The organism is Nocardia sp. NPDC051030, assembly GCF_040683015.1.
Taxonomy (GTDB): domain Bacteria; phylum Actinomycetota; class Actinomycetes; order Mycobacteriales; family Mycobacteriaceae; genus Nocardia.
Genome location: NZ_JBFBCD010000012.1, coordinates 229,798 through 324,170, shown reverse-complemented (window position 1 = coordinate 324,170; position 94,373 = coordinate 229,798). Strand labels below are relative to the sequence as shown.

The 94,373-nt window shown below is 65.2% G+C and carries 89 protein-coding genes, 2 tRNA genes, 1 pseudogene and 1 riboswitch (1 of these 93 running past the window's edge); of the genes and pseudogenes, 54 read left to right on the top strand and 38 right to left on the bottom strand.

Annotated features, from left to right (window positions below; genetic code table 11):
- From AB0N05_RS35540 to AB0N05_RS35515, 6 genes are all read left to right on the top strand, one after another.
- Positions 1-242 (top strand): hypothetical protein (locus tag AB0N05_RS35540; protein ID WP_364702493.1); only part of this gene is annotated, 242 nt, incomplete at its 5' end.
- 148 nt (positions 243-390) lie between these two features.
- The gene (locus AB0N05_RS35535) at positions 391-2,160 is read left to right on the top strand and encodes an FAD-dependent oxidoreductase (protein ID WP_364702490.1); all 1,770 of its coding nucleotides are present in this window, start codon (positions 391-393) and stop codon (positions 2,158-2,160) included.
- Positions 2,161-2,466: 306 nt separating this feature from the next.
- Positions 2,467-3,315, top strand: coding sequence for a lysophospholipid acyltransferase family protein (locus AB0N05_RS35530; RefSeq protein WP_364702487.1), 849 nt, complete (start codon positions 2,467-2,469; stop codon positions 3,313-3,315).
- Positions 3,316-3,858: 543 nt separating this feature from the next.
- Positions 3,859-4,416: a hypothetical protein gene (locus AB0N05_RS35525; RefSeq protein WP_364702485.1), complete on the top strand. Its 558-nt coding sequence runs from the start codon at positions 3,859-3,861 to the stop codon at positions 4,414-4,416.
- A gap of 88 nt (positions 4,417-4,504) precedes the next feature.
- A complete protein-coding gene (locus tag AB0N05_RS35520; RefSeq protein WP_364702483.1) occupies positions 4,505-5,593 on the top strand; it encodes a PrsW family intramembrane metalloprotease in 1,089 nt (362 codons plus the stop codon).
- A gap of 108 nt (positions 5,594-5,701) precedes the next feature.
- Positions 5,702-6,568, top strand: coding sequence for a GNAT family N-acetyltransferase (locus tag AB0N05_RS35515; protein WP_364702480.1), 867 nt, complete (start codon positions 5,702-5,704; stop codon positions 6,566-6,568).
- Between the two features lie 229 nt (positions 6,569-6,797).
- Here the strand turns inward: AB0N05_RS35515 and AB0N05_RS35510 are convergent, their stop codons facing one another.
- From AB0N05_RS35510 to AB0N05_RS35485, 6 genes are all read right to left on the bottom strand, one after another.
- Entirely contained in the window at positions 6,798-8,102 is a 1,305-nt protein-coding gene (locus tag AB0N05_RS35510; protein ID WP_364702478.1) for an MFS transporter, read from the bottom strand.
- A gap of 144 nt (positions 8,103-8,246) precedes the next feature.
- Positions 8,247-9,512 (bottom strand): amidohydrolase, encoded by a 1,266-nt coding sequence (locus AB0N05_RS35505; protein WP_364702475.1) that lies wholly within the window; start codon positions 9,510-9,512, stop codon positions 8,247-8,249.
- 57 nt (positions 9,513-9,569) lie between these two features.
- A complete protein-coding gene (locus AB0N05_RS35500) occupies positions 9,570-9,932 on the bottom strand; it encodes a DUF1304 domain-containing protein (RefSeq protein ID WP_364702472.1) in 363 nt (120 codons plus the stop codon).
- A gap of 516 nt (positions 9,933-10,448) precedes the next feature.
- A complete protein-coding gene (locus tag AB0N05_RS35495) occupies positions 10,449-11,324 on the bottom strand; it encodes a TIGR03619 family F420-dependent LLM class oxidoreductase (RefSeq protein ID WP_364702506.1) in 876 nt (291 codons plus the stop codon).
- A gap of 266 nt (positions 11,325-11,590) precedes the next feature.
- Entirely contained in the window at positions 11,591-12,061 is a 471-nt protein-coding gene (locus AB0N05_RS35490) for an HPP family protein (RefSeq protein WP_364702470.1), read from the bottom strand.
- Positions 12,058-12,552: a carboxymuconolactone decarboxylase family protein gene (locus tag AB0N05_RS35485; protein ID WP_364702467.1), complete on the bottom strand. Its 495-nt coding sequence runs from the start codon at positions 12,550-12,552 to the stop codon at positions 12,058-12,060. Before AB0N05_RS35485 ends, AB0N05_RS35490 begins: the two co-directional genes overlap by 4 nt.
- 86 nt (positions 12,553-12,638) lie before the next feature.
- Here AB0N05_RS35485 and AB0N05_RS35480 point away from each other — a divergent pair, with 86 nt between their 5' ends.
- Positions 12,639-13,214, top strand: coding sequence for an ABATE domain-containing protein (locus AB0N05_RS35480; protein ID WP_364702464.1), 576 nt, complete (start codon positions 12,639-12,641; stop codon positions 13,212-13,214).
- Positions 13,215-13,272: 58 nt separating this feature from the next.
- Here AB0N05_RS35480 and AB0N05_RS35475 read toward each other — a convergent pair whose 3' ends face one another.
- From AB0N05_RS35475 to AB0N05_RS35460, 4 genes are all read right to left on the bottom strand, one after another.
- On the bottom strand, positions 13,273-14,574 hold the full coding sequence (locus AB0N05_RS35475; protein ID WP_364702462.1) for a DUF2786 domain-containing protein: 1,302 nt from the start codon (positions 14,572-14,574) through the stop codon (positions 13,273-13,275).
- 88 nt (positions 14,575-14,662) lie between these two features.
- Positions 14,663-15,073, bottom strand: coding sequence for a nitroreductase family deazaflavin-dependent oxidoreductase (locus tag AB0N05_RS35470; RefSeq protein WP_364702459.1), 411 nt, complete (start codon positions 15,071-15,073; stop codon positions 14,663-14,665).
- Between the two features lie 78 nt (positions 15,074-15,151).
- Positions 15,152-15,541, bottom strand: coding sequence for an ankyrin repeat domain-containing protein (locus tag AB0N05_RS35465; protein ID WP_364702456.1), 390 nt, complete (start codon positions 15,539-15,541; stop codon positions 15,152-15,154).
- A gap of 43 nt (positions 15,542-15,584) precedes the next feature.
- Positions 15,585-15,848 carry a hypothetical protein gene (locus AB0N05_RS35460; RefSeq protein WP_364702453.1) on the bottom strand — a complete coding sequence of 88 codons (264 nt, stop codon included), beginning with the start codon at positions 15,846-15,848 and terminating at the stop codon, positions 15,585-15,587.
- Between the two features lie 168 nt (positions 15,849-16,016).
- On the opposite strand from AB0N05_RS35460, the gene AB0N05_RS35455 reads away from it, so the two are divergent.
- Together AB0N05_RS35455 and car are read left to right on the top strand one after the other, a co-directional pair.
- A complete protein-coding gene (locus AB0N05_RS35455; RefSeq protein ID WP_364702450.1) occupies positions 16,017-16,724 on the top strand; it encodes a peptidase E in 708 nt (235 codons plus the stop codon).
- Positions 16,725-16,851: 127 nt separating this feature from the next.
- Positions 16,852-20,316: a carboxylic acid reductase gene (gene car, locus AB0N05_RS35450; protein WP_364702504.1), complete on the top strand. Its 3,465-nt coding sequence runs from the start codon at positions 16,852-16,854 to the stop codon at positions 20,314-20,316.
- A gap of 6 nt (positions 20,317-20,322) precedes the next feature.
- Here car and AB0N05_RS35445 read toward each other — a convergent pair whose 3' ends face one another.
- The gene (locus AB0N05_RS35445; protein WP_364702448.1) at positions 20,323-21,459 is read right to left on the bottom strand and encodes a P1 family peptidase; all 1,137 of its coding nucleotides are present in this window, start codon (positions 21,457-21,459) and stop codon (positions 20,323-20,325) included.
- A 104-nt stretch (positions 21,460-21,563) separates the two neighbouring features.
- Entirely contained in the window at positions 21,564-22,511 is a 948-nt protein-coding gene (locus tag AB0N05_RS35440) for an oxygenase MpaB family protein (RefSeq protein ID WP_364702445.1), read from the bottom strand.
- 146 nt (positions 22,512-22,657) lie between these two features.
- Here AB0N05_RS35440 and AB0N05_RS35435 point away from each other — a divergent pair, with 146 nt between their 5' ends.
- Positions 22,658-23,308 carry a TetR family transcriptional regulator gene (locus tag AB0N05_RS35435; protein WP_364702442.1) on the top strand — a complete coding sequence of 217 codons (651 nt, stop codon included), beginning with the start codon at positions 22,658-22,660 and terminating at the stop codon, positions 23,306-23,308.
- Here the strand turns inward: AB0N05_RS35435 and AB0N05_RS35430 are convergent, their stop codons facing one another.
- The 5 genes from AB0N05_RS35430 to AB0N05_RS35410 all read right to left on the bottom strand — a co-directional run bounded on the left by AB0N05_RS35430 (position 23,309) and on the right by AB0N05_RS35410 (position 29,429).
- On the bottom strand, positions 23,309-23,698 hold the full coding sequence (locus AB0N05_RS35430) for a glycine cleavage system H protein (protein WP_364702439.1): 390 nt from the start codon (positions 23,696-23,698) through the stop codon (positions 23,309-23,311).
- A 172-nt stretch (positions 23,699-23,870) separates the two neighbouring features.
- Positions 23,871-23,959, bottom strand: a riboswitch (glycine riboswitch).
- Between the two features lie 82 nt (positions 23,960-24,041).
- On the bottom strand, positions 24,042-24,734 hold the full coding sequence (locus AB0N05_RS35425; protein WP_364702436.1) for a response regulator transcription factor: 693 nt from the start codon (positions 24,732-24,734) through the stop codon (positions 24,042-24,044).
- A complete protein-coding gene (locus AB0N05_RS35420; protein WP_364702433.1) occupies positions 24,731-25,966 on the bottom strand; it encodes a sensor histidine kinase in 1,236 nt (411 codons plus the stop codon). The genes AB0N05_RS35425 and AB0N05_RS35420 overlap by 4 nt, the downstream gene beginning before the upstream one ends.
- 93 nt (positions 25,967-26,059) lie before the next feature.
- Entirely contained in the window at positions 26,060-28,252 is a 2,193-nt protein-coding gene (locus AB0N05_RS35415) for an MMPL family transporter (RefSeq protein ID WP_364702431.1), read from the bottom strand.
- A gap of 124 nt (positions 28,253-28,376) precedes the next feature.
- Positions 28,377-29,429, bottom strand: coding sequence for an alpha/beta fold hydrolase (locus AB0N05_RS35410; RefSeq protein ID WP_364702429.1), 1,053 nt, complete (start codon positions 29,427-29,429; stop codon positions 28,377-28,379).
- A 255-nt stretch (positions 29,430-29,684) separates the two neighbouring features.
- On the opposite strand from AB0N05_RS35410, the gene AB0N05_RS35405 reads away from it, so the two are divergent.
- Both AB0N05_RS35405 and AB0N05_RS35400 read left to right on the top strand, forming a co-directional pair.
- Positions 29,685-30,122, top strand: a complete 438-nt coding sequence (locus AB0N05_RS35405) for a hypothetical protein (RefSeq protein WP_364702427.1) — start codon at positions 29,685-29,687, stop codon at positions 30,120-30,122.
- Entirely contained in the window at positions 30,104-30,829 is a 726-nt protein-coding gene (locus tag AB0N05_RS35400) for a hypothetical protein (protein ID WP_364702424.1), read from the top strand. The genes AB0N05_RS35405 and AB0N05_RS35400 overlap by 19 nt, the downstream gene beginning before the upstream one ends.
- A gap of 91 nt (positions 30,830-30,920) precedes the next feature.
- Here the strand turns inward: AB0N05_RS35400 and AB0N05_RS35395 are convergent, their stop codons facing one another.
- Positions 30,921-31,553: a helix-turn-helix domain-containing protein gene (locus tag AB0N05_RS35395; RefSeq protein ID WP_364702421.1), complete on the bottom strand. Its 633-nt coding sequence runs from the start codon at positions 31,551-31,553 to the stop codon at positions 30,921-30,923.
- A gap of 227 nt (positions 31,554-31,780) precedes the next feature.
- Between AB0N05_RS35395 and AB0N05_RS35390 the strand changes: the two genes are divergently transcribed.
- Complete coding sequence (locus tag AB0N05_RS35390) at positions 31,781-32,800, top strand: glycosyltransferase (RefSeq protein ID WP_364702418.1); 1,020 nt, start codon at positions 31,781-31,783, stop codon at positions 32,798-32,800.
- Here AB0N05_RS35390 and dinB read toward each other — a convergent pair.
- Both dinB and AB0N05_RS35380 read right to left on the bottom strand, forming a co-directional pair.
- A pseudogene (dinB, locus tag AB0N05_RS35385) lies at positions 32,753-33,978 on the bottom strand (DNA polymerase IV). The gene AB0N05_RS35390 and the pseudogene dinB sit on opposite strands and share 48 nt — an antisense overlap.
- Before the next feature lie 74 nt (positions 33,979-34,052).
- The gene (locus AB0N05_RS35380; protein WP_364702415.1) at positions 34,053-34,496 is read right to left on the bottom strand and encodes a hypothetical protein; all 444 of its coding nucleotides are present in this window, start codon (positions 34,494-34,496) and stop codon (positions 34,053-34,055) included.
- Between the two features lie 436 nt (positions 34,497-34,932).
- Here AB0N05_RS35380 and AB0N05_RS35375 point away from each other — a divergent pair.
- Positions 34,933-35,006, top strand: a tRNA-Pro gene (locus AB0N05_RS35375).
- A gap of 971 nt (positions 35,007-35,977) precedes the next feature.
- On the opposite strand, the gene AB0N05_RS35370 is transcribed toward AB0N05_RS35375, so the two are convergent.
- The gene (locus tag AB0N05_RS35370; protein WP_364702411.1) at positions 35,978-42,202 is read right to left on the bottom strand and encodes an amino acid adenylation domain-containing protein; all 6,225 of its coding nucleotides are present in this window, start codon (positions 42,200-42,202) and stop codon (positions 35,978-35,980) included.
- Between the two features lie 379 nt (positions 42,203-42,581).
- On the opposite strand from AB0N05_RS35370, the gene AB0N05_RS35365 reads away from it, so the two are divergent.
- Both AB0N05_RS35365 and AB0N05_RS35360 read left to right on the top strand, forming a co-directional pair.
- The gene (locus AB0N05_RS35365; RefSeq protein ID WP_364702408.1) at positions 42,582-43,289 is read left to right on the top strand and encodes a hypothetical protein; all 708 of its coding nucleotides are present in this window, start codon (positions 42,582-42,584) and stop codon (positions 43,287-43,289) included.
- Positions 43,290-43,456: 167 nt separating this feature from the next.
- Positions 43,457-44,230 (top strand): helix-turn-helix domain-containing protein, encoded by a 774-nt coding sequence (locus AB0N05_RS35360; RefSeq protein ID WP_364702406.1) that lies wholly within the window; start codon positions 43,457-43,459, stop codon positions 44,228-44,230.
- Positions 44,231-44,526: 296 nt separating this feature from the next.
- Here AB0N05_RS35360 and AB0N05_RS35355 read toward each other — a convergent pair whose 3' ends face one another.
- Positions 44,527-44,667, bottom strand: coding sequence for a hypothetical protein (locus tag AB0N05_RS35355; protein WP_364702403.1), 141 nt, complete (start codon positions 44,665-44,667; stop codon positions 44,527-44,529).
- Positions 44,668-45,123: 456 nt separating this feature from the next.
- Between AB0N05_RS35355 and AB0N05_RS35350 the strand changes: the two genes are divergently transcribed.
- From AB0N05_RS35350 to AB0N05_RS35195, 32 genes are all read left to right on the top strand, one after another.
- Positions 45,124-45,882 (top strand): BTAD domain-containing putative transcriptional regulator, encoded by a 759-nt coding sequence (locus tag AB0N05_RS35350; protein WP_364702400.1) that lies wholly within the window; start codon positions 45,124-45,126, stop codon positions 45,880-45,882.
- Between the two features lie 80 nt (positions 45,883-45,962).
- The gene (locus tag AB0N05_RS35345) at positions 45,963-46,217 is read left to right on the top strand and encodes a phosphopantetheine-binding protein (protein ID WP_364702397.1); all 255 of its coding nucleotides are present in this window, start codon (positions 45,963-45,965) and stop codon (positions 46,215-46,217) included.
- Positions 46,214-47,851, top strand: a complete 1,638-nt coding sequence (locus tag AB0N05_RS35340) for a fatty acyl-AMP ligase (RefSeq protein WP_364702395.1) — start codon at positions 46,214-46,216, stop codon at positions 47,849-47,851. The genes AB0N05_RS35345 and AB0N05_RS35340 overlap by 4 nt, the downstream gene beginning before the upstream one ends.
- Positions 47,852-48,912: 1,061 nt before the next feature.
- Positions 48,913-49,674: an N-acetylmuramoyl-L-alanine amidase gene (locus AB0N05_RS35335; protein ID WP_364702392.1), complete on the top strand. Its 762-nt coding sequence runs from the start codon at positions 48,913-48,915 to the stop codon at positions 49,672-49,674.
- A 721-nt stretch (positions 49,675-50,395) separates the two neighbouring features.
- A complete protein-coding gene (locus AB0N05_RS35330) occupies positions 50,396-51,091 on the top strand; it encodes a PE-PPE domain-containing protein (RefSeq protein WP_364702389.1) in 696 nt (231 codons plus the stop codon).
- 82 nt (positions 51,092-51,173) lie between these two features.
- A complete protein-coding gene (locus AB0N05_RS35325; protein ID WP_364702386.1) occupies positions 51,174-51,308 on the top strand; it encodes a hypothetical protein in 135 nt (44 codons plus the stop codon).
- A complete protein-coding gene (locus AB0N05_RS35320) occupies positions 51,305-51,745 on the top strand; it encodes a hypothetical protein (RefSeq protein ID WP_364702384.1) in 441 nt (146 codons plus the stop codon). Before AB0N05_RS35325 ends, AB0N05_RS35320 begins: the two co-directional genes overlap by 4 nt.
- Positions 51,746-51,867: 122 nt before the next feature.
- Entirely contained in the window at positions 51,868-52,812 is a 945-nt protein-coding gene (locus tag AB0N05_RS35315; protein WP_364702381.1) for a hypothetical protein, read from the top strand.
- Positions 52,813-52,909: 97 nt separating this feature from the next.
- Positions 52,910-53,068 carry a hypothetical protein gene (locus AB0N05_RS35310; protein WP_364702378.1) on the top strand — a complete coding sequence of 53 codons (159 nt, stop codon included), beginning with the start codon at positions 52,910-52,912 and terminating at the stop codon, positions 53,066-53,068.
- 34 nt (positions 53,069-53,102) lie between these two features.
- Complete coding sequence (locus AB0N05_RS35305) at positions 53,103-53,447, top strand: hypothetical protein (RefSeq protein ID WP_364702376.1); 345 nt, start codon at positions 53,103-53,105, stop codon at positions 53,445-53,447.
- Between the two features lie 131 nt (positions 53,448-53,578).
- Positions 53,579-53,905: a hypothetical protein gene (locus AB0N05_RS35300; RefSeq protein WP_364702373.1), complete on the top strand. Its 327-nt coding sequence runs from the start codon at positions 53,579-53,581 to the stop codon at positions 53,903-53,905.
- Between the two features lie 34 nt (positions 53,906-53,939).
- Positions 53,940-54,869, top strand: a complete 930-nt coding sequence (locus AB0N05_RS35295; RefSeq protein ID WP_364702371.1) for a DUF6301 family protein — start codon at positions 53,940-53,942, stop codon at positions 54,867-54,869.
- Positions 54,870-55,127: 258 nt separating this feature from the next.
- Positions 55,128-55,649: a DUF6301 family protein gene (locus AB0N05_RS35290; protein ID WP_364702368.1), complete on the top strand. Its 522-nt coding sequence runs from the start codon at positions 55,128-55,130 to the stop codon at positions 55,647-55,649.
- 453 nt (positions 55,650-56,102) lie between these two features.
- The gene (locus AB0N05_RS35285) at positions 56,103-58,016 is read left to right on the top strand and encodes a hypothetical protein (RefSeq protein ID WP_364702365.1); all 1,914 of its coding nucleotides are present in this window, start codon (positions 56,103-56,105) and stop codon (positions 58,014-58,016) included.
- A gap of 68 nt (positions 58,017-58,084) precedes the next feature.
- Complete coding sequence (locus AB0N05_RS35280) at positions 58,085-59,608, top strand: hypothetical protein (RefSeq protein WP_364702362.1); 1,524 nt, start codon at positions 58,085-58,087, stop codon at positions 59,606-59,608.
- A gap of 36 nt (positions 59,609-59,644) precedes the next feature.
- On the top strand, positions 59,645-61,285 hold the full coding sequence (locus AB0N05_RS35275; RefSeq protein WP_364702359.1) for a hypothetical protein: 1,641 nt from the start codon (positions 59,645-59,647) through the stop codon (positions 61,283-61,285).
- 30 nt (positions 61,286-61,315) lie between these two features.
- Positions 61,316-62,755: a hypothetical protein gene (locus AB0N05_RS35270; protein WP_364702357.1), complete on the top strand. Its 1,440-nt coding sequence runs from the start codon at positions 61,316-61,318 to the stop codon at positions 62,753-62,755.
- A 76-nt stretch (positions 62,756-62,831) separates the two neighbouring features.
- Positions 62,832-63,137, top strand: coding sequence for a hypothetical protein (locus AB0N05_RS35265; RefSeq protein ID WP_364702354.1), 306 nt, complete (start codon positions 62,832-62,834; stop codon positions 63,135-63,137).
- Between the two features lie 178 nt (positions 63,138-63,315).
- Positions 63,316-64,851 carry a hypothetical protein gene (locus AB0N05_RS35260; protein WP_364702351.1) on the top strand — a complete coding sequence of 512 codons (1,536 nt, stop codon included), beginning with the start codon at positions 63,316-63,318 and terminating at the stop codon, positions 64,849-64,851.
- 67 nt (positions 64,852-64,918) lie between these two features.
- Entirely contained in the window at positions 64,919-65,308 is a 390-nt protein-coding gene (locus tag AB0N05_RS35255; protein ID WP_364702349.1) for a hypothetical protein, read from the top strand.
- Positions 65,309-65,386: 78 nt separating this feature from the next.
- Positions 65,387-66,283: a phage tail protein gene (locus tag AB0N05_RS35250; protein ID WP_364702346.1), complete on the top strand. Its 897-nt coding sequence runs from the start codon at positions 65,387-65,389 to the stop codon at positions 66,281-66,283.
- Complete coding sequence (locus tag AB0N05_RS35245; protein ID WP_364702344.1) at positions 66,280-67,956, top strand: phage tail protein; 1,677 nt, start codon at positions 66,280-66,282, stop codon at positions 67,954-67,956. Before AB0N05_RS35250 ends, AB0N05_RS35245 begins: the two co-directional genes overlap by 4 nt.
- Before the next feature lie 13 nt (positions 67,957-67,969).
- Positions 67,970-68,383, top strand: coding sequence for a DUF2744 domain-containing protein (locus AB0N05_RS35240; protein ID WP_364702341.1), 414 nt, complete (start codon positions 67,970-67,972; stop codon positions 68,381-68,383).
- Positions 68,380-69,639, top strand: a complete 1,260-nt coding sequence (locus tag AB0N05_RS35235; RefSeq protein ID WP_364702339.1) for a glycine-rich domain-containing protein — start codon at positions 68,380-68,382, stop codon at positions 69,637-69,639. The genes AB0N05_RS35240 and AB0N05_RS35235 overlap by 4 nt, the downstream gene beginning before the upstream one ends.
- The gene (locus AB0N05_RS35230) at positions 69,639-70,238 is read left to right on the top strand and encodes a hypothetical protein (protein ID WP_364702336.1); all 600 of its coding nucleotides are present in this window, start codon (positions 69,639-69,641) and stop codon (positions 70,236-70,238) included. The genes AB0N05_RS35235 and AB0N05_RS35230 overlap by 1 nt, the downstream gene beginning before the upstream one ends.
- A gap of 15 nt (positions 70,239-70,253) precedes the next feature.
- Positions 70,254-70,520 carry a hypothetical protein gene (locus tag AB0N05_RS35225; RefSeq protein WP_364702334.1) on the top strand — a complete coding sequence of 89 codons (267 nt, stop codon included), beginning with the start codon at positions 70,254-70,256 and terminating at the stop codon, positions 70,518-70,520.
- An 81-nt stretch (positions 70,521-70,601) separates the two neighbouring features.
- Entirely contained in the window at positions 70,602-71,315 is a 714-nt protein-coding gene (locus AB0N05_RS35220; protein ID WP_364702332.1) for a glycoside hydrolase family 25 protein, read from the top strand.
- Entirely contained in the window at positions 71,312-71,608 is a 297-nt protein-coding gene (locus tag AB0N05_RS35215; RefSeq protein WP_364702329.1) for a hypothetical protein, read from the top strand. The genes AB0N05_RS35220 and AB0N05_RS35215 overlap by 4 nt, the downstream gene beginning before the upstream one ends.
- A complete protein-coding gene (locus AB0N05_RS35210; RefSeq protein ID WP_364702327.1) occupies positions 71,608-72,000 on the top strand; it encodes a hypothetical protein in 393 nt (130 codons plus the stop codon). The genes AB0N05_RS35215 and AB0N05_RS35210 overlap by 1 nt, the downstream gene beginning before the upstream one ends.
- On the top strand, positions 71,997-72,332 hold the full coding sequence (locus AB0N05_RS35205) for a hypothetical protein (RefSeq protein WP_364702324.1): 336 nt from the start codon (positions 71,997-71,999) through the stop codon (positions 72,330-72,332). The genes AB0N05_RS35210 and AB0N05_RS35205 overlap by 4 nt, the downstream gene beginning before the upstream one ends.
- A gap of 88 nt (positions 72,333-72,420) precedes the next feature.
- A complete protein-coding gene (locus AB0N05_RS35200) occupies positions 72,421-72,774 on the top strand; it encodes a hypothetical protein (RefSeq protein ID WP_364702321.1) in 354 nt (117 codons plus the stop codon).
- A 42-nt stretch (positions 72,775-72,816) separates the two neighbouring features.
- Complete coding sequence (locus AB0N05_RS35195) at positions 72,817-74,292, top strand: hypothetical protein (protein WP_364702319.1); 1,476 nt, start codon at positions 72,817-72,819, stop codon at positions 74,290-74,292.
- A 307-nt stretch (positions 74,293-74,599) separates the two neighbouring features.
- On the opposite strand, the gene AB0N05_RS35190 is transcribed toward AB0N05_RS35195, so the two are convergent.
- From AB0N05_RS35190 to AB0N05_RS35175, 4 genes are all read right to left on the bottom strand, one after another.
- Positions 74,600-74,672, bottom strand: a tRNA-OTHER gene (locus AB0N05_RS35190).
- Positions 74,673-74,787: 115 nt separating this feature from the next.
- Positions 74,788-75,099 carry a hypothetical protein gene (locus tag AB0N05_RS35185; RefSeq protein WP_364702316.1) on the bottom strand — a complete coding sequence of 104 codons (312 nt, stop codon included), beginning with the start codon at positions 75,097-75,099 and terminating at the stop codon, positions 74,788-74,790.
- 1,274 nt (positions 75,100-76,373) lie between these two features.
- The gene (locus tag AB0N05_RS35180) at positions 76,374-77,333 is read right to left on the bottom strand and encodes a hypothetical protein (protein WP_364702313.1); all 960 of its coding nucleotides are present in this window, start codon (positions 77,331-77,333) and stop codon (positions 76,374-76,376) included.
- 159 nt (positions 77,334-77,492) lie between these two features.
- A complete protein-coding gene (locus tag AB0N05_RS35175; protein WP_364702311.1) occupies positions 77,493-78,386 on the bottom strand; it encodes a DUF4437 domain-containing protein in 894 nt (297 codons plus the stop codon).
- Positions 78,387-78,470: 84 nt separating this feature from the next.
- Here AB0N05_RS35175 and AB0N05_RS35170 point away from each other — a divergent pair, with 84 nt between their 5' ends.
- Genes AB0N05_RS35170 through AB0N05_RS35160 form a run of 3 tightly spaced genes read left to right on the top strand, consistent with a single transcriptional unit; the run spans position 78,471 to position 80,649 of the window.
- Positions 78,471-79,031 carry a TetR-like C-terminal domain-containing protein gene (locus AB0N05_RS35170; protein ID WP_364702309.1) on the top strand — a complete coding sequence of 187 codons (561 nt, stop codon included), beginning with the start codon at positions 78,471-78,473 and terminating at the stop codon, positions 79,029-79,031.
- A gap of 38 nt (positions 79,032-79,069) precedes the next feature.
- On the top strand, positions 79,070-79,813 hold the full coding sequence (locus tag AB0N05_RS35165; protein ID WP_364702307.1) for an arylmalonate decarboxylase: 744 nt from the start codon (positions 79,070-79,072) through the stop codon (positions 79,811-79,813).
- On the top strand, positions 79,813-80,649 hold the full coding sequence (locus AB0N05_RS35160; protein ID WP_364702304.1) for a CoA ester lyase: 837 nt from the start codon (positions 79,813-79,815) through the stop codon (positions 80,647-80,649). The genes AB0N05_RS35165 and AB0N05_RS35160 overlap by 1 nt, the downstream gene beginning before the upstream one ends.
- A gap of 5 nt (positions 80,650-80,654) precedes the next feature.
- Here AB0N05_RS35160 and AB0N05_RS35155 read toward each other — a convergent pair whose 3' ends face one another.
- From AB0N05_RS35155 to AB0N05_RS35115, 9 genes are read right to left on the bottom strand one after another with little or no spacing between them, the layout of a single operon-like run.
- Positions 80,655-81,398 carry an arylmalonate decarboxylase gene (locus tag AB0N05_RS35155; protein ID WP_364702301.1) on the bottom strand — a complete coding sequence of 248 codons (744 nt, stop codon included), beginning with the start codon at positions 81,396-81,398 and terminating at the stop codon, positions 80,655-80,657.
- Positions 81,395-82,045, bottom strand: coding sequence for a hypothetical protein (locus AB0N05_RS35150; RefSeq protein WP_364702298.1), 651 nt, complete (start codon positions 82,043-82,045; stop codon positions 81,395-81,397). Before AB0N05_RS35150 ends, AB0N05_RS35155 begins: the two co-directional genes overlap by 4 nt.
- Entirely contained in the window at positions 82,042-82,812 is a 771-nt protein-coding gene (locus AB0N05_RS35145) for an SDR family oxidoreductase (RefSeq protein WP_364702295.1), read from the bottom strand. Before AB0N05_RS35145 ends, AB0N05_RS35150 begins: the two co-directional genes overlap by 4 nt.
- Entirely contained in the window at positions 82,809-83,717 is a 909-nt protein-coding gene (locus AB0N05_RS35140; RefSeq protein WP_364702292.1) for a hypothetical protein, read from the bottom strand. The genes AB0N05_RS35145 and AB0N05_RS35140 overlap by 4 nt, the downstream gene beginning before the upstream one ends.
- Positions 83,714-84,430: a hypothetical protein gene (locus AB0N05_RS35135; RefSeq protein WP_364702289.1), complete on the bottom strand. Its 717-nt coding sequence runs from the start codon at positions 84,428-84,430 to the stop codon at positions 83,714-83,716. Before AB0N05_RS35135 ends, AB0N05_RS35140 begins: the two co-directional genes overlap by 4 nt.
- On the bottom strand, positions 84,427-85,548 hold the full coding sequence (locus AB0N05_RS35130) for an aromatic ring-hydroxylating dioxygenase subunit alpha (RefSeq protein WP_364702286.1): 1,122 nt from the start codon (positions 85,546-85,548) through the stop codon (positions 84,427-84,429). The genes AB0N05_RS35135 and AB0N05_RS35130 overlap by 4 nt, the downstream gene beginning before the upstream one ends.
- A 13-nt stretch (positions 85,549-85,561) precedes the next feature.
- Positions 85,562-86,518, bottom strand: a complete 957-nt coding sequence (locus AB0N05_RS35125; RefSeq protein WP_364702284.1) for a dienelactone hydrolase family protein — start codon at positions 86,516-86,518, stop codon at positions 85,562-85,564.
- Positions 86,519-86,543: 25 nt separating this feature from the next.
- Positions 86,544-87,353 carry an oxidoreductase gene (locus tag AB0N05_RS35120; RefSeq protein WP_364702282.1) on the bottom strand — a complete coding sequence of 270 codons (810 nt, stop codon included), beginning with the start codon at positions 87,351-87,353 and terminating at the stop codon, positions 86,544-86,546.
- Positions 87,354-87,383: 30 nt separating this feature from the next.
- On the bottom strand, positions 87,384-88,997 hold the full coding sequence (locus tag AB0N05_RS35115) for a carbon-nitrogen hydrolase family protein (protein ID WP_364702279.1): 1,614 nt from the start codon (positions 88,995-88,997) through the stop codon (positions 87,384-87,386).
- Between the two features lie 317 nt (positions 88,998-89,314).
- On the opposite strand from AB0N05_RS35115, the gene AB0N05_RS35110 reads away from it, so the two are divergent.
- Genes AB0N05_RS35110 through AB0N05_RS35100 form a run of 3 tightly spaced genes read left to right on the top strand, consistent with a single transcriptional unit; the run spans position 89,315 to position 91,634 of the window.
- Complete coding sequence (locus AB0N05_RS35110) at positions 89,315-90,466, top strand: hypothetical protein (protein ID WP_364702277.1); 1,152 nt, start codon at positions 89,315-89,317, stop codon at positions 90,464-90,466.
- Positions 90,463-91,050, top strand: coding sequence for a neocarzinostatin apoprotein domain-containing protein (locus tag AB0N05_RS35105; protein ID WP_364702274.1), 588 nt, complete (start codon positions 90,463-90,465; stop codon positions 91,048-91,050). The genes AB0N05_RS35110 and AB0N05_RS35105 overlap by 4 nt, the downstream gene beginning before the upstream one ends.
- Before the next feature lie 20 nt (positions 91,051-91,070).
- Positions 91,071-91,634: a hypothetical protein gene (locus tag AB0N05_RS35100; RefSeq protein WP_364702272.1), complete on the top strand. Its 564-nt coding sequence runs from the start codon at positions 91,071-91,073 to the stop codon at positions 91,632-91,634.
- 60 nt (positions 91,635-91,694) lie between these two features.
- Here the strand turns inward: AB0N05_RS35100 and AB0N05_RS35095 are convergent, their stop codons facing one another.
- The 3 genes in view from AB0N05_RS35095 to AB0N05_RS35085 are tightly spaced (each overlapping or abutting the next) and all read right to left on the bottom strand, a layout consistent with a single transcriptional unit that may run on beyond the window.
- The gene (locus AB0N05_RS35095; RefSeq protein ID WP_364702269.1) at positions 91,695-93,128 is read right to left on the bottom strand and encodes an aldehyde dehydrogenase family protein; all 1,434 of its coding nucleotides are present in this window, start codon (positions 93,126-93,128) and stop codon (positions 91,695-91,697) included.
- Positions 93,125-94,258 carry an FAD-dependent oxidoreductase gene (locus AB0N05_RS35090; protein ID WP_364702266.1) on the bottom strand — a complete coding sequence of 378 codons (1,134 nt, stop codon included), beginning with the start codon at positions 94,256-94,258 and terminating at the stop codon, positions 93,125-93,127. The genes AB0N05_RS35095 and AB0N05_RS35090 overlap by 4 nt, the downstream gene beginning before the upstream one ends.
- Positions 94,255-94,373 carry the 3' end of an aldehyde dehydrogenase family protein gene (locus AB0N05_RS35085; protein ID WP_364702263.1) on the bottom strand. It continues 1,270 nt past the right edge of the window, so the window shows 119 of its 1,389 coding nt (coding positions 1,271-1,389); its start codon lies off the right edge, out of view; the stop codon is at positions 94,255-94,257. Before AB0N05_RS35085 ends, AB0N05_RS35090 begins: the two co-directional genes overlap by 4 nt.

Here is a 94,373-nt window from a genome sequence, read left to right as displayed (position 1 = left end):
TTGAACGGTGCGGCATTCTCGCCACCGGAGAACATCAGACCCTGATCGGCGGGCGGCTCGTAACCCGGCTCACCCCAGAACACCTCATTGAACGGTGGGATCGGCCTGGTCGGCTATGCCGCCGCCGGTGTGCTGTTCCGCCGTCGCGGCATGAACTGACCAACCGAACAAGGGCAGGTGGCGGCGGTCCGGAGAGCTTCCGGACCACCGCCACATTCGGTTACCCGGATATGCGCATCTAGGCATGAATCTCGCGAATGCCGCATATCGGACCGACCGGAACGTACTTGGGCGTGGCGCTGCGCGGCCCGGAGGGAGATGGCTTAGCGTCTGGCCCCGGTGGGACCCGACTCATTTCGGCTGGACAATGACCAGGAGGATCGACCGGGCATGGCACGCACCCCTTTCGGACGACGCACGCTCTTCCGGACCGCCGCATTCGGCGCCGGTGCCATGGGAACCGCAATGGCCTTGTCCGCCTGCGACTCTCGCCCCACCGAGGCGGCGATCACGCGCCCGTGGGATCGCAGTGTGGACCTGGCCCGGGAGATGCTGCAGGTCGGTGCGCGGGACGTCGATCTGAAGCTCGAATACCTGCGCGTCCTCATCGACCGCGGCCTGCCGCGCACGGCCTCACCCAAGCGGATCGTGGTGGTCGGCGCGGGCCCGGCCGGGCTGACCACGGCGCTGCTGCTGCGCGATGCCGGGCATGACGTGACCGTGCTGGAGGCCAATGGCAGCCGGACCGGCGGGCGGGTCAAGACGTTTCGCGGGGTGTTCTCCGACCCCGCGTTGTATGCCGAGGCCGGGGCCATGCGACTGCCGGACGGGCATCCGCTGGTGCTCGCGCTGGCCGACAAGCTGGGCGTGCGGCGCAGGCAGTTCCACAATGTCGATATCGCACCCGAGGCGAAGTCGGAGGGTGCGGTCCCCGCGGTCCACTATCGGTCCTTCACCGGTGAGCAGTGGTCGAATGGTGAGCCGACCGAGTATCGGTCCGCGAAGGCGGCGGACCGCACGTTGATCAATGTCAATGGCCGCATAGTGACTCGCGGTACCTATACCGCGGATCCGGCCGTGGTGAACAGCGGTTTCGGGGTGAAGTGGTCCGGTCCGGTCCGAGTTGCGCTGAATGCCGCCATGCATACCGTGGAGGTGCCCGCCAATCGGCCCATCGGCGAGCAGATCGACGGCTGGGCAAGGGTTTTCAATACCTATGAGGACTACTCCATGCACCGCTTCCTCATGGAGCGGGGCTGGGATCTGTCCCAGATCGGTGCGGCGGGCACCCTGGAGAATCTGACATCGCGGCTGCACTACGGGGTGATTCCCGCGCTCGTGGATCACGCCCTGATCAGTCCGGACGCCCGCTATTGGGAATTGGAGGGCGGCACGGCATCGCTCACCGATGCGCTCACCGCCAGTTTGGGTCCGGCGATCCAGATGGGTAAGCGGATGACTCGGCTGGAACAGACCGATAAGGGGGTGCGGGTGTGGACCATGGCCGAATCCGGCTCCGAGCACACCGATGGTTGTTTCGTCGATCCGTCCGATTCCTTCGACGCCGACTATGCGGTGGTGGCGATTCCGCCGACCGCGGCGCGGTTCTGCGCGTTCGAACCGGCGCTCTCGTATCCGAAGCGGCGCTCGATTGTCGAATTGCATCATGATGCCGCCACAAAGGTCTTGCTGGAGTTCAAGACTCGCTTCTGGGAGCAGGGTCCGAACGGTTTCCGTGGGGGCGGCTGTGTCTCGGATACGCCTAACCGGTTCACCTATTTCCCGTCGCATGCCCAGGATTCGGATGGCGGCGTGGTGCTGGCCAGTTACACCTGGTCCGATGACGCCATGCGCTGGGATTCGCTGACCGACAGTGAGCGAGTCTATTTCGCGCTGGCCGGTATGCGGGAGCTGTTCGGGCCGCGGGTGGATGCGGAGTTCACCGGTACCGGGATTTCGCAGAGTTGGATGCGCGCGCGATATGCGTTGGGGGAGGCGGTGATTCCGACGCCTGGGCAATTGCATGAGCATCACGCGTCGACTCGGACCGTGGAGGGGCGGGTGCATTTCGCGGGTGATCACACCACGCTCAAACCGGCCTGGATCGAGGGTGCGCTGGAGAGCGCGGTCCGTGCGGCGTCGGAAGTGCACGCGCGCTGAGCTTTAGCCGTGCTCGTCCGGGAGGGCAAGAACCGGACCCGGTGGTCGGACTGTTGGGTTTCGCACATTCTCTACCAAGCGATTGCTTGTTTGATAACGTCGAAGACGCAGGAGGACGGTGACAGGCACGATCGGGGTAGATCGAATGCGCACACGCCGTTCCGGTCCGCGCATGCGCGACCGTCGGGACTATCAATGGGGATGTCAACCGGGGGCAATTCATTTGTGCTCGACGCTGTTTCGGCGTCGGCGTGTGTAGTCGCGTGCCGCCCGTCTTCCGGCAACGGAACCAGACAGGAACGACACATGAGCGAAACCAAGGCAATCCCGGACCCGAACCACCCACTGCTGCCGGTGGCGCGGGCGTACACGAACTACTTCACCCCCACCGTGACGGGGATCGAGAATGTTCCCACGTCCGGTCCGGCGCTGATCATCGGGAATCACTCCTCGATCTATTGGGCCCCCGAAGTGTGGATCACCTTCATGGCCATGATGGATCGGCGGCCGGGTGAACCGACCAATGGTGTGGCGCACGAAATCCTTTTGCGCGCACCCGGTCTCGGCGACAGCCTGCGCAAGTTCGGAGTGATCCCGGCCTCACAGGAAGCGGCCTCCAAGGGGCTGAAGGACGGCGGCGCGGTCATGGTCTACCCCGGCGGCGACTGGGAGGCCTGCCGCCCCTGGACCGATCGCGGCAAGATCGACTTCGCGGGCCGCAAGGGCTTCATCCGCCTCGCCCTGAAACTGGGCGTCCCCGTGATCCCCGCCGTCGCCAATGGCGGCCACGACTCCATCTTCGTGCTCAGCCGCGGCGAACGCACCGCCCGCATCCTCCAACTGGATAAACTGGTGCGCTCCAAGGTATTTCCGTACACCGTAGGCGTCCCCTTCGGCATCGCCCCCATCCTCCCGCAGATCCCCCTCCCCGCAACCGTCGACGTCAGCTTCCTGCCTCCGCTGGACTGGTCCACCCAACCGGGCGACCCCGACGACACGAACGCGGTGGACGCGCACTACGAGCACACGGTAGCCACCATGCAAACCGAACTCGACCGCCTCCGCGCCGAAACCCCCAACCCGGTAGCCACCGGCATCAAGAACCACCTGGCCGCCCTCCCCGGACCCCTCTCCGGCCTGGCCAACCTGCTGTAACCAGTAGAACCGGCTGTGTGGCAACGGCTTCCGATGCCAACTCCCGGAAGCCGTTGCCGCCGGGATACACGGGCTCCGCTGTGCTCGAGCTGCGCCGGGTGACATCGGCGGCTGACCGGCGCGTGCCTTGTCGACGACGCGCTGCCAGCACTGCGGGATGCCGTCTCGTAGTTCTTGAATCACGCCGGATCTGTCACCAGCGTGCTCCTCGCGAGGAGCATGAAGGCGTCCCTCCCCGCCGCAACGCAGCCCGTCGCGGAGGCGGCGCGGAGGCGGCGCGGAGGTCAGCCATGTGCTGAGCTGGACGGATCCTGAGCTGGACGGATCCTGCTGCGCTGGGTGCGCGTTCGCCCGGATGGCTGCCGGGTCGAGAGCCGGATTGCCGGTTATCTCGGCGTTGGCTCCCCGGTTCAGGCCGGGCTGTGTGGTTAACTTTTGGCAAGTGTCAGGCGGATGGCCGGTGCCGGAGTGTCGAGAGGATGCGCGGCCGCCGCGCCCCGATTGCTTCACGGCGGTGAGAGGCTGGAAAGCAAAGTGCGCCTTGTGCATTCGGTAGTGCCCGCGCTGGCTACGGTTGGGGCGCTGGGGGTGATGCTGGTGGTCCCGCCGGTGCTGGATGCGATGGTGCCGACTCGGGAGACCGACCTGGCGGCCGGGACGGCTATCACGCTGACCGCGAGCGGGATCGGGGCATTGCACGGGGGCGCGGATCCGGCTAACGCGGTCGTCTTCGTCTTGCCGGAGCCCATGCGCAGGATCGCGACGGGGGATGAGGCGACCGGCGTGTTCCGGTCCGATATCGGGGATGAGCGGCTCGGGGTGTCGGTGGTGGATGGGATCACCGATTTCGAGGTCGCTGCCCCACGGTTGTTGCTGCCGTTGCGGGCGGCGGGGCGGGAAGTGGAGTTCGACGGGGGCGTCGTCGAAGTGGGTGAGTTCCGCGGGTTCACCTGTGTGCTGCCGGATTCGGCGGGCGCGGTGTGCGCGGTGGTGACCAGTGGGGATATCGCGCTGACCATGACGGTGTCGGGATCGACCCGGGAGGCGGGGCGGGCGCTGATCCAGGAGGTCCTGGAGACGGCCAAGGCGGTGGACGCATGAGTGGTCAGGCCTGGAGGCGCAGCTCCACTACCCTGCGCTTGCGAAGCGTAACCACGCAGGGCCCCAATCATGCGGGAAGGGGCACAACATGAGCTGGTTCCAGCCACGGTCGGCGCTGTTCTGGGTGTATTGCCTCGCGGTGCTCGGCGGGCCGCTGCTGTTCACGGTGCAGGCGTTCGGGATGGTGTGGTTCGGTGGGTCGGCCGCGTTGGCGGCGCTGCCGATCACCGCCTTGACCATGTTGGTGTTCGGGCGGATTCTGTTCGATCTGGACCGGTTCCGGGTGCGGCGGCTGTTGGTCGCGCCGCTGGTGATGGGGTTCGTGTGGGGCGCGAGCGTGTGGCCGGGGCTGTCGCTGTGGGCCAATGACCATGTGACGCATGTGGTCACGAATTTGGGCGGCGATCAGTTCGCGATGAGTTGGCAGGCCGCGATCGCCGCGCCGATCGATGAGGAGTTCATCAAGGCCATCGGTATCGCGGTGGTGGCGGTGCTGTTCCGGGCGCGGTTGAGCCGTCCCATGCACGGGCTGCTCATCGGCGGCATGGTCGGGCTGGGCGCGCAGATCGCGGAGGACTGCCTCTACAGCGTGCAGACCGCCCTAGCTGCGCCGCAGGATCCGGTGGGGGATGTGCTCGTGGTGGCGGCGCTGCGACTGGTCACGGCCTTCACCTCGCATTGGGCGATGTCGGCGCTGGCGGGGGTGGGCATTGTGGTGGCGCTGGTGCGTACGGATCGGTCGTTCTCGTGGCGGCTCGGGATGTTCGCGCTGTTCTATCTGATGGCCGTCACCATGCATTTCATCTTCGATGCACCGCGCCCGCCCGGCCCCGGCTGGGTGATGATGTTCGCGCCGATCATCGTGGATCTGGTGATCTTCGGCCTGGGCTATGCCTGGGTGCTGCGGACCGAGCGAGAGTGGTTCCGCGCCACGATTTCCCATCCGATCGCCCGCACCATCGGGACCGAGGCCGGGCTGGCGAATCTGCTCACCAATCGGCTGCGTCGCAAGGCGCGTGCGGCACTGCGGCATTCGACCCGCATGTCACGCGGTCAGGCGCGGCACTACGAGCGTCAGCTGATCGACCGGATCGTTGATCTGCCTCTCGGTGCGGGTGTGCATCGCGTAGCGGGGTCGGCCGCGGATCCGGAATTGGCGAGTCACTGGCAACACTGATCGTCGGCGGGGGAGCGGCGGACGAATGCGGTCTCGGCGGCCGCCGTGAGGAATCCAGCGCGTGCCGGTTACCTGCGCTAAGCAACCCACGCGCTAGCGTGGGTGAATATGAGCGAGGGGAACCCGTCATCCGGTGCGAAAGAGATGGATCGCCCGAATGAACTCCTGGAACGAAGGCAGCAAGCGCTGTGCAACTATTTGGCCGCCAGTGCCGATATCGCCACCATGCGTATTCGTGCCAATCTCACCGGCTGGCGGCGATGGCTGCACCAGTTGCCGGGCGCCTCGATCGCCACCGCCACCACACGCCGGGATGTGCTGCTCCGCGACCTCGCCGAACACGGTGTCGGCGCCGATGATCGCCGCTGGGGGGTGTTGTCCGGCGGCCAGATCCGAAGTCTGGGGATGACGGTCGGGCTCGAGCACACCCTGACCGAGCTCATCACCCGATACGAACCGACCGCCCCGCACTGGGTGCGGCAAGTGCGGGTCGTCGCCACCGCGAGCGAACAGATCCGTCCGCTCGCCGCCGTCGGCGATCACACCGCCGTCGCGGACCTCACCGATCAACTGCTCACGGTCACCCGCGCCGCCCCCGACAACCGCGCCCGCCAAAGCCTCACCGATCACCTCCCCGGCGTGCTGCGACCCATCCCCTCGGACCTCACCACGCTGCGCCGCACCGGCCCGCTCCTGGACGTGGTCTTCGACATCTACGCCGACACCATCAAACTCGACAACATCACCGTCAACCCCGAATTGCGCGGCACCGGCCTCGGCACCGCCACCCTGCAGCACCTCTGCCGCGCCGCCGACGCCCACCACCTGCACATAGTCGGCCAGCTGGTCCCCACCTACCGCGACGACGACTCCGCCGTCCCCGCCCTCGCGAATTGGTGTCGCCAGCACGGCTTCGCCGTCAACGAACGCCTCGGCGGCCGCATAGTCCGCACCCCCTTCAGCGTCCCCGCCTGATCAAGATCAAGGAGCGCTCACGGCGGAAATCGAGTCGAATTCCCGCCACCAGTGCTCCCTCGCTCGCTGATGTGTAGCGGGAGGGTGGGCGAGGGAAGGGCTGCGGCGGTCGATGAGGGGCCGCCGCACCCGTGAAAGTTCCCTCGCCGATGCGGAATACGGGTGCGGCGAGAGTTCGGTGGCGGTCGATGAGGGCCGCCGTCGCCATGGGAGTTGCCTTGGGGCGAGCTCAGAGGTGGGCGGCCAGGACTCGGGGGCTGGGGGCGACGGTTCCCGGGCAGGGGGCCGGGCAGATCGCGCCCGCGAGGGCGGTGTGGGCGCTGCGGTGGCGGGTGGAGCCCAGCATGGCGATGGTTTCGAGGACGATGACCACCGCGCCGTAGAGGTAAGTGGTGGTAGCCAGGCCGAATTGGTTGACGCTGAGGCCCGCCAATACCGCGGGGATGCTCAGGGCGAGATAGGAGACCACGTAGACGGCGGTCACCACCTCGGCGCGATTCTCGGCGGGGGTCTGGCCGGTGAGCAGGCGCAGCGCGCCGGAGAACGACGGCCCGAAGCCGAAGCCCGCGATCATGCTGGCGGCGAAGAACAACCAGACCGAGTGCGTCGCGGCGGCCAGTAGCGCCACGCTGACTCCGGTGATGAGCAGGATGGGTCCGCGTCGCAGGGCTTGATCGATGGTCCAATCGCGGGCGAGCAGGGCGGTGACCGCCGAGGTGCCCTGCAAGGCGACCACGACCAGGCCACCGGCTAGCGGACTGGTCAGATGGAATTGCACGCGCATGAGCGCCCCGCCGAGGGCCAGATACAGCCCGCCGAGGGCCCAGCTGGCAATGATCGACGGCACCAGGGTGATAAAGGCCGCCCGCACCGGTTGCGGCACCGACACTTTCGGCCGGAGCGAAGCCATGGCCCGCCCATCCGCCGCGACCGTCTCCGGGATGACGAGCACGCCGATCACGATAATCGTGAAAGCCGCCGCCAGCAGCCAATACACCAGCCGGGTCGGAGCCGGAGCGTACGCCACCAGCAGCCCGGAACTGATTGCGCCCAGCGCCAATCCGCCACCCGCGGCCACATTCCCCATGAGCGCCCCGAGTCGCGATTCGGCGGGTTGCAGGTCGATCAGCGCCGCACTGATCGCCCCGGTAGCCAGCCCCGTCGCGATCCCCTGCACGATCCGCGCCACGAAAAGCCATGTCACCGACTGCGCCTCGGCGAAGGCGAGCGTCCCCGCCAACTCCACCAGCACCGCCGCGATCAGCACCGGCCGCCGCCCGACATGATCCGACAGCGACCCCGCGAACAGCAGCGTCACCAGCAGCGCAATGGCATTGGCCGCATACACGGCCGTGGACACCAGCGGCGAGTAATGCCACATCTGCTGATACACCGGATACATCGGCGACGGCGCGGCCGAAGCGAACAGCAGCAATGCCAGCGCAACGGCCAGCAGCCAGAACGCCGAAGAATTCGACATCCGGTAGCGCACAGGGTTTTCGACGCCGGGCGCGTCGTCGGGGAGGTTCTGCATGATTCCTCGAACACGTCTTCGGATTGGTCCGTTACGAGTCTGAACCAATCCGCCCGCCCTCGCTCCATTAGCGAGATGAATAATCACCCTGCGGCGCTCTCCGACACGAACCGTCGCGTGTGTCCCCGGCTACCTATGACCGGATCAGGCGGTGCCGAGCCAGGTGAGGGCGGCGGTGGTCATGGCCGTGACGCCGACCGTGATCGAGGGGTCGACGGCCGGGGCGTAGCCCGAAGTGTGGGGGCCGGGGACGGATTTGACGTCGATTGTGCCGCTGAGCATGTCGTGCACGAGTTGAACCGGGTCGGAGCCGCCGCCGAAAACCTCGGGGTCGAGGACGCCGAACATCCAGTAGCACAGGGGAACCCCGGCCGCCGTGGCGAGGTTTCCGGCGTCTTCGCTGCCGGTGATCCGGCCGGGGTCGAAAACCTTGTCGGGGCCGAGGGTTTCGCCGATGGCGGTGAGGGTGCGGGCCATGGCGTCCGGATCGTTGAACATGACCGGGAAGGTATCGATGACCGAGATATCCGGCTCCCATTCCGCACCGGCGGCGGCCGCTTCGGCCTTGGCTATGCGGTGCACCGAGGCCACTACCTTCTCGCGGGTCTGCGGGGTGAAGGTGCGGATATTGAGCTGGAGTTCGGCCTCGTCGGGAATGATGTTGTCCTTGGTGCCCGCCCGCAGGCAGCCCACGGTCACGACGGCCGCGTCGTCGGCGGCGATCTCGCGGGAGACGATGGTCTGTAGTCGCATGACGGTGGCCGCGGCCATGACAACGGGGTCGATGGTCGCCTCGGGCCGGGAGCCGTGCCCGCCGCGGCCGTGCATGATGATGCGCAGCGCATCGGTTGCGGCGGCGGCGGTTCCGGCATGCCCGCCGACCACGCCCACCGGGAAGGGCGCGGTGTGCTGGGCGAGCACGATCTCGGGTGTGCCGAAGCGTTCGAAGAGATTGTCGTCGATCATCTCCTGCGCGCCGCGACCGGTTTCCTCGGCGGGCTGGAATACCGCGAGAATCGTTCCGGCCCAGGATGATCGCGCGTCGATGAGCAGTTTCAGCGCGCCCAGCAGGCAGGTGGCGTGCATATCGTGCCCGCAGGCGTGCATGACGCCGTCGTTCTTCGAGGCATAGGGCAGCCCGGTGGTCTCCTGAATGGGTAGGGCATCGATATCGGCCCGCAGCATTACTGTCGGTCCCGCACCATTTGCCAGGACGGCCACTACCCCGGTGCCGCCCACCCCCTCGGTCACGGTGTAGCCGAGAGCGGTTGCGCGCCGGGCTATTTCACCCGACGTGCGGTGCTCCTGATCGGACAATTCGGGATGCGCGTGCAGATCCCGATAGAAATCGGCCAGATCGCCGCGAATCGCGCCCAATCCCGCCAGTGCCGCAGTAATGCTTGCCGCCATATTCGCTCCCTCGGATCGTCGCCGTTTCGGTTCGCTGCAATGGATTCCGGATTCGGGCTATCCGGCGATCAGCACCGCTGCCAGCGCGATGGCTCCGGGAAGGGCCTGCACGAACAGGATGCGGCGGCTCGCGGTGGCCGCGCCGTACAGTCCGGCGATCACCACGCATACCGTGAAGAAGACCTGCGCCCCATGTCCGACGGGGTCGGAGGCGATCACTCCCCAGATCAGCCCGGCGGCCAGAAACCCGTTGTAGAGGCCCTGATTCGCGGCGAGAACCTTGGTCGATTCCGCGTATTCCGGTGTCATGCCGAACGCGACGCGGGTGCGCGGCGCGGTCCACAGGAACATTTCCATCACCATGATGTAGATGTGCAATGCCGCTAACAAACCGACCAGTATTTCAGCGACCGTCCGCATTTCTGGACCACCTTCCGTTGCGCGTCTTTTCGTGTGCGTTCACAGTTTTCCGTATGCACCGCAGATTCGCTCGACAGAATGTCCGATTAGTGGTCGCCTGTGTGTCAGGCGCGCTCGCGAAAAGTAAAAACTTGCCCATAGCTATGGCGAATTACTGCGCGTACGCTGGCTCGGTCATGCTCACCTTCAAGGTCCAATCCAGGAATGAGGACTGAGGCTCTTGCCTCCCACATTGGTGTATGGATGGGGCGGCGACGCCCTCAATCAGGTGTACAACGCAAACCCGAACGGCTGGTTCGTGACTGCCCCCGATGGTTCCCCCGTAGTCGGCTTCCGTCGACTCGATTGGGCGAACTTCCTCCGCGCCGGAGCGGTTGTCGTAGGCGTCGCGATCGTGCTGATGGTTCTCATCAGCACCGCGCATTTCGACCATGGACCCAAGCCGGCGCCGAGTGCGCCGACCGACTGCGCGCCATTCTGTTCGGCGCGTTCAGGGGCCTAGTCGTCCTTCATTAGTCAGCGCGATGGTGCGAAAATTCGCAATTCGGACAGGGCTTCGAGCTGTTCGAGATAGTGCTCCAGAGATTCGTGCCGCACGCGCGGTTGCACGATCGTCGCCCCGGCTTCGGCAATGCCGCCGAGCACATGCTCGGCCTGATCCGCGTTCTCGAGTGGGTCGATCGCGGCCGGGGCGCCGACCACCACATCGAAACCGGGTGCGAGCTCACCGCACTCGGCCAGCCGGGCGCGCAATTTCTCCGGCGGCAAAGCGGCGGGAATCCACCCGTCGCCCAGGGTGGTGGCCCGGTGCAGGGCCGCATCGCTGACGCCGCCCACCCAGATCGGCATGCGCTGCTGCACGGCATGCGGATCGACCACCAGTCCGCTGAATTCGTAATAGCTGCCGTGGAATTCGGGCTCGCGCTGTCCGAGTGCCGCCCGCAGCGCGGCCATGGCCTCATCGGCGCGCCGTCCGCGATCGGTGAAGGATGCGCCGAGCAGCTCGAATTCCTCACGTGCGGTGCCGACTCCGACGCCGAGCACCACGCGCCCGCCGCTGATCGCATCCAAGGTGCCGTAGCGCTTGGCGATCGCGAGGGGATGGTGGTAGCCGAGCACGAGCACGCTGGGGCACAGGCGGATTCGCGTGGTCCGCGCCGCGAGGTAGGACAGCGTTGCCAGCGGATCCCAATACCGGGTGCCACGTGACCCGCCCAGCATGGCCGACTTCGAAACCGCCGCCACCGCGACATGCTCACTACAGGTGACATGGTCGAACCCGAGCCGGTCGCCCGCCTCGGCAATCCGGGCGATCTCGGCGATTCCGGCCGTCCGCTCCCATGCGGCCGAGCGCCCCGGGATCTCCAAGACCACCGGGGTGCTGATCCCCATCCGTACCTTCACCAAGACCTCCTGCGAACTCGCCGTGCCCGGCAATAATGCCTTGCCGCGGCACAGTCGCCGTCGAGGTGGCCCGAACAGTGGGCTCCCCGGGCGGACCCCTCGTCGATGGTGCGTAGCAACGGCCCCGTCTTCAACCACCCGGGCATCGCGGTGACCACCAGCTCCGGCGATTCCTGGTCGCGAACGCGAAGGGCACCCGGAGGAGATCTCCGGGTGCCTGTCGACGCATAGCTGTCAGTTCAGACGCATGGCTGTCAGTTCATCGGACGAAAACGCGCCGGGAGCTGAGCGATGGCGAGATTGAGCAGAACCAGTACGACCGCGCCCACCAGCAGCGCACCCGCGCCGGAGAGCGAGCCGACGGCCCCGATCACGCCTGCCGAAGCCACGGCCGGGGCATGCATGCGGCCGCTCGCGACCATGACGGCCGTGGCCACGCCGATCGCCACGAAGGCCGCGAGTACGCCGGGGCCGAGCGCCAATTCGGCGAGCACGCCCGCCGCCACCGATACCCCGTGCCCGATCAGCAGCGTCCACGGCTTGGCCGCGGGCAGTGCGGGCGTGGCCGCCAGCACCGCCGCCGAGGCGGCCAGCGGGGGAGCGAAGAATGGATCGTGGGTGAGCGCCTGCACGACGGCCAAGGGGGCCAGCAGGAGCAGTGTGGTCAGCACCGGGCCGGACGTGCGGCGGAGCAGCGAGGGCTGCTCCGCCGCGACCGTGGTCATGCCGCGGGCCAATCGTTCTCGGTTTCGGCGACCTTGTTGACGTAGTTGGTCAGCGTCTGCAGTGCCACCAGGGCGACGATCTCCAGGAGCTGCTCCTCGGTCCATCCGGCGGCCAGCACGTCGGCCGGATCGGCCTTGCCGCGGCTCTCGGTCAGTTCCCGTGCGAAGGCAACGGCCGCAGCCTCTTTCGCATCCTCGGCGGTGCCGTTCTTGGCGTCCTCGACCTCGGCGTCGGTGAGCTTGGCCACCCGCTTGCCGGTGAAGGTATGCGCCGCAACGCAGTACCCGCACTCATTGGCCGCGCCGACCGCCAGCGCGATCCGCTCCGAGGTCACGGCGGGCAGGGTGCCCTTCTTCAGTGCGCCCGCCAGGCCCAGGTAGCCCTCGAGCACCACGGGCGCGTTCGCCATCACCTTGGTCATGTTCGGCACTCGGCCCATGCGCTTGCGGACCTCGTCCAACATCGGGTCGGTCTCCACGGGAGTGATCACGATTCTCACCTCATCTAACGGAACGTGCTGCTTCTTGACGTTAGAACATAACGGCATCCACCGCAATTCCCCGTTAGAATAGGAAGATGGTCGATCCCCTGGCACTCCGCCTGGCAAGCACCATCCGCGCCACCGCGCGCGGTCTCACCGATGCCTTCGCCACCCCGGAGTCAACCCGAAACTGGCTGTCCACCAACGCTTCCAACGTGGGCGCATACCGCGATGTAGGCGACTACCTACCCACCGAGCAGGACCGCCTCGCGCTCGTCGCCCTCCGCCAATCGGTCCGTGCGATATTCGCCGAAGCGGTCGCCCCGCACCCGCCCAGTTCCGCCGATGCCAATGCGCTACCGCCGTTTCCGGAAGCCCTGGCCGCCGTGAATCAGGCGGCCGCGCCGATCCTGCGCCAATTGACTTGGGACGGTGGGCCTTCGCTCGATTCCCGCCTGCTGGTCGCCAAGGACACCGAGGCGTACCTGGCCGCGCTGGCCGAGTCCGCCATCGAGTTCTTCACCGGCCCACTACTTCCACAACTCCGCGTCTGCCCCGCTCCTCGCTGCGTCCTCTACTTCCTCAAACGCCACCCCCGCCAGGAATGGTGCTCGACCGCCTGCGGCAACCGCGCCCGCGCCGCGCGTTTCTATCATCAGCACCGCGATTGACGGGTGGCGTCACCCGGCGAACGGCGAGATGAACTGGCAGGGAACGAGAGTGTCGGGCCTACTTGCCGATTGGGCGACGGGCCTCGAGGCGGGCGCGGTCGGCGGCATCGCGGCCCGCTTGCCAGCCTTCGGCGCTGCCCGCGGAGACGCGTGAGGATTTCACTGTCGGGAACAAGGTGTCGAAGGCCTCGTTCACCTTGAGTTCGTGGGAGGCCAGGACCGGCAGGAGGCGTTCGGAGGCAGCGGATTTCGCGATGGTGTCCGCATTGGCCTGAGCCAGGCGCTCGCCGATTCGGGTGGCGTAGGCGATCAGGAAGGACTTGCGGAAGGTGCGGCTGCGGGCCTCGGCGCTGCGCTGGTCGGCATTGCCGCTGGCGATCATGGCTCGGGTGGCCTGCACAAGAAGGGAGGTGGTGAGCAGTTCTACGGCATCGAGGTCGGCGTCGTCGCCGACTATCGCTACGAAACCCCATTCGGCGGAGAAGATCGCACGGCATCGATTCGCCTGGGCGACCACATCGACCAGTAGGGCCTTGGCGTCGACATACGGGGTTTCGAGCCAGAGTCGGCGCGCGCCGGGCAGATCCGGGGCATGGGTGTCCGCGTCGATGAGCACGCGGTCGATCGCGTACTTGGTCATGAGTTCCTGCGCCTTGGCCGACAGGGTCTCGGCCTCCTCCGGGAAGGCCGTCGACTCGGCCTTGGCCAGGAGTCCTCGCACGCGGCCGAGCACCTTATCGTCGACCGCGTGATGCGCGGCGGAGTGCGGGCGCGCGGTGCCGGGCAAGGGCCGGATGAGCTGCATTTTCGGCAGCTGGAACAGCAGGGCCACCGCGTCGATCACCGCGGTCATCGCCTCGGCGGGGATGAGCAGTTGCTTCGCCGCCCACTGCCCGAGATGCGGATCGGCCTGCGACCACCAGCGGGTGGCTCCGAGCGCCTCGAGCTGCGCCCGCCAGGTGGCATCGACCGTTTCGGGAGCGAACTCCCCGATGTAGTCGGCCATGGCGTCTGTCAGATACCCGGTCGCGAATTCGTCGACTCGCCTGCGCGCGGCCTGATCGATATCCTCGGGCAGCCAGCCGTTCTTGAACGCCTCGATGAGGAGCCGTCGCACCGCCTGCCGCGCGCCCTGCTCCAGGGCCGGGATGAAGGATTCGTTCCCGGTCAACTCGACCGCGAAATGCCGTGCGGCGCGGGCATTCCCCTTCGCCGACTCCAACGCCCCGAGCGCGATCGCGTGCGCGAGCTCCTCGGCGGAGGCCGCCTGAATCTCGGCGCGCGACATGCGCGGGGTGCCGGGATCGCCGCCTTGCCGGGCTTGCTGTGTGGCGGCCCGATGCTTGCGATTCTTACCCATGCCCGTGGCCCCTTTCGCTCGTCCGACTGTGCTTGAAGCACTTGAACGATAGAGCCAGGCACCGACACCCCGGCATGCAGGAGGCAGGTCAGCCGACGCGGCGCGCTCCGACCACCGGAATCACCCGGTCGGTCCCGGCCTCATAATCGGCGAACCCCGGCATGATCTCGACCATGCGGGCGTAGAGCTGGTCCCGCTCCGGTCCGGTGATGAATTCGGCCTTGGCGGTATAGGTTTCGGTGCCGGTCTCCACGGTGAACTCGGGATTGGCCCGCAGATTGTGGTACCAGGCGGGATGCTTGTCCGCGCCGCCATTGGAGGCGATCAATACGATTCGGTCGCCGTCGGGCAGCTTCACCAGCGGGTTGGTGATGGCGCGGCCCGACTTCGCGCCGGTGGTCGTGATCAGCACCATGTTCTGGTTCCCCTCGAACATGCCGCCGACCTTGCCCGCATTGGCGCGGAATTCCTCGATCACGTTCGCATTGAAGTCGTTCATGTGCTCCGGTCCCATCGCTGAGTGGCTGTGCGGTCGTCCGATCCGACAACCGGGAGTGTCACACGAAAATTCCGGCGCTCACGCCGGGCCGAAGAGCTCCAACAGCTTGTCCTGGCCGAACATGGTGGCCGATTCGCGAGCCGTCGGATTGCCCGCGTCCGGGTCGGCTCCGGCGTCCAGCAGCAGCCGCACCACCTCGGTATCGCCCTTGAAGACCGCGCCCGCCAGCGGTGTCGGACCCTTGTCGTCGGTGCCATTGGGGTCGGCCCCGCGCTCGAGCAGGGCGGCGACGGCGTCCCGATGGCCGTAGTACGCGGCGAGCATGACCAGGGTGTCGCCTCGTTCATTGGTGAGGTTCACCGGCACCCCGGCGTCCACGTACTCGGCCAGGGTGACGGCATCCCCGCTCCGGGCGAGATCGAAGATCTTGGCGGCCAGCTCGAGGACCCGATCGTCATCAGCGCTCATGGCCCATTCCTATCACTCGCGCTCGCCCCGGTCATGTCCGACTTCAGCGTGCGGCCTGGGCGACCCGCTCATGCACCTGCCGTCCCGCGCCGGTCAGGGTCACCACATCGACGGCGTCGACCGATAGCCAGCCCCGCTGGGCGAGCCGACCCACCAGCGTCCGCGCGGCGGGTTTGTCCGTGGCCAGCAGTGCCGCCATCGCCCAGTCGATCTCGCCGACCGTGATCGAGGCATAGGACACGGTGTCGAGCACCTGCCACTCCTGCGGCGACACGCCTTCTTCGGCAAGCCGGTTCGCATCACTCATCGGAACTCCTATTCGTTCTCACGACCATCCGGTCGTCCGATGACCCGACGTTAGCGACTCTGGTTTTCTCGCGGTATCGGGCAATCGCCCCTCGCGACAGGGGCCAGTCGAGCGCGCTTCGGCTGCGCCTAACATCAGGTGGAAAAGTGTTAGGAGACAGGGGCATTGGTGCGACAGCGAATTGTCACGCTCGGCGGGGGCGGTTTCTCCATGGAATCCACCCCGGTACTCGACGATTTCATCTTGTCGTTGTCGCGCTCTCCGACCCGGCCTCGGGTCTGCTTCGTGCCCACCGCAAGTGGTGACAGCGCGGGCTATGTCTCCCGCTTCCGCGCCGCATTTCCGCCGACCCGCGCGGAGGCTTCGGTGCTGGAACTGTTCGACCGCTCGATCCTCGATATCCCGGCGTTCTTGGCGTCGCAGGATGTCATCTATGTGGGCGGCGGGTCCACGCCCAATCTGCTTGCGGTCTGGCGGCTGCACGGCGTCGACACCGCGATCCTGCAAGCCCTGGACGAGGGTGTCGTGCTCGCGGGCGTCAGCGCGGGCCTGAACTGCTGGTTCGAGGCCTCCCTGACCGATGCCTTCGCCGGTCTGTCCCCACTGCGCGACGGCCTCGGCGTCCTCCCGGGCAGCGGCTGCCCTCACTATCACGACGGCTACCGCAACGAGTACCTGCGCCTGGTCGCGGCCGGTGTCCTGCCCGCGGGCTATGCGGTGGACGACAGCTGCGCGCTGCTGTTCGAGGACGGCAAGCTCGCCGATGCCATTGCCTCGGTGCCGATGGCGGACGCCTATCGAGTCCAGGCGACCGCCGACGGAGTCATCGAACGACCCATTGACGTGCGCCTGCTGTCCCCGTTCGACACAGTGTGAGAACAGACAGCCGAGCCGCTTGACTTTCGTGTGCGATCGGCCCATCGTGAATTGATTAGCATAGCTAAGTATGGAGGTGGGCATGGTCGGGCAAGTCCAGGATCCGCGTGCGGCGCGCTTCGCCGAAATGGTCGCCGAAATGCGTGGCGACGAGCAGATTCAAGCAGCCATGCCATTGCCGCAGGTGGGCGAGGCCGCGCGGCGGCCCGGGCTGGGACTCGCGCAGATCGTGGCGGCCGTCATGGATGGATACGCCGATCGGCCCGCCATCGGATTCCGATCCACCGGGTTGACCGACGGCGAGAACGGGCGGCGGGTACGCCAATTCCTGCCCGAGTTCGAGACGGTCAGCTATCGCGAATTATGGGCCGACGCGGGTGCGCTCGCTACGGCGTGGGGGCGGGACTCCCGGACCGCCGTGCGCGCCGGGGACTTCGTGAGCACCCTGGGGTTCGCGGGGCGCGATACCACCGTGCTGGACCTGGCGTGTGTGTGGCTGGGCGCGGTCAATGTGCCCTTGCAGGCGAGTGCGTCGGTGGCACAGTGGAATTCGATTATCGCCGAGACCGAGCCTCGGGTGCTCGCGGTCAGTCTGGAACTGCTGGGCGCGGCCGTGGAGTGCGTGCTCAACGGTGGAGCGGTGCGGACGCTGGTGGTCTTCGACTACGAGCCCGCGGACGATGATCACGCGGAAGCCCTCGAGGCTGCCCGCCGCCGGATCGCCGAGGCCGGTAGCGCCGTGGTGGTGGAAGCCCTCGATGAACTGGTGGAACAGGGTCGGCGGCAGCCGCCGGTACCGCTGCACGTGTCCGACACCGAAGAGGCTCTCTCCCTGCTGATCTACACCTCGGGCAGTACGGGAACGCCCAAGGGTGCGATGTACACCGAGCGGCTGGTGGCCCGTATGTGGCTGGGGCCGACCGAGATTCCGGTACCGGTCATCAATTTCAGCTACCTGCCGATGAGTCATGTGGCGGGGCGCTTGGTATTGACCGGCACGTTCGCCCGTGGCGGCACCATATATTTCACCTCCGCCAGCGATATGTCGATGCTGTTCGACGATATCGCCCTGGTCCGGCCGACCGAGGTGTTCTTCGTACCGCGCGTGTGCGACATGGTCTTTCAGCGTTATCAGAGCCAGCTGGACCGGCGCATGGCCGCCGGAGCCGATCGCGCCGCCGCCGAGGCCGCCGTGAAAACCGAGCTGCGGCAGCACTTCCTGGGTGGTCGTCTGGCGCGGGCCATGGTCGGGAGTGCGCCGATCTCCGCCGAGATGAAGGCGTTCATGGAGTCCGTCCTGGGGTTCGAGCTGCACGACGGCTACGGCTCGACCGAGGCCGGTGGCGGCCTCGTGGTCGACAATGTGATCCGGCGGCCACCGGTGCTCGACTACAAGCTCGCCGATGTGCCCGAACTCGGCTACTTCACCACCGACAAACCGCATCCGCGCGGCGAGCTGCTGGTGAAGTCGACGCTCATGATCCCCGGGTACTACAAGCGGCCTGACGTGACCGCGGAGATCTTCGATGCGGACGGCTTCTACAAGACCGGCGATATCGTCGCCGAACTCGGCCCCGATCACGTTGTCTACGTGGACCGTCGCAATAATGTGCTGAAGCTGTCGCAAGGCGAGTTCGTGGCCGTGGCCAAGCTCGAGGCGATCTACGCGACCAGTCCGCTGATCCGGCAGATCTTCGTGCACGGCTCCAGCGAGCGGGCCTTCCTGCTCGCGGTCATCGTGCCTACCCGTGAGGCACGCGGCATGGGCGCCGCGGAAGCGACTGCGGCACTGGCCGAATCATTGCAGCGGCTCGCCAAGGAGAATGACCTCGAGGCCTATGAGATCCCGCGTGCGTTCCTCATCGAGAACGAGCCGTTCAGGCCCGAGAACGGCCTACTGTCGGGAATCGGGAAGCTGTTGCGGCCCAAGCTGAAAGAGCGCTACGGCGACCGGCTCGAACAGCTCTATGACGAGCGGTCCCAGCGGCAGGAGCGCGAACTCCTCACCCTGCGTCACGAGGCCGACGATCGCCCGGTTCTGGAGACGGTGAGCCGGGCCGCCGGAGCGGTGCTGGGTTGCGCCGCAAGCGATCTGCGCCCGGATGCGCACTTCACCGACCTCGGTGGCGACTCGCTGTCGGCGCTGTCGTTCTCGACATTGCTGCGTGAGATCTTCGACGTCGAGGTGCCGGTCGGGGTGATTGTCAGCCCCGCCAATGATTTGCGGCAGTTGGCGAATCACATCGAGGCGGAAAAGCGTTCCGGTGGAAAGCGTCCCACCGCGACGGCGGTGCACGGCGACGGCACGAGAATTCGGGCAGCCGATCTCACTCTGGACAAGTTCATCGACGCCGCGACCCTGAATGCCGCCGCCACGATCTCGAGTGAGACGCAACCGCCACGGACGGTTCTGCTGACCGGTGCCAATGGCTATCTCGGCCGCTTTCTGTGTCTGGAATGGCTGGAGCGCCTGGATGATTCGGAGGGAACCCTCATCTGCCTCGTGCGCGGCTCCGACGCCGAGGCCGCCCGTGCACGCCTGGACTCCGCCTTCGACAGCGGCGACCCCGAACTACTGCGTCACTACCGCGACCTGGCCGCCCGCCGCCTGAAGGTGCTCCCCGGCGACATCGGCGAGCCGAATCTCGGCCTGAGCGAGCGGGATTGGCAGCACCTGGCGGACACCGTGGACCTGATCGTCCACCCTGCCGCGCTGGTCAACCACGTCCTGCCCTACGACCAGCTGTTCGGACCGAATGTCGTAGGCACCGCCGAGGTGATCCGCCTGGCTCTCACCACCCGACTCAAGCCGGTCACCTACCTGTCGACCGTCGCGGTAGCCGCCCAAATCGCCCCCTCCGCCTTCGAGGAAGACGGCGACATTCGCGAAATGAGCCCCGTCCGCAGCCTCGACGACACCTATGCCAACGGTTACGGCAATAGCAAATGGGCGGGCGAGGTTCTGCTGCGCGAGGCCCACGATCTATGCGGCCTCCCGGTCGCGGTCTTCCGATCCGACATGATCCTGGCCCACCAGGCCTACGCCGGGCAGTTCAACCTGCCCGACATCTTCACCCGTCTGCTGCTCAGCGTGCTGGCCACCGGTCTGGCCCCGAAGTCCTTCTACGCCACCGACTCCCAGGGCGAGCGCCAACGTGCGCATTACGATGGCCTCCCCGCGGACTTCACCGCCACCGCCATCACCACCCTCGGCGCGGCCGTCACCACCGGCTTCGACACCTTCAACGTCCTCAACCCCCACGACGACGGCATCTCCCTGGACGAGTTCATCGACTGGCTGATCGAATCCGGTCACCCCATCGACCGCATCGACACCCACCCCGACTGGTTCACCCGCTTCAGCACTGCCCTGCGAGCCCTTCCCGCGCAACAACGCCAGCACTCACTCCTCCCGCTGCTGCACGCCTACCGCCGTCCCTCCCCGCCGATCCGCGGGGCGGCCCTGCCCGCCAAGAAGTTCCGGGCCGCCGTCCAACAGGCCCAACTCGGCCCCACCGGCGACATCCCGCATCTGACACCGGAACTCATCACCAAGTACGTCGACGACCTGAAGCTGCGCGGGCTGCTGTAACCGCCGTCAGCGGCCGAGCAACTTCAGCAGCGGCTCATGCGGCAAGGCCGGTGACCAGTGGTCATCGCGCCCCACCATGTCCTGATTGACCAGCAGCGCATTCAACACCGCCTCCTCCACACCATGCGCCACGGCCTCATAGAACAGATTCATCCGATTCCAGGGCATGACGCCGCGCGTCTGGATCTCGGACTCCGAAATCCCCTGTGCCGGAAACGCTGTCGAAGATTCCCGGTCATCGGCGGCGGAGAACGCCAGGAAGATATCGCCGGAGAAGAAGCTCCCGGTCGTCCCGGTGCGGGCCAGCCCCATCGGTACCCGCCGCGTCAGCGCCTGACACTGCTTCGCATCGAGCGGGGCATCGGTCGCGACGATCACGATGACCGAACCCGCGCCGCCCGGAGCGATGCGATCGCGCTCGATCCAGTTGGAGTTCAAGGGATCCGGCACCTCGAGCTCGCGCCCGACCGGTCGCCCGAGCACGGTGAGTTCCGACCGCGCCCCGAAGTTGGCCTGGACGAAGACGCCGACGGTGAAAGTCTTCGCGCCGAACGCGATCCGGCGTGAGGACGTGCCATTGCCGCCCTTGAACCCGTAACAGTTCATTCCGGTGCCGCCGCCGATCGACCCCTCGGCCACCGGGCCCGTGCGAGCGTCGTCCAATGCGGCTCGCGCGACGGCGGGCGTGACATGCCCGCCATTGATGTCATTGAGGTACCCGTCCCAGGTTTCCGCACAGACCGGCAGAATCCACTGCTTGGCCATCTTCGGATGTTCCTGGTTGATCCACTCGATCACCCCCGCGTGGCAGGCCCCCACCGCATGCGTATTGGAAATCGTGATGGGCGAACTCAATTCCCCCACCTCGTCGATCCAGGTGGTGCCGGTCATCTCCCCATTGCCATTGAGCGAATACCAGCTCGCGGTGCACGGCCGCCCGACCCCGGCTCGCCCCCGAGGCAGAATCGCCGTCACCCCGGTCCGCACCGGGCCCTGTCCGACAACCAGTTCACCCTGGCCCTCGATCAGCGTCCGATAGCCGACCTCGACCCCGGGAACATCGGTGATGGCATTGAATGGCCCCGGCGTACCCGGCAATTCGAGCCCGATATCCCGGGCGCGCCGATTCTGCTCGATCGTCATGCCCGCCAGGCTATCGGTAGCGGGGCTGCTCACGTCGGCGATCTTGCTGGCATCGGAGCACCGCGACCACGGCGGTGGTCACCGTGGTCGCAGATCTGGGTCGGTCAGCTGGCGGTGGGGACGGCCCGGCGGTTGCGGGTTCCGTAGAGGGCGCGGGCTTCGGTGGGGGAGAGGGTTTCCGGGCGGGTGGGGACACCGGCCGCGAGGTGCTGTTCGAGGATCTGACCCGCCATGGGCGCGATGATCGGGGCGGCCAGGATCAGGCCCTTCTTATTGAACAAGGTGAAGAGCCAGACCAGGATTCGACCGGCGGGGCGGACCAGCAGGTCGATGATGCCGGGGCGGTCGAACTGGCCGAGCTTGCGCATCCACTTCGGCAGTGTCGCAATGGATGCGAAGGACAGCAGTCGCGCGCCGAGGGCGTAGATCCAGCCCGCTCCGTGTCGCGGTGAGGTGAAGAGCATTTGGTGTATCCCGGCCTGGGCGCGCTCGGAAGTGCACAGGCGCGCACGGACTTTCGCGTAGTACTCGCGGACGCCGTCGCGGGTGGCGGGGACGTCTTCGGGCTTGCACGTTTGGAGTTCGGCGGCGATGACGCACTCCTGCCAGTAGCGCGCCTCCTCTTCCGGGCTGAGCGGGCCGGGGCCGAACATCTCGTAGGCCTTGAGGACCGAATGCCAGCCGGTGACGTGGATCCACAGCTGGGTCTCGGGGTTATTGGGGCTGTAGCGCTGGCCGCTGATCGGCTCGATGCCGGTCGACTTGGCGTGCAGTTCCATCAGGTGCTCGGAGGCTTCGATGGCGGTGCGGGTGTCGCCGATCGCGACGATCAGGAAGTAGGCGAAGGTCATATCGAGCCGGTGCCGGGGATCGGAGTAGATCTTGCCGGTGTCGGAGACCGAGGCGGTGAGGAACGGGTCGAAGAACTCCAAGGCGACGGCCCGCTGGAACCCGATCACGGCGGTCGGCGCGGTCCAGATCTTCCAGCTCGGCGAGTCCGGGCCGAAGAAGCCGTAATCCTCGCGGCGAAGGGTGGTCGGATCGAAGGTCATGGCGGCTCCTGTACGGTCCCGATGAATACAACGCCACCGTAGCAATTGTCCGATTCGAATACAACGGTTGTGTTGCTTTCGTGAGGGTGTCTGCACCGATCCGGTGCACGAGCTGGCAAGATGGGCGCAATGGAGGCGAACCGGCAGTGAGCACATCTCGATCCACAGACCGCCCGCGTCGCCGCTATGCCGCCCGACTACCCGCTGAACAGCGCCGTGCCCAGCTTCTCGACGCGGCCTTCGCCGTGCTGGGGCGCGTGGAATTGCACGAACTCAGCATGGAGGCGGTCGCGCAGGAGGCCGAGGTCGGCAAACCGGTGCTCTACACCGTCTTCAAGACCCGCGCCGATCTGGTCGAGGCGCTGCTGGACCGCGAACGCGAGCGGGCCCTCGAACAGGTCGCCGACACCCTCCCCGCCGACCTCCTCGGCGCGGATCCCGTGGTTGCCGCCTCCGCCACGGTCGAGGCCTTCGTCGCTGTCGCCCTGGAGAATCCGACCCGCTGGCGGCTCATTCTGGCCGGACCCGGCAGCGCCCCCGACGAATACCGCGAGGCCATTCGCAGCTCCCGCGAGGGCATCTTCGACCAGGCCGACGCCCTCGTCCGCATGGGCCTGGCCATCGACGACCGTTGGGCGCGAATGGATTCCGCCCTGCTGACCAACTCGCTGCTCACCATCGCGGAAATGCTGGCGCGCCTGGCGGTCGGCGATCCGGACACCTATCCGCGCGAACGCATCGAAGCCTTCGTACAGTCGATCGTCGGGCTTCTCATGGCCCAGCCGAGCGAGGCGTGATCAGGCGTTCTTCTCCGCATACTGTGTGGCGGTGAGCAATTCCCCGGCCGCGGACGGGTACACGGCGAACAACCAGCCCTCCCCGTAAGGGTCCGAGGTGACCAGGCTCGGGTCCTCGACCACCGCGGCATTCACCAGCGTCACTCGCCCACTGACCGGCGGGAACAGCTCGGACACCGTCTTCGTCGATTCGACCTCGCCACACACCTCACCGGCCACAATGGTCGACCCGACCTGCGGCAGCTCGAGAAACACGAGATCCCCGAGCGCCTCGACGGCCACCGAAGTGATGCCGACCCGCACCGTCTCATCCGGCAGCGGCGACCCGGGCGCGATCATCACCCACTCGTGCTCCACGGTGTAACTGCGATCGGCGGGAAACTCAGACATGCGGTGACTCCGTTTTTTCAGGGAACGCGGTCGCTCCGCCCGGACCACTCCGGACATCGGCAGATGCACCTCCCCGCTCTGTCCTGAAACCTGAGAGATTGGGCTGCACCGCATTACGGAAACAGCTGTTCACCTTCGGTAAGGGTCCACAAGACCCTTTCTCCAGAGTTGCCTCGATGCTGCGGTACAGGGGCCTGAGAGATTCCCGGGGAGGAACTTGCTCCTACGGCGCCTCCGAAAAGGCTCTCCCACAGCAGGTCAACGGCGTCTTCAGTTGTGATGCAGGACAGTACACCGACACCCCGGGTTTGTCTTTCCGCCTGCGCAAGGCGCGCATGCTCTCTCAGTGTTTGCGAGGGCTGTCCGGCCGCGGCGGTTCCACTCGCACCAAACCGGATTGGAAGGCGATCACCACCAGCTGCGCGCGATTCTGGACGCCCAGTTTCGACATGGCCCGCTGGACGTGAGTGCGGGTGGTCAGGGGACTGACATACATCTTTTCGGCGATCTGCTCATTGGAGAGGCCCTCGGCGACCATGGCGAGGACTTCGCGTTCTCGCGCGGTGAGGATCTCGAGGGATTCGGCTGCGCTGATATGGCTTTCGGGCCGGGCGAGGTAGCGGGCGATGAGGGTGCGGGTCGCGGCGGGGGAGAGCAGGGCGTCACCCGCTGCTACCGCGCGGATGGAGCGGAGGAGTTCTTCGGGGCCGACATCCTTGCCGAGAAATCCGCTGGCACCGGCGCGGAGTGCTTGCGCCACATACTCATCGAGCTCGAAGGTGGTGAGGATGAGGACGCGGGTCTCGTGCAGGGCCTCGTCACTACAGATTTCCTTGGTCGCGGTGAGTCCGTCGACGCCGGGCATGCGGATATCCATGACCACCACATCCGGTTTGGTGGCCCGGGTCAATTCGACTGCCTCCCGGCCATTTCCGGCGATACCGACCACTTCCATATCCTCGGCGGAGTCGATCAGCAGTCGGAAGGTGCCCGCCAGGAGGGCCTGGTCATCGGCCAGCAGGACGCGGATGGTCATCGTGTCTTGTCCTCGCTGTCAAGGTTGTTCGGTGGTTCCAGGGGTAGTTCGGTGGTGACCTCGAACCCGCCGTCGGGCCTGCGCCCGGCGTGCAGGTGACCGCCGACCGAGACGGCCCGCTCGTTCATGCCGATGAGGCCGTAGCCCTGGCTCACCGAATCCGGTTCGCCGCGAACGGATTCGGCCGAGCTGCCGCCATCATCGCTCACGCTGACGGTCAGCAGGATCCGGGAGTAGACGAGCCGGACCGTGGCCGCCGGGGTATCGGCATGCTTGGTGACATTGGTGAGCGCCTCCTGGATGATCCGGTAGGCCGTCAGATCCGCGCCGGGCGAGAGCGGCCGCGGCACCCCGGTGATCGACAGCGAGATGGTGAGCCCGGTCCGCTCGAAAGAGGCCAGCAGCTCGGGCAATTGGGCAAGGCCCGGTGTCGGTTCGAGCGGTGCGTCCGAATCGTCTTCCCGCAGTAGGCCGACCGTCGCCTTGAGTTCGCGCAGCGCCGCGGAGGTGGTGCCTGCCAGCTGATCCAGCATCTCTTGCGCCTGATCCGGCTGACTGCGCAAAAGGTATGCGGCGGTGGAGGCTTGGGCATGCGCGAGGGCCATATGGTGGGCGACGATATCGTGCAGCTCGCGCGCGATCCGGAGTCGTTCCTCGCCGACCCGTTGCCGGGCCTCTTCCTCACGGGTGCGTTCAGCCAGCTCGGCGCGCGCATGCAGCGCCGACAGATAATCGCGACGATTGCGACCCGCCTCGGCCAGCGCCCCCGCCACCAGGACACCCGCGATGGCACTGATCCGTCCTCCGGTCAGCAATGGCATGAGTCCGTGGAAGAACGAGGCGATCAAAAGGGGGCCGCCGCACACCAGCGGGGCGAGTTTGGCCGTGCGCAGATCGCTGGACCACAGCCCCACCGACCAGACCGAGATCAGGGCGGCCCCCGCGGTGAGAATCGACAGGTCGAATCCCAAGGCGGTGATGACGACACCGCACGCCGTGGTCACCGCCAGCACCGCGCGCGGATACTGCCGCCGCCTGAGCAGGGCGATCGACGCGATCGCCGAGAGGACAAAGACCGCGAGCGAGGGTGCCCGGGCAACCTCCGGCCCTTGTCGTCCGCCGTGATCGATCAGGGTGCTCGCATAGGTGGCCCCGACACACAACAGGACGGAGGTCACCACATCGACGGCCCGGCTGTGGCGTCTCGGCCATTGCGACCATTCGGCAGTCATGCGCGCACCTCCTTGTGCCTGCGACCCTAATCGGCGGAACCTCGAGCGCCCGGTAGGCCGTCCATCGTGGACGGCCTACCGGTGGAATTCGACTCAGACGAGCACAGGTTCGAGCTCCTTCGCCGGTTCCTTCTTGTTCAGGCTCTCGCCCTCCACATCCACATTCGGCAGCACCTTCTGCAACCACTTCGGCAGCCACCACGCCTTATCGCCGAGCAGCGCGAGAACCGCTGGGACCAGGGTCATTCGGACGATGAAGGCGTCGAAGAACACGGCCGCCGCGAGTCCCAGACCCATCATCTTGATCATCGATTCGCCGCCGCCGATGAACCCGGCGAACACCGCGATCATGATGGCCGCCGCGGCCACCACCACTCGGGCGCTGTGCCGGAATCCGGTGACAATGGCGTCGTGGGCGCTCTCGCCGTGCGCGTAGGCCTCGCGCATGCGGGTGACCAGGAAGACCTCGTAATCCATGGCGAGCCCGAACACCACGCCGATCAGGAAGATCGGCATCATCGAGACGATCGGCCCGGTCTGTTCCACGCCGAGCAGGCCCGCGAGCCAGCCCCACTGGAAGACCGCGACGATCACACCGAAGGCCGCGCCCACCGAGAGCAGGAAGCCTAGCGCCGCCTTGATCGGCACGGCGATGGAGCGGAACACGATCATCAGCAACAGGATCGCCAGCCCGACCACCACCGCGAGGTAGGGCAGCAGCGCGTCGGCCATCTTCTGCGACAGGTCGATATTCACCGCGGTGGTACCCGTGACCAGCATGGTCGCACCGGTCGAATCGTGCAGGCCGCTCGCCTCACCGCGCAGGGTCTGCACCAGATCCTTGGTCTCGGTCGAGGCCGGACCGGTGGCGGGGATGACGGTCAGCATGGCGGTGTCATCGGCGGGGTTGAAGATCGCGGGTGATACCGACACCACGCCCTTGGTGGCGGCCAAGGTCTTGGCGGCTTGATCCACCACGGCCTTCGGATCGGGGACGCCCTTCGCATCGACGGCGATGGTGAGCGGACCGTTGAAACCGGGGCCGAAACCCGCGGCGAGCGCATCGTAGGCGCGGCGCTGCGTGGTCGAGGTGGGTTGCGATTCATCGCTGGGCATACCGAGTTCGAGACTGCGCACCGGCAAGGCGAGCGCACCCATGCCGATCAGGCCCAGCAGAAGAACGGCGAGCGGCCGGCGGACCACGAACTGGGCCCAGCGGGTGCCCATATTGGGCTTGAGCGGCGTCGGGTCCGGAATCTCGTTGGCGCGCTCGCTCTTTCGGAATGCGCGCGGCATGACCGCACGCTGGAAGAACCCGAGGAACGCGGGCAACAGCGTCAGTGCGATCAGGACGGCGACGGCGACGGTGCCCGCGGCGGCCAGGCCCATCTTGGTGAGCACCGGAATGCCGACCACGGCCAGCCCCGCCAGCGCGATCACGACGGTGAGCCCGGCGAACACGACCGCCGAACCGGCCGTTCCGACGGCTCGTCCGGCCGCCTCCTCCGGCCCGTAGCCCTCGCGGCGTTCGGCCCGGAATCGGGAGACGATGAACAGTGCGTAGTCGATGCCCACCGCGAGCCCCAGCATCATGGCGAGCGTCGTGGTCGTGGTGGACATACCGACCGCCACGATCGCGGCCACGCCGACACCGAGCCCGATCAGCGCGGTGAGCAGGGGCAGACCGGCCGCCGCGAACGCACCGAAGGTGATCATCAGCACGATGGCCGCGACGGCGATGCCGATAATCTCTGTGGCCCCGCCCATTTCGGGCTTGGCCTGCAGGGCCGACCCGCCGATCTCCACCGTGATGCCGGAGGTCTTGCCGGTCTCGGTCGCGTCGGTGAGCGCGGTCTTGCTGGCATCGGTGAGGTTATCTGGCGTCGCCCCGTAACTCACGGTCGCGTAGGCGGTGGTGCCGTTCTTACTCACCGCGCCGGTCTGGAACGGGTCGAGCACGCCCTTCACCTGCGTGCCGCCCGCCACCTGCGCGACGATATCCTCGACCGCGGCCCGGTTGTTCTGGGAGGTGATCTGCTCGCCATTGGGGGCCACGAACACGATCCGGGCTTGTGCCCCATCGGATTTGGTATCGGGGAACCGCTGCCCGAGCAGATCGAAGGCCTGCTGGGATTCGGTCCCCGGGATCGAGAACTGATCCGGCGCGGCCGTCGGCGCACGCATCGCGCCCACGACGAACGCCGCCGATACCCCCAGCCACAGCAGCAAGACAATCCGCCGCTTCTCGAATGAGAACCGGCCGAGCCGGTACAGGAATTTCGCCATGCCGCCATGATCGTTTGCGGCGTTCGTAGTCGGCATCGTCCGGGAACCGGCCGTCGTGCGTACTGCGGATGCAGTACCCGGCCGTGCGACGTACTGGATCCGAACTCTTGCCGCCCGCTTCGGGTCAGCCGTTGCACACCGGCCCGGGGTAGGAGGGATCCAGCGCCGACTGCACGATGAAGCCGACCGTCGGTGACTGTGGAAGTTTGCCGTGCTCGAAAGTGTCGGTGGGGCAAAGGTCTTGCACCCAGAGGTTGCGGACCGAAGCGCCCGGTCCGGCTTCGAGGAAGGTCGCCTGCGGCGGTGTCGAGATCTTGTCCGCGTGGGTGGCGACCACCGTGTAGTCGATGCCGGCATCGGTGTCGCCGTCCGCGTTCAACCGGGTGATGAAATCGCTGCCGACCAGTTGCTGCACCGACGCCAGGCCGACGACCCGGGCGACCGGGCCGCCCGCGGAGCCTGAGGAACTGCCCGAGCCGGAGGAACTGCCTGCCGAGCCGGAGGAACTGCCGCTGGCGAGTGCGCCGAGCCCGTCCATCGTGGTGCCGTGGTTGGTCGCGCCGAGGGTGATCAGCTTGCGCACCTTGTTCCGCGACGGATCGACGCGACTCACGCCCCCCTCGAATCGCAGATACTGACGGGTCATCGGGCCGCCCTGGGAGTGCGCGACGATGTCGACCCGGCTCGCCTTGGTGGCGTTGAGAACCTGGTCGACGAACGCGGCGAGCTCCTTGGCGGACTGGCGAATATCGCCATTGCCGTAGGAGCCGCGCTTCGCGCCCATGAGGCTGGAGGTGTCCTTGCCGTAGTTGAGCGAGAACACGCAGTAGCCACGGGCTTTCAGCTGTGGTGCGAGGACGTCCCAGGCGTTCTGATTCCCCCAGGTGCCGTGCACGAGGACAACGGGTTCCGGGTGCTCGGCGTTCGGGGTGCACGACCAGTCGTTGGATCCCGGGGGAGCGGTGCTGCCGTCCGGGCCGTCGCTACCGGAGCTACCGGAACCGGAACCGCTCGATCGGGCGATATCCGCGGGACTCTCGGAGGTCGGATCGGAGGTCTGTACGGGGAGCGGCTCCGCTACGGCCGGGCCGCAGACGGCCGAGACTCCGACCGCCAGCGTGAGCAGGGCCCCGCCGACTCCCAGTCGTGAACGTCGTCGGGAGTTCGTCGAACGCATGCACTTCCTTCCAAAGGTGGTGCCCAGCAAGCAATTCTGATCGTGTGAGGCTGTGGGCTGACCGGGCGACGTTGCTGTGTGATCGCCGCATTCGCTGAATCATGAGCAGACGAATGGTGCAACAAAGTCATTGCATAGTGCAAAACTAAGAAAGGTCTAAGCGCTCCGGAATCCCAGCTCGATGGCCATTCTGGCCAGGTAAGTCCCGATACCCTGGCTGCTTGGACGCCAAGAAGATTTGGCATGATGGCTGCCGTGCCCTGGGATGAAGCGCGGTTGCGGCGGTGGCGGGACTGGGTGGCTGCCATCAGCGGCGGTGCCAGCATCCGCGAGATCGGCAGGCGGATCGACCGCTCGGATATGACCGCGGCGTCGCAGCTGGCGCTACGGGATCGCGACGAGGCCCGGCCCGCTCTCCCGCATCCGGAGGCGGTCGTGGCGTTCGCGCGTGCACACGGAGCTGACCCCAAACGCGCGCTCGCCGTAGCGGGTCTGCTCACCGAGGAAGAAGCGACCAGAGGCATCGACCGCACCGCCGTCGCCGATATGAGCCTTGCCGAGCTGGGTGAACTCATGGCCGCCATGGCGGCGGAGATACAGCGGCGCGCCCACGCGGAGGCGGCCGGGACCTCGAAGAAATCCCGTCGAGACGGGCTCGGCGAAAGGCTACTGGGGTGGACTTCGGATACCTAGCCGTCTTGGCGGCCGCGGTCGCGGTGATCGTGCTGCGATTCGGTCGATGGCGTCGCGATCCCGGCACACGCCCGTTGACGGTCACGCTGCTGCTGATCGTCGCCGCTGCCATCGCCCACCATCCCCGCCTGCTGGACAGCCGATGGCCGGACGAGCACAGTCCGGCGTTCCTACACCTCGCGAACTGGGCGAACCTCACCGGTGATCTGCTCGCCATGGTGATCGCCGGGTACATGGGCGCGCGGGTGGCGCGCGCCTGGATGTTCGACCGTCTCGTTCCCTGGCTCATCGCCGGGACGGTGGCCGTGATGCTCGCGCTGGTAACCCTCTGGCAGGTCAGCGATGCCAGCCGGATCCCCGCCCGATCCATCTCCGAACTCGGCGGCGCGGCCTCCTGGTACGGCGTTGTATCCGCGACCGCTCTGACACTTTCGGGCCTGGCCGTGTGCGCGTCGGTGGCGCTGGCGCGTGACCTGCCCGCACGAGTTCGCACCGCATTGATTCCGATGGCCCTCGGATCGGCCGCGGCGGTCGGGCTCGGGCTCATGCACCTGGGGGCCGCGCTGCGTCATCTCGGGCACCCCTACGCCGACCCGCCCTACGCGACACTGGTCGCGGGCATGGCTCTCGTGTGCTACACCGCCTCCGGGCTACTCGATCACTTGGCGCGGCGGCCCTCGGCGCGGGCCGGGATCGCGGTGGGGTAGTCCCGGACAACGCGCGAAAATCGTCTCGGCGCTGGGGATTCCGGCGTCCGGATGTAGGCCGGAGGTGCCGCCGGAACACTCTCACGCGACTTCATGACTTCGAAAGTAGCGATGCGACAAGGGTTTCCGTGATCCATGCTTCGGTGTCGGTCCCGGACCAACCCCTGTCGACCATGAGTGAGCGGTAGACGTCGTAGCTGGTGAGGGCGTACATGATGTCGGCCGCACGATCGGCGGACAGGCCGGGTTTCAGTGCGCCCTTGGCGGCCAGCTCCGGGGTGATGTGGCTGGGACCTTCGTATCTGCCCTGTTCGGCCGCGGCGAGGAAAGAGCCGACCTCGGGATCGACCGCGGCGGTGACTCGCATAATGTCCAGCAGGCCCATGTAGCGCTCGGACACGGTGCGCATATGCGTGGCATACATGGCCAGCTGGCGTGCTGGATCGGGTTCGGCGAACAGTTCGCGCACCCAGCGCCGGTCCGGCGGCGGCGTCGAAGCCTCCTCGTCCGGTCCGGCGACCAGGACGGCCGCGGTCTCGGCGAGCACCGCCACTTTCGTGCCGAATGCCTGGTAGATGGTCTGCACGTGGACGCCCGCCGCATCGGCGATGGCCTGCAAGGTGGTGCCGGCGTACCCGCGTTCGGCGAAGAGCGTCGCGGCGGATTCGGCGACTCGGCGGCGGGTCGCCAGTCGGCGGCCGCCGCGATTGGCTGCGGTTGACATGCCAGTCAGCATAGCTATAGTTCACTATATAGTTGGCTATAGATAGGGGAGGACCGGCGAAATGCGTGTACTCATCTCTACGACGCCGATGGAGGGCGTGTTCGCCCCCGTTGTCCCACTGGCCAGGGCGCTGGTCTCGCAAGACCACCAGGTGCTGGTTGCGACTGCGCCGCAATTGATTCCGCGTGTGCGTCAGTCCGGGCTGCCGGTGATTGCCGCCGGTCCCGATGTGCCTCCGTCGGGCGGCGAAGGCTTTCGCGCTGCCGGAATTCGCGGCGGGAACGCAACCGTGGCGCGTCGGCGCGGTCATGTTCAGCAAGGTCATGGCCCCGGAAAAGCTCCCCGACCTTCTGGCCGTGGCCGAGGAGTTCGAGCCGGACCTTATCGTGCACGCCCCGGTGGATCTGGCCGCACCGATTGTGGCCGCAGTGCGCGGCATCCCCTCGATCACCTACGGCACCGGATTGCTGCTGGAAGACGAACTGGTGGCGGCAATGGCGCAATGGGTTGCGCCGCTTTGGGATTCGATGGGGGTGGAGGCCGACACACACGCGGGGTTGTATCGGCGCGGCTACCTCGACCCGATCCCCGCCAGCCTGCAACCGGACCTCGGCCCCGCTTTCGGTGTGGCGCAGCCGATCCGGCCCGCTGTGGCCGGCACTCCTCGTGATCCGCTGCCGGTGTGGTTGTTCCCGCGCGGCGAGCGTCCGCTGGTGTATCTGTCCCTCGGGACTGTCCCGATCTTCAACCAGCCCACCGCATTCGGGCCGCTGCTCGAGGGGCTCGCGGATTCCGGCGTCGATGTCCTGGTCACCGTCGGCACCGAGACGAACCCGGCGGCCCTCGGTCCACAACCATCCAATATCCATGTCACCCAGTGGGTGTCGCTGGCCGCACTGCTGCCACGCTGTGCCGCAGTGGTCTGCCACGCCGGTGCGGGCACCACCCTCGCAGCGCTCTCCCATGGATTGCCATTGGTGCTCTCACCCCGTGGAGCCGATCAGTTTCCCACCGCCGCCGCCTGTCGCACCGCCGGTGTCGCGCGAGTCCTCACGCCCGACCAGGTCACTCCCGCCGCGGTTCGCGAGTCGGTCGATACCGTCCTGTCCGACGCCTCCTACCGTGCGGCCGCCGAGCGCATTCGCTCCGAGATCTCCGTCATGCCCTCGCCGGTCGCGGCGGTCGAACGAATTCTCGGCTCAGTCGGGGAGCATGGGGACCGACATCCCCTCACCGCGGCCGAGTAGGGCCGCACGCGTCACCGCACCCGCGCCGAACCGGTCGCGCAGTGCGTCGAGGGTCGAATCGAGGGTGGATTCCGCGCGCGGTTCCAACGGCAGTGACAGCTGCATGGTGTCGGCGTCATCGAGATTGGTCAGCGACAGCCCGATGAGGGTCAGCCCGCGCTCGTGAATGGTCGGCAGCGCGACGCTCAGTAGCGTGCGCGCGGCCTGAAGCACGGCCGCGCTGCTGTCGGTGGCCTCGACCAGCGTGTGCGACCGGGTGGCCCGGGCGAAATCATCGAACCGCAAGCGCAACACCACCGTTCGGCATACCCGCCCGGCGGCCCGCAGCCGATGCCCCAGCCGATCGGCCAGCCCATGCAGATACGCCTCGATCTCCTCATCCCCGCGATACCGCCGCCCCAGCGCCCGCTGCGCCCCGATCGATCGCCGCCGCTTGCCCGTCTCCACCCGCCGCGGATCCCGGGCCCACGACAGCGCATGCAAATGCCGCCCCGCGGCCGGTCCCAACGCAGCAGCGAGGGGCCCTTCCCCCAACTCCGCTAACTGCCCAACCCGCGTAATGCCGCGCTCCCGCAACTCCCGAGCCGTAACTTCTCCCACGCCCCAAAGTCGCTCCACCGGCAACGGATGCAAAAACTCCAACTCCCGATCCGGCGGAACCTCCAGCAGCCCATCCGGTTTCGATACCGCACTGGCCACCTTCGCCAAGAACTTCGTCCGCGCCACCCCCACCGAAATCGGCAGCCCACCTCATCCCGCACCCGGGCTCGCAGTCTCTGCGCAATCTCCACCGGATTCCCCGAAATCCGCCACAGCCCGCTCACATCCAGGAACGCCTCGTCAATCGAAATCCCCTCCACCTCGGGCGTGGTATCCCGGAAGATCTCGAACACCGCCTTACTCGCCTGCGCGTAGGCCGACATCCGCGGTGGCACGACGATCGCGTGCGGACACAATCGCAACGCCTGCCGGCCGTTCATAGGCGTCCGCACCCCGAACGCCTTCGCCTCATAACTGGCTGCCAGCACGACGCCGCCCCCGACAATCACCGGCTTCCCTCGCAACCGAGGATCGTCCCGCTGCTCGACCGAAGCATAGAAAGAGTCCAGGTCAGCATGCAGAATCGCCGCCCGTTCAGGGCGTTCTCCACTACTCTCACCGGACGTTGACACGAACATATGTTCGCATACCCAATGGTTTGTTACGAGGGCCATCGGAGTGTCGGATTCCTCCGCGAGGTGGGCGCGGCGGCCTAGCAGAATTCGATGGTGAGACCCCAGCCGCGTCGATCCGCCTGGTCGACAACATCGCCCCAACTACGCAACATCACCTCGAAGTCGTCGAAATCCGCGACATAGCGGTAGTCCTTGCGGAAAAACAGCTCGACGTACGGCCTCAGCTCCCCGACCCGCCCGGACAACCGCCCCCAAGTCCGCGCCAGTGCACGGACATGAACCGGCGAACGCACCAGCCAGGCATTGGCCGCGATGATTTCACTACAGGCTTCCCATCGAGCCGCCTCCTCCGAATCGACCTCGATCGTTCTCCCGATGAAAACGCCCCGAATGAAGGCATCCGCATCACCGATCAGCCCGTTATCCCAGACAAGCTCGTCGCCAATCCATTCGTCCCACCCGTCGCGGTATTCGACCAGCGCTTCCCAAATCCGCTGAAACTGATCGTGCGGCTTGTACATAGGATCACCACGAATCCGAAACCGATAAGCGGCAGCCCACCCATCCCGATGCCACCCCCACGTGTCGTCTCGACCCAAATCGGAATCCGGGTCATACCAAGGCAAACACCCGACAGAACCAGGCTGCACCCGCCGCAACTCCTCGGCCAGACACTCCCAATCCGCAATACAGGCGGAAAGATAGACACTCACCGCACCCCCCAAATCTGTCCTCGCCCACTATCCGACCAGTCTGGACCGTGAGATTCGCTATGTCACATCAGTTTCGAGGTCACGCGCCTGCTCGATGGCTTCAGGCGGCAGCTAGCCGTCCCCCTCTGTGGGCCGGCCCGTGCTGCCACCCGAACAAGCTCTCCACACGCCCAAGAACAGGCGATTTGGTTCTACAGGGGGGTAGTGGGGTAATCTCGTCGAGCACGAGCGAGAGCGAATGCCACGGGCTGTGGCGCAGCTTGGTAGCGCACTTGACTGGGGGTCAAGTGGTCGCAGGTTCAAATCCTGTCAGCCCGACATATAGAAAACCCTCTCCGACCTGGTCGGGGAGGGTTTTCTTCTCATTTGATCAATCGGAGATGGCGGCCATTTGGTGGCCGCGAGGTGCAGCGAGAGAAGATCGCCGCCCTTCTGGAACGCCGCGGTGTTCGGGTATCCACCTCGCTCACCGACACCGCCCGCTCGTCGGACACGGCCCCACCTGCCATGAATCCCCAAACTGGCAGCACCGCAATAACTGCCATCGCGCCATCACTTCCAGCAACCGCACACAACTGCGACCAACACCGGCAGCTCTTGTCGTTGAGGGGGACATGAGCCGGGGATTTGTCCGGATCTTCCAGGCTCATGTCCCCCTGAACGTGCTACAGCTGGGCTGCCCCTTGCTTGATCAGGTGAGTTCTCGATCACGATCAGCCTGAGGGGTTGGGGTGTGGACATGTCGGCGGGTAGTTCCGTCATTGGGTGGGCTGAATGTGGGACGAGTTATGCGACATCCGCAGGCGGTCCGTCATGTCACCGAGCATCGAGGAACTTGACATTTACGCTGAGATGCGTGCGCAATCAGGGACCTTGACACACTTTCCCTACTCACAGCCAGGCTGTTGGTGTTCATGCGCTAGCTAGTAGCACAGGATTGTCAAAGTCCTTCGGTTCCAAAAGGATCCCGCCATTGTCGTTGTACGCCGTTCTGTCGCTTCCATACCTATATCGCTGAGAACGGATGGGGGTGTGTGGCCTGCCGTTTCGGGCACGGCATCGGTCATCCGGTGCGCGCGCCGCGCTACACCTTCCGACACCACGACGCCCAATGAGCGGTGATCGCACCGCTTGCTGCCGTGGCTGGTGTGCTCGCGGGGTCGGCGGCCGCCCGGAGGAGTACTGCCGCCGCCAGGCCATGCGATTGCATCTTCTACGTCGCCGACAACGGCAGCATGTGGCGCAATGTACCCGCTGACCTGCCGCCCTGGCATACGGTTATGAGGTGTTTACCGGTGCACCCCGTGACTGAGTAGGGGGTCGTCTTTGACGCGTGTGCTCCCGCGCGGTGGTAGTGGCAGTGCGGAGGATTCGGAGGCAGGTCCGCGGGTTGTGGTGACGACGTGGACCAGTTCTCGTACTGTCGGGTTATCGAACAGGTCGCCGATATCCAGTGCGAGGCCGCGATATTCGATGGCTGCGCGGAATTCGAGAGCGAGCAGTGAATCGCCTCCGACAGTGAAGAAGTTGTCGTCGGGATGTGGGGTCGGTCCGCCGAGTACATCGATCCATGCCTGTGTGATCAGACGTTCGAGATCGTGGTGGATGAGTGTGGGGGCATCGAGCGCAGTGATGGATTGCTTTCGCGGCTCACGAAGGGCTGCGCGGTCCACCTTCTCGTTGCGGGTAAGCGGGATCGATTCCAGGCGTACGTATTCCGAGGGAACCGCTGCGCGTGGTAGATGTTCGTGGAGGAACGAGTTGATGTCGCGGTCGCTGGCTTGGCCGGTGTAGTAGGCGACGAGCATGGTGGAGCCGTTGGCGTTGAGCTCGTCCAGGACGAGTCCACTGTTGACTCCAGGGCAGCTGGTGAGGTGGTCGGTGATCTCGTTGAGATTGACGAGGTTGCCGCGGACCTTGACCTGGCTGTCCAGGCGGCCGAGGTATTCGAGGTTGCCGTCCTCGCGGAATCGTGCGAGGTCGCCGGTGCGGTAGCGGCGGCCCTCGGGCATGGTGGAATCGGCGACGAAGGCCCGGGCGTTGAGATCGGCGTTCTGGTGGTAGCCGCGGGACAAGCAGGCCCCGCCGATGTACAGCTCACCGGGTTCGCCCATGTCCACGGGGCGGTCGTCGGCATCGCGGACCGTGAGGACGACGTTGTCCAACGCGACGCCGATCGGCACGGTGTCGATGGTGCGAGCATCGGCGACGGTCATGTCGAAGTGGGTCACGTTAACTGTCGCCTCGGTGGGGCCGTAGAGGTTCGACAGGACGACGTGATCGAGTCCGGCTGCGGCGAACACCTCACCGAAGCGGCGGACCATGGCGGGTGGCAGCGTCTCTCCGATGCACAGGATCAGTCGCAGCGTGCTTATCCGGGTGATGGAGGCGGGCTGGTGGGTAAGTTCGTCGAGGAATGCGCCGAACATCGACGGCACGAAGGTGATGACGGTGACCCCGTGTCGGTCGATGGAGTCGATGATCTTGCGGGGGTCGGATTGGGCGCCGTCGGGCAGCAGGGCGAGTTGGGCTCCGGCGTAGGCCCACCACATGAGCTCCCACACGGACAAGTCGAAGCTGTGGGTTGTCTTGTGTAGCACGATGTCGTTGCGGTGCAGTCGGTATCGGTGCTGCATCGCGGCGAGCATGTTGACAACGGACCGGTGTTCGACCATGACGCCCTTGGGCACGCCGGTCGAGCCGGAGGTGTAGATCATGTATGCCAGCTGCCTGCCGTCCACGGCGGCCTGACCCGCCTGCGGGAGGTGTGCCTCGGGACTCAGGACCTCGACACCGAGATCCTGGGCGGTGGAGTCGCTGATGAGGAATCGGGCGCTGCAGTGGGTCAGCAGATTACGGGTGCGTGGGGGCGGGGTGTCGGCGGCGATGGGTACGTACGCGCCGCCTGCGGCCATGACAGCATGGATGGCGATAAGCAGCTCGGGGGAGCGCGGCAACATGATCGGCACGAATTCCTCTGCCTGGACTCCGCGTTCGACGAGGTGCCCGGCCAGACTTGCGACCCGGTCGGCGAAGTCGCGTCGTGTCAAGTACAGGGGGTTTCCGTCGCTGTCGGTCCAGCGCAGGGCGATGTCGTCCGGATGCTTCGCCGTTGCGGCGGCGAAAAGGTCGGGGAGGGCGGCGATTTCGCCGGACTGGTTCTCGACGCGCTGGTGGGGGTGCCGCGCGGTGAGGGTGTCACGTATGCCGTGGATGTGGGTGTCGAGTAGGTCGTCGTCGAAAACATCGGCGGCGGCGAAGATTTCGACGTCGAGAGTGCCGTCGTGGGCATACTCGGTCACGACGATCGACACCGCGTGCAGTGCGTACCCGGACGACAGCAGCGTGACCTCGCGGTGCAATGCCGTGGTGTGGGTGTTGTCGGGAACCTTGTTGTAGCTCAGCCACACGTCGAACAGATTGGGAGTGGTTCCAGTCTCTGCGCGCAGCTCATGCACCAGGTCGCCGTAGGGGAATCGCTGCCTGCCTTGCACATCACGGACCTGCGCCTCTACGAGGTCCGTCAAGTTCATGCCATCGGCGTCCGGGATGTGGATGGGCAGGATATTGGTGAGGTCGCCGACCATCTCCAATTCGGCCGGGGTTTCGCGGTTGAGCAGGGTGATACCCACGACGACGTCACCGTTGCCGTGTAAGCGACGCAACTGGACACCTAATGCGGCCAGCACCGTCGAGAACAGTGAGCCCTTCTCACGGCATCGGTCGACCGCGGCACGGTCGAAGTGCAGGCTGCGTCGCCGCAGCCTGGGTGTGCTCGAGACCGGTGTGCGGTCGAACAGCGCGGGGGACAGGTCGCGGAAGCGGGTGACGAGTGTGTCGCGGTCGCGAGCCCAGGCGCTGGAGTCACGGTAAGTGCGATACGACTCGATAGTGTCCAAGAAGCTGGACGCTGATTCTACGGCGGCAGACCCGAAGTAGGCGTTGGTGATGTCACGGGCTATCACGATCATCGACCAGCCGTCGGCGACCGCATGATGGAAGCGGCAGTACACGATCGAGGACTCATCGTTGTCGCGTGCGATGGTGAACTCGATGAGAGGTCCATCGCTGGGAAGCACCGTGTGTGTAATCGTGTCCGCCCAGCGACGGAAGGCGTTCTCGGGCTCGGGTTCGCCGCGGAAGTCGACGGACGCGATGTCGGTGGGCGCGTTGGTGAGCCGTTGGGTGAACTTCCCGCCGTCGAGGTCGATCCGTACTCGCAATGCGTCGTGGCGGTGGTGCAGAGCCAGAATCACGTCGGCAAGGCGTCCGGTATCGGTCGCACCGGGCAGCCGGAAGCAGTACGCGGCTTGCACAACCGGGACCGTCGGATATCGGGTGCCGGTAATGACGAAGTCGGCCTGATACGGAGTCAACGGCCACCGGCCGGCCTGTCCTTGATCGACCCGCACGGCGGTATCGGGTTCGGCTGTTGCAGAGCTGTGCCGCATGGTCAGGTGCAATGACAACGCCTGCGGTGTCGGATGCTCGACTAGATCGGCCACACTGAGGGTGACGCCGGTTATGGCGGCGAGCTTGTGTCGCAGTTCCAGTGCGCCAAGGGAGTCCAGTCCCAGCTGTCTGAATGTCGCTGTTGCCTCGACCATCTCGGGATCGGCGTACCCCAGCACGCTCGCGAGGGCGGCGCACACGGTGTCCACGGATGAGGCTGAACTGGTCGGTGACACTTCGCTAACCGGTGCCATGGGGTTCACGGTCGTCTGTGTATGAGGCGGTTGCGGGTCGTCGTCGGCACACGCTGCAGGTGTGCTTGTCGTGGGCCGCACGGCGAGAGGTTCCTGATGTTCGGAGACCGGGGTCGGCCTGGCGGCGACTCCTTCGTCGGGCATCATCCAGAACCGCCGCCGTTGGAATGGGTAGGTCGGCAGCGCGACTCGGCGCGCGTCGATCCCCTCGAACAAGGCGCTCCACTGCACTGGGACTCCAACACTGAACAGCTGGCCGGCGGAGGTGAGCATCCGCCGCCAACCGCCATCACCGCGGCGCAGCGTGCCCACCACCGTCACCCCCGCCGATCGATCGCGGGGATTCGCCGCGGCGTCGAGGGTGTCGTGCAACCCCACCGACAGCGTCGGGTGGGCGCTGATCTCCAGGAACGTGCGGAACCCCGCATGGTGGGCGGCGCGCACCGCCTGCTCGAAGCGCACCGGGTACCGCAGATTCCGATACCAGTACTCGGCGTCCAACTCCGCGGTGTCCAGCGGCCCGCCGATCACGGTGGAGAAGAACGTGATCGGCGATGAAGTGGTGTCGATGTCGGCGAGAGCTTTCGTGATGGCCGGGCGCAGCGGCTCGACCAGCGGTGAGTGCGATGCCCACGAAACGGGGACCTTACGAGCGTCGATGCCCTCTGTCTTGCAGTGCGCCAGAAGGGTTTTCACTGCCCGATCAGTGCCTGACAGCACGCAGCTGTTCGGGCCGTTGACACACGCTACCGACATTGCCTCGTCAATGAGGTCAATGGCGAGATTGGCAGGTAACGGCACCGCAACCATGCCGCCGGCGATCGCCGCCTCAGCGATGATTGTGCTGCGGGTGGCGACCAGCTGGGCCGCCGTGCGCAATGACAGGCCACCGGCGATGTGCGCGGCGGCGATTTCACCCTGGGAGTGTCCGATCACCGCGGCGGGGCGGACGCCCAGCGACTCCCAGAGTCGTGCCAAGGCCACCATCACGGTGAACAGCACCGGCTGTACGACGTCCGCACGTTCCGGTGCCGGCGCGGTCGGGTCACCCCGCAAGACGTCCAGGACTGACCAGTCGAGGAACTCAGAGAATGCGTCCGAACACATCCGTGTTACGTCGGCGAAAACCGGCGCGGTGTCGAGTAATTCGGCCGCCATCCCGATCCATTGGGATCCCTGCCCCGGAAAGACGAAGACCACACCCGAATCCGAGCCTCCGCGCTGCGGCGCCGGTTGCTCGCCAGCGATGTCGGCCAGCGCGGTCAGGAGCTCGGACCGGTCACTGCCCAGGACCACCGCGCGATGGGGGAACATGGCCGGACCCTCAACCAGTGAATACGCGAGGTCGACCGGTGCCAGATGCGGGCGGCATTGCAGCAGCTGCACCAGTTGGGCCGCACGGGCCGTGAGTGCGGCCCTGCTGCGGGCGGTCACCACCATGGGCGTCACCGGCAGGGCGGGAACCAGGCGAGGTGCAGGGGAGTCATCGGTGGTAGGGGCCTGTTCGACCACGATGTGGCAGTTCATGCCGCTCAGCCCGTTGGCCGAGACGGCGCCGCGCCGCGGAGCGCCGGGGGAGTGGGGCCATAGCGTCAGTTCGTCGACGACGCGGACCGTGCCCGCGGTCCAGTCGATATGAGCCGCCGGCACCCGATGGTGCGCGGTCGCCGGCACGAGACCGCGCCGGATCGACTCCACCATTTTGATCAGGCCGACCACACCGGCAGCGGCCTGCGTGTGACCGAAATTGGATTTGCATGACCCGATCCACAAAGGTCGCTCTGCCGTGCGTGAGGCACCGTAGATGTCCTGCAGCGCAGCCACCTCGATCGGGTCGCCGACGCGCGTGCCGGTACCGTGCGCCTCCACGACATCGATGGCGGCTGGGCTCAGATTTGCGTCAGCGAGTGCATTGTCGATGGCTTCGCACTGCGCGTCCTGCGCGGGCACCGTCAGGCCCGTCGAGTCGCCGTCGCTCACGAGTGCGCTGCCGGCAAGCACTGCCAAAACGGTGTGGCCGTTGCGATGTGCGTCCGAGAGGCGCTCCAACAGCACTACGCCGGCGCCCTCGCCCAACCCGAATCCGTCGGAGTCCTGAGCGAACGGTCGCGTGCGGCCATCGGTGGACAACACCCCGAGCAGTGAGAACGCCACGAGCAAGCTGGTGGAGCTGTGTACCGTTGCGCCACCGGCCAGCGCGAGTGAGCATTCACCGTTGCGCAGGGCCTTCATCGCGGTGTGAACCGCCACCAGCGAAGACGAGCACGCGGTGTCGATCGTCAGCGATGGGCCACGCAACCCCAGCACGTAGGACACGCGACCCGACGCCATGCTGGCTGCGGTTCCGGTGTCCTGGTAGCCCTTGGTTCGGTCCATGTCACCCATCCGCGGCCCGTATTCGGCCTGCACCAGACCGAAGTACACGCCGGTGCGGGTCCCGCGTAGCGACCCGGGGTCGATGCTCGCACGTTCGAGCGCCTCCCACGACGTCTCGAGCAATAGCCGTTGCTGGGGGTCCATGGCAACGGCTTCGCGGGGGCTGATCCCGAAGAATCCCGCATCGAAGTCCGCTGCGTTGTGCAGGAAGTGGCCGAATCGGGTGGCGCTGCCGCCCTCACGAGAGTCATCGCAGAGCCGGTCCAGGTCCCAGCCGCGGTCGGTGGGAAGCGGCGACGAGGTGTCGCCACCGGACGCCATGACTTGCCACATGCGCTCGATCGAATCGACCCCCCCGGCGAGACGACAGCTCATGGCGACCACCGCAATCGGTTCCTGCGCGATATCGCCGATGAACCCGTTCCCAACCACCCCGACACCCTCATTCTTCTCAATCGACGAGCAGCCGTGATCGTAATGATCGACATTTTTCGGTTGAATGGCGGGGCCCGGGATTTGGTTGTGCATATGTGACGAATCCGACGGTCGGACCGTGGCATCATTTTTGAGGTCGTCAGCGTCTTGCCTATGGCAGGCTCTAGCGCTTCACTAATTGCCATGAAGCGCAACCGAACTCCCGACGGGTGATCACCGATCCCAGCTGATCAGAATCTCGCCACTGTTTCCTCAATCACACTCGCCGCGCGTATCGCAGCGTTGTTTTCGAAAGTGACCCATGCTCGATCACACTTTCCATTCGCTCGGATTGCCATCTAGTTGCCAACCCGCCGTGGCTACTCACTCGATCCCCATGGACCCCTTGACCCGTCGCGCAGCCATGGCCTCGCTCAGAGCGGTCCCCGACTTGCTCGGCGACCTCGACATCACCCTCTCGCGCTCGGCCGTCGGTGCCAAGACTGCCGGAGCGCGCTCCCCGATCAATGGTCACGACCGCGTACTGCCGTTCCATCAAGGGGCATCAACAGCACGCGCCGCGCTTGTCGATATCCTCGCTCGCATCGCCAGTGAGGTGTCCGCTGAAATTGGGCGGTCCGCGCCGTCCGGGCCCGAACGGCAGGCGACATACCTGTTCGAGCGACTGTCCGAGTTACCGGACACGTCGACGGCGGTCGCGGGCGTCGGTGACATCACCCGTGCGGTACGCGCGGCTCGCGCTGTGATCGACCGGCCGGCAGAGCTCCGCCTGGTCGGCCGTTGCCCCTGCGGGGCGGCGCTGTACACCGCGGACGTACAGGAATATCTGGACTGCGATGCCTGTGGTCGCAAGGTCCTCGCTTCGCGGGTGCGAGAGATCACACTCGGGCGGGCTGCTGACAAGCTCGCCTCGGCCGCGCGCATTGCCAGACTGTTGCCAGAGGTTGCAAACAGGCGCCTCACGGCCGATCTGATCCGGAAATGGGCAGCACGAGGGCGACTAGAAGTACATTATGTCGGCAATCAGCCGATGTTTCGTATCGGCGACGTACTTGCGATCGCGTCCGAGGCGCACACGCGTTGAGTAGCGAAATTCACAGAAACGATATCTATCTGCATGTCAGCGTTCGGACAACGGCGGCGAGGGCCACGGGCCTATTGCGTCACAGCGCCGCAAGATTTGTTTGTAATGACGGAAGACAGTGAAACGCGCGGAGTGCGTTGCCGTCTGGATGGTTGCGGGAACACCCAGTGCTGCACGGCGTGCTGACCCTCCCGCTCCCGACGCTCGGCGACTTCGTCCGGTTCCATCGCGAACGGTTGGGTCTGACGCGGGAAGAGCTCGCCGCGCGGACCTTCGTCTCCACGAATTACCTCAAGAACTTTGAGAACGGCAGCCGTGAGAAGGTCGGCGAGAGCACTCTCGACGCATTGCATGCGGCATTGGAGCTCACCACGGAGGAAGGGCGCCGACACCTGGGTGACCTGAGTCGTGTCCATGCGCGCAGGCCCTGGATGGCCCACGTGTTGCGCAACGAACTCGACAACGTCGAACGTGAGCTGCTGAGCAATATCGTGCAGCCCGCCGCGTACTGCAACGAACGATGGGATGTCGTCGAGGCCAACGCCGCATACCTGAAGTACTTCCCCGGCCGCGACAGGATCCCGAACGTGATTCTGTGGACGTTCAGCGAGTACGGGCGCACCACGCTCGTCGACTGGGAAAACGAGGCGGTCGGACAGGTGTCGCGGATGCGTGCCACCATGGCACACTTCGGCAACCCGGACTTCGGACGGCAGCTGCTGTTCGAGTTGCAAGACGACCCTGACTTCAGTCGGATGTGGCTCACCCGCGACCTTCATTTCAACCGCCCCGTCGCCGCACCCGTGCACCTTTACACCGACGAGGGCCCGATCAGCCTGACTATGCACGTGCGCCCCATGCCCGACGGTGCGGACCTACTGCACCTGTGCGTCGGTAACGCACGGCCTTACAGCGGGCCGGGCGATCTGCTGCGCTCCTGAGTAGACGATCCACCTCGAACGCGGGCGCGCCCTTTGCTCGGTGCGCGCCCGCCTCACTTTCAGAACCCTCATCCCGATGCCGCTTCGCCGTGGTTCGGGCCATCAATGCTGCGCTTAAGCAGAGGGAGCACCCGATAATGACGTCCCAGCCCACCGCGCCCTGTCTCGGCGCCCCTGGATTCATCCAGCCCGGCGAGTTGCGCACCTGGTATCGACTTCCCGAAACCACAGCAGCGCAGGCGATTTGCCGCACACAGTGTCCCACTGGCCGTCTTCATGCCTGCGCGCAGGCGGCGCTACAGGCCGGCGGGATTCACGACGATACCGATCGCCCCCATGTCGCTGACGGAGTGGTAATGGCCGGTGTTGTCTGCCGCGGCGATTCCGCCACCGTCCGCGCCCTGCGCGACATTCTCGAAACCAGCGCGCCGATCCACGCTGACACCCGTCGCTGCCTGGACTGTCGTCGACCCCTGTGTACCCACCGCCGACGCAAACCAGGCCACGTCGTTCACGGCTCGGGAGGCCGCTGCAAAGGTTGCCTGAGTGCGGTCTCGCGGTGCCATTCCGATAGATGAGTCGCTCGCCACGCTCGACCCGCCACGACTCACGTTGTCGCCATCAGCGGCATGCCGAGCTCCAATATGAACCCGCAGCTCACAGCGCCGTCTGGAAATAGCTGAGTGGCCTCACTGGATGACCGGCGGTTCGCAGCAATGCAACTTTCTGGCAAGTGCACTTGCCGATCCGTATAGTCGCTGATGCGTGCGGCGCTCCGATCGTTGTTGGGAGCGCAATGTGTTGATGGGAGTGATCGTGTGGAGGGCCGCGCACAATCGCGGGAAATTTCTGTAAAACTGTTGGGCGATTTCACAATTCGACAGTCGGACGGAATGCCGGTTACCTGGCGCTCCAAAAAGTCGACGAATCTGCTTGCCTTGCTCTTGATGAGCCCTGGTCGACCGGTTCCCAAAGAGAGCATCGAGCGGGCACTCTGGCCGTCCGCGAACCGGCCTGCTCGTACATCGTCGGTGAAGGTGGCAGTGCACTTGCTGCGGCGGGCGCTCGACGACGAGTTCGGCCCCGAGCGAACGGTTCTTCGAATCGACGGTGTATCCGGCGCATATGTTCTGCATGCCGGTGCCGCCACCACGGTGGACGTGCACGAATTCGAGCAGCTGTGCCGTTCGGGTCGGGTTGCCGAACGCCATGGAGACACGCAGACCGCCAGACAGTGCTATCGGCGAGCCCTCGCCCTCCACTCTGGCGAGTTCCTCTCGAAGCATGGCGAGGAATGGTGCCACACACCACGGCGATGGCTGCAAGCTGAACTGGTTCGCGCGCTGGAGGTACTCGCGACCTATGCCTGTGAGGATGGAGATTTCGACGCCGTATCCGATTACGTGACAAAGATTTTCAGCCACGACGCCGTCAACGAGCATGCCTTCCGCATGTTGATCACGATCCACGGGCGAATGGCCCGAATGGATCAAGTGCAGTATTGGTACGACTGCTGCGTTTTTCGGCTCGCATACGAACTCGACGTCTCGCCGACCAGACGGACGAGGCATCTGTATCGCCGCGCTCTCGACGGCGATTTGGTCGATGCCCGGCACCCTACATCCCGGACTTCTCCCTGTCGCACGAGTTGACAGAGTGCATTCTCGGTCGGGTATGGCACAGGTAACAGACTGAGCCATTTTTTTAACCGCACGGTGTTAGAACACGAGTCATGCCGACCACCTATGAAGCCTTGACGACTGTCTTCGTCGAAGATCTGAAGCTCGAAGCGGACGAGTTCACTCCGGACACCCACCTTGTCGCTGATCTCGCATTCAATTCGCTCGCGTTCCGGATAGCCCGTGCCGGCATCCGTGCCCATCTCGGCATCGCGCTGCCCGACGCTGACATGATGAATTGCGTCACCGTCGGAGACCTGGCGGATCTGATCGCCGAACACCACCACGATCCGGCGGTATCCGGATGAGCCGCTTCACCGACCACCTCTGTGCCATAGCGGCGTCCGGGGACCGCGGCATGGTCACTGGCATACCGTCCACCCCGACCCGGCGCAGTTGGTCGGACATTCACACCAAATCGCGGCGCATCGCGGGTGGCTTGGCAGGTCACGGCATCGGGCGCGGAGCAACGGTGGCCGTGCTCGCAGGTCAGCCGGGTGCTATCGCGCCTGTGGCGCAGGCGATCTGGTTGCGCGGGGCGGCCATTACCATGCTGCAGCAGCCGACACCGCGCACCGACCTCACGCGCTGGCTCGGCGAGACTCGCCGCGTACTGGAGATGATCGACGCGGACCTCATCATCGTTGGCGACCCGTTTATCGGCCGACTAACCGGCGACACGACAATGCCGGTTGTCGCTATCGACGATCTGGTCCACGGTCCGGACCTCCTACCCGTCGACCCCGATGAGGACGATCCGGCGCTGCTGCAGTTGTCGTCGGGATCCACTGGGGACCCGAAGGCCGTCGTCATCACCCACCGCAATCTTTACGCCAACATCACCGCGTTCTTGGACCGCTCCGGGCTGCAGCGCGAACCTGACCAGGTCGCCGTCTCGTGGCTGCCGCTGTTCCACGACATGGGCATGATCGCCTTTCTGGCGCTGCCGATGATGACCGGTATGGAACTGGTCAGTGTCACCCCGGGGGACTTCCTGGCCGACCCGCTGCTGTGGGCAGACCTGATCACCCGCTACCGCGGCACCTTCACCGCCGCACCGAATTTCGCCTACGCTTTTCTCGGCGACCAGTTGCGGCGTGTTGCCGACGATGACGCCTACGACCTGTCGAGCATGCGCTATGCCGTCAACGGCGCCGAGCCTATCGACTGTGTCGCGATGGCTCAGTTTCATGACGCTACAGGCCGATTCGGGTGGTCGCCGACCGCGCTGACTCCCGGCTACGGGATGGCCGAAGCTGTGCTCACTGTCGCGGCACCCGAACCCGGTGTCGGCTTGCGCACCGATCGCATCGACAGTCGAATCCTCGAATCCGAGAGGCGCGCACAACCTGTCGACGATGGCCGCGAGTACGCCAATCTCGGGCCGGCGTTGCCCGGTCTCGACGTGCGGGTGGTCAATCCGGACGACGGCACTGTGCTGGAACCCCGCAGGATCGGTGAGTTCGAGCTGCGCGGCGAATACGTAACTGCCACGGTCATCACCTCCGACGGCCCCATCGCGGCCCAGGACGACGACGGGTGGCTGCGAACCGGCGACATCGGCTACCTCACCGAGCACGGTGAACTGATCATCTGTGGACGTCGCAAGGATGTGATCATCGTGTCCGGCCGCAATCTCTATCCCACCGATATCGAGCATGCCGCCGAACGCGTGACCGGTGTCCGCAAGGGCAATACCGCTGCGGTTGCCCTCGAAGCAGGCACCGCTGCAGAGCATTTCGCGGTCATCGCCGAGTCAGCCCACCACGACGAGCAGGCCGTCCAGCTACGCCGCGCGATCAGTGTCGAGATATTCGAGACGTTCGGCGTCGCGCCACGCCGTGTCCGCATCGTTCCACCGGGCAGTCTGCCCAAGACCTCTTCCGGCAAGCTTCGCCGGGCCGACGCACGAGCACTGGTGGCGCGCTCTACCGGTATCTGACCCGACTCCAACCGGAACGTAAGTCATGGACCGTCGCGGTGGTGTGCGGCGGGCCTTCCCGCGTTTGGGGTGCGGCCCGTCATCCGCGACTGTTGATTAGGCTGCGACAGCGCCTGTCTGGCGCCTGCGATCGCGCTATCATCTGCACACTGAAACAGTCTTTTACCTGCGGTGCAGTAACGTTTTGCCCCAAGTGTCTTCTTGGGTGACGTAGGCTTGCGCCATCGGAATTTTCGAGTGACCGAGAATCCGATTTTGAGAATGCGACAGTGACTCCACTCCGAGAGAGAAATGCGGTCCGCATGAATTCGGATCGAGTCGGACGTGCCGCAAAACCCCCAGTTTATGGACAAGCGTTGTGGAAACGTCGTTTCTACAACGTCGCCGATGGGTGGATTTGACTGCCGCGCCAACCACCGGCCCCAGTATGCGGACCGGCTGACTGTCCTCACAGCCCATGCGGCACGCCCCCGAAACCCTGAACGGTCAGATGCGGGTTGAGAGCTTGTCGCATGCAGCCCCAAGCGCGCACGTCTCCCGCAGGTGGTCCGCGGTCGCAGATGTCGTTGCTGCGCAAGGGGTATTCAGGTCCTGCCCCCGGGGCGTCCTCGAACCCGGGGGCGGGACCGATGACACAGCGGGTCCCAGGTGCGCCAGTTGCACGGGGATCGCGCGGAAGTCCCTGTCGTGTCCCATCTCTCGCTCGCCAGCGTCGAGATGGAGCAGAGCGTTCAGGGGTAAATCGTCCCGTTTCCGGCGCATTCATCCGGCCCGGGGCGGGACGTCCACGCAGACTCCCGGGCGGCGCCGGGTGACCAATTCGCCGCGCACACAACTGAATAGGCAGAGGGAGCGCACGCTGGTCAGCTGTTCCGAACATCAGTCGACCGACGCGGGCGTGCGCGCCCTCGTTGCCGCAATCCACCAGGGCCCTAAGTTGAAAGTTTGCCATAGCTCGCCCGAGCGACATCCCTTGTCTCCGCGAGATTCTCATTCCGTCAGGTGGAGTTCGGATTCCATCGCAAATATGAGCGGATGTAGAAAGCAGAAAGGTGCAACTCATGTCCTGGACCGGAGATCCGGTATGGCTCGCCGACGTCCTGCGTGAAGCTGGACTACGGGTAATCGAACACGATGGTTGGCGCGACCGTGGCCACGGTGACTTCGCCGACCTGCGCGGGGTGCTCTGCCACCACACCGCGGGCGGCGGCACCGATGACTGGCGCATCGTCCAGTACGGCCGTCCCGATCTGGAAGGACCACTGGCCCAGCTTGTTCTGGAGCGGGACGGTACTTTCCGGGTGATCGCGGCGGGCGTGTGCTGGCATGCCGGGCGAGGTTCCTGGCCCGGTTGGCCCACCGACAACGCCAACTACCACGCCATCGGTATCGAAGCTGTCTCGCGTGGCGACGGAACCGATTGGACCGCAGCGCAACTCGACGCCTATAAGCGTGGTTGCGCCGCCATTCTGGCCCGCATCGGACGTACGGCCGATGACTGTGTGGCCCACCGTGAATACAGCAGTGAAGGCAAGATCGACCCGGCAGGCATCGATATGGATGAATTCCGACGCGATGTTCAGGCCCTCATCGACGGAGAGGACGCGCCAATGAGTGCGGCAGAAGTCAAGCAGATCACCGATTTCATCACGGGCTTCTGTGGCCCGATCGGTAATGATGTCAAGGATATCCGCGAGCAATTGTGCGGAGAACACCAGCGTGACGGCGGCCAGTACGGCGGTTGGCCGCAGCTGGGTGACCGAACGGTCGTTGATGCTCTGGCGGAGATTCGCGCTCGTCTCGGTGAACTCGAAAAGCGTTGATTACCTTCGCCGTCGGAGATTGACTCCGAGACAGTCACATTCCCCTCAGCCCATGCGGCGCGCCCCCGAAAAACCTCCATGGTTCCCACGCGGGTCGAGCGTTCGCCGCATGTCCGCCCCAGGCTCGGTTTTGTCTCCCGCAGGTGGTCCGCGGTCGCAGACACCATCGCCGCGCAGGGGCATTCAAGTCCCGGCCCCGGATGATCCTCGAATCCGGGGCCGGGACCACTGGATCAGCGAAATCCTCGAGGCGCGAGACGCATTGAGGAATCACAAGAGTCCCTGCCGTGTCCCGTCTCCCGGTTCGCCGGATCGAGACGGTGCAGAGCGGCCGGGTCGAATCGTCCCGCCTCCGGCGCCAAGGCCTGGCCCGGAGCGGGGCGTCCACCATGACCCCCGGTGCGGCGCCGGGTTACCAATTCGCCGCGCACACAACTGAATAGGCCGGGCGAGCGCGCTGTTCGCCACTGCGCTCGCCCGGCCCCCGCATCGACCCTCGACCACTCCCAGCCCGCCCCACCCGCCAGGACTCCAGCCCTCTCAGTGCTTAACGCTGTTGTAGGCCGGGCGGATGCCGGGGCGCCCGACGGCCCCACCCACGCTCCCCCTTTCGCGTGGGTGGGGCCGTCACCCGAATCCGAAAGGCAAGTGTGTGATCACCGTACTGACATGTCGCGGTACCGGAGAACCGCTGGGTTCGCCGGACAATCTACTCGCTTCCGTGACAAGCAAGCTCGACCCCGCCAAGTACGAGATCGGCCCGGACATCGACTATCCCGCCAGTATCGGCCCGGCCAATCCGCAGAATTCGGTGGCGGGCTGCTCGGAACAGGAATCGATCGACCAAGGCGTACGCGCTCTGGTCGCGGCGATTCACCGGTCTCCCAACACTGTCGGCATTCTCGGCTACAGCCTGGGCGCCGAGGTGGTCACACGATTTCTGGAAGCCAAGGCGCGCGGCGAGTACCCCGACTGCGAGGTCGCTTGGGCCGCCAATGTGGCCAATCCACTACGGCAAGCTGGTGATTCGATCGATCCGAACCCGGTTGGCTTCGGTATCGGCGGCCAGCACGGGCCATGGCCGGGGGAGATCCCCACGTGGGAGGTCGCCAATCCGGAGGACGGCATCACCTCATGTCCGCAGGATTCGCCGCTGCGTGCCCTCGCCGACACCGTGACGGCCTTCAGTTTCGCCGAACTCGGTGGCTGGAGTGCCAATCTGGCGGATCGTCTTCGTCGAAATCGGTGGCAGCTCAACCGGTTCGATTGGTGGCTGCGCCCGGTGTGGACCTGGCAGTTGTGGGCGCAGGCGGCCGCGCTGATGGAGGGCTACCTCCATGGTGGGCAGCACAACAGCGCTTACCGCACGCAGGGGTACTGCGATCGACTGGCCGCAATCCTCAATACCCATGCATGACGAAAGTCTTGGACGGAAACACCGATCGGCGAATAAGGCCCTGTTCCAACAGTATTCGTTCCTCAACTCCCCGGAGATCGCTATGACGGATTTGACCACGCAGGCCGCGACCGCCGCTGCCGACATCCACATCGAGCCGCCCGAGTCATCGGAGGTGGTGATGGGCATGCTCCGCGCCACCGTCGAGGTCCTTCCGGCTCCAGACGACGCGGCATGACCAGCCCGTATGCCGGGGCCTTCCCGGACTTCGAGCAATTCATGATCGGACTGCTCACGCCCATCGCTCAGACCGTGAGTTTCCTGCCCGCCCAGGCGAGCCAATTCACATTGCCGCTGATCTGGGTTCGGACCACGGGCGGCACGCTCGATGTCAATGCGATCACCTACAAGGCGAAGGTCCAGGCGGTCGTTTTCCACAACACCAGGCAAGCGGCGCAGACCATGGCGATTCAGGTACGGGATGCGTTCTTGAATGCCCCGGCAAATCGCATCAGTGGCGTGTTCGTGGACTACGTGGAGGAAATTACCGCCACGGAACCGCGTTTCAGCGCCCCGAATCTGCGTCGCAGCCGCGGTTCGAGTGAATTCCCAGACCTCGACCCACTGAACCAGATGGTCGAACTCGCCTTCACCATCGACGCTCGCCGTCAGTAGACGGCATCTCGTCCCTTCCGAAAGAGGGGCGTCCACCGGGCACTCCCGCACACGTTGATCGCGTGGGTGTGCCTTCACTCCCTGTCCAGTCCGGCTCGCCGGGCACAAGAATGGAGATTGTCTTGCCTCCCATCTCGTCCACTCCGTTGACCACGCTGAAGGCCGCCCAGCGTCAGCTCCTGCTCAAGCCGCTCGATGCCGCGGTGTTCCTGGCCCCGTGGCCCACCTCCACCCCGGTCACGCCGGGCAATATGACCGATGCCAGTGGCAATCTGCTGCCGCTGCCGGCGGCGTACCAGTCGGTCGGCCTGATCGACAAGAAGTCCGGTATCTCCTTCGCTCGCGCCGTGACCGCGGCTCCGATCGAGGCGTACGGCGAGATGCAGCCGGTCCGCGACGACATCACCAGCGATGTCACCTCGATCGAGTTCGAGCCTCAGCAGATCAGCCTGCTGAACATGGCGTTGACCACCAACACCAACCTGTCGGCCGTGCAGGCGAACTCGTCGAGTGGTGAGGTCGGCTTCTGGCAGCCCGCGACCCCGCAGATCAACTACTACTCGGCGGTCGTGATCGGCAAGGACGGCACCGACGCCAACCCGATCTACATCTTCAAGATCATGCCGAAGGTCGCCGTCACCAAGTGGGGTGGCGAACAGTGGACCCCCACCAACCTGATGTCGGAGAAGCTGACCCTGACGGCGTTCAAGGACGACGCCCTCGGCTACGCCGTCGCCCACGGCTTCGGTGGTTCGGGCTGGAAGCAGCTGCTGGCTTCGACCGGCTTCAAGTACAACGCCACCGGCGTCACGGCCGCTCCGATGACCGTGAGCCGCAGCACCACCTCGGCCTCGCCGCTCGTGGTCTCCGACCAGTTCGGTGGCGTCGTGTCGAACGGCAACTGCGTCTTCACCCCCGCGGGTGGCTCGGGCCTGACCGTCAACTCCGCCGGTTACGTGACCACCGCCGCGAACGCGGCCGTGGGTAACACCACGGTCGGCGTGGTCTACACCCCGGCTGGTGGCAGCGCGCTGCCGTCGGTGAACGCCACCATCACCGTCAACTGACCGACGGTTCCTGAACGTGGTCGCGTGCCGGTGCTTCTCCGGTTACGGCACGCGACCACTTTTCCTGCCAGCTTCCGGAGAGAAAGCGGGGTTTCCCGTGTCCTTCATCCCCACCCAGTTCCCGGTCACCATGACCGACGGAACCCATGAGTACCAGGTGTTCGACGTTTCCGCGTTCGGCGACGCGATGTTCGGTCTCGGTCACCGTGTCAAGGAAGACGTCGCGAAGGCCGCGCCCGCCAAGCGCGCCAAGTAAATCCGTTCCCCCTCTACGAAACCGGAGAATCCCAATGGCAGCACCACGCAAATCGTCCTCGGCCGCGAAGGTGGCCGGCGGTGACGAAGGCCGCTTTTACGAAATCCAGCGCGAGCTGGCAGCCAAGCGACGCGGCCCCTACCACCTGACCGCCGATATCGCGATCCAGCCCCTGACTCGCCGCCAGGCGCGTCTGCTGGCCGAGACCGACGACGAAGAAGACCAGCTGCGGATCCTGCTGGGCGGCGCCTACGACGCGGTCGACGAGCTGTTCGCCGACCGCCCCATCGACGAATGGGTGGCCTTCCAGAACGATCTGTACGCCCACTTCTACGGCGAGGGCGCCATGGAGCTGCCGGGGGGATCCGAGGGCTCGTAGAGTTCTGGGACAAGTTCGGTGCCGCGCTCGAATACGACCTACTCGAGCGCGGCATCGACGTCCGAGACTGCTTCGGGCCCATAGAGTTCCGAACCCGCGACTGGCGCACCATCTGGCGCTTCAAAGACCGGTTGCCACGCGGGTCGCACTACAAGACGGCGCTGGCGCTCGACCGCGAGCTTGCCGAACACTGGCTCGATCTGGAGGAATCCGAGGAAGAGCCGGAAACCGAAGATCCCCCCACCCCCGAGGGCTACACCCTCGACACCTACCTGTTGTTGTCGATCATCGACGGGTTACAAGGCGTCCAAGCCGCAGTCATCGCGGCAGCCGGCGCAGACCCACCCGCAGTCAAACCGATGCCCCGCCCCCAAACGGCCATGGACATCATCCGCGAGGAACGCCGACTCGCAGTCATGAACAGCATCGTCGACATCTTCAAACCGGCAGTCGGCTAGGCGGTTGGCGCGGCCCAGGAAGTAGGATCCACTCGTGCGTGCCGACATCGAAGCCGCAGTACGAATCGCCCGTCAAGCGGCGGACTTCGACTGGGCCTGGACCATTGACAACCTTGAGCAGTTCTGTGGTCTCGTCGGTTGGCAGCGACCTGTCCCGGACGAAATAGTCGGCGCGGAAATCCAGACTGACTTGAATATCTCTTGGCCTGTCGCATTGGCAGTGTACGATCCCAAATTCTGCCGTATCTGGCTACCAGGGAGTCAGGTGGTATATGTCACGGTCTGCCTTACTGATGATCCGAGTGAAGATTCCCTGGAGGTTCAGCAAGCCCTCGTAGATAGGTTTGCGGAAATATACCGCCGAATCAGCTCAGAATTAGGGAAGCCTGCGCGCCTGCTCGGCAGACATCCCCGGGTCTATTGGGATCTTCCCAAGGTTTCGCTTGTGCTCACAGCGGACTTCGACCGGTTGGAAGTTTCATTTAGGATCGCTAACTCCATCTATCAACATCACGATAATCTGATATATGAGGATGATGAGGATCGCGAGGAGGTTTCTCCGACTGTCATTGCCCGCCCCTCCGGTTCGGATTGGCCCGAGTTTGCGGCCTCGCTGGCTTTGGCTTTGTCTCGTCTGCCCGAGGGCGGAGATCTTCAGCTAAGCATGGGCGATACGATCGGCGCACAATTTACCATGCGGCATATCGAGGGCCTCAGATGCGGATCGGCTCGGCGTGGCTGGATTATCGGATTCCCAAACGCGAGCACGGGTTCCCGCAAGGGAATTGAATGGCCTGCCGCAAACGAGGTATTTCTCGAAATGGCTGAGAATCTCACAGCAGAGCTCCGTGAGGCGTACCAAGTCGTGACGCCTTCAGAAATTCTTGCCGAGGCTTGGGTCGATTCGTATCGATGCATCCCAGACATCTCTACAATCGGTGAGACCGAACAGGTCGACAGGTGAAAACTGTGCGGTGGCGGTGCAAGGCTGAGGGTGCGGCCGGTGCGGCTCACGTATTGTCTAACGTCGATGATCTCGCTTTCGCCAGCTTGTTGTAGCAGGTGCCCGCGGCGACCAGTGCGAGGCCTTGGCCACGCGGAATTTCGCGGGTTTGCGCCGTCGCGGCCGAGTGCCGCCTCGTCGAGCAAGGGTGGGTCGAGGACACGGACCAACCCGCTGCCAGATAGACGATTAGCAGTTCGAAGGAAGTAGGATCCAAGCATGCAAGCCGATATCGCAGGTGCCGTTCGCGCAGTCGAAGTCGCCAAGGCCTTCCACTGGACCTGGAAAGACGAGGACGTCGCTCGGTTTTGTGATGCAGCGGGATGGCATGTGCGGGAACAGCGGACTCACGGTGCAACACTCGTGACAGACCTCCGGTTGGCTGAGCCGATCGCGTTTGTGGAGGCGGACCGGAGCTTTCTTCAACAGCACGGCGGATCGAAAGAGTCCGTGTTAAGCATTCAGCTTATGTTCACAGATGTCGGTCCTTTCCGCATTGGATTGCCGCGTGAGTTGCTCGGGCAAGTAAATGAGCAATTGACGGCGGCAATCGGTGCTCCGACCTGGTCGGACGAAGACGGCCGGGCAGCGTGGTATCTCCGCCGCTTGGTAGTGCGTACTGAGCCTGGGGACGAGTGGCTTCAAATCGAATTTATCAATCCTCGTTATCAAAAATGGCGGGAAGAGTCGGATTCCTCCTTCGCTGACTACGGCGACGATGAGTTCGACGACGGGGAGTAAGTAGAATCTGCCGCCATGGGGGTGTGAATATTTCGCCCAGTCAAGAGTGGACGTGGTGGCTCGTTCTATTTGGGATCCCCCTGTCAGGAATTATACCGTGACTACTTTGCTGAATCTGAAGGGCTAGCAGTCTAGTTAGGCTGAAAGCGCGCTATTTCCCGGTCGTCGGCTTGTATCAATCAGTTGGTCAAGCTTGGGGCCCTCAATTACTCATTCCCTCCGTATTTGGAAATGGGACTTCGGGCGCTCCTGATCGCAATTCCGACGCGGCCATACTTGTCGCCTGAGATATCGTCTAGACAATTTAATAGGTGGTGCAATATGACATTTTCTGTGCGAGGATACGCACCCGTATCGGGGATAGATATCGGTCGGCCTCCCGTAAGCGAAGATGATGTTTCACCGGTGCAACCACGGTCCTTGCTCTTGGATGACAGTAACCTCCAGGATCGTATGGATGGGCTGTTGCGGAAGCGCGCGTCTTCTATGTACCTCAAGGTACTGCTTAACCGGCGCTCCACAAAGGAAATAAAACTCGCCACGCGACTAATTGGACTAGACCCGAAGAAGCTCAAAGACAACTACGAATCTGAGCTCAAACGGCTTCGGGTACTGCACCGAAACGATCCCGCGAAGCTTGAGCTAGTAGATCATTTTTCCACGGTTGTCCGAAAAACGCGGGATGCGCGCCAAGCGCCGAATAATCTTAGCGAAGAGGTTGGGCTGGCTGCGGCGCGCTACGAGATCCAGCGAATGATTGCGGATGCTGGCGGAGACGGCGTAATCCTCGTAGATGGCCGACGTGGGAACGACACGTTGGACATAGTTGCGGTGATTAAGGGCCGACTAGTAGTCGTGGAAGCCAAGGGTGGTTTGTCAAAGCATCCGACGCTCGGTACAAGATTAGTCCAAGATGATTCAGGAGACTGGCATGTTGTGAGGCAGGGTTCGCGGATATATCTTCGCACCCTGATTTCCAAAGACAAGGGCTTGCGCAGGAGATTAATAGCCAAGGGTTATAAGCATATACTCGACGAGTTCGAGCAAGATACCGGAAACATTCCGGTCGACTACTACTTGGTTCACGCGAGGATCAGACACGGGGCTGTCGTTCCCGGTAGTAGTCCTCGTCGGCGGCAGCCGGACTCAATTCAGTATGTTGAAATGCGGACCTTCAATGTTACGGGTGGTAATGTCAATACCATTGATCCACCTCATAAACCGCGCCCGTCGAAAGTCGATACAGACAAAGAACGTAAGAGGGTCAGGAGAATTCCGGTCTCCTGGGTTGCTACGGCAGGTGGGATAACGGCAGGTCTGGCAATAATACAGAGCACTCTGGGTGCCCCTCGGGCAGGTGCTCAAACTCCTGACACGCCCTCGGGAACAGAAAGTCCGTCTGCGAGTACCTCGCCCGAGAATCGGTCTACTCCTGATGGTGGCGTTTTGTCCTCATTGAAGGAGAAGGCTGCTGCGTTCGGGCGGATGTTGTCGTCGTTCAAGGATCATGTTCAGAATGGTCTGAATTCGTTGGCGACGATGGTGGGGAATGCAGCGGCTAAAGTATCTGCGTTTGTTACCGATATTTTGGATTCGACTGGGTCGCAGGCGCTAATCGAGGAAGCGTCGAGGATCTGGGCCGAGGGCCAAGAGCTCATCAATATTGCGATGTTGTTGTCGCCGGTGGGGACTGTTACGGCGGCTATTTCTGCTGCTATTGCGATCATTCAGCAGTTGGTGGCTCATTGGGATGAGATTCGGGCTGGGTTTGATTGGGCCTTGAAGAATGTTTTGGAGCCGGTTGCTGAGTTTTTCAAGGCTGCGTTCAAGGTTTATATCACGCCTTACAAGGCTGTTTTTGATCTGGTTATGGCTGGGTTCAATGGGATGAGCGGCGTTGTGGGGGGTGTTGTCAGCACGGTGGGTTCGGTTGTTGCGGGGATTGTGCGGACTATCGGTGAGTTCTTGCAGAAGATCGATTTCAGTGTGGCCGGCAAGCACTTTGGGTTGAAGAGTATTGGTGACGCGATGGTGTCCTGGGCTGCGGGACGGATGGCCGATGGTGGTTTGGTTCAGGCTCCGGGGGCGGCGCGGGTTCCGGGGGATGCAAGGATGCGGCGGTCTTCTGGGATTCATGTGATGGCGGTGATCGATCAGTCGGTGTTGCGGGCGGCTCAGGCTGAGGAACGCAAGATCGGGTATGCGTATCGGCCGCCTTTGTTGCATGACGGGGCGTTGGCGCGGCGGGACGGTGGCCTGGGGGCGCGGACGGTTGAGGTGCGGGTGCCGGATGTCGAAGCGGCGTTCGCGGAGATCAAGACATTGCAGGCGCGGCATGACATGCGGTTCGAATCCGTTGGTGTGTAGCCGGTTTTCAGAGATCGGAAGGATTGGAAACGATGAGTTCCCAGAAGCCGCACGGTGGCGAAGATGCGTTGGCCGGGTTCGATATCGAGATCCATCCGGTCTCCCTGGACGGGCTGAACGACTCCAAGGGCAAGCAGTCGAAAGATCCTGGTTCCCAGGAGGATACGGGTCGTGGTAAGCCGAAGCCGGGGCGGCGGAATGACGAGAAGTCGTCCCGGCGCAAGCCCCGCGGGTCGAAGGCAGAGCCGAAGCTCGAGCAGGAGAAGCCGGCTCGGGCACCGAAGCCTGATCGTCAGCCCACGGGGACGCGTCCCACAACACGGCCACCCACGAAGGCGATCAAGCCGAAGTCGGCTGGTAAGCCCAAGCGGGGTCTGAGCCCCAGATTCAAGGCGGGCGCCGGTGCAGCCGGCGGCTTGGCTATGGGGGCGATGGCCTCGGGGATGGACTGGCGGCAGGCTGCCGCGGATCCGAAGGCCGCGTTGAACGGGCTGAAAGGTGCTGCGGTACAGGCCGGTAAGGACAAGATCGCGGGGATGATGGATCCGGCGAATCTGTCGGACACCATGTCTCAGGTCAAGGACGCGGGGGCGCGGACCAAGGACTTCGCGGCCAAGGCGAAGGACAAGCTCAAGGGTGGGAAGGTCGACACCAAGGGGCTCAAGGATGAAGCCAAGGCGCTGAAGGACAACGGTGCCGGGCTCAAAGACAATCTCAAGGCCGTCAAAGACCATGAGGGCGCGGGCAAGAAGGCGTCCGGCAAGGTCGGGGGCGTCGCCAAGAACATCAAGAAGCTGACCAAAGCCATTCGCACCGGGTCGATCGCGCAGAAGGTGATCGGCGGGCTGTCGAAGGCGTGGTCGGTGATTCAGCAGGTGCTCAACGGGGTGTGGAACGCGTCGCCAGTTGGGTGGGTCACCCTCGCGATCGGGGCGGCGATCATCGCGATCACGTTGATCGTGACGCATTGGGACGAGGTCAAATCCGCGTTCAGCGTCGTCAAGAAGAACGTGCTGGAACCCGTTGGTGAGTTTTTCGAGAAGGTGTTCGCCGAAGTGCTGCGGCCGTTCACGAGCATCAGTGATGGTGTTTCGGGCGCGTTCCGCGCGCTCTGCCGCACGATTCAGGGAGTGTTCAAGAAGGCGGAGCACCAGGTTGCGGTCGTGATCCAAGGGATCGCGGACGCCTTAGACCACTTCTCGTGGTTCCCCGGAGTCGACACCATCGTCTCGATGCTGTCCGGCTGGGCCTCGGCGCATATGGCCGACGGTGGTGTGGTTGGTGGTCAGTACAGTACACACGCCTCCGACAGCGCGTACCTCGTCACCGGGCCGACCGCTTCCGAGCAGGCGGCACGGTCGGCAATGACCAGCGACCATCTGCGAGCGGGCGGTCGAGATACCGGAATGGCCGCGCTGAACCGCAGCCCGCATATCGCACCCACCCGCGGTGTGCGTCGGACGGCCACGGGTGCCCGCGTCATCGACCGGTCGACCACGATCGCGCTCGACCGGCGCACCGATGGTGCGTTCGCGCGCACCAGATCACTGCACGCGCAACGCGCGCTCACCTACGCCGGTGGCCTGCGGTAGGCCCACGCATTCACAGAACTCGGGAGTTGTTGGACGATGAGCAGTCAAGGGGACGCGCAGTTCGAATCCGCTTTACGCGCGGCCCTCGCCGCCAGTGACCCGCTGGACAAAGTCGGCAAGGACGACGCGGCCGGCAAAGACGAAGGCGGGCACCAGAAGCCCGGCGGGAAACAGTCGTCCAAGCCCGAGCATGCGGGGGAATCCGGGTCGGAGGAACCGCGGGGGTCACGGACGCGGCATGAGCCGGCGGCACCCCTTCGAACTGAAAAGCCGCCTCGTCCAGCGTCTGTCGATCATCCGAACGGTATGCGCCCGACGGTTCAGCCCCCGAAACGGCCGATCAAGGCGAAGGTTCGGACCAAGCCGAAGCCGCAGGGTAAACCCAAGACCAAGCGCGGGATTCCGTCGAAGTTGAAGGGTGGCGCCGGGCTGGCTGGCGGCTTGGCAATGGGCGCTCTGACCTCCGGGATGGACTGGAAGCAGATCGCCCAGGATCCCAAGGGCGCGATCAATGGTCTGAAAGGCGCTGCGGTACAGGCGGGTAAGGACAAGATCGCGGGGATGCTGGATCCCGCGAATTTGGCCGATACCTTCTCGCAGGTTAAGGACACCGCCGCGAGCGCGAAAGACCGTGCCGCGCAGGCCAGGAACAAAGGTAAGCCGGACGGTAAGGGTGGCGGCAAGGCCGGCGCCCTGACCAAGGACGAAAAGGCGCTGAAGGAAAAGACTTCCGCGCTCAAGAGCAATACCGAGAATCTGGGCGAGTACGACAAGACCCATCAGAAGATGACCGAGAACGTCGGGAAGTCTTCGAAGGGGTTCAACGATCTCGCCAAGGCGCACAAGGACTCCGCCGGCGCGCAGAAGAACGTCGAAGGCGCGACCAAGAAGTGGGGCAACTCGCAGGACAAGCTCAACGGCGCCATGGGGCGATCGACTCTCGGGAAGATCACCGAGGCGATTCAGACCTCCATCGGTGTGGTCACCCTGTTGATCGCCAACTGGGACACGGTGAAAACGGCCTTCGACACGGTGAAGAAGACCGTGCTCGAACCGGTCGGCGACTTCTTCAAGAGCGTGTTCTCCGCTTGTCTGTCACCGTTCACCTCCATCATCGATGAGGTCAAGGGAGTCTTCTCTGGTCTGGGTTCCAGTCTCGGCGGTATCTTCTCGGGCGTCGTGCGCCAGGTAGCGGTGATCGTTCACGCGATCGGCACGGTGATCGGTCATATCAAGATCGAGCTGGCAGGCTGGCTCGGTGGTGCGAGTTTCGGTCTCGGCGGTATCGGTGCGGCGATGACCGGTTGGGCCGTAGGGCATATGGCCGATGGCGGTATGGTGCGCGGTCCAGGTGGTCCGCGCGACGACCTGGTACCGATCATGGCGTCCAACGGTGAGTTCGTGGTCAACGCCGCGGCGACGACGCGCTACGGCTCGCTGTTGGAGTCGATCAACAAGGACACCCTCAATGTGAGCGGTCGGGACGCGCAAGTTGTTGCCTCGCTCGGTCTTTCCCGTGTGAAGCCCGCGCAAGCGCTGCCGGGGCTGATCCCCGTGCACCGCGTTGACCGGTCGACCACGATCAACCTCACTACAACCCAACACGACAGCACCTATGCCCGCGCCAAAACGGTTGCCGCGCAACGAGAAGTCACATACGCGGCCGGTCGGCGGTAATCGCAGCAACGCACGAGTAAGGAATGGGCGATGGCGGAATCCCTGGACAACGACGAACTCGACGACATCGATGACACCGAGTTGGAAGATTCGGAACTCGAGGATGAAGACGCCGATGGCGAGCCCGGCGCCGAAGGCGAGCCGGAGGAGGAAGAGTCCGACGACGAAGGTGACGAGTCACTTTCGGACATGGCCATGCTGGCGGCCACGATGCCGATGGGTATGCGCGGCCGCCAGCCGAACGCACAGGGAGTGAAGCCGCAAACCGCCGCCGGCGTGCCCCAGGCGGCACCCGGTCGATCAGCTTCCGGCGGAAAGCCGCAGGCGGGCCAGCTCCCCGGGCGTGCTCCGGGCGGGAAGCCGTCCATGGCCAAACAACCCGCCGCGAATCGTCCGGCGCGTAGCACGAACGCTCCCAAGACACCCGTCGGCAAGGGTAAGTCGAGCGGAAAAGGCCAGGGCGGCAACGGTTCCAAAGCCCTCGAAACCGCGCAGAAGGCGCACGATGCGCTGGAGAAGCCGCATTCGGCGGCGACCAAGAAGCTGGTCGATTCGGCGAAGGTCTCCGCGACGGGCATGAAGCCCTTCACCGATGCGGTGAAGAAATCGACCGACGATCACAAGACCGCCAAGAAGGATCACGACGAGCACGAAAAGCAGCTGGGCGAGCTCGATCAGGCGCTGACCGGCGACGGTCTGGGCTTGATCATGAAGGGCGTCGACCTGCTCAAGCCGTGGATCGACAAGATCATGGCCATTCTCGGCAAGCTGAAAGACGCGCTGGTCAAAGCATTCGAGAAGGCGTTGCGGCCGGTCGCGGACTTCTTCGAGCGGGTGTGGTCCAAAGTCGTGGTCCCTGCGTTCCAGAAGACCGTGCAGGCGGTGTCGGGCGCTTTCAACAAGGTCGGCGACATTCTGGGCAAGGTGTTCACCGCCCTGAAGAAGGCGTGCGCCGTGGTCGTGAAGGCCGTGGGGCAGGTATTGCAGAAGCTGGACTTCACCATCCCCAGTTGGGTTCCCGAATTCGGCGGCCAGAGCCTGGGCCTGTCCAAGATCGGTGACACCCTCGTCGAATGGGCGGCGAAAATGCGTGACGGCGGCCTGGTCCACGGTCCCGGCGGCCCGCGCGAGGACCAGGTTCCGGTGCTCATGTCCAATGGTGAGTTCGTGGTCAACGCGGCCTCGACCGCCAAGAACCTGACACTGTTGCAGGCGATCAACAACGAGGGAACCCGTTCCTCCGGCTACGGTGCCGCCGCGAAATCCCTGCCCACCACCCGGGGTATGCAAGCCCTGAGCCGATCCGATCGTCCCCAACTGGTGATCGTCAAGCCGATCGGCCCGGCCGGTGACCGTCTCGACCGTTCCCTGAAGGTCAATATCAGCGCACCGGGGAGCAATCACGCACACGCCCAGGACGCCGCGGTCATCGCGCGCAGATCCATGACCTACGCTGCCGGGATGCGATGAATCGCGCGACCGCCGGTCGCGCCGACCGATCGATAACGCCCCTGACGCGTTCGACCGAAAGAGTGGAGTAGAGACAATGATTGGCAATATTATCTACGCTCACCTTTCCGGTATCAAGGAGAGCGCCCTCGGTATGTCCATGGAAAAGGACATACCTACCGATATTTTCAATGACCTTCTCGAGCATTATCTCGACAGCGGTTGGACGCGCATCTACGAATACGCCGCCCCTGATGCCTGGATAGATTACGGCCGGGTCCATGTGCGCAACGGTAAGCGCGTCCTACGCTTTCTCTGGAGCAATGTGGACGAGGGCAGTGTGGCCGGATCGCGTGCCGATATCGCGGAGATTTCCCGATACGTTTGCGAGCATCGCGGGTAGCCCGACCCGCTCGGTGGCGCACAATTGAGGGTTCATACCCGATAAATATTCTTTGCCCTTGGTGGCCGACGGCGATTGACTTTCAATCGCTTTCGGTCACTTTGTCATATCCGCTATGACCTTCCGCTGAGCAGAGAACCAGGAGCTCGGTCAATAAATCTTCATAGGGAGAGTTACTGTGGTAACGCCAGATTCGGTCGACGACGATTCGGACCGCCCACCGAACAGATCCTTGGACGGTCCGCAGGCTCGACACTGGTACAACGGTCAGGTTGAGAAGATCCCGCATCTCGACAAAGCCTGGGAAGCCTCCGGTGTGAGTTTGGAGGAGCGTGCCAAGCGCGCCCACGGTATTCGCCACGGCGCTCGCGTCGCCTCACGCGACATGATGAGCAATCGGCTCGGCGTCAAGTTGCTACAGGTCCGGGACCGGTGGAAATACAAGAACAAGGACGGGCCGACATTCGAAGGCCTGGTGGCCAAGGGTCGCAATAAGGGCTTGACGGATGACAAGATCCATCGCGGGATCATCGACAGTTCCAACCGGACCAATGAGCGGGTCAATCGTCGTTATGACAATGCCGCGCCGACGGGTGCGGATGAGAAGGGCGCGAAGACCGGTGCCGGAATGCCGCCCGAGCAGCCGAAGCCACCCGCCACTGCATCAAAGAACAACGATGCCAAATCGGGTGCCCAGGGCAAGCCCAATGCAGCGGATACCGCTCAGGTCAAGGCTGTCAAGGATGAGACCAAGGCGCTGAAGGGTAAGACCAACGCGCTGAAGGACGACCTCAAGGCCATGCAGGCCCATGAGGGCACCAAGAAGAAGACGACCTCGAATATGGGGAAGTCTCCGAAGAGTTTCACCGATCTGTCAAAGGCGATCAAGGATTCGTCGAGTGCGCAGAAGAGTGTGCAGGGTGCAACCAAGTCATGGATCGGGACGCATGGCAAGTTGAACGCGTCGATGTTGAAGTCGCCCTTGGGATTGATGGTTTCGGGGATTACGGAGGCGATCGGCGTGATCACGCTGATCATCACACACTGGGACACGATCAAGAAGGTGTTCGAGACTGTCAAGAAGACCGTGCTGGATCCGGTGGGTGACTTCTTCAAGACGACGATCGCTGCGGCGACGGCGGGGTTCAAATCGGTGACCGAAGGCATCTCGAATTCGTTCAGTTCGCTGGGTTCGAAGATCGAGGATGTCTTCCAGACCGCCGTGCGGCATGTCGCGGTGATCGTGATGGCGATCGGCGGAGTGCTGCAGAACCTCAATGTCGATGTTCCGTCCTGGCTCGGTGGCGGCAGCATCGGCTTCGGCGGCATCGGGGACCTCATGGTCACGTGGGCGAAGGCCCACATGGCCAACGGTGGTCTGGTGCGCGGGCCGGGTGGGCCACGCGACGACCTGGTGCCGATCGCGGCCTCCGACGGCGAGTTCGTGGTGAACGCGGCCTCGACCGCGCGTCATGCGGGGCTGCTGGAGGCCATCAATAACGACACGCTCGGGATCAGCGGCCGGGACGCGCAGGTAATGGCGGTGCGCAGTGGTTCCTTCGTGGTGCCCGCGCGAGGCATGCCCGATGTCGCCAATGCCCATCACTTCGATCACTCGACCACGATCAACCTCGTCACCCACCATGTCGACGGTGCCCACGCGCGGGCGAAAACGCTTGCCGCGCAGCGCGAAGTCGCAGCCTCCTGGCAGTGAGCCGGGGGCGATCAGTCCAACGGATCGCAGGCGGTCCGTTCATCAACACGAGAACAGTGAGCACCCCATGATCTATTCGGCAACGCTGCCCGCGCAGGGCGCGGGCGGCACCGACGTGGTGGCTGTGGCCGGCGTATACAAGCCCGCGTTTTACAGCGGTGACACCGTTACCGATGTGACCGTCGTTGCGCCGGACGGCTTTTCGACCGTCACCGGTGCGGCCACCAACAATGTCACGCTGTCGGTCCGGCGACTGCGCGGTGGCGTGGTGCAACAGACCTTCGCGGCCCTGACCCTGTCCGCTGGAACGAACTTCGCCGCCAAAATCCCGCTGAACATCCCGATTTCGGCCCAGCCGCTGCTGACCGCCGATGACGTGATCGACGTACAGATGCATCAGAACGGCTCGGGTGTGGCAATCGGCGCGGGCCTCCTCGTCTCGGTGTACGTCAGCTGATGCTGCCGGGGCCGAGCACATCGTAACTGCGGTAGACGCGTAATTCATTGCAGCACAACAAGAAATTGAGGTGAGACGGTGGGATCGAATCCAGCATTGGTAACGATCACCGGGGTCGACGGTTCGACATGGACGATCAGTGGAAAGGGCCGGGGCCGCGAAGGCGTCGATCTCGGGACGTCGCCGAGCGGACTGTACGACGCGCCGGTCACGACCATTTGGAATGCGACCGCGTTCCAGAACGGTTCGACCTACGGCGGCTACAGCACCAATCGGCGCGAAGTGGTCTTCGGGGTCAACATCTTCGAAATGCCCGGCCGGTCTTGGGAATCGGTGGACAGTGCGTGGCGTAAGGCGTGGGCTTACGACGCAGACTCGATCATTACGATCACGACGGACTACGGCTCGCGTTCGCTATTGCTGCGTATGTCGCAGCAGCCGGACTTCAAGCCGAACAAGGATCCGCACCTCAATATGTGGGGCCAGGTCACCATGACGTGCACCGCGGGTATGCCGTGGTGGGTCGAGGACCCGGCGACGAGTACATGGATCTCGTCCACCGACACCACCGGTGGAACCATTCAGTCCGGAAACGTGACCGTGTCGAATCCGACTGACCAGCCGATGTACCTGCAGTGGGTGTGTTCGGCGCCGGGACGATGGACCCTGCCAGACTTCTCGTTCGGCAACAACTATCACAACCGCGCCGTCGCGGACGCCCATCGAATGGTCCAATTGCCGAAGGCGTCGGCGGGCCAGGATCTGGTGGTCGATACCGATCCGGCGCAGGAGACGATCGTCGCCGCGGACAGGTCTCAGATGTGGGCGCTGATGGGTGGTGTCGGCTTCGAGTACATGGTTCCGGCCTACACCCCGGCGACGGTCCTGCCGGTGAAAGTGACCGGCGCTCCCAAGGGTGCGTCGGTGATGGCGGTGCAGCCCCGCAACTGGTCTCGGCCGTGGGGGCTGCAGTGACCACGGTGAACGATCTACCCGTCATCTACGCGAAGGCTCGAGATGTCAAGGCGGAGCGGCAGGCTCGCCGCGTCAAGGCGCCGTTCATCCGGTTGTGGGACGGCGACTGGCAGCTTCGCGGTGTCTGCAACGGTGAGATCACCGGCCACTTCACGTGGCTGCTGAATGAATCCGGCACCGGCGTTCTGACACTGCCATACGAGCATCACCTTGCGCAGTGGGCGATTTCGCGGACGCGCACCACCCAGAACATCCACATCACGGTGGACAAGGATGGCGCGCGGTGGGACGGGCGACTGTCGAAGTCCGTTGTTCAGCAGGATGAGCACGGTGTCACCACGGTCGAGATGACATTCCTTCACTCCTACGAGGAGTTGAAGCACATCTGCGTCTGGTCGAATCCGCTACTGCCGGCGGCACTGCAGATTCCGCAGCACTTCATCCTGGTCGGACCCTCGGCGTCGACGCTGAAGCTGGCCTTGTTCCTGAACGTGCTGCGGTTGGAAACCTCCCTGTGGGCGCTGCCGGACAATCCTCTCGATATCAACGAGTGGTTCAACCTCGATATGTCGAACTGGTCCATCGTGGTGAAACCGCATGACCTGCTGTCGGATTCGTCGGTGTGGACGCTGCTGGACTCGCGGTTCAAGATGTTCCATGACCTGGCGAAGGACACCCTCTCCACCGCGCAGTTGATGATCACCACCCGCCGTTGGCTGGTCGGCGATCCGCCCCCGTGGCCGGGCGCGAATCTGCGCAATGGCGCGCTCGTGGTCGACATCGTCGACAAGAGCGGATTCACCACCGGCACCAGCGAGGGCGGCAGCGTCCTCGACGGTCTGGTCTACACCGCGCAGATCTACGCCAACGACTTCCTCGAACAGACGCCGAATGTGTTGCCGGATCCCAACAATCCGGCCGAATACCAGAATCCGGGATGGTTGGGCACGCTTCCCCAAGCGCCGTGGGTGATATTCCGGCCGGAACGCAATACCGGTGTGCAAACGTCCTCGTTCACCATGACCCCGTTCACCGATGTGCAGATCCTGACGGGCGGACACTCGCCCGCGCTGGTCAACCAGGGGGTCAAGGAGGCCATCACCGCGGCCGGACAGCTGGCGGGTGCGTTGGTCCAAATGGCTATGGCCGGACTGGGTGACGCGGTCTCGGTCGGCGGCCAGCTCGCCCAGGACCTCGTGTATCCGGGGTTCATCGACACACTGCTCGCATGGGTGTCCTATAAAGACCCGATACGAGCGTCGAAGGCCGGCTGGTCGCACTATTACGAACATTTCCACGATGGTGCCGATGACGCCTACAGCCTGAACTCGTTGATCGCTTTGAGCGCCGCATTGTGGGCCACCAGGTCGTTCTACTCACATGAGTTGACGGTGGCCGATGGTCAGCCGTACTTCATCGGCGACCAGGGCGAGGGGCACTTCTTCCTGGGTGACCGGGTGGGCAGCACCGTGCACGGCATGCCGCCGGGGGAGATCTTCGTCGACCAGGTGACACAGCTGGAACTGGCCTGGGCGCGTGATCAGACGCCCGCCTGGCAGATCACCATCGGCACGAATCAGGAAGTGGAAGAGCCGCTGGTCAAGTCCCTGCGGAAGATCGACGAGATGAAGTCGACGCTCCACGACCTGGGCGTGAAAATCACCTACAACTAAGAGACGGAATCGCATGTCAATCCCTCAGCAGCACGAATGTGATCCGAATAATCCGGAGGAAGCGTTCACCTGGGCGCTCGTGGGTTTGCCCGGCCCCAAGAATGCGCCGATGATCGTTCACCCCATGGTGCTACGGCAGTGGTCGAAACACCTGTGGGACTTGGGATTCAGGCACTGTTCCGAAGAACAGACGAAGGAATATCATCCGCCTGTTCGGGGCCATCACCATTGGCTCAACGGTTCGGGAAGCTGGGTGGAAAAGGGCACCCCACGCCCAGCGCGCATCACCGCACCCGATGTCACGGCATTGACGCCGCAGGAACGCGCCGATCTCGTGGAGCAGCTGCATCATCATGGTGACCTCGGCCATCTGGTGAACAACCAGGGCGCGCAGGCCGAGCCGGTCGGCGAAGCGGAGTCCCAATGACCACTCCCGATCGGAAGATCCCCGACGGCGCGCAGGTGTCGGGCGATTTCGGTGGTCTGCGTGACGGCCGAGATGTGGCATTCAGCGGCAACGATGGCCAGATCGGCAACTACAGCCAGCAGACATTCCGGGTGATGACCACCAGCGCGATGTCGAACGTGGTGCAGAAGGCCAATTTCCAGATGGGGAACTACGTCACTGCGGCCATCGACGAGATGCTGGCCGGGCTGTGTCGTGCGCTGGCGGGCGTCGAGGTGCTGGGCTTGCATCCATTGGGCTTTCTCAACGACTGGGCAAACAACCTCGATGCGCAGGCCAAGGAAGCGCTGTCGGGTATGGCCACGATTTCCAAGGGCATCACGGGCCCGATCACCGGCACGGCCTCGGGAAAGCCTTCCGACGTCTTGCCTGCGATGACTACATTGCAGACACGATTTCAGCAAATCCTGTTGCAGGGCAACGCCACTGTCATCACCTCCTCGCAGAACTACACGCCCACAAAGGGAATCCTGTCCCTGGACGTCATCCTGATCGGCGGTGGCGGCGGTGGCGGTGGCGGACGGTGGGATCTGCTGGCGGGCAACCGAGCGGCCGGTGGCGGTGGTGGTGGCGGCGGGGAGGTGCACACCAGCATCCCCGCGTCGCTGCTTCCGGTCGACAGCAACGGCAACTTCCTGCCGATCCCCATCACGGTGGGTGTCGGCGGGACAGGTGGTCCGCCCGGCGGTTGGAACGGAACAAACGGCACCGACACTGCCTTGGGGCGATGGCTGGCAGCAGGCGGCGGTCTCGGCGGACTGTGCAAGAACGGAGCCAGCACGGGATCGGGTGGCCTCGGCGGTTACGGCATGATCCCCGGTGGAACCGGGGGCAAATGCGGAGCCAACGGCGCGGACGATCCCAACCCCGCTCCCGGTCGTGGCGGCGATTCCATTTCGGGCTACGCGCTCTACGGCGGTGGTGGCGGTGGTGGCGGTGGTGCCGGCTTCACCGGCGGATACGGCCAAGCCGGTGGGCAGGGCGGGATCTCGTCGGGTGGTCCGCCGGGTGCTCCGGGAGCGCCTGGTACCTCTCCGTCTGCGATCGTCGCGACCGGCGGTGGTGGCGGCGGTGGCGGGTTCACCGGCTATGACGCCGGTGGTCCGGGCGCATTTCCCGCAGGCGGTGGTGGCGGTGGTGGCGGCAATGCCACTGGTGCTGCCAATGGCGGAAACGGAGCCGCCGGGATCGTGTTCCTGATCGAACGGACCAGTTGATGTTCGTTGCCAACCTGCGTGTGTTCACCGCATCGGACACCTGGAACCCGCCTGCGAACCTTTTCGCCGTCGACGTGATCCTGCGCGGCGGCGGAGGCGCCGGGAACGCGTCCACGGGTGGCGGTGGGGGACAGGCGATTCGAAATTCCCGAAGGATCCCGGCCGCGCTGCTGGCTCAACCGGTACCCGTCGTCGTCGGCATGGCAGGCAGCGGCGGCGGTGACGGGGGATCATCCAGCTTCGGCACCTGGCTGGCAGCAGCCGGTGGAAGCGGTGGAAACAGCAATGGGACCGGGGGTGGATTCGGTTTCCAGCGAGGTGGCAATGGCGGTGCCAACGGTCAACGCGGCGAATCGGTTTCCGGTGGAGTCATCACTCTGCTGGCCGGTGGTGGCGGTGGCGCCGGCGCTGGGTCCACCGGTGGCGGATCCGGACTGGTCCCCGCCGGCACGAGCAATCCATCGCTCTGGCAGGTAACCCAGTCCGGTGGCGGTGGCAACTCTGGCAGCGGCGGCGGGTTCCCGGCAGGTGGCGGTGGTGCCGGTGCGGCGGGTGCGGCAGGCCTCGTCACCGTCATCGAATATCTCTTCACTTACTGAACGGAATCACGCGAAATGAACACGGCAACACAAACTTCCATCGAGATCAACGGTTTCGCCGGTCCGGCTCGGCATTACGAACTCTCGGAGCCGCTCTTCGGGAATCATCACGTGATCGTGTGGACGCAGGATGCGTTCGGTATGCAGACCGCGGAGGCGGTCGTCGTACCGGCGCGCCCCGACGGTTCGGCGGTCACGATGACCAGATTGCCCGGCTCGTATGTCCATCCCGACGCAAGTCACGAAGAAGCGCTGAAGCTGGCCGGCTACGTGCTGGCGTAGCGAATCGTACGAATGGCCTGCTACCCGAGGACCACTCGGGCGACGGGCTACTGCGCTCACAATCGAATCAAGGAGTCGCCGATGACGATTTTTGGAATCGACATCTCCAACAACAACGGGCCGGATATCGATCTGGCTGAGGTTGCGCGGGAAGGTTTCTCGTTCATTTTCGCCAAGGTCAGTGAGGGCGACTATTTCGTCGACACGACCTGGCCGGATTATCGAGACACCGCGCAAGTCAACGGCCTGCTGGTCGCGGGCTATCACTATCTACGGGCAGACTGTGATATCGATGCCCAAGCGGACCTGTTCGTCGGCCGTCTGGGCGAAGCTGCGGCAATGGTCGACTTCGAAGCGAATTCCGGTGGCATCGATATCTTTTGGTCTTTTGTCAACGCCGTGAACGCCCGCGGCCGCGAGATCGACCTGTCCTATATACCGCGCTGGTACTGGCAGGAAATCGGCTCTCCCGACCTGTCGCAGGTACCCGGGCTGATCCAGTCCAGCTATGTCGACGGTACCGGTCCGGCCTCGGAGCTGTACCCCGGTGACGACTCGCCATTCTGGATCGGATTCGGCGGGCGCGCAGTGGATCTGCTCCAGTTCACCGACTCAGCGGAGGTCGCGGGGCACCGGGTCGACGCCGACGCCTTCGCCGGGACCGTGCAACAGCTCGAAGAGTTGTTCGGAAATCCCCGGCCCATTTCACCATCAGGAGTTTTTATGCCACTGCCAGACCCGCAGTCGGAAGACCATTATCAGAAGGTTTGCGAAATTTCGGCGGCGGCGCCATGAACGCGGGAGCATTCGTCGCCCGAAACGCCAAGACAGTGGTGTCGTTGATCGGCGGTCTGATCAACGTCATCGCCGTCGCGACCCTGCTCGTGCAGTACGCGCCGCCCGAGGTGGCCGGCGTGGGCACCGCATTGGCGACTGCGGCGGAAGTGCTGCGGAGTATCAACGTCTGGATCGTCCGGAACGAGCCACTGCTCGAAACGGCAGCCGAAATCGGCACCGAGCTCGTGAACTCGGTACAGAGCGCCGCTGATTCGACTGGAGCGTCGCCGACTCTGCATGGAGGCGCCTGATGGTCCTCGCCGAGACAGCGGTGCTGGGCGCGGCCACCTTCCTGGGCGGTTCCGGTACCACTGGATTCTTCAACTGGCTGCGGGCGCGTAAGCGCCAGGGCGCCGAGAACCTCCGCCATGAGGTATCGGCCGCGAAGGACGTCAACGACATGGCCATCGCCACCCTTGGGAAGGTGTCGGACGAGCTCCATGAGGTCACCGGCAGGCTCGACGCCGTCGAAGCCGCGCAGGAGGCCTCGATCCGTGAATTGAACCGAGTCACAGGGCTTTTTCGCGAGGCCCTCGCCGTCCTGCGTGGCGTGATCGAGGCCGCACAGCACGGCCGAATCCCAGAGCTACACATGTCCCGCGAACTCATGGACGAAGTAGCGCAGATCAGAGGAATTCCATGACATCACCGGTCGACCCCGGCTATCTCGGGTATCAGCCCACCGTCGAACCCCTCATCCTTACCGGCGGTGCCAGTTTCGTGCAGAAGATTCAGCCGTCGGGCGGCGCCGTATTCCCCACGGGCACAGCGGTAACCATCGTGTTGACCGCGCCCAGCGGAGCCCCGCTGGATTCGTGGGCGGCCACTGTCACCCCGACCGCGGCAACCTGGGTTGTGCCCAACGCGACCTGCGACCCGATCCCGGCAGGTTCCCGCTACACGATGCTGGTCACCTATCCCACCGTGCCCGCCACCAGCTACGCCTGGTACGAGGGCACCGTGATCCGGACCTAGGTTCGCCCAATCCTTCCTTCCCCCAGACGAGTTGGGTCCTAGGACCCAATCGTGCAACACCCAACCCACAAAGAAATGAGACGCAATCATGACTATCGCCGTCACCACCACCAAGAACGCGCTGTGCAACGCCTACGCCGCCGTCGGCGGTGCGAACACCTACGTGTCGATCCACACCAATGACCCGAGCACCACCGGCGCCAATGAGGCCTCGGGCGGCTCGCCGGCCTACGCCCGCGTCGCCACCACGTGGGGCGCTGCGGCCAACGGTGCGGTCACCGGCAGTCAGGTGACCATCAACCTGCCCGCCGGCACCTACACCTACGCAGGCCTGTGGACCGCAGCGACCGGCGGCACCTTCATCGACAAGGTCGCCATCGCCAGCACCACCCTGGGTTCCCAGGGCACCCTGCTGGTGACCCCCACCTTCACCATGACCTAAGCCGACGAACATTACTGAACCACAACCGAATTCGGAGGCGCTGTGACAGCAACAGCACAGGTGATCGCGGCGACGCCGCCGGCGCCGCCGACCGCGGCAACCGCGGTCCCGGCGCCACCGACCAACGTGGTGGTGGCGCCGGCACCCCCGCTGATCATCATCGACGGCACCCCGGTCCCGGTCATCCCGGCGTTCGTGTCAGCCAACTTCGGTGCGAACGGAATGCCGGCAGCGCCGTTCGTGCCGACGGCAAGAACCGTCGGTGCGAGCGGCGGACCGGGGTTCCTGACACTGGCGATGACCTCGGCGCAGCCGAGTTTGCCGGGCTTCGCCGGGATCGGGTCGGTGGCGATGCCGATCGCCGTCGGCCAGGGTGGAGTGGTCGTGGTCGCCGCGCGGTTCGGTGCGACCGGCGGGGCGTCGGTGAGCAACGCGGCATTCGGAGGCACTGGCCAGTTGTCGGTGTCGTTGACGCCGAAGTCCGTTGTGTGGCCGTCGTTCTACGGAACAGGCACTGCGACGGGCACGATCAGCTACGTCGCCTCGTTCAATGGGATCGGTTCGGCCACTGTGGAATCCAAGCCGATCGCACCTGTGCCCGAAGCCGTGACCGGATCGGGTTCGGCTACCGCTACCGTCGTGGTCAACGGCAAGGCCGTGCTATCGGCAGGGTTCGGCGGTGCCGGCATGACGTCCTCCGTCGTGGTGCCTGCGGTTTCGGCACCGGCCGCGGCGACCGGAGTCGGTGTGCTCACCGCGGTGACCGGCGTGTGCACCCCCGCCGTAGGCACCGGAACCCTGTCCGCATCGCTCGGGGTTCCCGCCGCCTTCGGCGGGGCCGGAACAGACTCCGCCGAGGCGTCTTTCCCTGCGGCAGGTGGCGGACTCGGCACACTGACTATGCCGGTCGTATCCACCGTAGCCGCGAGGTTCGGTGGAAGTGGCGGCCTGGTCGGAATGCAGGCCGCCAGTGCCTGGGCGGGTGCCGGAACGCTGTCGATGAGGACCGGAGGTGCCGCTCGACTCGGGGCTGCCGGTTCGGCGGCCGCGACGACCGGCGGTCCCGGTCCATTTACCGGGGCTGGAACCCTGTCCGCGACTTCGCAGCAAGGGTTCAAGCCTTCGGGTATGACGAAGAACGGCACCCAGCAGACGCCATCTACGCAGAACGCTTGGGCTCCGATTCTTGGATGGACGGCCAACACCGCGACCTATCCGGGGTCGGTTGTCGCGTCGAATGCCCTTGTTTCCCAAGGTGACAAAGCGTCGGTCACGGTCGCGGCCGGTGTCGCCTGGACGGCAAGCATGTTCGGCAACGTCATTCAGGTGTGCATCAAGAAGAACGGCACTGTCATAGCCACCAGCACGGCCGCGAGCACCAGCCCAGCTACGGTCAGTGCAACGCTCGCGGTAGCCAACGGTGAGCAGATCACGGTGGAGGTCTGCGACACCGGGAGCTACGCCAACTACCCGGCGACCATCACCGCAGGCAGTACTACGTACGTCCGTATCACCTGACGTATTGCCCGAAAATGTCCCTGTCTCGCCTGGCGAGACAGGGACATTTCGTGTTTCTGGGCAGTGTCTCGATCGCTGAGAAGTACCACGACACCGCAGCGAGTGAGGCGCACCACGTGGCCGGAGGCTGACCGGTCGTGGCTACGGCCATCGAGCCTCAGTCGAAAGCAGCCAGGCAGTGAACACAACGTAGGTCCACCATTCGAACCAATTTACGTCCTGCGCAATTGCTTTCGAGGTATCCGACTGCAGCGCATCATCGGTGAATCGTCGTCGGCGTGGCTTGGATACCGTTGACCAGAGCGGCTCGCGAAGACGGAAATTGAACCCGCGCCTCCCCGTCTCTGCGAAAGGTGCTCTACCGCCTGAGCTACTTCGCGGCCGCTGGGTCAACGTAAGGGCCGGGAATTCTTGTGGCTATTGAATTTCCCGGTTCCTACGTTGATAGCTTTCGAGATCGGTCGCCGGGCTCGAGATCTGTTGCGATTGGAATAGCTACTGGGTGAATGCGAAGATTCCGCCACACCGATAGAGCGTGGGAGTGCCCAGGGGAGCTTCGGGCGCGAGGGCGCTGCCTGTGTCCGGTCCCGGCATCGGCCCGGGGGCCGCGGCACCGAGCAGGCTGCCGATCAGCATTCCCGGGAGCGCTCCAACACCGGAACCGGCGACGAGACCGATCGCCATCCCGGCCAAACTCCCTACTGCTCCGGCGATGACCGCCGTCTTGCAGAACTGCGCCTGCTCCGGAGTGAGTGCGATCGGGACGGCCACGCTGGGTCCGGTCGCTTGGGAATGTGCAACGGGCATAGCGACACTTTGCGCGCCCAGCTGGTTTTGACTCGGCGCCGCGTTAGCAGTGCCGGCAACAAGCGTCGTCGCGGCAATCGACAGCATGGCTGTCGCCGCGAACTTGGTGATATTCATCGATCCCCATCCACATAAACCCAGGGAGAGTAGCCCTCCCCCCGGCCCCGGGAATCTAATGCCCGGCCACCAAGAATTGCAAATACGCAATCCCGTTCGATAGTCGGAATCCGTTGCGACTGAGGCTCCTGGCATCTACTAGAACTGATCGTGAGGCGGGACACTCGCCCCCACAAGGAGGCCGCATGCCTCCAGCACATTCACCCGAATTACGGCAGCGAGACATCGAATTGGCCCGGGCTGGAGCCCATTCCATCGGTCAGTCGCCCAGAATCTGGGGATCGCCGAATCGCGTCTGCGGAATGGCTCAAACGCGCCGACACCGCCTACTCGTCGGACACGGCCCCACCTGCCCTGAATCCCCAAACTGGCAGCACCGCAATAACTGTCATCGCGCCATCACTTCCAGCAACCGCACACAACTGCGACCAACACCCGGCAGCTCTTTTCGTTGAGGGGGACATGAGCCGGGGATTTGTCCGGTTACACCAGCCTCATGTCCCCCTGAACGTGTTACACCTGGGCCGCCCCTTGCTTGATCAGTCTCTCTGGGGGTTCAGGTCTCGCACGCTGGTCGGCTCCACGTCGATCACGATCAGCTCAAGGGGTTGGGGTGTGGACATGTCGGCGGGTAGTTCCGTGAGGTGGGGTTGGTGTTCGTCCAGGGGCATTGGCCAGGCGTCCGCGCCAACCATCGATCAGGAGCCGTCCTCGTGCTGAAGGGTAGCGGCCTTCCGGCGGTGCCCGGGTTGCCTTGCTGGGTGCGGCCTTCGGGGAGTCATCGCGCGTACCTGCGGAACTTGGTGGTCCAGGCCGCGCGCCCTCTGGGGTGAGTTGCTGGTTCGTATCCGGCGGCACTTGGGATACGCCCGCCACGTCCTGGCCGACCTCGCGGGCGCCGCGTCCGTCCGACACCGCCGGATCGCGTCGGCAAATCTGGATCTGGGTCTGGCGCTCGTCGCCGCCGACAAACCCGATGAGGCTGCGGATGTGGCCCTGCTCGCGGTGAGCTCGGGGCGTCTACCGGCGCGTGGCCGAAGTGGTTGCGGGGATCGAGGACCAGGGTGCACCGGACGCCGCCATGGTGCGCGAACCCTTCCGGGACCTCTACTCGCCCCGCGTAGTGCCTGAGTGAACTGCCTCTGGCCTGGCGGAGTTCAGGAGCCGGTTAGGACGCGGGCGGCTGGGGCGGCGGCGAGGGTGCCGTTTGATGCGTTGGGGTAGTCGTCGGGGGTTATCGCGTTTGTGGTGAAATCGTGCGTCCATGCGAGGGCGAGTGTGGTCAGGGTGGTCGAATTCGGTTGTGTGGGAACGCCGCACAGGAGTTCTCCCAAGGTGTCGGAGCTTGCGCCCTCGGCGTCGGTGTGGGCGCCTGAGGGGAGTTCGACGCCGACGAAGGTGCGATGTAGTCGGGTGCGGACGGTGAGGGTGCCTAGGCCGAAGCTGTTGCACATTGATGCGGGGGATGACACGGTCAGCACTGGGAGGGGGGTGGGGCCCAGGCCTGATAGGGCGCGATCCATGTTGTCGCCGAGGAAGGAACGGACCGGGTCCAGGAGGATTACGCCGTCGAGGGTGGGCCAGGCGTCGGGGTGGAGGGTTCGGATTTGCTCGGCGACGTATAGGGCGGCTTCCGCGCCGGCGGAGTGGCCGATGAAGACCTGGTCGTGGGGGATTCGGGGAATTGGCTTGTGCGCCAGACGTGCCGCGTTGGCGAGGCTGGTTGCGAGTGGTCCGGTGGTGTCGGAGGCCGTGCTGAACATGGCGGCCACGCCGCGCAGGAATGCGGTGTTGTCGCCGAGGTTTTGGAGTGTGCAGCCGGAGAGGTTCAGGAACGGCAGGCTTGGGGTGAATACGAGATATCCGGCTTCGGCGAAGGCGGTGGCTAGGGCTGCTACGTGGGTGTTGTTGCGGGCGAATCCGTGCTGAATCCACACCAGTGCGATGGGATCACCTTCCGGCACATACCAATTGGCGTCTTGTTCGAGGGTGGTCGCGGCGCAGGGGAGGGTGACCGTGCCGGTGAGTTCGGTGGCGGCTGATGCTGTGGAGGCGGTGCAGAGGACGGCGGTGAGTAGGGCTGCCGCGATGGTGAGGGCCGGGGTTCGGTGGATCATGGGGGGACTCCCGCGCTGTGAATACGCTCGTTTCCCTTGATGGAACGACGTTTCCTTTGTTGGGAGATTATTAGGAGGTATGGGCGGCTGCCTGTCAAGCGGAACGCCGAGGTCGAGTGCGTCGGTGCCGAGAACTTCGGCACCGACGCATGATCGGCGTTACTGGTAGGTGGGATCGGGCCAAGCGCCGATCGAACGCGAGCGGACCGGTTCGATGAACCGCGGGGACATGCTGTGCGGGAAGTCCGGACCCCAGTTGGTGGCGTCGCCTGTCATGACGATCTTGGCATTGTCGGTGTACCAGTCGACGAGGTCGGCGTCGGAGCGGACGATCCAGCTGCAGCCGCGTTCGGCGTCGGCGGTGAAGTCGCCGTGGCGGATGCCCTTCGGTCGCCAGAAATACGTTCCGGGCCACATCTTTCCGTAGTTGTAGTCGAATCCGCCGTCCAGGCAGTACGCCTCTTCGCTACAGGGGTGATGGGCGAGGGGCTCCTCCCGCCATCCGGGCTTGGCCTTGATCAGGCGGGTGTAGAAGCCGGTCTTCTCGTCGCGGTGCAGCATTTTGATGTACAGCCCCGGCACGGGCGTGCCGCCCAGGTCGAAGCGCATGGGGCTGCCGTCCTTGACATCGATCCAGGGCATCGCGGCCGAGTCCATGATCACGAGTTTCTGGTCCGGGCGGACGAATTCGCGATCGGCGTCGGCCAGGTCGAAACCCCAGTCGCCGCGTTCGCGGAACAGCAGGATCTCGGTGCCCGCCGTGACGGTGATCGCCGGTGTCCGGACGCCGATGGGTGCCATCCAGAAGCCTTCGGGTCCGAGTTCGGTATCGCCGATGGTGACCCGGCCGCGGAGCACGAACCATTCCGTCTCGGCGTGATGCACTCCGGCGGGCCGTGACCAGTCGCTGGTGAACCGCACCTTGAGCGAGGCCGAGCCGTCCTCTTCGTCGTAGCTGAGATTGCGCTGTTCGGCTGTGCCGGTGGCGTTCTGGAACTCGGCGAGGTGCCAGATCAGGTCGGTTTCGTCAATGAGTTCTACGTGTGGACGCATGGGATTCTCCCTGAGCGGAGCAAGTATTTCCGATGCAGAATGTACCGCTTACTAATAACCGAAACAAGTTGTATTGTTTACATCGTGACCCGACCTGGACGCCCCGCCGGACCCGCGACCGAGACCGAGGAAGCGGTCTTGACCGCGGCCCTGGACGTGTTGCTCACCGAAGGCGCCACCGCGCTGACTCCGCAACGGCTGCACCTGATTACGGGTGTCGCGCGCACCACGATCTACCGGCACTGGCCGACGCCCCGGGCCTTCCTGTCGGCATTGATCGACGTCGCCCCGCATCCGCCCGCCCGCCCCACCGGCGACCCCGTCGCGGACCTGCACACCGAGGTGGACTTGCTGTGTAATCGGTTGCGGGACAAGCCGGTCGCGGCCTTCCTGCAAGCCTTGGTCACCGCCTCGGCCGGTGATCCGAGCTGTGTCGAATTGCGGCAGCGTTATGTCATGGACCTGCTCGCTCCCTTTCGCGGCGCGGTGCGCGCCATTGGAGTGAGAGGTGCGGAGCGCGTGGAAGAGGTTGTCATGGCGATCGTTTCACCGCTGCTGGTCGATGCCCTATTGCTGGATCGGCCCGCCGATCGTGATCGCGCCCAGCGTGCCGTCGACGACTTCCTGAGCCGCGTCGGCTCCTGACCCGCATCGAATCCCCCTGTGCCACCGAGGAATGACGAATGACCAATGCCGTCGGACCGCGCGCCGTCTTCGGCGTGATCGTGCCCAGTACCAATACCGTTGTCGAACACGACTATTGGAAAGCCGGACTCCCCGGCATCGCCTACCGTGCGGGTTCGATGTACATCCCGGACCCCGTCATGGGCAATGACGAGGACTTCCAGGGCCTGCTCGGTCAGATCCGCGCCTCCATCGACACCGCGGTGCGCGACGCGCTCACCGCCGAGCCCGACCGCATGGTCATGGGCATGTCTGCCGAAACCTTTTGGGGCGGTGTAGAAGGCAACGCCGCATTCGAGAAGCGGCTGCGTGCCCGCACCGGGCTACCGGTGACGACGGGCGCAGCCTCCTGCCGGGCGGCCCTGCGTGAGTTGGGCTGTCACCGGATCTCGGTGTTCTCGCCCTATCAACCGATCGCGGACAAGGAGGTCGGCCGCTTCTTGACCGAAGCGGGTTTCGAGGTCGCTGCCATCACCGGATTGCGCTGTCCGACCGCCATGGATATCGCCAAAGTGGGTGAGGACCGGCTGCGTTCGGTGGTCGCCGAACTCGACGGCCCCGGGGTGGAGGCGATAGTGCAGGTGGGCACGAACCTCTCCTTCGTGGCCCAGGCGGATCGGCTGGAACGCGAGCTCGGCAAGCCGGTGATCGCGATCAATGCCGCCACACTATGGAACGCACTGCGCGAGCACGGTTTCGACGATCGCGTGGACGGTGCGGGAACGCTGCTGCGGGAGCACTGATGGCCGAACCGAATGCGCGATCGGCCCTGTATGTTCCGGGCAACAAACCGGAGCTGTTCGACAAGGCCCTCGACGGCCCCGCCGATGTGATCCTGCTCGATCTCGAGGATTCGGTACCGCCGCAGCAGAAGGACTCTGCCCGCGCCGAAGTCGCAGCGTGGTTGCGCACCGCCCCCACTGCCGATCGCCGGATCTGGGTGCGAGTGAACCCGGGCGAGTTGGGACGCGAGGATCTTCGCCTGGTCGCTCAACCGGCGACGGCCGCAATCTGTCTCGCCAAAATCGAATCAGCGCAACAGGTTGCGGCAGCGAGCGCGCTCCTCGACGATATCGGACCGAGCGCTGCAGCCATCCGGCTATGCCCGCTCTTGGAAAGCGCGGCAGCCGTATTCGCCGCGCGTGAGATAGCGGCCGCTCCGCGAGTTCTGCGTCTGCAACTGGGAGAAGCGGACCTACGCGCAGAACTCGGCGTCACCCCCGGCGCCGACGAACGAGAAATGCTGCTCGTCAGAAGCCAGGTCGTAATGGCCAGTGCCGCGGCAGGTATCGCACCACCACTAGGCCCTGTACGCACCGACTTCCGCGATTTGAACGCCTTGCGTGACTCAACACTTGCCCTGGCGCGCCTGGGGTTCCGCGGCCGTACCTGTATTCACCCCACCCAAGTTCCGATCGTGAACGAGGTGTTCACACCCGATGACGTGGAGCGGGAGCGTGCCAGGACAGTGCTTGCCCGCTTCGAGTCATCCAGTGGGGGCGTGATTTTGGACGACGAGGGGCGCATGGTCGACTTGGCGGTAGTTCGTCATGCGCGCCGCGTCCTCGGAATGGGGTAAGTAGGTCAGTGATCGCGCAGCAGTGACCCCGCGCCCTGGATCGGAGTGTCGATACCGTTGTCGCGCAGAGCCATCCACCAGGTGGCGGCATTGATCGCGATCACCGGCTTGCCGAGCCAGCGTTCGGCCTCATCGGCGAGCCGGACCATGGACAGGTTGGTGCCGCATTGGATGAGGGCATCGACGTCATCGCCGTCGACTTCCAGCAGCGCGGAACGCAGCTCGTCCTCGCCCACGTGCGCGATGGAAACGGCCGTGGGGCAGCGCAATCCTTTGATGGCCGCGACTTCGAAGCCGAGCTCGCCGAAGAACCGGACCACGTTCTCGTCGCCGATGGGCTGGTAGGGGGTCACGACGCCGATGCGTTTCGCGCCGTAGAGGTTCAGTGCTCGGCGACAGGCTTCAGCCCCGGTAGCAACTTCGAGGCCCGTGACGTCGTGGATCTGTTTGACGAACTGCCGGTTGCCTTCTATCCCGCCCCAGAAGGTTTCGGCGGACATGCCCATGACCATGTAGTCGGGTTCACAGGTCAGGACGCGTTCACAGGCGGCGACGATCTCGGCGCGGATCTGTTCGAGCAGCCGGTCCATTCCGGCGTCGTCGCTCATATTCTGGTCGCGGATGTGGATGCGGCTGAAATGGGCGGTCACGCCGGGCACGGTCATGCGATAGAAATCGGGTTCGACAATGGTGTTGGTGGAGGGGGCGATCACGCCGAATTTGCGGCGCCAGCCGAGGGCGTCGGTCATCGGATCAGCTCCTTGTCGGGGTCGGCGGCCGCAGCAGCGGGCGCATGCGAGAGTCGCCAGGCGGCGACGAGGAAGGCGGCCTGAGCCGCGGTATTGCAGACCTGCTCGACCCATTGCAGCGCGACGGTCTGATCGGGTCGCGAGGCGAGCGGGCCGAGAATGAAGAACACCAGCAGTTGACCGCCGAACAGCGCGGCGGTGACGGTATCGCCGCGCATGCGGGACACCTCGATCAGGTGAACTCCGGCGATGGTGGCGAAGACGGTGGTGCTCACCAGCATGGTTATCGGGTCGGCGGCCAAGATCGCGCCGAGCCCGCAGAGCACGGTCAGGCCCGGGACGAGCAGTAACAGCCAGCGGGGTGTCTCACCATGGCGGTGTCGACCCAATGCCAGGCACAGCAGCCCGAATCCGAGTGACAGCAGCGGAAACAGCATGCCGCGCAACCATGGCAGGTCGGGTCCACCGCCCGCTGCGATAAGTTTGGCGGTGGCCTTGGCGAGTCCGCCCGCGCCGATCAGTGCTGCCGCGCACACGGCGCGCGCGGGGGTCAGGATGCGCCCGAGGAACAGGACTCCGCCGATGGTGAGGAGCACCGGGGCGAAGTCCTCGACGGCGAGCGGCACCGGATATACGATCGCGCTCATTCGGCGAACAGATCCCGTGTGCGGAACGGCGCGGCGGCGAACCGGCCGATAACCTTCGGAGTGGTCAGCCATCCGACGTGCGCGCCATTGCGGGTACGAGTGACCGCGCGTTCGGCCAGCCACGGCGCGACCGTCTCGACGCGGTCGGCGAGAATATTGAACACCTTGCGCGCCTTCGCCAATTCGGCCGGATCGTCGTAGCCGTGGGTAAGCAGATCGGTGGCCACCATGCCGGGGCTGAGCAAGCCGACCGACACGCCCGCCGGGACCTCCTTGACCAGGGCCCGGGTCAGATAGGTGACGGCTCGTTTGCTCGCGCCGTAGGTGCTCAACCCGGGAACGGTGCGGCCGTCGCTGCCGAGTCCCTCCATATTCCAGACATGTCCGCCTCCGGCCGCGCGCATGGCCGCGATGGCGACCGCCGAACCATTGAGCACCCCGAGCAGATTGGTGTCGATCACCTGCCGGGCCGTGGCGACCGGCAACTCCCACAGCGGTTTCCGGTCATGGGAGATGCCCGCATTGTTGATCCAGACGTCGACGCTGCCGAATCGTTCGACGGCGACATCCCAGAGGTGTTGCAGCTGTTCACGATCGGTGACGTCGGCGGTGGTCACCAGGGCTTCGCCGGTCAGTTCGCCGCGCACCTTCGTCACCCGCTCGGCATCGGTACCGCAGAGCGCGACCCTATGTCCCCGCGCAAGCAGTGCGTGCGCCATCCCGAGTCCGATGCCGCGGGTGCCGCCGGTCACCACCACGGTGCTCATGACCGCTCCAGGACGCCGTGCATGACCGCGGTCAGGGTGTTGTGCTCGAACATCTGGTAGACGACGGCGAGGCGACTGCCCGCACCCATGCCGGGCTCGGCGTCCATCATGAATTCCCGGCCGATCAGGCGGCGGCCGTCGGCGGTATGCAGACGAACGAAATTGGCTCGGCCATACGAGTTTCCATTGCCCCACACATCGGGCCCTTCATGGAAGGAACGCACCCCATCACGGCGCACGGTGATGCGCCAACGAGATTCCACCGGCCCGGACATGACGAGCCGATGCTCGGCCACCAGCAGATTGACCGGATCGATCTCGAGTTCCATCCGCAGTCTGCCGAGCGGCTGCTGCCCGGCGGACCACAGTTCCAGGTCTCCGGCGTAGCGGCTCTTGTCCTTGGTCGGCACGGTGAATATGGCCGCACCACAGCGGGTTTCATTCGCAATGCGTTCTTCGGTCAGCGCCGGATCGCGGGTGTAGATGCCGTTGAACACGCCGACCATGGCCGGGCCCTGGTACAGGACCGACGAATACACCTGGGTGTCGCCGAGCGTCTGGTTCCAGGTTTTGAGCGACACCTGCCAGCCGGGCCCGTAGTAGTTGGCGTCGACGAATCCGCCGTAGGGCTGCCCGGATCCGAAGAAGTCGGGCCCGGTGTAGATGCGGTCGGCGTCCGAGTCGCGCACGCCGAACGCGAAGGGCGCGCCCAGCGCGAAGCGGCCCGCGAGGTCACCGCCGCCGGTGAGCCCGCCGTCCATGTAGTAGGTGGTGACGCCCTCGGCGAAGACCGATGATCGGCGGATGTCCTCGAAGCCGCGCCAGGTGCCCTCGGCATCGAAAAGCGAGGGGCGGCCGACCCATTCGCCCGCGATCCGCTGCTGGAACTCGCTCGGTGCGCTCACACGATCAGCTCCCCGCGTACCCGCTCGGACTGCTCGGCTCCCAGCAATCGGGTGACCTGTGCCCACACCGGATCGACCGCGGGACTGAACAGGTTCGCGCGATTGGCGCGGTCACGCGCCGCGGGATCCTCGCCCACGGCGGGAACTCCCTTGTCCACCAGCGTGAGCCAGTGCTCGAGGTAGGCGTCCACAGTGCCGGTCAGCGTGCCGAACGCCGCGGCGTCGGCCCGGCACACCACCATCCACGGCGACATGAGCGCCCGCTGCCGAGGTCCGATGGCGGCAGGACTTACGCCCTCGATTCGCCAGGCATCCTCGAGCAGTGAGGTGAGCGGCAGATAGGCGGCATCGAGATATTCCAGGTGCACAGCCAGATCGGCGCGCGGAATCAGGTCCAGGTGCATCGCGTAGTACTCGCCGCCATACACCGAGTCCAGCGTGAAATGCGGTACCGCGGAATCGCTTCCGGTGAAGGCGAAGATCATATGACTGTCCAGCCCGATGGGCGGCACCACCAGATCCACGGTCACCGCCTTGTCGATCGGACCGCCGCGCAGTACCCGCAGCCGCCCCACCGGATCCGCGGACATGGCGCTGGTGAGCGCCACGTCCTCGACCGTCTCCAGGTCGAGCGCGGAAATCAGGGTGGTGAGGGTGCGCTCGCTGAGCGCGGCGGGCAGGCTCGGCGTGTTCGCCGATTCGGTTGTGCTCATTGGCCATTGCCTCCGGTGCGGGCCTTGTGCACCCAGGCACTGGCCAGTTCGGGATTGTCGCGGCGGGCGGGTGAGGCGATGACGGTGGCGGTGCGCCGGGGCGCGTCGCCGGTGATGATGTCGTCGCCGCCGACCCACCAGCCCTGTTTCATTAGTTCCAGACGCCGCCGGCGGTAGGCCACCTGGAGGCCGTCACTGCGCACGTGCAGTTCGTCGGACAGATCGAAGGGCAAGAGTTCGGGCCGTTGAGATTCCACGACGGGCTGATCCTGGAGCAGGATCTTCTCGATCCGCTTGCGCGCGTTGCCATCCGCCCACGCGCCCGTGAAGAAGTTTCGGAAGCCGAGAATCTTGACCAGCGTCTTGTCCTGCGACAGCGGGATATTGAAGTCGTAGAGGATGAGATCGCCGATCGGCAGCCGCACATGCAGCTTCACGATATTGGGCAGGTACCAGGCATTGGTGACGGTCACGTACTCGGCGCGCGGTTTGCGCCGCGCGAGCATGCCCCACAACCCCTTGGGTGGCGGCGGGCTCAGTTGAATATCGGCTTCGGCGGACCAATCCGTCTGGCGCACACGAAAATCGGGGATCTCCGGCTTGTCCGGGTTGCCGAACGCAGTGCCGTGCACGAAGGGGGTGTGCGAGGCGTCGACCACATTCTCGAAGGTGCGCTCGTAGTTGGCGTCGATCACCATATCGACCTGCACCGCCCGGAAGGCGGGGTCGTTCCATTGCGGGATCTCGGGGATGGGCGGCCGTTCGTCCTCTGGAAGGTCGCCCAGGAACGCCCAGATCATGCCGTCACGCTCTACGGTCGGATAGGCGTCCACCCGGGCCTTGCGCGGGATCTTGCGTTCCTCGGCATTGGCCGGGATCCTCACGCACACGCCTTCGGAGCTGTATTGCCACCCGTGATAGGGACAGGTGATGCAGTCGCCGGTGACCTTGCCCATCGACAGCGCGCCGCCGCGATGCACGCACAGGTCCGAAAGGCATACGGCGGCACCGGCTTCGGTGCGATACAGGACGAAATCCTGACCGAGACACGTCACCTTGCGCGGTTCCCGCGTCACCCGGTCCGCGAATTCCACCGCGTACCAGAAGTTCTTCAACATCGTCGGGTTGCTCCTATCGCCGGGTCAGCCGCACAACGGCGTCTGACTCGGTATCGGGCTGGGCCAGTTTCGCTTTCGCCGTCGCGTCGCCGCGCAGGTGGGTGCGCAGGAAGGCCGAGGTGAGGCGGGCGAAGGGCGGCAGGGCATCGGTGCCGCCGGGACCGTCGAGGAAGGCACGTGCCGCGGTCGGGTCCGCGTCGGCGATGCCGAAATGATTGGCTCCCTGCACTACCGCGAGCAGATGTTCTCCCTCGGGCAGGGCTTCGGTGAAGGTGCGATGCACCGGGTCGGGCCGATCCGCGCCGTCTTCGCCGTAGCGGTCGGCGCTGCCCTGAATGACGCCGTCCTCGGTGCCGACCCCCAGTAGCACCGGGCAGTTCACCTGGGCGGGCAGCACGGTGCCCGGCTCCCAGCCGAGCATGGTCGCGACCATGGTGTGTGCTCCCCACGCGAAAACCGCTGCGACGGAGGGAAAGAAGCGCGCCGACTGCAACACCACGGTGCCGCCCGCGGAATGGCCGCCGAGGGCGACGCGGTCCAGGTCCAGGGTTCCCTGCAGCGGCGGCAGCTCGTTCAGCTCGGCGAGGGCATCGAGCACCGCGCCGATGGCCGGGCAGGTCGGCCGGGTGCCGTAGGCATCCGGACGGGCGGCATCGAGGTCCACTCCGGGCGTCAAACCCACTTGGCCGCCGAACAATTCGGCAACTCGATCCATGGTGACCACCACGAATCCGCTCTCGGCGACCGCGGTCGCGAAGCGCCGGTAGGAGTCCTGGCCGACATTCACGCCGGACAGAAAGATCACCACCGGATACGGTGCCTCCGCCGGATCGGGCGCGAATACGCCGGTCAGCCGTTCGGCGTCGGAACCACTTGCCACGGCCGGGTAATACACCTTGAGATGTGCGGTGTCGAAGGGTGATTCGCCGCCGGTGCGAGCGGACCACCACAGGGATCGGATCAGGCGCATGTGGCCCTGCCTTCCGGGAGATGAATCACAGCTGAGGTCGGGGCAGTTCGCGGTCGCCGCCCCACAGGGCTCGTACCAGCCGCTGGGTGAGTTCGGGCCCGAACAGCCGCTCGCCCATCACATTCGCCGGATCTCGTTCGGCGATATTGCGGCGCACGGCGAGATCACGATCGGCCAGCGCGGCGCGCTCCGGCGCGGGCACCGGCTCGGCGTCGGCGACCCAGCCCAGCCACTGATCCACACGCGCGGTGAGCAATTCGGCGACGGTGTCGAGGTTGGGGCGGGTCGGCGGGAACGAATAGCAGTAGGCGGTGGGGGACAGGCTGGCCCGGATGAACCCGGTGCGGCTGGTGAACCAGGTGAAATCCTGGTGTTCTTCCTTGAATGCCAGCCAGGCGGGATCGTTGGGTGCGTAATAGCTGTCGAAGTACGCGCCGTCGCCGACGAGATCGCCGCGCGGAATGGCATCCACATAGAACCAGCCGTCGGGCCAGAGCAGCAGAGCCGCGCCCAGGTGCGGCGCGCGCACGTGCGGTCCCAGCCACGCGGTCAGGTGCAGATTCACGAAACCCGTGCGCGGATCACCGATCCAGGAGTGCACCAGCCAGTCGATCTCGGGTCCGGAGTACGCGGCCAGGCTTCCGGCGGGGCCGGTGGCCGGATCTCCATAGGATTCCAGGTCGGCGGTGCTGGGATCGCGGGTGAGCTCGAAGCGTTCCGCGATGCGGGATTTGAGCCCGCTCAGCAGTTCTCGCCATTCTTCGAAGGTCTCGGTGACATCGACGCGCGGGTTCTGGTCGACCATCTGCTCGACGTGTTGCAGGGTTTCACTCATGATCGCCTCGTTGGGTAGGGATTGGGCTCGTCACACAGGCTCTTTCGTTGCTGTCATGGCTTCGAGGGGCTGACGCGGGCGGCCCGAGACGAGATCGGTGCCTCGGGATACCTGGCGATTGACGGCCTGGGCGGGACGGATGGTGGCCCGGACGCTGGTCGCCCCCGAGGGCACCGGGGTTACCTCGGGATGGCTGATCACGCCGGTGAACGTTCCGAGCCAGGCGGTCCAGAGTGTGAAATCGGTGCTCAGGCCATAGATTCCGCCGGTCAGCGACCGGTCGGGGGCGAATCCGGCGGCCACCACATTGAGCCGGTTCTCCGCCGCGCGTTCGGGCAGGCCGAGGCGCAGTTCCCATGCCTCGGCCGGGGTGTGCGGGACGGCTACCACGTCGGCATCCTGGATCGCGGCCAGCCGGAACGTTTCCGGGAAGAGCGCGTCATCACCCACCACCAGGGCGATGCGGCCCCATGGCAGATCGAATGTGGTGAGCTCGCCGCCCGGTTCGGACAGCCAGGGGTGGCGGGCGGTGAGATGCAGTTGCGGCTGTCGCCCCACGACGCCCCCGGCATCGATGAGCACGCCGTGATGCGCCTGGCCCTCGCGCTGGGAAGTCACCACGTGGCAGCGCGTATCACGCAGTGCGCGAACGATTTCCGGGATAGGCAGGGCGGCCAGTTCGGGTAGCACGATCAGGTCGGTGTCCCGGGCCATCCGGGCGATGATGCGGGGATCGGGCAGGCTGACCGCCGCCCTGGCGTGGTCCGCGCCCGCGGGCATCCGGCGGGTGGCGGGGGCCTGCAAGGGCTTGTACAGCGAGGGTCGGCGCGCGCCGATCACATCGGTTCCGTCGGGTCGCAGCTTGTTCGCCGCGGTGGTGATGTCGATATCGGCGAAGACGATCGCCTCGCCCTCGGCCGGTGCCATGGCCACGGTGGTGCCATCGGGCGTGACGATCTGGCTCTCGCCCGCACCGTGGAGCCGATCCGGCGGTACGCCGAGTCGGGCGGCGATGGCGGGCAGTTGATCGGCGGGCAGGAGCGGCCCGACCTTATTGGCGGCCACCACCCACACCTTGTTCTCGGCGGCCCGCACCGGAATGTGCAGGCTCGCTTCATCGGTGGCGAAGGAGTTGAGGCTGTTGAGCAGCAAGTGCGCGCCGCGCACGGTCAGCGAGCGGGTGACCTCGTTGATGACGCCTTCCATGCAGGCGTACATGCCGATCCGGCCCAGGGGCGTCTCGATGACCGGTGAATCGTCGAGTCCGGGGTCGAGATGATCGTTCTCCGCGCCCATGAGGATCTGCTTGTCCGATTCGCCGAGCAAGTCCCCGTCGGGCCCGAACAGCAGGCTGGTGGCGGTGGTGCGCCCGTCCGAGCGTGCCAGTGTGACGCCGATCTTCACGTACATGGCATGCCGGGCGGCGCGTTCGGCGATCGCCGAGAGAAACGAATCACCTAGCTGGCAGGCCATTCGGCGCGCATGCGCCCGATCGGTATACCACGATAGGTGGTTACAGAACTCTGGTAGCACCACGAGTTCGGCTCGGGCAGCGGCGGCTTCGCCGAGCATGCGCAGACACGCCTCGAGATTGGCCGCGATATCGGTGCCCGCGGCGAGCTGTGCGGCCGCGACTCGGGTCATGCGCCGCCCCCAATCCGTTCCGAGATTTGTGTTTCGGAGATCGAAACACTGTTTCCAACAACGCCGATTCTGTACCCGTCCGGGTGATCTGTCCAGGGCTGCCTCTGGATTTCACGTGGGCGAAATACCCGGTAACCGAGTTCGATTGCCGCCGTGGCGGGTTCTCGCTGTCCGCCTTGACACCGGCAAGCGGCGCAGGTTCAATATGGCAATTCCGAAACCGCGTTTCCTTGAGCGAAACGCTCTCAGGAGGATGGGCATGACGACCCCCGAATCGTTCTTCCGATTCCGGCGCGGCCTGACGTCGCTTCCCCGTCGTGAGCGAGGCCGCTGAAATGCGGAGTGCGCGAGCCGGTATGGCGGCGCTTACGGCAGCGGGTGTGACGGCCGGGCCGATAGCGGGCGGCTGCGTGGTCCTGTTGGCCAAGCCGTTCGGCGGCGAGCTGGGGGTGCCGGGTGAGGTGATCGGCTATATCGCGACGACCGCGCTGCTCTGCGGATGCGTCACCGCGGCGTGGGGCGCGCGCCGGAGCCCGGGGGCGCGATGGATCGGCGGCTACGCCGTGATCGCGGGTGCGGGCTGGGTGGCGGCGGGCTCGAGTACGCACGTCGGCGTGTTTGTGACCGCCGTACTCGTCGCAAGTTTGGCCGCGGGACCGGTGCTCGCGGCGGGGTATACCCTCGCCCTGCGCCGGGGTCGGGGCACTCTCATCGGATGGCATGTCGCGATGTGGGGCGGTATTGCGGCAATGGCGGGTCTCGCGGCCCGGTGCGACACCGCGCCCGGCATCGGCCTGCGTACGACGGGGATTGCCGCGATTGTGCTCGGTTCGCTGGTGGCTGTCTTGAATGGGTCGGTCACTCAGTGGAATTCGGTTCCCGATTCCCGCGCCGAGCGAGACGCCGGGGGTTCCTGGCTACTGCTGATCGGATATGCGGGCGTGGGTGTAGGGGTCGGGGGGACCGTACTGCCAGCGCTGCATCTGCTGCTGTTCCGCTGGAGCGCACTCGATGCCGAGCAGGCGGAGCTACTGCTGGTGGCAGCGCTACCGGCCATGGTGATCGCCGCGCTCCAGGCTCCGGCTCTGGACGCGCTCCCCGCGCTGTTGACGCTACTGGCCGGGGGAGCGTTGCTGGTGGCTACGGCTCCCGGTCGCGAGACGGTGACCATCGGCCTCGCCGTCACCTTGGCCGCCGCGGCCCGCGCACTGCGCGCGCTGGACGCCGCTGAGCATGCACGCGCGCCGGAAGCTGCTCGCGCACGGGGCATTCCGATCGCCCTGGCCGTGCCGGGAGCAGGCATGGCCGGACTGGGTCTCATGGTGCTGCTCGGCCGGATCGCCGGAACCGGAACAGGTTTGGTGCTCCTCGCGGTGCCTGTACTCACCGCCGCTCTGGTATGCGAACGGCTCATTCGGACCCCGGGAACCGAGCGCACGGTTCCGGCCCTGGGAGGAGAGATTCCGTGATCCGCACCGTCTCCGCACACGCGATCGCCACCGGTGTCCTGGCGGCCGGGCTGTGCTGCCCGGCGACTCTGGCGCACGCGGACACCGACGCCCGCGCCACGATCACGATCTCGGCGACCACCGATCTCACCGAAGGGCAGCGAATCACCGTGAACGGCAGTGGTTTCCGACCGGGCCTCGCGGCTGTGGCGGTGGGCCTGTGCAAACAGGGATTCACCAGCGGGATCAAACACTGTGATCTGGACGGCGGCGCAACCTTCGTCAATATCTCCGGTGACGGCACCCTCCCGACGGTGACGCTGACCGCCCATCAACGCTTCCGCGACATCGACTGCGCACAACAGCAATGCGTGGTCGCCGCCGCACCGCTACCGGGCAGTGAACCGAACGACATTATCGACGCAAATTCCGCCGAAGTGCTGATCACCTTCGAAGGCGCGCACCTACCCGTCCCGACGCCGGTCGCGCCCGCCGCCGCGCGCCGTTCCGATGACGTCTCCGGTCCTTCGACACCTTTGTGGGTGGCCACGGCCGCCCTACTGACCCTTGTCTCGATAGTCGCGGTCGCCCGGCGGCGATTGTGAAATCCCTTGGAGGAGAACAAATGAAGAAACTCACCGTGGTGCTCGCCGCCACCGCGACGGGCATCCTGCTCGGCACGCCCGCCGCCACCGCCGCCCCGCAATTGCAGGCGAGCGCCACCTCCGGCCTGACGGTGGGCCAATCCATCACGGTCAAGCTCGACGGGCTACCCGCGAACCTGGCCAGTGTGGCCGTCGGCCAATGCAAACCGCAGATCGTAGCCCCCACCGACTGCAATCTGACCGGTTCCATCATGGGCAAGGCCGACGAAAACGGTGTGTGGCAAGCCAATACAGGCAACTCCACCGTCGTGCTGGTAGGCAAGGTAGGCGACACCGACTGCACCTCCGCCCCCGGCGCCTGCACACTGAGCGTCACCAGCCTCACCAACCCCTCCCAGATCCTCGCCTCGATCCCGCTCAACTTCGGCCCCGCACCCACCCCGGCTCCGGCGGCCGCCCCGAGCTCGTCAGACACCGATGACGACAGCAATACCGCCTGGTACATCGGTGGCGGCGTAGCAGCGGCCGTGGTGGTCGCCGCAGTGGCGCTGATCCTCACCCGCCGTCGCGGCGGAGCACGATGACCGATCGCGCACTCACCCACATCGTGCTGATGAAGCTCCACGACCGCGCCGACGACGAGATCACCGCATATCGGGCTGGCCCGGGTAGGCGCGGGCGGGCATGCCGGGGCCGCCGGGGCGGAAGGGTGCGGGGGCGTGGATGACTGTGGTTTGGACGTATTCGCGTAGGCCCTCGTCGGCGTATTCGCGGCCGAAGCCACTGCGTTTGGTGCCGCCGAAGGGGGCGCGCAGGGACATGCCGGTGCGGTTGTGGGTGTTGATGAAGGTGAAGCCCGCTTCGATGCGGGCCGCGACGGCGTGGGCGCGGGCTTCGTCGGCGGACCAGACGGAGGCGGCCAGGCCGAGGTCGGAATCGTTGGCGCGGGCCAGGACTTCGGTCTCGGTGTCGTAGGTGAGCAGGGGGACCAGGGGGCCGAACTGCTCGTGGCGCACCAGGTCCGCGTCGTCGGGGAGGCCCAGGGCGAGGGCCGGGGTGACGAAGTAGCCGGTGCTGTCGGTGGGCGGGTCGGCGAGTGGGATCAGCCAGCCGCCGCGGCTCCAGCTGTCGGCGATCAGATCGGTCATGCGCTCGGTGGCGGCTCGATTCACCAGTGGACCAACGGTGACCTGCTCGTCGAGCGGGTCCCCGACCTTCAGGATACGTTGTGCCGCAGCCAGATAGGACTCCACGAACTCGTCCAGTCGGGTTGTGGGGACGTAGAGGCGTTTGGCGGCCATGCACACCTGACCGGCGGTGGCGAAGGAGGCGAGCACGAGCCGCTCGTAATCGTCGGGGGTGAGGGCGAAGTCGGGGAGGAAGATGGCCGGGTCATTGCCACCGAGTTCGAGGGTGACCGGGGTCAGGGCGCGCCCGGCCGCCGCGGCGATGCTGCGTCCGGCCTGCTCACCGCCGGTGAAGGCGACCTTGGCGATGAGGGAATGGGCGATGAGCGCGCCGACCGTGTCGGGGCCGCCGTGGATCACGTGCACACCCGGTAGCAGGGCGGCGGCCTCCGTGACCGCGAGCGGGGCCAGCGGAGAAGGCTTGAGCACCACGGTGTTTCCCGCCGCGAGCGCCGGACCGAGTTTGAGCATGGCGAGGATGATGGGTGCGTTCCACGGGGTGATCGCGGCGACCACGCCGTATGGTGCGGCGACGCGGGTCAGACGTCCCTGATCGTCGTCGATGACCGCATCGGCCAGCACCGTCGGTGCGTTGTCGCGTACCCATCGCAAATATGTTGCTGCGAACCGTATTTCGCCATAACAGTCGGTGACCGGTTTGCCGCTCTCGCGGGCCAGCAGTATCGCCAGTTCGGCGGCTTTCGCATCGAGTGCGCCCGCCGCCGAGCCCAGCGCCGCGAGCCGCTGTTCCAGCGGAGCCTGCGACCATGCTCGGAAATCTCGATGCGCACGCTGGACCACGACGTCCACCGCGTCGGGTGCGGTCACCGGCACCGATCCGACGATTTCCGTAGGGTGGGAGGGGTTTTCGCGTTCGATCCGCGCGCTCACGACCGGGCCTCCAGCGAGTCGAGCAGACAGGCGCGGCGCAGGTACGCACGGGCGGCGACCGGGTCGGCGGCCAATTCTCGCACCTGCCGCCGGAAGCCATCCTCGGGTCCGTGCAGGCGCTGCCAGTTGTCGTGGCTGGTGCGCTGCACATGCTCGATCGCGACGGTGCGGCGGCGGGCGGCCGTGAGGTCGAGCGCGGACTCGGGTGCGCCTTCGAGGACGTCGGCGAGGGTGTTCGCGAGCTGAACGGCATCGTGAATCCCGCTGTTCATGCCCATGCCGCCGAGCGGATTATTGACGTGCGCGGCATCGCCCATGAGCAATACCCGTCCGACCCGGAACTGGTCGGTGACGCGCTGGTGTACCCGGTATAGGGAGGCGTGCCGCAGACGCCAAGGCCGCCCGAGATCGGCGACCGCGGTCAAACGCTGTGGCAGACGGGACAGTTCGAGTTCATCGGAAGTCTCGCCGGGGGTCGGCAGCAGCACACGCCAGTGTTCCGGTGTGCGCAGCAGCACCAGCCATTCGTGCGGATCGAAGACATAGTTGATGGGTGCGATTCCCGGCAGGACGGCGGTGAGGTCCTCCTCGACCGAGGCCACCAGGAAGCGTTCCGGATAGGTGGTGCCCTCGAAGCGGGCACCGATGCCATTGCGGACCGCGGAATGCGCGCCGTCCGCGCCGATCACCCATTCCGCGCGCACCGGCCCGTGTGAGGTGTGCAGGATGACGCCATCGTCACCGCGATAGACGCCGTGCACCGGCTGGTCGAATCGCACGTTCCCGCCGAGGGCGTCGAGCAGGATTGGAGTGAGTTTGCTCTGCTCGCACTGCAATCGGAACGGATACCGGGTGTCCTCGGTCAGCACCCCCAGGTCGAGGGTGGCGATCTCGCCGCCGCCGCGCTCCCGATATTGGAAGGTCGACGCGATAATTCCCTTGTCCAACAGCGGATTCAGGACGCCGAGCGATTCGAGCATCTCGAGCGACGGCGGATGGAAGGTGGAGGCCCGGGATTCGGCGGCCAAGGTCCGGCCCGCTTCCAGCACGGTCACCTCGTGACCTCGCCGGGCCAGGGTCAGGGCGGCGGTCAATCCGACCGGTCCGGCCCCGACCACGACGACGCTCACGAGGTATGCAGGGCGAAGCGGCCCTCGACGCCGAGAACGCGGGCGCCGGTGAAGAACCGGAGGGTTTCCGCGGTGCCCTCCTCGCCCAGGCCAGACAGTCCCCAGGCTGGACGGG

What these genes read in the sequence shown, in the direction of transcription:
- AB0N05_RS35535 (WP_364702490.1), top strand. Translation starts at nt 391, where the DNA reads ATGGCACGCACCCCTTTCGGACGACGCACGCTCTTCCGGACCGCCGCA.
- AB0N05_RS35530 (WP_364702487.1), top strand. Translation starts at nt 2,467, where the DNA reads ATGAGCGAAACCAAGGCAATCCCGGACCCGAACCACCCACTGCTGCCG.
- AB0N05_RS35520 (WP_364702483.1), top strand. Translation starts at nt 4,505, where the DNA reads ATGAGCTGGTTCCAGCCACGGTCGGCGCTGTTCTGGGTGTATTGCCTC.
- AB0N05_RS35515 (WP_364702480.1), top strand. Translation starts at nt 5,702, where the DNA reads ATGAGCGAGGGGAACCCGTCATCCGGTGCGAAAGAGATGGATCGCCCG.
- AB0N05_RS35510 (WP_364702478.1), bottom strand. Translation starts at nt 8,102, where the DNA reads ATGCAGAACCTCCCCGACGACGCGCCCGGCGTCGAAAACCCTGTGCGC.
- AB0N05_RS35505 (WP_364702475.1), bottom strand. Translation starts at nt 9,512, where the DNA reads ATGGCGGCAAGCATTACTGCGGCACTGGCGGGATTGGGCGCGATTCGC.
- AB0N05_RS35500 (WP_364702472.1), bottom strand. Translation starts at nt 9,932, where the DNA reads ATGCGGACGGTCGCTGAAATACTGGTCGGTTTGTTAGCGGCATTGCAC.
- AB0N05_RS35495 (WP_364702506.1), bottom strand. Translation starts at nt 11,324, where the DNA reads ATGGGGATCAGCACCCCGGTGGTCTTGGAGATCCCGGGGCGCTCGGCC.
- AB0N05_RS35490 (WP_364702470.1), bottom strand. Translation starts at nt 12,061, where the DNA reads ATGACCACGGTCGCGGCGGAGCAGCCCTCGCTGCTCCGCCGCACGTCC.
- AB0N05_RS35480 (WP_364702464.1), top strand. Translation starts at nt 12,639, where the DNA reads ATGGTCGATCCCCTGGCACTCCGCCTGGCAAGCACCATCCGCGCCACC.
- AB0N05_RS35475 (WP_364702462.1), bottom strand. Translation starts at nt 14,574, where the DNA reads ATGGGTAAGAATCGCAAGCATCGGGCCGCCACACAGCAAGCCCGGCAA.
- AB0N05_RS35470 (WP_364702459.1), bottom strand. Translation starts at nt 15,073, where the DNA reads ATGAACGACTTCAATGCGAACGTGATCGAGGAATTCCGCGCCAATGCG.
- AB0N05_RS35465 (WP_364702456.1), bottom strand. Translation starts at nt 15,541, where the DNA reads ATGAGCGCTGATGACGATCGGGTCCTCGAGCTGGCCGCCAAGATCTTC.
- AB0N05_RS35460 (WP_364702453.1), bottom strand. Translation starts at nt 15,848, where the DNA reads ATGAGTGATGCGAACCGGCTTGCCGAAGAAGGCGTGTCGCCGCAGGAG.
- car (WP_364702504.1), top strand. Translation starts at nt 16,852, where the DNA reads ATGGTCGCCGAAATGCGTGGCGACGAGCAGATTCAAGCAGCCATGCCA.
- AB0N05_RS35445 (WP_364702448.1), bottom strand. Translation starts at nt 21,459, where the DNA reads ATGACGATCGAGCAGAATCGGCGCGCCCGGGATATCGGGCTCGAATTG.
- AB0N05_RS35440 (WP_364702445.1), bottom strand. Translation starts at nt 22,511, where the DNA reads ATGACCTTCGATCCGACCACCCTTCGCCGCGAGGATTACGGCTTCTTC.
- AB0N05_RS35430 (WP_364702439.1), bottom strand. Translation starts at nt 23,698, where the DNA reads ATGTCTGAGTTTCCCGCCGATCGCAGTTACACCGTGGAGCACGAGTGG.
- AB0N05_RS35425 (WP_364702436.1), bottom strand. Translation starts at nt 24,734, where the DNA reads ATGACCATCCGCGTCCTGCTGGCCGATGACCAGGCCCTCCTGGCGGGC.
- AB0N05_RS35420 (WP_364702433.1), bottom strand. Translation starts at nt 25,966, where the DNA reads ATGACTGCCGAATGGTCGCAATGGCCGAGACGCCACAGCCGGGCCGTC.
- AB0N05_RS35415 (WP_364702431.1), bottom strand. Translation starts at nt 28,252, where the DNA reads ATGGCGAAATTCCTGTACCGGCTCGGCCGGTTCTCATTCGAGAAGCGG.
- AB0N05_RS35410 (WP_364702429.1), bottom strand. Translation starts at nt 29,429, where the DNA reads ATGCGTTCGACGAACTCCCGACGACGTTCACGACTGGGAGTCGGCGGG.
- AB0N05_RS35395 (WP_364702421.1), bottom strand. Translation starts at nt 31,553, where the DNA reads ATGTCAACCGCAGCCAATCGCGGCGGCCGCCGACTGGCGACCCGCCGC.
- AB0N05_RS35390 (WP_364702418.1), top strand. Translation starts at nt 31,781, where the DNA reads ATGTGCCTCCGTCGGGCGGCGAAGGCTTTCGCGCTGCCGGAATTCGCG.
- AB0N05_RS35380 (WP_364702415.1), bottom strand. Translation starts at nt 34,496, where the DNA reads ATGTACAAGCCGCACGATCAGTTTCAGCGGATTTGGGAAGCGCTGGTC.
- AB0N05_RS35365 (WP_364702408.1), top strand. Translation starts at nt 42,582, where the DNA reads ATGGACCCCTTGACCCGTCGCGCAGCCATGGCCTCGCTCAGAGCGGTC.
- AB0N05_RS35350 (WP_364702400.1), top strand. Translation starts at nt 45,124, where the DNA reads ATGCCGGTTACCTGGCGCTCCAAAAAGTCGACGAATCTGCTTGCCTTG.
- AB0N05_RS35345 (WP_364702397.1), top strand. Translation starts at nt 45,963, where the DNA reads ATGCCGACCACCTATGAAGCCTTGACGACTGTCTTCGTCGAAGATCTG.
- AB0N05_RS35340 (WP_364702395.1), top strand. Translation starts at nt 46,214, where the DNA reads ATGAGCCGCTTCACCGACCACCTCTGTGCCATAGCGGCGTCCGGGGAC.
- AB0N05_RS35335 (WP_364702392.1), top strand. Translation starts at nt 48,913, where the DNA reads ATGTCCTGGACCGGAGATCCGGTATGGCTCGCCGACGTCCTGCGTGAA.
- AB0N05_RS35325 (WP_364702386.1), top strand. Translation starts at nt 51,174, where the DNA reads ATGACGGATTTGACCACGCAGGCCGCGACCGCCGCTGCCGACATCCAC.
- AB0N05_RS35320 (WP_364702384.1), top strand. Translation starts at nt 51,305, where the DNA reads ATGACCAGCCCGTATGCCGGGGCCTTCCCGGACTTCGAGCAATTCATG.
- AB0N05_RS35305 (WP_364702376.1), top strand. Translation starts at nt 53,103, where the DNA reads ATGGCAGCACCACGCAAATCGTCCTCGGCCGCGAAGGTGGCCGGCGGT.
- AB0N05_RS35290 (WP_364702368.1), top strand. Translation starts at nt 55,128, where the DNA reads ATGCAAGCCGATATCGCAGGTGCCGTTCGCGCAGTCGAAGTCGCCAAG.
- AB0N05_RS35285 (WP_364702365.1), top strand. Translation starts at nt 56,103, where the DNA reads ATGGATGGGCTGTTGCGGAAGCGCGCGTCTTCTATGTACCTCAAGGTA.
- AB0N05_RS35275 (WP_364702359.1), top strand. Translation starts at nt 59,645, where the DNA reads ATGAGCAGTCAAGGGGACGCGCAGTTCGAATCCGCTTTACGCGCGGCC.
- AB0N05_RS35270 (WP_364702357.1), top strand. Translation starts at nt 61,316, where the DNA reads ATGGCGGAATCCCTGGACAACGACGAACTCGACGACATCGATGACACC.
- AB0N05_RS35265 (WP_364702354.1), top strand. Translation starts at nt 62,832, where the DNA reads ATGATTGGCAATATTATCTACGCTCACCTTTCCGGTATCAAGGAGAGC.
- AB0N05_RS35255 (WP_364702349.1), top strand. Translation starts at nt 64,919, where the DNA reads ATGATCTATTCGGCAACGCTGCCCGCGCAGGGCGCGGGCGGCACCGAC.
- AB0N05_RS35240 (WP_364702341.1), top strand. Translation starts at nt 67,970, where the DNA reads ATGTCAATCCCTCAGCAGCACGAATGTGATCCGAATAATCCGGAGGAA.
- AB0N05_RS35235 (WP_364702339.1), top strand. Translation starts at nt 68,380, where the DNA reads ATGACCACTCCCGATCGGAAGATCCCCGACGGCGCGCAGGTGTCGGGC.
- AB0N05_RS35230 (WP_364702336.1), top strand. Translation starts at nt 69,639, where the DNA reads ATGTTCGTTGCCAACCTGCGTGTGTTCACCGCATCGGACACCTGGAAC.
- AB0N05_RS35225 (WP_364702334.1), top strand. Translation starts at nt 70,254, where the DNA reads ATGAACACGGCAACACAAACTTCCATCGAGATCAACGGTTTCGCCGGT.
- AB0N05_RS35220 (WP_364702332.1), top strand. Translation starts at nt 70,602, where the DNA reads ATGACGATTTTTGGAATCGACATCTCCAACAACAACGGGCCGGATATC.
- AB0N05_RS35215 (WP_364702329.1), top strand. Translation starts at nt 71,312, where the DNA reads ATGAACGCGGGAGCATTCGTCGCCCGAAACGCCAAGACAGTGGTGTCG.
- AB0N05_RS35210 (WP_364702327.1), top strand. Translation starts at nt 71,608, where the DNA reads ATGGTCCTCGCCGAGACAGCGGTGCTGGGCGCGGCCACCTTCCTGGGC.
- AB0N05_RS35205 (WP_364702324.1), top strand. Translation starts at nt 71,997, where the DNA reads ATGACATCACCGGTCGACCCCGGCTATCTCGGGTATCAGCCCACCGTC.
- AB0N05_RS35200 (WP_364702321.1), top strand. Translation starts at nt 72,421, where the DNA reads ATGACTATCGCCGTCACCACCACCAAGAACGCGCTGTGCAACGCCTAC.
- AB0N05_RS35185 (WP_364702316.1), bottom strand. Translation starts at nt 75,099, where the DNA reads ATGCCCGTTGCACATTCCCAAGCGACCGGACCCAGCGTGGCCGTCCCG.
- AB0N05_RS35180 (WP_364702313.1), bottom strand. Translation starts at nt 77,333, where the DNA reads ATGATCCACCGAACCCCGGCCCTCACCATCGCGGCAGCCCTACTCACC.
- AB0N05_RS35175 (WP_364702311.1), bottom strand. Translation starts at nt 78,386, where the DNA reads ATGCGTCCACACGTAGAACTCATTGACGAAACCGACCTGATCTGGCAC.
- AB0N05_RS35165 (WP_364702307.1), top strand. Translation starts at nt 79,070, where the DNA reads ATGACCAATGCCGTCGGACCGCGCGCCGTCTTCGGCGTGATCGTGCCC.
- AB0N05_RS35160 (WP_364702304.1), top strand. Translation starts at nt 79,813, where the DNA reads ATGGCCGAACCGAATGCGCGATCGGCCCTGTATGTTCCGGGCAACAAA.
- AB0N05_RS35155 (WP_364702301.1), bottom strand. Translation starts at nt 81,398, where the DNA reads ATGACCGACGCCCTCGGCTGGCGCCGCAAATTCGGCGTGATCGCCCCC.
- AB0N05_RS35150 (WP_364702298.1), bottom strand. Translation starts at nt 82,045, where the DNA reads ATGAGCGCGATCGTATATCCGGTGCCGCTCGCCGTCGAGGACTTCGCC.
- AB0N05_RS35145 (WP_364702295.1), bottom strand. Translation starts at nt 82,812, where the DNA reads ATGAGCACCGTGGTGGTGACCGGCGGCACCCGCGGCATCGGACTCGGG.
- AB0N05_RS35135 (WP_364702289.1), bottom strand. Translation starts at nt 84,430, where the DNA reads ATGAGCACAACCGAATCGGCGAACACGCCGAGCCTGCCCGCCGCGCTC.
- AB0N05_RS35130 (WP_364702286.1), bottom strand. Translation starts at nt 85,548, where the DNA reads ATGTTGAAGAACTTCTGGTACGCGGTGGAATTCGCGGACCGGGTGACG.
- AB0N05_RS35125 (WP_364702284.1), bottom strand. Translation starts at nt 86,518, where the DNA reads ATGCGCCTGATCCGATCCCTGTGGTGGTCCGCTCGCACCGGCGGCGAA.
- AB0N05_RS35120 (WP_364702282.1), bottom strand. Translation starts at nt 87,353, where the DNA reads ATGAGTGAAACCCTGCAACACGTCGAGCAGATGGTCGACCAGAACCCG.
- AB0N05_RS35115 (WP_364702279.1), bottom strand. Translation starts at nt 88,997, where the DNA reads ATGACCCGAGTCGCGGCCGCACAGCTCGCCGCGGGCACCGATATCGCG.
- AB0N05_RS35100 (WP_364702272.1), top strand. Translation starts at nt 91,071, where the DNA reads ATGAAGAAACTCACCGTGGTGCTCGCCGCCACCGCGACGGGCATCCTG.